Here is a 115,343-nt window from a genome sequence, read left to right as displayed (position 1 = left end):
GGCCTTCTACGGGCCCAAGATCAGCGTCCAGGCCCGCGACGCCATCGGTCGCACCTGGCAGATGTCCACCGTGCAGCTCGACTTCAACCTGCCCGAGCGCTTCGAGCTCGAGTACGCGGCCGCGGACGGTTCCCGTCAGCGCCCGGTCATGATCCACCGTGCCCTCTTCGGGTCGATCGAGCGGTTCTTCGGCGTGCTCGTCGAGCACTACGCGGGTGCCTTCCCCGTCTGGCTCTCGCCCGTGCAGGTCGTGGCCATCCCCGTCGCCGAGGAGTACGGCCCCTACCTCGACGAGGTCGTCGCGAAGCTGCGGGCCGCCGGGGTCCGGGCCCAGGTCGACCACAGCGACGACCGCATGCCGAAGAAGATCCGCACGCACACCAAGGCGAAGGTCCCGTTCCAGCTCATCGCCGGCGACGACGACCGGGCCGCGGGCGCCGTCAGCTTCCGGTACCGCGACGGCACCCAGGAGAACGGCGTGCCCGTCGACGAGGCCGTCGCCAAGATCGTGGCCGCGATCGAGACGAAGGCGCAGGTCTGACCGTGTCCGCCGGCGACGGCGCCGGGGTGGAGGGCGTCGCCGACTTCGCCGGCGTGCCCGATGCCTTCCAGCGCCTCTGGACGCCCCACCGGGCCGTCTACGTCGGACGGGGGCAGGCCGCGCACGACGACGACTGCCCGTTCTGCGCGGCCCCCGGGCGCTCCGACGACGAGGCGCTCATCGTCGCCCGGGGTGAGCACGCCTTCGTCCTGCTCAACCTCTTCCCCTACAACCCGGGGCACCTGCTGGTCTGCCCGTACCGCCACGTGTCCACGTACGACCTGGCCACCGCGGCCGAGGTCGCCGAGATGGCGTCGCTGACGCAGGTGTCCATGCGGGTGCTCCGCGAGGTGTCGCACGCGCAGGGCTTCAACCTCGGCATGAACCAGGGCCAGGTCGGCGGCGCCGGCATCGCCGAGCACCTGCACCAGCACGTCGTCCCTCGGTACGCGGGCGACTCCAACTTCTTCCCGATCGTCGCCCGCACGAAGGCCGTGACCCAGCTGCTGGGCGAGGTGCGGCAGGCCGTGGCCGAGGCGTGGCCGGGGACCGACGGGACGGCCACCGGCGGCGCCCCGACGGATCTACACTGAGAGGCATCATGACCGACAGCACCCACGCCCCCGAGTCCACCACCGGCCAGACCTCGACGATCGGCTCCGACCGCGTCAAGCGCGGCCTCGCCGAGATGCTCAAGGGCGGCGTCATCATGGACGTCGTCGACGTCGAGCAGGCCAAGATCGCGGAGGACGCCGGCGCCGTCGCCGTCATGGCGCTCGAGCGCGTCCCCGCCGACATCCGCTCGCAGGGCGGCGTGGCCCGCATGAGCGACCCCGACATGATCCAGGGCATCGTCGACGCGGTCTCGATCCCGGTCATGGCCAAGGCCCGCATCGGCCACTTCGTCGAGGCACAGGTGCTGCAGAGCCTCGGCGTGGACTACGTCGACGAGTCCGAGGTGCTCAGCCCCGCCGACTACGTCAACCACATCGACAAGTGGCAGTTCACGGTGCCCTTCGTCTGCGGTGCCACGAACCTCGGCGAGGCCCTGCGCCGCGTCACCGAGGGCGCGGCCATGATCCGCTCGAAGGGCGAGGCCGGCACGGGCGACGTCTCGGAGGCGACGAAGCACATCCGCACCATCAAGAAGGAGATCGCGCAGCTGCGCGGGCTCCAGGCCGACGAGCTCTACGTCGCCGCGAAGGAGCTGCAGGCGCCCTACGAGCTCGTCAAGGAGATCGCCGAGACCGGCACGCTCCCCGTCGTCCTCTTCACGGCCGGTGGCGTGGCCACGCCCGCCGACGCCGCCCTCATGATGCAGCTCGGCGCCGACGGCGTCTTCGTCGGGTCTGGCATCTTCAAGTCGGGCGACCCCGCGAAGCGCGCCGCCGCCATCGTCCGTGCCACGACCTTCCACGACGACCCCGCCGTGATCGCCGACGCGTCGCGCGGCCTGGGCGAGGCCATGGTGGGCATCAACGTCCCCGACCTCCCCGCACCGCACCGCCTCGCCGAGCGTGGCTGGTAGCAGCTCCGGGTCGAGCACGCCCCGGGTGGGCGTGCTCGCCCTGCAGGGGGACGTCCGCGAGCACCTGCGCGTCCTCTCGTCCCTCGGCGCCGAGGCCGTGCCCGTCCGGCGGCCGGAGGAGCTGGCCGGGGTCGACGGCCTGGTCATCCCGGGCGGCGAGTCGACCGTGATGGACAAGCTCTCGCGCACGTTCGGCCTGGCCGGGCCCCTGCGAGAGGCCATCGACGACGGCCTGCCCGTGTACGGCACGTGCGCCGGGCTCATCATGCTGGCCGACCGCATCGTCGACGGCACCCCGGGCCAGCGCACCATCGGGGGCCTCGACGTCGCCGTGCGCCGCAACGCCTTCGGCAACCAGAACGACTCCTTCGAGACCGACCTCGACGTGCCCGTCCTCGACGGGCCGCCGGTGCACGCGGTGTTCATCCGGGCCCCCGTGGTCGCCGAGGTCGGGGCGGCCGCGACCGCCGTCGGCACGCTCGACGACGGCCGCGTCGTGGCCGTCGAGCAGGGCGCCCTCCTGGGCACCTCCTTCCACCCCGAGGTGACGGCCGACTACCGCTTCCACCAGCGGTTCCTCGACAAGGCCCGGGCGCGCGCCGCCCGCTGACCCGGCCGCCACGCCCCCGTCGGCTAGCATGGTCGGCATCGTCATCAGCAAGTGAGGAGCACCGTGTCCGGGCATTCCAAGTGGGCCACGACCAAGCACAAGAAGGCCGTCATCGACCAGCGACGTGCCAAGTCGTTCGCGAAGCTCATCAAGAACATCGAGGTCGCGGCCAAGCAGGGCGGTGCCGACATGTCGGGCAACCCGACGCTCGTCGACGCGGTGCAGAAGGCGAAGAAGACCTCCGTCCCCAACGACAACATCGACCGTGCCATCAAGCGCGGTGCCGGGCTGTCGGGCGAGTCGGTCGACTACCAGACCATCATGTACGAGGGCTACGGCCCCAACGGCGTCGCGCTCCTCGTCGAGTGCCTCACCGACAACAAGAACCGCGCCGCCGCCAACGTCCGCACGATCATGTCGCGCAACGGCGGCACGATGGCCGACCCGGGCAGCGTCTCGTACAACTTCAGCCGCAAGGGCGTCATCGCGGTCATGAAGACCGACGACCTCACCGAGGACGCCGTCATGGAAGCCGTGCTCGACGCCGGTGCCGAAGAGGTCACCGACCGGGGCGAGGGCTTCGAGATCGTGACCGAGGCCTCCGAGCTCGTGCCCGCTCGCTCGGCGCTGCAGGAGGCCGGCATCGACTACGACTCGGCCGACGTCGAGTTCGTGCCCGGCCTCAAGATCGAGGTCGACCTCGAGACGGCGCGCAAGGTGTTCCGCCTCATCGACGCGCTCGACGACGACGACGACGTCCAGAACGTCTACGCGAACTACGAGGTCCCCGCCGACGTCCAGGCCGCGCTCGACGACGACGACGAGTAGTCGGCCGCCGGTGGCGCTCCGGGTGCTGGGGGTCGACCCGGGGCTGACCCGCTGCGGCGTGGGAGTCGTCGAGGTCGACGCCCGGCGTCGCGCGACGCTCGTCGCCGTGGACGTCGTGCGCACGCCCGCGTCGATGCCCCTCGAGGAGCGCCTCCTGACGGTCGCCCGGGGCATCGAGGCGCTCGTCGACGAGCACGCCCCGGACGCCATGGCGGTCGAGCGCGTCTTCGCCCAGGCCAACGTCCGCACCGTCATGGGCACGGCACAGGTCAGCGGGCTGGCGCTCCGTGCCGCAGCCGAGCGGGGCATCCCGGTCGCCCTGCACACGCCCTCCGAGGTCAAGGCGGCGGTGACGGGGTACGGCAGCGCCGACAAGGCGCAGGTCGGGGCGATGGTCGCTCGCCTGCTCGGGCTGGCCGAGGCACCACGGCCGGCCGACGCCGCCGACGCCCTGGCCCTCGCGATCTGCCACGCCTGGCGTCGCGGCTCCCCAGCCGCCGCGGGCTCGACCGGCGCCGCCCTCACGCCCGCGCAGCGTGCGTGGCGGGACGCCGAGACGTCCGCTCGGACTCCTAGGCTGGGGGCATGATCTCGAGCGTCCGCGGCACCGTGCTGTCCGCCTCCGGCACGACGGCCGTCGTCGAGGTCGGGGGAGTGGGCCTCCGGGTGGGCGTCACCCCGCAGCTCGCCCTCACCCTGGTGCCCGGCAGCACGGTCCTGCTGCACACGGCCCTGATCGTCCGCGAGGACGACCTCTCGCTCTTCGGCTTCGCCGAGGTCGACGAGCTCGAGGTGTTCGACCTGCTCCGCGGCGTCACGGGCGTCGGTCCGAAGTCCGCGCAGGGCGTCCTCTCGACCCTCACGCCCGCCATGGTCGCGCAGGCCGTGGCCGACGAGGACGACGCCGCCTTCCGCCGGGTCAGCGGCATCGGTCCGAAGACGGCCAAGCTCATCGTGCTGCAGCTCGCCGGGAAGCTCGACCCCGCACCGACCGCGCCCTCCGTGACGACGGCGTCCTCCGCCTCGGCCGACGTCGTCGTCGCCCTGGTCGGCCTCGGCTGGTCCGAGCGCGACGCGACGACCGCCGTCGACGAGGTCGTCTCGGGCCTCGAGGTGGCGCCGACGTCGGTGCCCGCGCTGCTCCGCGCCGCGCTCACCCGCCTCGGCCCCCAGCAACCGTCGTCCGCCGGTGCCCGTCGCGCCGCCGGTGCCCGATGAGCGCTGACGACATCACGCGTCCGGAGCCCGAGAGCGAGGCGGAGCTCGCCTTCGAGGGGGCCCTCCGGCCCGCCTCGCTGGACGAGTTCGTGGGGCAGAAGAAGGTCCGTGGTCAGCTCGAGCTGCTGCTGCGTGCCGCGACGCTCCAGGGCCGCACGCCGGACCACATCCTCCTGGCGGGTCCCCCCGGGCTCGGCAAGACCACGCTCGCCATGATCGTGGCCCACGAGGGGCAGCGACCGCTGCGCATGTCGTCCGGGCCGGCGATCCAGCACGCGGGGGACCTCGCGGCCGTGCTCTCGTCGCTCCTGCCCGGCGAGGTGCTCTTCATCGACGAGATCCACCGCATGGCCCGCTCGGCGGAGGAGATGCTCTACCTCGCCATGGAGGACTACCGGATCGACATCATGGTCGGCAAGGGGGCCGGGGCGACGAGCGTGCCGCTCGAGCTGTCCCCCTTCACCCTGGTCGGCGCGACGACCCGCAGCGGACTGCTGCCCAACCCGCTCCGTGACCGCTTCGGCTTCACGGCGCACCTCGAGTTCTACGACGAGGTCGAGCTCGCCGAGGTGCTCCGTCGCGCCGCGGCGCTCCTGGACGTCCCCATCGGGGGCGACGCCCTCGCTGAGATCGCCGGACGCTGCCGGGGCACGCCGCGCATCGCCAACCGCCTCCTGCGCCGCGTGCGCGACTACGCCCTCGTGCACGGGCGGGACGCCGACCTCGCGACCGTCCGGGAGGCCCTCGACCTCTACGACGTCGACGCCCTCGGGCTCGACCGGCTCGACCGCGCGGTGGTCGAGACGGTCCTCACGCGGTTCGGCGGCGGGCCCGTCGGCCTCAGCACGCTCGCCGTCTCCGTGGGGGAGGAGGCCGACACCATCGAGTCGGTCGTGGAGCCCTTCCTCGTCCGGGTGGGCCTGTTCACCCGGACGCCCCGGGGACGCGTGGCGACCCCGCGGGCCTGGCAGCACTTCGGCCTCACCCCGCCGGGCGGCCCAGCAGCGCTCTTCGACGATGGCCTATGATCGCTCGAGACTTCGCAGCGCACGCCGTCCCGGCGTCCTGGCGCTGAGCACCGATCCCCGGCGTCCCGCGAGGGCGCACCCCGAGCGAAAGGTCCTGCCATGGATCCGGCAACCCTCATCATGATCGGCCTCCTGGTCGTCCTGGTCTTCTTCATGTTCCGCAACAAGAAGAAGCGCGACCAGCAGCAGGCCGACCTCCAGTCCAAGCTCGTGCCCGGCGTCGAGGTCATGCTCTCCTTCGGCCTCTACGGCACCGTGGTGTCGATCGACGACGAGACGAACGTCGCCGAGGTCGAGGTCGCACCCGGCACCGTCGTCAAGGTGCACCGTCAGACGCTCGGCCGGGTCGTCGAGCCCGTCGTGGTCGAGGAGCCCCTCGACGAGGACGGCCTCGACGCGACGGCGGGGGCCTCGCCCGCGTCCGTCGACCGCGACGCGACGTACCCCGCCTCGACCGAGGCCGACAAGAAGAACGACTGACCCGCGTGGTCGTGCCGGGTCGTCAGGAGGCCCGGTGCGGTCCACGACGCGTGCCTGTCCGGCACGCGCCTCACCGAGAAAGCTGAGTACCTCCGTGGCACGATCGACGCCGGTCAAGAAAGCCCTTCGTTCGCTCACCTGGTTGTTGATCGTCCTCGCGGGGCTCGCGCTCCTCAACGGCGGTGCCACGGCCCTGAACGACAGCGGTCGCGAGGGGTGGTGGTCGGGCGCCAGCTGGGTGCCCGAGCTCGCGCTCGACCTCCAGGGCGGGACGCAGATCACGCTCGCCGCCCAGCTGGAGGACGGCGACTCCGTGTCCTCGCAGCAGCTCCAGCAGGCCGTCTCGATCATCCGACAGCGCGTCGACGCCGGGGGCGTCTCCGAGGCCGAGATCACGACGCAGGGGGCGCAGAACGTCGTCGTGTCGATCCCCGGGCGGCCCGACAACGAGACGCTCGAGCGCATCGAGGCCGCCGCGCAGCTGACCTTCCGTCCCGTGCTCTTCACCGAGGCCGTGAGCAGTGCCGCCGTCGGCGGCGAGGGTGACGGTGCGACCGCCTCGCCGGCTCCCACGGCCGCGACGCCCGACCCCGAGCTGAACAGCACGCCCACGGCCAGCCCGACGAGCGCCTCGGACCCCGCCTGGATCACCGAGCAGCTCGCCGACGTCTACGCGAACTACGACTGCGCCGCGGACAACGACCTCACCGGCGCCCGGGCGGACCAGCCGCTCGTGACCTGCTCGACCGACGGCACGTCGAAGTTCATCCTCGGCCCCGTCGAGGTCGAGGGCAGCACGATCAGCGACGCCACCTCCGGCCTCGCGACCAACGCCCAGGGCCAGTCCACGGGCCAGTGGGCCGTCAACATCCAGTTCGACGGCACCGGCTCGCGGCAGTTCTCGGACGTCACGTCGCGCCTCGTGACGCAGCAGCCGCCCCAGAACCAGTTCGCCATCACGCTCGACGACCGCGTCATCACCGCGCCCAGCACGAACTCCGCCATCACGGACGGCCGTGCGCAGATCACCGGCACGTTCACGCAGGAGAGCGCGAAGGTCCTCGCCGACCAGCTGAAGTTCGGCGCGCTGCCGATCGCCTTCACCGTGCAGAGCAACGAGAACATCTCGGCGACCCTCGGTTCCACGCAGCTGGCGTCCGGCCTCATCGCCGGACTGATCGGCCTGATCCTCGTCGTCGTGTACTCGCTGGCCCAGTACCGGGCACTGGCGTTCGTGACGGTGCTGTCGTTGATCATCGCCGCGACGCTGACCTACCTCGTCATCGCGATCCTGTCCTGGCGGGAGGGGTACCGCCTGTCGCTGGCGGGGGTCGCCGGGCTCATCGTGGCCATCGGGATCACGGCCGACTCGTTCATCGTCTACTTCGAGCGCATCCGGGACGAGCTGCGCGACGGCAAGATCCTCGAGTCCGCCGTCGAGTCGGGCTGGAAGCGCGCCTTCCGCACGATCCTCGCCTCCGACACGGTCAACTTCCTCGCCGCGATCACGCTCTTCGTCGTCGCCGTCGGCAACGTCCGTGGCTTCGCCCTCACGCTGGGCATCACGACCCTGATCGACCTCGTCGTCGTCGCGCTCTTCACGCACCCGATGCTCCAGCTGATCGCCCGGACCCGCTTCTTCGGCGACGGGCACCGCCTGAGCGGACTGGACCCGCGGGCCCTGGGGGCCGTCTACCGGGGCCGTGCGCACTTCCGTGCACCGGAACCGACCCGCAAGGGCGCCGGTGGCCGCGAGGCCGTCAAGCGGCAGACCATCGCCGAGCGTCGAGCGGCCGAGCAGCAGGGCGGCACCGTCGCCCAGACCACGGGCGACACCGCCCGCACCGAGGGGAAGGACTCCTGATGGCCAGCTTCGGCACCTTCGGCAACGACCTGTACACGGGGGCCCGTTCGGTCGACATCGTCGGTCGACGGCGCACCTGGTACCTCATCGCCCTCGTGGCGGTCGTGCTGAGCCTCACCGTGCCCTTCCTGCGGGGCGGGTTCCACTTCGGCATCGAGTTCACGGGCGGTTCCGAGTTCCAGGTGGCCCAGCCCGCCGAGCTCGACCAGCAGCTGGCCACGGACACCGTCGAGGGCATCGTCCCGGCCTCGTCGCCGCGCGTGTCGATCGTCGGCGGCGACACCGTCCGCATCCAGACGTCACAGCTCGAGCCGGCCCAGAACAACGACGTGGCGGACGCGCTGGCGACCGCCTACGACGTGCCCGACGACCGCGTGACCGCGTCCTACATCGGCGCCTCCTGGGGTCAGGACATCACCGGGCAGGCCCTGAAGGGCCTCGGGATCTTCCTCGTGCTCGCCTTCGTCGGGATGATGCTCTACTTCCGCACCTGGAAGATGTCGGTGGCGGCCATGGTGGCGCTGCTGCACGACCTCGTGCTCACGGCGGGCATCTACGGGATCATCGGCTTCGAGGTGACGCCCGCGGCCGTGATCGGCTTCCTCACGATCCTGGGCTACTCGCTCTACGACACGGTCGTGGTCTTCGACAAGATCCGGGAGAACACCGCCGAGGACGGCGACGCGAGCAGGCGCACCTTCGCGGACTCGGTCAACCTCGCCGTCAACCAGACCCTGGTCCGTTCGATCAACACGTCCGTCGTGGCGCTCCTGCCCGTCGCGGGCATCCTGTTCATCGGGGCGTTCATCCTCGGCGCGGGCACGCTGCGCGACATCGCCCTCGCGTTGTTCATCGGCATCCTGGTGGGCACCTATTCGACGATCTTCATCGCGTCGCCCCTCTACGCGACGCTGCGGATGCGCGAGCCCGAGGTGCGCGAGCAGGACGCCCGGAAGCTCGAGCGGCGTGCCGCCGGCGACGGCCGCGCACCGGTCCGGACGGACGCCTCGTGACCGCGCCCGAGGGCCGCGACGCGGTCACGGCCGCCGAGGCGATCGAGCTCGTCCGCGGCGGGGTCCCCCTGGTGGACGTGCGGGAGCAGGACGAGTGGGACGCGGGGCACGCGCCCCAGGCGCAGCTGCTGCCCCTCTCGGAGCTCGGGTCCCGCGTCGATGAGGTGCCGACGTCCGGCGAGGTGCTGGTCGTGTGCCACGCGGGCGTGCGCAGCGCCCGCGCGACGGCCGCCCTCCGCCGCGCCGGGCTCCGCGCCGTGAACGTGGAGGGCGGGATGCTCGCGTGGCGTGACGCCCAGGGCGAACTGACGAGCGAGGACGGGCGCACGCCCTCGGTCGGCTGACGCCGTCGACTAGCGTGGTCCTGTCCCGAGACGAGAGCGAGCTGCGGCGATGACCGAGACCACGACCACGCCCCCGGGTGCCGGGCAGGGCGACCTCACGGTCGCGCAGGCCCCGCAGACCGCGTCGCTCCGCACCCTCCTGCCCCGCCTGTTCTCGCGCAGCCAGCCGGCCGGGGCGGTCGACCGCCTCGTGAAGACGGTCCGTGCCCACCATCCCAAGGCCGACCTCCTGCTCATCGAGCGCGCCTACTCGGTGGCCGAGCGGGCGCACTCGGGGCAGCTCCGCAAGAGCGGCGAGCCCTACATCACGCACCCCGTCGCGGTCGCGCAGATCCTCGCCGACCTCGGGATCGGCTCCAAGACGATCGCCGCGGCGCTCCTGCACGACACCGTCGAGGACACCGACTACACGCTCGACGTGCTCCGCCGCGACTTCGGCGACGAGATCGCGATGCTGGTCGACGGCGTCACGAAGCTCGACAAGCTGAAGTACGGCGACAGCGCCCAGGCCGAGACCGTCCGCAAGATGGTCGTCGCCATGTCGAAGGACATCCGGGTGCTCGTCATCAAGCTCGCGGACCGCCTGCACAACGCACGCACCTGGGGGTTCGTCGAGTCGGCCTCGGCGACCCGCAAGGCCACCGAGACGCTCGAGATCTACGCGCCCCTCGCGCACCGGTTGGGCATCCAGACGATCAAGTGGGAGCTCGAGGACCTCAGCTTCGCCGTCCTGCACCCCAAGCTGTACGTCGAGATCGACAGCCTCGTGAAGCAGCGCACGCCGCAGCGGGAGCAGTTCGTCCAGAACGTGATCAACGCCGTCAAGGGCGACCTCAAGTCGGCCAAGATCCGTGGCGAGGTCGTCGGGCGCCCGAAGCAGTACTACTCGATCTACCAGAAGATGATCGTGCGGGGTCGCGAGTTCGACGAGATCTACGACCTCGTCGGCATCCGCGTGCTCGTCAACTCGCTGCGCGACTGCTACGCCGTGCTCGGTTCGATCCACGCCCGCTGGAACCCCGTGCCGGGTCGGTTCAAGGACTACATCGCCACCCCGAAGTTCAACCTGTACCAGTCGTTGCACACGACGGTCATCGGCCCCAAGGGCCGTGCGGTCGAGATCCAGATCCGCACGCACGAGATGCACCAGCGCGCCGAGTTCGGCGTCGCCGCCCACTGGAAGTACAAGCAGCGCATGAACGGCGGTCGCGACGACTCCGTGACCGGCCCGCAGACCGAGACCGACATGGCCTGGCTGGCGCACATCTCCGACTGGCAGGCCGAGACGAGCGACCCCGGGGAGTTCCTCGACAGCCTCCGGTTCGAGATCGGCGCGAAGGAGGTCTACGTCTTCACGCCCCAGGGCAAGGTGATCGGCCTCCCGTCCGGGGCGACGCCCGTCGACTTCGCCTACGCCGTGCACACCGAGGTCGGGCACCGGACCATGGGCGCGAAGGTCAACGGCCGGCTCGTCCCGCTCGAGAGCTCGCTGTCGAGCGGCGACGTCGTCGAGGTCTTCACGTCGAAGAACCCCGACAGCGGGCCCAGCCAGGACTGGCTGACCTTCGTCAAGAGCCCCCGCGCGCGGAACAAGATCCGGCAGTGGTTCACGAAGGAGCGCCGCGACGAGGCGATCGAACAGGGCAAGGACGCCATCGCGCGGGCGATGCGCAAGCAGAACCTGCCGCTGCAGAAGCTCATGAGCCAGGACTCGATCTCCGAGGTCGCGTCCGCGATGAGGTACGACGACGTGTCCAGCCTCTACGCGGCCGTCGGCGAGGGGCACATCTCGACGCAGTCCGTGCTCGAGAAGATCCTCGCCGCGGTACAGCAGCAGAACGAGGTCGACGAGGGCGAGTTCGAGTTCCCGAGCCAGGGTCGGGCGCGCCCTCTGCGCAACAGCGACTCCGGCGTGCTGGTGCGCGGTGCGCCCGACATCCTCGTGAAGCTCGCCAAGTGCTGCACCCCCGTGCCGGGGGACCAGATCGTGGGGTTCGTCACGCGGGGCCAGGGCGTCAGCGTCCACCAGGCCACGTGCCACAACGTGCAGGGGCTCATGGCCGAGCCGGAGCGCATGATCGAGGTGGAGTGGGCGCCCTCGTCGAAGAGCGTGTTCCTCGTCCAGATCCAGATCGAGGCCCTCGACCGGAGCGGCCTGCTCTCGGACGTCACGAGGGTGCTCTCCGAGCACCACGTGAACATCCTGTCCGCGACCGTGTCGACGTCGCACGAGCGCCTCGCCGTGAGCCGTTTCGTGTTCGAGATGGGGGACACCACCCACCTCGACCGCGTGCTCAACGCCGTGCGTCGCATCGACGCGGTCTACGACGTGTACCGCGTCAGCGCGGGGTGAGCCGGGCCCCGACCTCGTCGAGCCGGGTGAGCGCGCGTCGCTTGTGAGGGAGGCGTCGCCGGGCCACGAGGCTCGCGCGCAGGGCCGTCGGGTCCAGCGCGTGGTCGGTCACCAGGCGCGTGACGAGCTCGACGTCGGGGGCGCCCCACGCGTCGCCCCGGAGCAGGTCGAGCGTCGTGCGGCGCACGCTGGTCACTGCGTCCGCCCCGTGCCGCACGAGATCGCCCTCCTCGAGGACGACCTCGCTGATGCGCACCCCGCTCAGCTGCAGCCCGGGACGCCGACCGATGTCGACGCACGCCTCGACGAGGTCGGGGCAGCTGCCGCGGGCGCCCCAGACCCAGGCGGCCGTCCTGCGGGCGGCCGCGACGCCCGCGGGCAGGAGGACGCGGAGCGACCGGAGGCGCAACCCCGGCCCGTCGAGCTCGGCCACGGACGACCAGCTCGGTCCGCTGCGGAAGACGACGCCCTCGCGCTCGAGGACGCGGAGCTCGACCTCCGGCAGGTCGACGGGGGCGGCGAGTCCGAGCGGAGAGGGCATGCCCCAGTGTCGCCGGAACGCCACAGGCGCGGGCGCCGGAGCGCTCGCGCCTGTGGACAGCGGGTCGGTCGGGCTCAGCCGATGGCGTCGAGCCAGACCCGACGAGCGTCCAGGGCCTCCTGCGCCTCGCGGACGCGACGGGCGTCGCCGCTCGCCTCGGCCTCCCGCAGCTCGGCCTCGAGCTTGTCGATGGCGTCCTGGAGCTGGCCGGCCAGCCCCTGGGCACGGGCCTTGCGCTCGGGGTCGTTCTTCTGCCAGTGGTCCTCGTCGAGCTGGCGGACGTGGGACTCGACCTTGCGCAGGCGGTCCTCCACGGCGCGGAGCTGCTCGCGGGGCACGCGGCCGATCTCGTCCCAGCGCAGCTGGATCGCGGTGAGCCGGTCGCGCGCGGTGGCCCGGTCGGTCACGGCGAGGATGCCCTCGGCCTCGTCGAGCAGGGCGAGCTTCTGGTCGAGGTTGCCCTGGAACTCCTCCTGGTCGCGGGCGGAGACCTCGTTCTTGGCCGCGTACAGCACGTCGCCCGCACGCTTGAAGCGCGCCCAGAGGGCGTCGTCGTACTTCTTGCCGGCCCGACCCGCGCGCTTCCAGTCGTCGAGGAGCGCTCGGTAGGACGGGATCCCCTCGGACCCCTGCGACGCAAGGGCCTCGGCGCGTTCGGCGAGGGCCTGCTTGCGCTGGCGCGCCTCGCGGTGCGTCGCGTCCAGCTCGGCGTAGAAGGCCTTGCGGTGCTGGTCGATCGTCGAGCGCGCGGTGCGGAAGCGCTTCCAGAGGTCGTTGCCCTCGCCCTTGGGCAGGCGCGGACCCTCCTGCTGGTGCCGCTGCCAGCGCGCGAAGAGCTCGTCGAGGCTCGCCGTGACCTGCTTCCACTGCGCCCTGGCCGGGTCCTGCGCCGCGAGGGCCTCGGCCTCTTCGACGATGGTCGTGCGCTCGGCGACGGCGGCCGCGAGCGCGGCTTTCGCCTCGGCGGTCTGCTGCTGCGTGAGCTCGCCCACCGTGCTGTCGAGGGCGGCGACGCGGTCGCGCAGCGACTGGAGGTCGCCCACGGCGCTGGGCTCCACGAGCTGCTCGCGCAGGTGGCGCACGGTCTTGGCGACGTCGGTGGCGGCCGCGCCGCCCTTGACGCGCTGCTCGAGGAGGGTCACCTGCCCCTGCAGCTCGGAGTACTTGCGCTGGTAGTAGGCGAGGGCCTCGTCGGCGGTCGCGTCGGGGTACTGGCCGACGGCGCGTTCGCCGTCACCCTCACGGACGTAGACCGTGCCCTCGTCGTCGACGCGTCCCCAGGGTGCCTGATCGTCAGTAGCCAATGTTCCACCTTGCCGGATCTGCTCGTCGCGGGGACGGGAAGGCGCCCCACGATGGGTCCCCAGCCTATTGCACCGGGGGCTCCGGCGGCCTACTCGACCGTGATGCCCGTGATCGTCGTCGGGACGACCGGTGCCCCGTCGTTCGGCGACGCGTCCGAGAAGGGCGTGAGACCGGCGTCGGTCACCTCGGCCTCGAGCTGGTCGAGGCCGCTGGTGACGGTCCCGACGACCGTGTAGCCACCGGTCGACGCGTCGAGGTAGGTGTCGCCGTACGTGAGGAAGAACTGCGTGGACTGGGAGTCGGGCGAGGCCGCACGGGCCATCGCGATGGTGCCGGTCGGGTAGAGGCCGTCGGCGGGGACGTCCTCGAGCGGGCCGAACGTGTAGCCGGCGTCGCCCGTCCCGTCGCCGTTGGCCGAACCGCACTGCAGGAACCGCGCCGAGGGCGCGTCGCTCATCCGGTGGCACGTCGTGCCCTCGTAGAAGCCCTTGTCGATGAGGTCCACGAGCACGGCCGTCGCCTGCGGGGCCGCGGTGCCGTCGAGGGTGATGCCGAGCTCGACGTCGTCGTTGAGCTCGAGGGTGCCGGTCCAGGTGCGGTCCTCGGCGAGGGCGGGATCGGGCACGGTGCCGCTGCCCGCCGCCGACGGGCCGGCGGACGGACTGCTCGAGGGCCCGGGGTCGCCCGACCCGCCGTCGAGGACCACCTGCCCCGCGGTCGCGAGGCCGAGCGCCACGACCGCGACCGCGGCCCCCACGAAGCCGTCCCGGCGTCGACGACGCGCCTGAGCCGCGTGCACCTGCTGCCGCGCCGTGTAGCGCCGGAGCCGGTCCCGTGCCTCCCGCTGGTCCTCGTCCGCCGCCACCGGTCCTCCGCTCCGTCGTCCTGGTCTGACGAGGATCGTAGCGGAGGGCGCCCCGCCGCTCGGCGGGCGTGTGGGTGCCGACGGCTAGCATCGGGCACCATGACTCCGCTGCCGCAGGGATCGACGCCGCTCGCGGTGCGCATGCGCCCGACCACGCTCGCCGAGGTCGCCGGTCAGCAGCACCTCCTGCGACCCGGGTCGCCGCTCGTGACCCTCGCCTCCGACGTCTCGGGCGAGCAGGGTGCCGTCTCGGTGATCCTGTGGGGGCCGCCGGGCACGGGCAAGACGACGCTCGCCCAGGCGATCGCCTCGACCTCGGGCCGACGGTTCGTCGAGCTCTCCGCCGTCACGGCAGGCGTCAAGGACGTCCGGCAGGTCATGGAGAAGGCGCTGTCCGACCGCGACCTCTACGGCACCACGACGGTGCTCTTCCTCGACGAGATCCACCGCTTCACGAAAGCGCAGCAGGACGCCCTGCTGCCCGGGGTCGAGAACGGCTGGGTCGTGCTCATCGCCGCGACGACCGAGAACCCGTCCTTCTCGGTCATCACGCCCCTCCTGTCCCGCTCCCTCCTGCTCACGCTCGAACAGCTCGGCGACGACGACCTCGCCGAGCTCGTGCGCCGGGCCGTGGTCGACCCCCGCGGGCTGGCCGACCGCGTGGTCCTCGACGACGAGGCGCTGGCGACCATCGTGCGCCTCGCCTCCGGCGACGCCCGGCGCGCCCTCACGGCGCTCGAGGCGTCGGCCGCCTCCGCCGTGGCCCTGCACGACGAGCTCGCCGCCGGCGAGGCCCTGCTGGCCGGACCAGAGGCCGACGCCGACGCCGACCTCGATCCCGGTGCCGACTTCGACCCCGACGCCGACCGGGCGGAGGGCGGCGCCTCGGACGACGGCGACGACCGGCCCGTGATCACGGCCGAGACGGTGGCCCAGTCGGTCGACCGCGCACTGCTGCGCTACGACCGGGCCGGCGACGAGCACTACGACGTCATCAGCGCCTTCATCAAGTCGGTCCGGGGCTCCGACGTCGACGCGGCGCTGCACTACCTCGCCCGGATGATCGAGGCGGGGGAGGACCCCCGCTTCATCTGCCGCCGGATCATCGTCTCGGCGTCGGAGGACATCGGCATGGCCGATCCGAACGCCCTCACCGTGGCGGTCTCCTGCGCGACGGCCGTGCAGATGATCGGCATGCCCGAGGGGCGCATCCCGATGGCCGAGGCCGTCGTCTACCTGGCGACCGCGCCGAAGTCCAACCGGTCGTACCATGCCCTGGACGCGGCCCTGGCGGACGTGCGCGCCGGTCGTGCCGGCCGCGTCCCGAAGCACCTCCGCGACGCGCACTACCCCGGGGCCAAGCGGCTCGGGCACGGCAAGGGCTACAAGTACGCGCACGACGCCGAGTTCGGCGTCGTCGAGCAGCAGTACCTGCCCGACGAGCTCGTCGGCAGCACCTACTACGACCCCACGGCGAACGGGCACGAGCGCGACCTCTCGGCCCGGCTCGAGAAGCTCCGCCGCATCACGCGGGGCCGGTGACGGGGCGCCCGAGGCGCGTGCACGTCGGTCGCGTCGCCGCGCCGGTGCTCGCGTCGGGGGCCGGCCTCCTGTATGCTCGCTGGGTTGCCTGATCTCGGGCGTCGACGCGCGGCTGCTGACGACGACCCGAACAAGGTGCGACGACCTGTAGCCGGTCGCCACCGCGGCACTCACCCCTCTTGTTACGCCTCCCGGCGCTCGCGCGCTGGGGAGGCCCACCACGAACCACCGACAAGAACAGGACACCCGTGTCGACCAAGTCACGTACCCGCAGCAAGACCCGCCTCTCGCGCGCCCTCGGCATCGCCCTGACCCCGAAGGCCGCGCGCTACCTCGAGAAGCGCCCCTACGCCCCGGGTGAGCACGGCCGCACCAAGCGCAAGGCCGACAGCGACTACGCCGTCCGCCTCCGCGAGAAGCAGCGCCTGCGCGCCCAGTACGGCATCCGCGAGGCGCAGCTGCGCATCGTCTTCAACGAGGCCCGCAAGGCCCAGGGCCTGACCGGTGAGAACCTCGTCGAGCTCCTCGAGACGCGCCTCGACGCCCTCGTGCTCCGTGCCGGCTTCGCCCGCACCACGGCCCAGGCCCGCCAGATGGTCGTGCACCGCCACATCCTCGTCGACGGCAAGCTCGTCGACCGCCCCTCGTTCCGCGTCAAGCCCGGCCAGATGATCCACGTCAAGGCCAAGAGCGAGACGATGGAGCCCTTCCAGGTCGCCGCGGCCGGCGGTCACGTCGACGTGCTGCCCAAGGTCCCGGGCTACCTCGAGGTCGAGATCGACAAGCTGCAGGCGCGCCTCGTGCGCCGCCCGAAGCGCGTCGAGGTCCCCGTGACCTGCGAGGTCCAGCTGGTCGTCGAGTACTACGCCGCCCGCTAGCACCAGCGCAGCACCCTCCGGAGGAGCGAGCCACCCCGTGGCTCGCTCCTTCGTCGTCCCTGCCCCCTCGCGGCGCGGACTAAGCTCGGAAGTCGTCCGTCCGCCCCGTGCGGCCCCCGCGAAGGAGTCCCCGTGAAGAGCCTGTTCCTGCTGTCCGTCGGGGTCGTCCTCGGCTTCGCCCTGGCGCACCAGGCCAACCGCACCCCCGTCGGGGCCCGCGTCTTCGGCGGGCTCGACGGACGCGCCAAGTCGTTCCGCGCCGCGGTCGTCGACGGCTACAAGGCCCGCGAGGCCGAGCTGCGCTCCGGCGCCCACGCCGCCTGAGCTCCGGCCCCACCACCACCGCACCACTCCCGGGAGAACCATGCAGACCGCCGAGATCCGCCGCCGTTGGCTCACCTACTTCGGGGACCGCGGCCACACCGTCGTGCCGTCGGCCTCCCTGGTCAGCGACGACCCGTCGCTGCTGTTCACGGTCGCGGGCATGGTCCCCTTCATCCCGTACCTCACGGGCCTCGTGCCGACGCCCTACCCGCGGGCCACGAGCGTGCAGAAGTGCATCCGCACGAACGACATCGAAGAGGTCGGCAAGACCCCGCGCCACGGGACCTTCTTCCAGATGAACGGCAACTTCTCCTTCGGCGACTACTTCAAGGAGCAGGCGATCGCCTACGCCTGGGAGTTCCTCACCGGTCCTGAGGCCGACGGCATGCTGGGGTTCTCGCCCGACGACCTCTGGGTGACGGTCTACGAGGAGGACGACGAGGCGATCGCGTTCTGGAAGCAGGTCGCGGGCCTGCCCGACGAGCGGATCCAGCGCCTCGGCAAGGACACCAACTACTGGCACACCGGGCAGCCCGGTCCCGCGGGCCCCTGCTCCGAGATCTTCTTCGACCGTGGCCCGGCCTACGGTGCCGACGGCGGACCGGCGACGGACGACGACCGGTACGTCGAGATCTGGAACCTCGTGTTCATGCAGTACCAGATCGAGAACGTCCGCTCGAAGGTCGACTTCGACATCGTGCGCGAGCTCCCCGCGAAGAACATCGACACCGGCATGGGGCTCGAGCGCGTCGCGTTCCTCAAGCAGGGCGTCGACAACATGTACGAGATCGACCAGGTCCGTCCCGTCCTCGACGAGGCGGCGCGCCTGTCCGGCCGCCGCTACGGGGACGTGCGCGACGACGACGTCCGCATGCGCGTCATCGCCGACCACGTGCGCAGCTCGCTCATGCTGCTCTCCGACGGCGTCCGCCCGTCGAACGAGGGTCGCGGGTACATCCTGCGCCGCCTCCTGCGTCGCACCGTGCGGTCGATGCGCCTCCTGGGGGTCGAGGGCGCGACGTTCCCCGACCTCTTCGCCGCGTCGCGCGACGCGATGAAGGCGGCGTACCCCGAGGTCGAGCGCGACTGGGACCGCATCTCCCGCCTGGCCCTCGCCGAGGAGGAGACGTTCCTGCGCACCCTCGCGGCGGGCACCTCGATCCTCGACCTCGCCGTCGAGGACACCCGCGCCCAGCAGGGCGGTCAGCTGCAGGGCGACACCGCCTTCCTCCTGCACGACACCTTCGGGTTCCCCATCGACCTCACGCTCGAGATCGCCGAGGAGTCCGGCCTGTCCGTGGACCGCGACGCCTTCGACCGCCTCATGAGCGAGCAGCGGTCGCGGGCCAAGGCCGACGCCAAGTCGAAGAAGACCGCCCTCGCCGACCTCAGCGTGTACAGCGCGTTCCGGGCGCAGGGCGAGACCGTCTTCACGGGCTACGAGGCGCTCGACACCGAGACGCGCGTGCTCGGCCTCATCGTCGACGGCGCCTCCGTCGACCGCGCGGTCGTGGGCGACATCGCCGAGGTCGTCCTCGCCGAGACCTCGCTCTACGCCGAGTCGGGCGGGCAGGAGGCCGACCAGGGCAGCATCGTCGGCGCCGGCTTCGACCTCGAGGTGCTCGACGTGCAGAAGCCCGTCAAGGGCCTGGTCAGCCACCGGGTGCAGGTGCGCTCCGGCGAGGTCGGCGTGGGCGACGCCGCCACGACCGTCGTCGACCCGGTCTACCGCCGCGGTGCGACGCAGGCCCACAGCGCGACGCACCTGGTCCACGCCGCCCTCCGCGAGGTCCTCGGGTCGGAGGCGCACCAGGCCGGCTCCTACAACAAGGCCGGCTACCTCCGTCTCGACTTCAACTGGAGCCAGCCCCTGAGCGCCGCGACCCGGAGCGAGATCGAGGAGATCGCGAACCGGGCCGTCCGTGACGACCTCGAGGTCGTCACGCGCGTCCTGCCGATCGACGAGGCCCGGTCCCTGGGCGCCATGGCGCTCTTCGGCGAGAAGTACGGCGACTCGGTGCGCATGGTCGACATCGGCGGGCCGTGGTCCCGCGAGCTCTGTGCCGGCACGCACGTCGCGTCGAGCGCCCAGATCGGCCTCATCAACCTGGTGGGGGAGTCGTCCGTCGGGTCGGCCGCGCGCCGCGTGGAGTCGCTGGTCGGACTGGACGCCTTCCGCGAGTTCGCGACGGAGCGCGCGATCGTGTCGCAGCTGACCACGTCGTTGAAGACGCCGCGCGAGGGATTGTCCGAGCGCATCGGCGAGCTCGTCTCGAGCCTCCGGACCGCCGAGAAGCGCATCGCCGAGTTCGAGTCGGCGCAGCTCGCCACGCGGGTGCCCGCGCTGGCCGAGCAGGCCACGACGATCGGCGAGCTGACCGTCGTCGCCGAGCCCGTCGGACAGCTCCGCTCGACGGACGACCTCAGGAGCCTCGTGACGAGCGTGCGGGAGCGCCTCGGTCGCGATCGGGCGACCGTGGTGGCCCTGGCGGCCGACGTGGCGGGCAAGCCGGCCGTGATCGTGGCCACGACGGAGGAGGCGCGACGCGCGGGCGTCAAGGCGGGCCTGCTCGTGCGCGGAGCGGCCTCGGCCCTGGGCGGTGGCGGCGGCGGCAAGGACGACCTCGCCCAGGGCGGCGGTCAGGACGTCTCGGCGATCCCGTCAGCGCTCGCGGGCATCGTCGCGGCCCTCCGCGCCGCGTGAGGTCGGGCGCCCGGCTGGGCATCGACGTCGGCCGTGCCCGCATCGGCGTCGCCCGGAGCGACGGGGCGGGCTCGATGGCCCTCCCGGTCGAGACGGTGCCGCGCAGTCGCGGGGGGCGCGACGACGACCTCGCGACCATCACGGCGCACGCCGACGAGCTCGAGGTGGTCGAGGTCGTCGTCGGCCTGCCCCTGTCGCTCTCCGGTGGCGACACCCCGTCCACGGACGACGCGCGCGGATTCGCGGCGGCCCTCGCCGCGCGGCTCGCCGTGCCGGTGCGGCTGGTCGACGAGCGGCTGTCGACGGTCAGCGCCCAGGGCGCGCTCCGAGCTTCGGGCCGGCCCGCCAAGCGACAGCGGTCCGTGGTGGACCAGGTGGCCGCTGTTATCATCCTGCAACATGCGCTCGACCTGGAACGGTCGAGCGGACGACCGCCTGGCAACCTCGTGACGCGCGACGACGCGTGAGCGCGAACGACGAAGGACGACGACGCGTGGCGAACGAACCCGACTGGGACGACATCTTCTCGACCCGGCCCGCCCCCACCGCGGCGGAGGACGCCGACCCGGCGCCCGAGCCGCTCGAGCAGGAGCCCGCACGACCCCGGCGCGAGCGGCGCCGTGGCGCCTCCCGTCGGGAGGGCCGGCGCGGCCCACGTCGGGGCACGATCGTCCTGGCCGCCGTGCTCGTGCTCGTCCTCGGGGCGGGAGCGGCCGGCGTGGCGGCGCTCTGGGGCGACGTGGCCCCGCGTGTCCAGGCCCTGTTCGGCGGCGAGGAGGAGGCGCCCGACTACGAGGGCGAGGGCAACGGCACGACCGTCGACTTCGCGGTCGTCGAGGGCGACCTCGGCTCGGACATCGCGCAGAACCTCACCGAGGCGGGCGTGACGCGCAGCTACGGCGCGGCGTACGAGATCCTGCTCGCCGACTCGACGATGACCTTCCAGCCCGGCACCTACGCGCTCCAGCAGGAGATGAGCGCGAGCTCGGCCCTCGCGGTCCTCAGCGACCCGGCGAACCGCGTCGTCGACCGGCTCGTCATCCCCGAGGGCACGGCCGCCGTCGACATCCAGCAACTGCTCGTCGCGGCGACGGAGCTCCCCGAGGCCGACGTCGAGGCGGCCTTCGCCGACCCCGCGTCCTACGGCCTGCCGGCGGAGGCCACGAGCCTCGAGGGCTGGCTGTTCCCGGCCACCTACGAGCTCGACGGCGGGCGCACGGCGCGCGACTACGTGCAGCTCATGGTCGACACCATGAAGGAGCGCCTCACCGCGCTCGGCGTCCAGCCCGCCGACCAGCAGCGCGTCGTGACCTTCGCGTCGCTGATCCAGCGCGAGGCGGGCCTCGCGGAGGACTACCCCAAGGTGGCCCGCGTGTTCCAGAACCGCCTCGACCAGGGGATGCTCCTGCAGTCGGACGCGACCGTGGCCTACGGCACGGGCAACACGCACCTCGTGACGACGACCGACGAGGAGCGCGGCGACGCGGGGAACGCCTACAACACCTACGTGCACGAGGGGCTCCCCGTCGGGCCGATCTCGAACCCCGGCGACCTGGCCCTCGACGCTGCGGTGAACCCCGCCGACGGCGCGTGGCTGTTCTTCGTCACGGTCGACCTCGACTCGGGCGAGACCACGTTCTCGGACACCTTCGCGCAGCACCAGGTGGCCGTGGCCCAGTGGCAGGCCTGGATGCGGGAGCACCCCGAGTACGGATGACCCGCCTGGCAGGAGCGCCCGCCCGCACTGTGGGAGGATCGTGCCCATGCTTCGTTGGTTGACGGCCGGAGAATCGCACGGCCCCGAACTCCTCGCCGTGCTCGAAGGACTGCCCGCGGGCGTCCCCGTCTCGCTGGACGCGGTGCGCGCCGACCTGGCCAGGCGCAAGCTCGGCTACGGCCGGGGCTCGCGCATGAAGTTCGAGGCCGACGAGCTGCACGTCTCGGGCGGCGTGCGCCACGGCCTCACCATCGGGGGCCCCGTGGCCCTGCGCATCGGCAACACGGAGTGGCCCAAGTGGGCCGAGGTCATGTCGCCCGAGCCCGTCGAGGCGACCGAGGCGTCGCGGGGTCGCAGCGCGCCCCTCACGCGGCCGCGTCCCGGCCACGCCGACCTCGTCGGCATGCAGAAGTACGACTTCGACGAGGCGCGCCCCGTCCTCGAGCGCGCGAGCGCCCGTGAGACCGCGGCCCGCGTGGCCCTGGGCGCCGTCGCCCGGTCGTTCCTCGCCGAGCTCGGCATCGAGCTCGTGAGCCACACGCTCTCGATCGGGCCCGTGCGCGTCCCCGAGGGCGCTCGCCTCCCGGTGCCGGCCGACGTCGAGGCGCTCGACGCCGACCCGCTGCGCTGCGCCGACCCCGCGACCTCCGAGGCGATGGTCGCCGAGGTCGACGCGGCGAAGAAGGACGGCGACACCCTGGGCGGCATCGTCGAGGTGCTCGCCTACGGCCTCCCGCCGGGCCTGGGCTCGCACGTGCACTGGGACCGCCGCCTCGACTCGCGCCTCGCCGCGGCGCTCATGGGCATCCAGGCCATCAAGGGCGTCGAGGTCGGCGACGGCTTCGAGACCACGCGTCGGCGCGGGTCGGCCGCGCACGACGAGCTGCACCGCCACGACGGCGTCATCACGCGCGACAGCGACCGCGCAGGAGGCACGGAGGGCGGCATGAGCACCGGCACCGTGCTCCGCGTCCGCGCCGGCATGAAGCCCATCGCGACGGTGCCCCGCGCCCTCGCGACGGTCGACGTGACGAACGGCGAGGAGGCCCGCGCGCACCACCAGCGTTCGGACGTCTGCGCCGTGCCCGCCTCGGGCGTGGTGGCCGAGGCGATGGTCGCGCTCGTCCTGGCGGACGCCGTGCTCGAGAAGTTCGGGGGCGACTCGGTCGGCGAGACCGCCCGGAACCTCCGCGGCTACCTCGACGCGATCCCGGAGCAGCTGCGCACCGGGTCGTCCTCCGTCCCGTCGTGACGTCGGGTCCCGTCGCCCTGGTCGGTCCGATGGGGGCGGGCAAGACCAGCATCGGCAAGAAGGCGGCACGCCGCCTCGCCGTCCCGTTCGCGGACACCGACAAGCTCGTGGCGGCCCGGCACGGCTCGGTCGCCGACCTGTTCGCGCGCCACGGCGAGGAGCACTTCCGCGAGCTCGAGCGGTCCGTCGTGGCGGAGGCCCTCCAGGGCGAGGGCCTCGTGTCGCTCGGCGGGGGAGCGGTGCTGCACCCGGCCACGCAGGAGCTCCTGCGGGCCGTGCCCGTGGTGCTGCTCACCGTGACCGCGGAGGCGGTGGCCCCGCGGCTCGCGGGCAGCTCCCGCCCCTTGCTCGCCGCGGAGGGGATGGTCGCCTGGCGTCGCATCGCCGAGGCGCGGGCCCCGCTCTACCGCGAGCTCGCCGACCTCGTCCTCGACACCTCGCACCGACCGGTGTCGGGCGTCGTCGACGACCTCGTGACCTGGATCGACCGACGGAGGACCGCATCGTGACCCACCAGCCCAGCACCGACCCCACGGGCGCCGACCCGAGCAGCACGGACCGTCCCGGCCCCGTCCCGACCGACGCGGACGCTCCCGCCACCCGGATCACCGTGGCCGGCGCGGCGCCCTACGACGTGCTCGTGGGGCGCGACCTGCTCGGGGAGCTCCCGGGCCTCCTGCACCCGCAGACGAAGAAGGTGCTCGTCGTGCACGCGCCGACCCTCGGACGGAAGGCCGACGAGCTGCGACGCTCCCTGGTCGAGGCTGGGTACGAGGCCCTCATCGCCGAGGTCCCCGACGCGGAGGACGCCAAGCGCGTCGAGGTCGCTGCCTTCTGCTGGCAGATCCTCGGGCAGGCCGACTTCACCCGCACGGACGCCGTCGTCGGCTTCGGCGGCGGTGCCATCACCGACCTCGCGGGCTTCGTCGCGGCCACCTGGCTGCGCGGCGTGCGCGTCGTGCAGGTCCCGACGACGGTCCTCGCGATGGTCGACGCCAGCGTCGGGGGCAAGACCGGCGTCAACACCGCCGAGGGCAAGAACCTCGTGGGCGCGTTCCACCCGCCCGCGGGCGTCCTGGTCGACCTCGACCTGCTGGCGACGCTCGGCACGAACGAGATCCGGGCCGGCTTCGCCGAGATCGTCAAGACCGGCTTCCTGGCCGAGCCCGAGATCCTCGACCTCGTCGAGGCCGACGTCGACCGCGTGATCGACCCGACCACGCCCGAGTTCCGCCGCGTCGTCGAGCTCTCGATCGCGTTCAAGGCACGGGTCGTCGGGCAGGACCTCACCGAGCAGGGCCTGCGCGAGGTCCTCAACTACGGGCACACCCTCGGCCACGCGGTGGAGCACGCCGAGCGCTACCAGTGGCGCCACGGCGCCGCGGTCGCCGTGGGCATGGTGTTCGCCGCGGAGCTGGCCCGGCTCGCGGGGCGCCTCTCGGACGACGTCGTGGACCGGCACCGCCGCGTCCTCGGCCTGCTCGGGCTGCCGGTGACGTACCCGCTCGGCCGCTGGGACACCCTCCTCGCCACCATGCAGCGCGACAAGAAGGCGCGGGCCGGCATGCTGCGCTTCATCGTCCTCGACGGGCTCGGCCGCCCGTCCGTGCTCGAGGGGCCCGAGGCGAGCCTCCTGTTCGCGGCGTGGCAGGAGGTCGGCTCCTGACACCGGGCGCCCTCCGCTAGACTCGCCCCCGGCTGCACCCGGCCGCACCCCTCGACCCCGAACGGATCACTCGCGCATGGCGACCACCAACGACATCAAGAACGGCGCCGTCCTCAACCTGGACGGCCAGCTCTGGAACGTCATCGACTTCCAGCACGTCAAGCCGGGCAAGGGTGGCGCGTTCGTGCGCACGAAGATGAAGAACGTCCTGTCGGGCAAGGTCGTCGACAAGACCTTCAACGCGGGCACCAAGATCGACTTCGCCAACGTCGACCGTCGCGAGTACACCTACCTCTACGCCGAGGCCGACGGCTACGTGTTCATGGACACCACCGACTACGACCAGATCAACGTGCCGGCGACGATCGTCGGCGACGCGAAGAACTTCATGCTCGAGAACCAGAACGTCCAGATGGCGCTGCACGACGGCGACCCGCTGTACATCGAGCTCCCCGCGTCCGTGATCCTCGAGGTCACCTACACCGAGCCGGGCCTGCAGGGCGACCGGTCGACCGGCGGCACGAAGCCCGCGACCGTCGAGACGGGCCACGAGGTCCAGGTGCCCCTCTTCCTGGAGCAGGGCACGAAGATCAAGGTCGACACGCGCGACGGCAGCTACCTCGGCCGCGTCGCCGAGTAGTCGGGGCGGCACGAGCAGGTGAGCGCACGCACCAAGGCGCGCAAGCGCGCCCTCGACGTCCTGTACGTCGCCGACATCCGGCAGATCCCGGTCGCCGAGGCGCTCGCCCACGAGGCGGACCGGGCCAGGGATCAGCCCGAGCGCTCGTCGAGCTGGCCCTACGCCCGGGAGATCGTCACGGGCGTGATGGACCACGCCGACGAGATCGACGAGCTGCTCGAGACGTACGCCCAGGGCTGGACCCTGAACCGCATGCCCGCGATCGACCGGGCCCTGCTGCGCATCGGCGCGTGGGAGATCCTGCACGCCGACGACGTGCCCGACGCCGTGGCGATCTCCGAGGCCGTCGAGCTCGCCCAGTCGCTGAGCACGGACGACTCCGCGCCCTTCGTCAACGGCCTGCTGGCCCGCATCGCGTCGACCCAGGCCGGCTGAACGGCCGGCAGGCCCGCCGGGCCACCCGGGACCGGTAAGCTGACCGCACCACGACATCCTTTAAGTTCCGTCCAGAGAGGCGGGGAAGGAGGTCCGATTGAGCACCCGCACCGTGCTGAGTCAGGCTGACATCGCGCGTGCCCTCACGCGCATCGCCCACGAGGTCCTCGAGGCGAACAAGGGCCCCCAGGGCCTCGTCGTCCTCGGGATCCCCACCCGCGGGGTCGTCCTCGCCGGACGACTGGCCGCGACGCTCTCGTCGATCGCGGGCGTCGACGTCCCGACGGGCGCCCTCGACGTGACGATGTACCGCGACGACATCCGCCGGCACCCCACGCGCACGCCGCAGCCCACGACGCTGCCGTCGGGCGGCATCGACGGCGCGACGGTCGTCCTCGTCGACGACGTGCTCTACTCGGGCCGGACCATCCGCGCGGCGCTCGACGCCCTGGGCGACCACGGTCGCCCCCGCGCCGTACGGCTCGCCGTGCTCGTCGACCGGGGCCACCGCGAGCTGCCGATCCGGGCCGACTTCGTCGGGAAGAACCTGCCGACCTCCGCCACGGAGCGCATCTTCGTGCGCCTGCACGGGGTCGACGACGACGAGCTCGTCGCGATCGAGGGCGGAGCCGACTCGTGAGGCACCTGCTCAGCACCGCCGACCTCTCGCGGGCCGAGGCGATCCGCGTGCTCGACGTCGCGGAGGACATGGCCGACACGGCGACGCGGGAGGTCCGCAAGCTGCCCACCCTCCGCGGCCGCACCGTCGTCAACCTGTTCTACGAGGACAGCACCCGCACGCGCATCTCGTTCGAGGCGGCCGCGAAGCGGCTCAGCGCCGACGTCATCAACTTCGCCGCGAAGGGCTCCAGCGTCTCCAAGGGCGAGTCCCTCAAGGACACCGCGCAGACGCTCGAGGCGATGGGCGCCGACGGCATCGTGCTGCGGCACCCGGCCTCGGGCGCACCCCGCGTCCTCGCCGACAGCGGCTGGGTCGACGCGGGCGTCGTCAACGCCGGCGACGGCACGCACGAGCACCCGACCCAGGCCCTGCTCGACGCCTTCACGATGCGACGGCGGGTGCACGGCTCCGGCAGCCGCGGTCGCGACCTCGACGGGCTGCGGGTCCTCGTCGTCGGCGACGTGCTGCACAGCAGGGTCGCCCGGTCGAACGCGTGGCTGCTGCGCACGCTCGGCGCGAGCGTCACCGTGGTGGCCCCGCCGACCCTCCTGCCGGTCGACGTGTCCCGGCTCGGCGTCGCCGTGCGGTACGACCTCGACGAGGCGATCGCCGACGTCCGGCCCGACGTGGTCATGATGCTCCGCATCCAGCAGGAGCGGATGCACGAGGCGGCCTTCCCGAACCCGCGCGAGTACGCCCGGGTCTGGGGCCTCGGCGCCGAGCGCTTCCGCTCCCTGCCCGAGCGCACGCTCGTCATGCACCCCGGTCCCATGAACCGCGGACTCGAGATCGGCGACCTGGCGGCCGACTCCTCCCGCTCCACCGTGCGCGAGCAGGTCGCGAACGGCGTCAGCGTCCGCATGGCCGTGCTCTACCTCGTGCTCGCCGGCGACCGGGAGGACCGCTCATGACCCGCACCACCTACCTGATCCGCGGTGCCGAGACCGTCGACGGCACGCGCACCGACCTGGTGCTGCGCGACGGCCGGGTCGCCGAGGCGGGCACCGGCCTGAGCGCCGCGGGCGCGACGGTCGTCGACGCCGACGGCCTCGTCGTGCTGCCGGGCCTCGTGGACCTGCACACGCACCTCCGCGAGCCCGGGGGCGAGGGCAGCGAGACCGTCCTCACCGGCTCGCGCGCCGCCGCCGCCGGCGGCTTCACGGCCGTGCACGCCATGGCCAACTCGTCGCCCGTCGCCGACACGGCCGGCGTCGTCGAGCAGGTGCAGGCGCTGGGGGAGCGCGCGGGCTACGTCGAGGTGCGCCCGGTCGGCGCGGTGTCCCAGGGGCTCCAGGGCACGCACCTGTCCGAGATCGGCGCCATGGCCCGGTCCCGCGCCGCCGTGCGCGTCTTCTCGGACGACGGCTCGTGCGTCGCCGACCCCCTGCTCATGCGCCGCGCCCTCGAGTACGTCAAGGGCTTCGGCGGGGTCCTCGCCCAGCACGCCCAGGAGCCACGGCTCACCGTCGGCGCGCAGATGCACGAGGGCGCCCTGTCGACCGAGCTCGGCCTCGCGGGCTGGCCCGCCGTCGCCGAAGAGGCCATCATCGCCCGCGACGTCCTGCTGGCCGACCACGTCGGGGCGCGCCTGCACGTCTGCCACGTCTCGACCGCCGGCAGCGTCGAGGTGCTGCGCTGGGCCCGCTCGCGCGGGGTCGACGTGACGGCCGAGGTGACGCCCCACCACCTCCTGCTCACGGAGGACCTCGTGGCGTCGTACGACTCCCGGTACAAGGTCAACCCGCCGTTGCGGCGCCAGGAGGACGTCGACGCCCTCCGCGCCGCCCTCGCCGACGGCACGATCGACGTCGTCGCCACCGACCACGCCCCGCACACCAGCGAGGCGAAGTGCTGCGAGTGGGACGCCGCCGCGAACGGCATGGTCGGGCTGGAGTCGGCGCTGCCCGTGGTGCAGGCCACCATGGTCGACACCGGCCTGCTGGGCTGGGCCGACGTGGCCCGCGTCCTCTCGACGACGCCCGCCCGCATCGGCCGGGTCGCCGGCCAGGGGCAGCCGGTCGCCGAGGGCGGCCCCGCCGAGCTCACCCTCTACGATCGGACGGTGACCCGCACCTTCTCCACCGACGACCTCGCGGGTCGCAGCACGAACTCGCCCTACCTCGGCCGGGTCCTCCCCGGTCGGGTCGTGGCGACGTTCCACGCCGGCCACGCGACCGTGCTCGACGGCGCCGTCGTCGACGCCGACGAGGTCGCCGCCGCCGCGCGGAGGGCCTCGCAGTGACCCAGTGGCTCATCGCCGCCCTGGGAGCGGCGGGCGTCGCGGCCCTGCTCGCGCTCATGGTCCTCGCCTGGCGCGGCCGTGGGCGCCGCCAGGCCGACGTGCCGGCTCCCGAGCCTGCCCCGGCCGATCTGGGCCCCGCGCGCCTGGAGGTCGACGGCGCCTACGTCGCCACCACGCGCGGCGACGACCCGCTCGACCGCGTCGTCGTGCACGGCCTGGGCTTCCGCGGTCGCGCGGTCGTCTCCGTGCACGACGCCGGGGTGCGCCTCGAGATCGCGGGCGTCCCCGCGTTCGTCGTCCCCGCTCCCTGCCTGCGCGACGTCCGTCGTGCCACGTGGACCATCGACCGCGTCGTCGAGCGCGACGGGCTGGTCCTCCTCGCCTGGACGCTGGGCGGCACGCCGGTCGACACCTACCTGCGGCTGCCCGACGACCCGAGGCCGTTCCTCGAGGCCGTGCGCCCGCTCCTCCCCGAGGGTGGGCGACGACCCGGGCGGTCGACCGCCGCCGCCCCCACGACCCCCACCGACACCGACACCGCCGCACCAGGAGGCCACTCGTGACCCAGAAGGCCCTGCTCGTCCTCGAGGACGGGACCCGCTACGAAGGCCGCGCCTACGGCGCCGTCGGCCGCACGCTCGGCGAGGTCGTCTTCGCCACCGGCATGACCGGCTACCAGGAGACCCTCACCGACCCGTCCTACGCCGGGCAGATCGTCGTCATGACCGCCCCGCACATCGGCAACACGGGCGTGAACGACGACGACACCGAGAGCCGCCGCGTGTGGGTCGCCGGCTACGTCGTGCGCGACGCGAGCCGCGTCGTCTCGAACCACCGCGCCCAGGGCAGCCTCGACGACCAGCTGGTCGCCGACGGCGTCGTGGGCATCCAGGGGATCGACACGCGCGCCGTGACCCGTCGCCTGCGCGACGCGGGCACGATGCGCGGCGGCGTCTTCAGCGGTCAGGACGCGCTGCTCCCCGAGGACGAGCAGCTCGCGCTCGTGCGCGACGCGGCCGGCATGCGCGGCCAGAACCTCTCCTCGCAGGTCTCGACCCTGGAGCCCTACGTGCTCGAGGCGCAGGGGGAGCGGCTGGGCACCCTCGCGGTGCTCGACCTCGGCGTCAAGACGTCGACCCTGCGCTACCTCGCCCAGCGCGGCTTCGAGGTGCACGTGCTGCCCCAGTCGACGACGCCCGACGAGCTGCGTGCCCTCGCGCCCGACGCGCTCTTCTACTCGAACGGGCCGGGCGACCCCGCGGCGAGCGACCAGCAGGTCGAGCTGTTGCAGGAGGCCCTGCGCGACGGCACGCCGTTCTTCGGCATCTGCTTCGGCAACCAGCTGCTCGGTCGCGCCCTCGGGTTCGACACGTACAAGCTGCCGTTCGGGCACCGGGGCATCAACCAGCCCGTGCTCGACAAGACGACCGGCAAGGTCGAGATCACGAGCCAGAACCACGGCTTCGCGGTCGACGCGCCCATCGACGGCGTCCTCGAGTCGCCCGCGGGCTTCGGTCGCGTCGAGGTGAGCCACTACAGCCTCAACGACTCCGTCGTGGAGGGCCTCCGCGCGCTCGACGTGCCGGCCTTCTCGGTCCAGTACCACCCCGAGGCGGCCGCCGGCCCCCACGACAGCAACCATCTCTTCGACCGGTTCCGCGAGGCCGTCCTCGCCACGAAGCACGCCGCGACCGCGAGCACCACGGAGGACTCCGAGTAATGCCCAAGCGCCCCGACATCACCAGCGTCCTCGTCATCGGCTCCGGGCCGATCGTCATCGGCCAGGCGGCCGAGTTCGACTACTCCGGCACGCAGGCCTGCCGCGTGCTCCGCGAGGAGGGGGTCCGGGTGATCCTGGTCAACCCGAACCCGGCTACGATCATGACCGACCCCGACTTCGCCGACGCCACCTACGTCGAGCCCATCACGTCGGAGGTCCTCGAGGCGATCATCGTCAAGGAGCGCCCCGACGCGATCCTGCCGACCCTCGGTGGCCAGACCGCGCTCAACGCGGCCATCGCGCTCGACGAGGAGGGCATCCTCGCGAAGCACGGCGTCGAGCTCATCGGCGCCAAGGTCGAGGCGATCCAGAAGGGCGAGGACCGCCAGCTCTTCAAGGCCCTCGTCGTCGAGTCCGGCGCGGACGTGGCCAAGTCGTTCATCGCCACCACCGTCGACGAGGCGATCGGCTTCGCGGAGGAGCTCGGCTACCCGCTCGTCATCCGCCCGTCCTTCACGATGGGCGGCCTCGGCTCGGGCTTCGCCTACGACCGGGCCGAGCTGGTCCGCATGGTCACCGACGGCCTGCACCAGAGCCCGACCACCGAGGTGCTCCTCGAGGAGTCGATCCTCGGCTGGAAGGAGTACGAGCTCGAGATGATGCGCGACACGGCCGACAACACGGTCGTCGTCTGCTCGATCGAGAACGTCGACCCGGTGGGCGTGCACACGGGCGACTCCATCACGGTCGCGCCCGCCCTGACCCTGACGGACCGCGAGTACCAGAACCTCCGGGACATCTCGATCGACATCATCCGGCGCGTGGGCGTCGACACGGGCGGCTGCAACATCCAGTTCGCCGTCGATCCCGCCACGGGCCGCGTCATCGTGATCGAGATGAACCCCCGCGTGTCGCGGTCGAGCGCCCTCGCCTCCAAGGCGACGGGCTTCCCGATCGCCAAGATCGCCGCGAAGCTGGCCCTCGGCTACCGCCTCGACGAGATCCCCAACGACATCACGAAGGTGACGCCGGCCTCGTTCGAGCCGACGCTCGACTACGTCGTGGTCAAGGTGCCCCGCTTCGCGTTCGAGAAGTTCCCCATGGCCGACACGACCCTGACCACGACGATGAAGAGCGTGGGCGAGGCCATGGCCATCGGGCGCAACTACGCCCAGGCCCTGCAGAAGGCGTTGCGCTCCCTCGAGAAGCGCGGCTCGAGCTTCCACTGGGAGGGCGAGCCCGGCGACCAGGAGGCGCTGCTCGCGCTGGCCGCGACGCCGACCGACGGGCGCATCGTCACGGTGCAGCAGGCGCTGCGGGCGGGCGCGACGGCCGAGCAGGTCCACGAGGCCACCGGCATCGACCCCTGGTTCGTCGACCAGGTCGTGCTCGTCAACGAGGTGGCCGCCGAGGTGGCCGCCGCGCCCGAGCTCGACGCCGCGACGCTCCGTCACGCCAAGGACCACGGCTTCGGCGACGCCCAGATCGCGCAGCTGCGCGGACTGACCGAGGGCGAGGTGCGGGCCACGCGCCACGCGCTCGGCGTCCGCCCGGTCTTCAAGACGGTCGACACCTGCGCGGGCGAGTTCCCGGCCCTCACGCCGTACCACTACTCGAGCTACGACCTCGAGACCGAGGTGGCTCCCAGCGACCGGCGCAAGGTGATCATCCTCGGCTCCGGCCCCAACCGCATCGGGCAGGGCGTCGAGTTCGACTACTCGTGCGTGCACGCCAGCTTCGCGCTGAGCGACGCCGGCTACGAGACGATCATGGTGAACTGCAACCCCGAGACCGTGTCGACCGACTACGACACGAGCGACCGGCTCTACTTCGAGCCGCTCACCCTCGAGGACGTCCTCGAGGTCGTGCACGCCGAGTCCGCCTCCGGTGAGCTCGTCGGCGTCGTCGTGCAGCTCGGCGGCCAGACGGCGCTGGGTCTCGCGAAGGGCCTCGAGGCCGCGGGCGTGCCGATCCTCGGCACGAGCCCCGACGCCATCGACTCGGCCGAGGAGCGCGGGCTGTTCTCGGCGATCCTCGACGGGGCGGGCCTCCTGGCGCCCCGCAACGGCACGGCGACCGACCACGCGGGCGCGGTGGAGGTCGCGGAGGAGATCGGCTACCCCGTGCTCGTGCGCCCCTCGTACGTGCTCGGCGGTCGCGGCATGGAGATCGTCTACGACAGCCCGTCCCTGGCGGACTACTTCGTCCGCGTGCAGGACCAGGCCATCATCGGCCCGGACGCCCCCCTGCTCGTCGACCGGTTCCTCGACGACGCGGTGGAGATCGACGTCGACGCCCTCTACGACGGCACCGAGCTCTACGTCGGCGGCATCATGGAGCACATCGAGGAGGCCGGGATCCACTCCGGCGACTCGAGCTGCACCCTGCCTCCGGTGACGCTGGGCAAGGGCGAGATCGACCGCGTCCGCGAGGCCACGCTCGCCATCGCGCGCGGCGTCGGCGTGAAGGGCCTGCTGAACGTCCAGTTCGCCATCGCGGCGGGCGTGCTCTACGTCATCGAGGCGAACCCCCGTGCGAGCCGCACGGTGCCGTTCGTGTCGAAGGCGCTGGGGATCCCGCTCGCGAAGGCCGCCTCGCTCGTCATGGTCGGCAGCAGCGTCCGTGAGCTCGTCACGAGCGGGCTCCTGCCCGAGCAGGACGGCTCGGACGTGCCCCTCGACTCGCCGATCTCCGTCAAGGAGGCCGTGCTGCCGTTCAAGCGGTTCCGCACGAAGGACGGCCAGATCGTCGACAGCGTGCTCAGCCCCGAGATGCGCTCGACGGGCGAGGTCATGGGCATCGACCGCGACTTCCCCCGCGCGTTCGCCAAGAGCCAGACGGCGGCCTACGGCGGGCTGCCCACGTCGGGCACGGTCTTCGTGAGCGTGGCGGACCGCGACAAGCGCGCCATCGTGCTGCCGGTGCTCCGGCTCCAGCAGCTGGGGTTCCGTGTGCTCGCGACGGAGGGCACGGCGACCGTGCTGGTCCGCAACGGCATCGCGGCCGACCCGGTCGCGAAGTACAGCGCGGGCGGCGAGAGCGTCGTCGACCTGATCGCGCGCGACGAGGTCGACATCGTCATCAACACGCCGAGCGGCAGCACCGCCCGCGCCGACGGGTACGAGATCCGGGCCGCGACCGTGGCCGCCGACAAGGCGCTGTTCACGACCATCGCGCAGCTGGGTGCCGCGGTGGCGTCGATCGAGGCGGTCCACTCCGAGCTCGAGGTGACGAGCCTGCAGGACTACGCCGCGGCCCGGGCCGCGCGCCGGTGACGGCGGCGGCCACGGCGGTGCGACCGTTCGGCGAGCGGCTCGCCGAGGCGCTCGGCGCCTCCGGCCCGCTCTGCGTGGGCATCGACCCGCACCCGTTCCTGCTCGACGAGTGGGGCCTCGGTCACGACGCCGCAGGGCTGCGCGACTTCGGGCTCCGCGTCGTCGAGGCGGTCGCAGGAGGCGCGGCGGTCGTGAAGCCGCAGGTCGCGTTCTTCGAGCGGGCCGGCTCGGCGGGCCTCGCGGCGCTCGAGGACGTCCTCTCGGCGGCGCGCGCGGCGGGCCTCCTGACGGTCGGGGACGCCAAGCGCGGCGACATCGGCACGACGATGGACGGCTACGCCGAGGCGTGGCTGGCCCCGGGCTCTCCGCTCCGGGTCGACGCGCTCACGGTCTCGCCCTACCTCGGCTGGGGCTCGCTGGGCGCGACGGCTGCCCGTGCCCGCGAGGTCGGCGCGGGCCTGTTCGTGCTGGCCGCGACCTCGAACCCGGAGGCCCGTGCCCTCCAGACGGCCGTCCTCGCGGTCGGCCCCCGCGCGGGCCGGACCGTCGCGGGCGGTATCGTCGACGACGTGCTCGACGACAACGCGACGGCGGGGGAGACCCGACTCGGATCGATCGGCCTGGTGCTCGGCGCCACGGTCGATCTCGACGACGTGGGGATCGACGCCTCCCGTCTGACGGCGACCCCCGTGCTGGCCCCGGGCTTCGGGGCCCAGGGCGCGACCTTCGCGGACCTGCCCCGCCGCTTCGGCGCCGCCGCCGGCTCGGTCCTGGCCACCGTCTCGCGCTCGGTGCTGTCGGCGGGCCCGTCGGGTCTCGCCGCGGCCGTCCGGCGCGACGCGGAGGAGGTGCGCGCGTGCCTCGCATGACCCCGCCGCCGGTCGACCGCGTGGCCGCGGCTCGCGCGGCCGTCCTCGCCCGGCGCGCTCGCGCCGACGTCAAGCGGGCGGTGGCGGAACGTCGCCGGACCGCGCTCGACGTGGCCGAGACCGCCTGGGCTGGCGAGGCCACGGCTCCCGAGGCGACCCTGCGCGTGCGCGAGCTGCTCACGAGCATCCCCGGCATCGGCCCGACGCGCGTGGCCCGCATCATGGCCGAGCTCGGCATCGCGGAGTCGAAGCGCGTCGGCGGGCTCGGCGTGCGCCAGCGGCGCACCCTGGGCGACTGGCTCGCGGTCCGCGAGTCGCGCGGCCGCGGGCGCGCGAAGCTCGTCGTCCTGGCCGGTCCGACGGCCGTCGGCAAGGGCACGGTCTCGACGCACATCCGCGAGAACCACCCCGACGTCCTGCTCAGCGTCTCGGCCACGACCCGTCAGCCGCGGCCGGGGGAGGTCGACGGCGTGCACTACTACTTCGTCGACGACGACGAGTTCGACCGCATGGTCCGCGACCGCGAGATGCTCGAGTACGCGACCGTCCACAACTCGCACCGGTACGGCACGCCGCGGCCCCCGGTCGACGCCGCCCTCGACGAGGGCCGCAGCGTCCTGCTCGAGATCGACCTCCAGGGCGCGCGCCAGGTGCGCGCGGCCATGCCTGAGGCGGTCCTGGTGTTCCTGCTGCCGCCGACGTGGGACGAGCTCGTGCGCCGCCTCATCGGCCGGGGCACGGAGGAGGCCGCCGAGCAGCAGCGCCGGCTCGAGACCGCGAAGGTCGAGCTGGCCGCCCAGGACGAGTTCGACGTCAAGGTCGTCAACCGCGACGTCGCGGAGGCGGCCCAGGAGGTCGTAGACTTGCTCTCCGCGCCCGTCTCGGCGCGCCCGCGCGCCTGACGCGCCACCAGACCTCATCCTCCACACGCAAGGAGCAACCATGGCCGACAAGAACAAGGGCATCATCGATCCGCCCATCGACGAGCTGCTCTCGAAGGTCGAGTCCAAGTACGCGCTCGTCATCTTCGCCTCGAAGCGCGCCCGGCAGATCAACGACTACTACGCCGACCTGCACGAGGGCAGCCTGTTCGACAACGTCGGCCCCCTCGTCGACAGCACGATCGACGACAAGCCCCTCTCGGTCGCGATGCACGAGATCAACGAGGACAAGCTCTCCGTCACCCCGCTGGCGACGCCGGCGGAGTGACCGCCGGCACCGCCGACCGACGTCGGCGGTGCGTGGCATCATCGGTGAGGCCCCCGCGGAGCGATCCGCCGGGGCCTCATCGCGCTCCCGGCGGCCCCGCCGCCCGCACCACTCACGCAGAGGACCCCAGTGACCCCGACCGACGAGACCACCCGCACCCCCGCCGCCGCGAGCACGGGCCTCCGGCTCTTCACCTCCGAGAGCGTGACCGAGGGCCACCCCGACAAGATCTGCGACCAGATCTCGGACGCCATCCTCGACGCCCTGCTGGCGGTCGACCCCGAGAGCCGCGTCGCGGTCGAGACCATGGTGACGACGGGGCTGGTGCACGTGGCGGGCGAGGTGACGACCACGGGCTACGTCGACATCCCCACCATCGTGCGCGACCTCATCGTCGGCATCGGCTACACGTCGTCCGCCGTGAGCTTCGACGGTCGCACGTGCGGCGTCGAGGTCTCGATCGGTTCGCAGTCGCCCGACATCGCCCAGGGCGTCGACACGGCCCTGGAGGCGCGCAGCGGAGCGAGCGACGACGAGCTCGACCGCCTCGGGGCCGGCGACCAGGGCCTCATGTTCGGCTACGCGACGAACGAGACGCCGCAGTACATGCCGATGCCCGTGTGGCTCGCCCACCGCCTCGCCGAGCGCCTCGCCGCCGTGCGGCACGAGGGAGTCCTGCCCTACCTGCGGCCTGACGGCAAGACCCAGGTCACGATCGGTTACGACGGCGTCGTCCCGCGTTCGGTCGACACGGTCGTCCTGTCCACCCAGCACGGCCCCGACGTCACGAGCGAGCAGCTCGAGGCCGACGTCGTCGAGCACGTCGTGCGCCCGGTCCTCGACGAGGCGGGCCTCGACGCCAGCGCGACCCGGTTCATCATCAACCCCTCGGGCCGCTTCGAGATCGGCGGCCCCCAGGGCGACGCAGGGCTGACCGGCCGCAAGATCATCGTCGACACGTACGGCGGCGCCAGCCGCCACGGCGGCGGGGCCTTCTCGGGCAAGGACCCGTCGAAGGTCGACCGCTCGGCGGCCTACGCCATGCGCTGGGTCGCGAAGAACGCCGTCGCCGCGGGCCTCGCCGACCGGCTCGAGCTGCAGGTCGCCTACGCGATCGGGCGCGCGGCTCCCGTGGGCCTCTACGTCGAGACCTTCGGCACCGGCCACGTCTCCGACGACGTGCTCATCGGGGCGATCCGGGAGGTCTTCGACCTGCGGCCGGCCGCCATCATCCGTGACCTCGACCTCAAGCGCCCGATCTACGCGGCCACCTCGACGTACGGCCACTTCGGCCGGGAGCTCCCGGACTTCACCTGGGAGGCCCTCGACCGCGTCGACGCGCTGCGGGCCGCCGCCGGGCTCTGACCAGCGTGGTGTCCGGTCGGTCCCCGGCAGCCGTCGCACGGGTGCTCGTCGACTCGCCGCTGCCCCAGCTCGACCGGTTGTTCGACTACGCGGTCCCGGCGGCCCTCGTCGACGAGGTCGTGCCGGGGGTCCGCGTGTCGGTGCCCCTGCGATCGGCGGGGCGCATCGCCGACGCGTGGGTGGTCGAGGTCGTCGCCGAGTCCGAGCACGGCGGTGAGCTGAGCGAGCTCGAGGCGCTCGTCTCTCCCGTCCCCGTCCTGGCCCCCGAGGTCTGGCGGCTCGCGCGAGCGGTGGCCGACCGGGCCGGGGGCTCCGCCAGCGACGTGCTGCGCCTCGCCGTGCCGCCGCGCCAGGTGCGCGTGGAGAAGGCGTGGCTGGCCGCGCGAGAGGCGGCGTCGTCGTCCGGTGACGGCGGCGCCGCTGCCGCCGAGCCCCAGGACCGCCTCTCGCCGGTCGAGGCGCTGCCCGTCCAGCACTACCGCTCGACCGACCTGCCGGGCCTCGTGCGCGGGCGGGGCCGCGCGGCCGTCGAGGCCGTCCCCCTGCTCGTCCCGACGGAGGGCGGCGACTGGATCGCGGCCTGGGCGGCGACGGCCGTCGAGCTCGCCACGGTCGCGCTGGCCGACGGCGACGACGCGATCCTCGCCGTGCCCGACCACCGCGACCTCGAGCACGTGCTCACGGCGCTGGCCGAGGTGCTGCCGCCCGAGCGGATCGTGCGGCTCGACTCCGGCCAGTCGAACCCCGACCGCTACCGGGCCCTGCTGCGGGCACGCTCCGACGACGCGGTCGTCGTCGTGGGGAACCGCTCGGTGCTGCTCGCGCCGTCGTCGCGCACCGGCCTCGTCGTCGTCGTCGACGACGGCGACGAGTCCTTCGCCGAGCCGCTGGCCCCCTACGTCCACGCCCGCGACACGGCGCTCCTGCGCTCGACCCAGCAGTCCGCGGCCCTGGTGTTCCTCTCGCACGCCCGCAGCACCGACGTCCAGCGGCTCGTCGAGATCGGCTTCCTCGCGGACGTCCGGCCCGACCCCAGGTACCAGCCGCACGTCGTGCCGACCGCGCAGCAGGCCGCCCAGGACGGCTTCGCGGCCCAGGCGCGCATCCCCTCGACCGCCTGGCAGGAGGCACGGGCGGCGCTCGAGCACGGTCCCGTCCTCGTGCAGGTCGCGCGCCCCGGCCACGCCCCGCGGCTGGGGTGCGCCGACTGCGGCGACATCGCCCGCTGCCCGGTCTGCGGCGGCCCGCTGCACCAGCGCTCGGCCGGCGCCGTGCCTGCCTGCGCCTGGTGCGGCGCCCTCGCCGTCGGCTGGACCTGCCCCACCTGCGAGGGCACGCGCCTGCGCTCCGTGGGGAGCGGTGCGACCCGGACCGCCGACGAGCTCGGGCGGGCGTTCCCGGGCGTGAAGGTCGTCGTCTCGGACGGCTCCCGGCGCCTCACCCGGGTCGACGACGAGCCCGCGGTGATCGTGGCGGTGCGCGGTGCCGAACCGGTCGCCCCCGGCGGCTACCGGGCCGTGCTCCTGCTCGACGGCGAGCGCATGCTGGCGCGCGAGAGCCTTCGCGTCGCCGAGGACTGCGTGCGCGGTTGGGCCAACGCCGCGGCGCTGGCGGCGCGCCGGGCGCCGGTCGTCCTCGTGGGCGTGGGCGGGGCTCCTGCCGCCGCGCTGGCGACCTGGCAGCTGCCGCGCTTCGCCTCGGGCGAGCTCGCCGACAGGCGGGACCTGCGCTTCCCGCCGGCCGTGCGCGTGGCGACCGTCACGGGCACGACCGGGGGCGTCGCGCGGGCCCTCGAGGCCCTGCCCGACGACGTCCGCCGCGAGACGCTCGGCCCGGTCGAGGTGCCGGGCGGGGACCGGGCCGTCGTGCGCTTCGACTACGCCCGGGGCGCCGAGGTGGCGCAGGCCCTCCGCGCGGAGGTCGTGCGGGCCGCCGTCGACCGGCGCAAGGCGCTCGGTCAGGGCCGTGGGCGCGCCCTCCCTACACTCAGAGTGCGGTTCGACGACGTCGAGCCCTTCGCCGACTGATCCCGAAAGGCCCCGCTCGTGCGCCTCGTCCTCGCCGGCAGCCCGGCCGCCGCCGTGCCCACCCTCACCGCCCTGGCCGCCCGGCCCGAGCACGAGATCGTCGCCGTCCTCACCCGGGACGACACCCCCCAGGGTCGCCGGCGCGTGCTGACCCCCACGCCCGTCGCGGTCGAGGCGGAGCGGCTCGGCCTGCCCGTCGTCAAGGCGCGACGCCTCGACGCCGAGGTGACGGAGCGCCTCCTGGCCCTGGAGCCCGACCTGGGCGTGGTCGTGGCCTACGGCGCGCTCCTGCGCGAGCCCCTGCTCAGCGGGCCCCGGCTCGGCTGGGTCAACCTGCACTTCTCGGTGCTGCCGCGCTGGCGCGGCGCGGCTCCCGTGCAGCGCGCGCTGGTGGCGGGCGACGCGGTCACCGGGGCCACGGTGTTCCAGCTGGTGCCCGAGCTCGACGCGGGGGCCGTGCTGGGCGTCCTCGAGCACCCGCTCACGGGGACCGAGACGGCGGGGGAGCTCCTCGACGCCCTGGCGCTCCGCGGTGCCGACCTCGTGGCCGACGTCGTGGGCGGCCTCGCCGACGGCACGGCCCGGGCGCGCGAGCAGGAGGGCGAGGTCACGACCGCCCCCAAGCTCACGCTCGACGACGGCCGCCTCGACCTCGCGGCGCCGGCCCGCACGGTGCTCGACCGCTGGCGGGGCGTGACGCCCGAGCCGGGCGCGCACGTCCAGCACCGGGGCGACCGCCTCAAGGTCCTCGAGCTGCGTGCCACGACCGGCGACGTCCCCCCGGCCGGAGCCGGTGAGCTGCACCTCGACGCCCGCCGCGTGCTCGTCGGCACGGGCACCGACCCCCTCGAGCTCGTGCGCGTCCAGCCGGCCGGCAAGAAGCCGATGGCGGCGGCCGACTGGTGGCGGGGCCTGTCCGGGCACGACGACAGGAGGCTCGCATGAGCCGCGTGCAGCCGGCCCGGTCCGTGGCGTTCGACGTCGTGCGGGCCGTGGAGCACGACGACGCCTACGCGAACCTCCTCCTGCCGCAACGGATCCTGCGTGCCGGCCTCGACGCGAAGGACGCCGCCCTCGCCACCGAGCTGACGTACGGCACCCTGCGGATGCGCGGCTACTACGACCGCGTGCTCGCCCTCGCCGCCCGGCGGCCGGTGACCGCGATCGATCCCGAGCTGCTCGACGTGCTCCGCCTCGGTGCGCACCAGCTGCTGTCGACCCGCGTGGCGGCCCACGCGGCCGTCGACGAGACGGTGTCGCTGGCCCGGGAGGTCTCGGGCCGGGCCGGCACGGGCTTCGTCAACGGCGTCCTGCGGACGATCTCGCGCTCGACGCCCGAGACCTGGCGCGAGCGCGTGCTCGAGGGCGCCACCAGCGACGACGACCGCATCGCCGCCGAGTGGTCGCACCCCACCTGGGTCGTGCGGGCCCTCCGCCGGTCGCTCGCGGCCGAGGGACGGGCCGACGAGCTGGTCGACCTCCTCGCCGCCGACAACGTCGCTCCCCGCGTGGGGCTCGTGGCCCTGCCCGGGCTCTCCACGCCCGACGAGCTCGAGGGCGAGCCCGGCCGGGTCTCCCCGCTGGCGGTCACGAGCGCGGGCGGCGACCCGTCCCGCGGCGAGGCGGTCCGTTCCGGTCGTGCGCGCGTGCAGGACGAGGGCTCGCAGCTGGCGGCGCTCGCGCTCAGCCGCTTCCGTCCCGCGGTGCCGGGGGAGCGGTGGCTCGACCTCTGCGCCGGACCGGGCGGCAAGGCCGCGCTCCTCGCCGCCGAGGCCGCGGTCGCGGGGGCGTCCCTCGTCGCCAACGAGGTCGTGCCGGCGCGGGTCGGGCTCGTCCGACAGGCGTTGGCCACCGTGCCCGGCGACGTCGAGGTGCGCCAGGGCGACGGGCGCCTCGTCGGCACCGAGGAGCCCGGCCGGTACGACCGCGTGCTGCTCGACGCCCCGTGCACCGGTCTCGGAGCCCTCCGACGACGCCCGGAGGCCCGCTGGCGCAAGCAGCCCGGCGACGTGGGGGAGCTCAGCGCGCTCCAGGGCGAGCTGCTCGACTCGGCCGTCGCGGCCCTGGCTCCCGGTGGCGTGCTCGCCTACGTGACCTGCTCGCCCCACCTCGCCGAGACCCGCGCGGTCGTCGAGGCGGGCCTGCGGCGGCACGAGGGCGTCGTCGACCTCGCCGACGCCGCGCGGACGGTCGGCGACGCCGCCCGCCCCGGGGTCGACCTCGACCTCGCGTCGGGACCGTACGCCCAGCTGTGGCCGCACCGCCACGGCACGGACGCCATGTTCGTGGCGCTGCTCGTCAAGCGCGGCGGGGCCGGCGGCACGGGCACCGGAGCGGCCTCGTGACGAGGCCGCTCCGCGGCCTCCCTGCCCGGCCCCGGTAAGCTCTCGGCGTGTCCGTGCGCATCAGCCCCAGCATCCTGTCCGCCGATTTCGCGAACCTCGAGCGCGACCTGGCGCGCATCGCCGACGCCGACCTCGTCCACGTCGACGTCATGGACGGGCACTTCGTGCCCAACCTCACCCTCGGCCTCCCCGTCGTCCAGCGGCTCCAGGAGGTCAGCCCGGTGCCGCTCGACGTGCACCTCATGATCGAGGACGCCGACCGCTGGGCACCGCGGTACGCCGAGACCGGTGCCTCGTCGGTGACCTTCTCGCTCGAGGCCGCCGCCGACCCGGTGGCCACCGCGCGGGCGATCCGCAGCGCCGGCGCACGCGCCTCCGTCGCCGTGAAGCCCGGCACCGACGTCGAACCCCTCCTCCGCACCCTCGACGAGTTCGACATGATCCTCGTCATGACCGTCGAGCCGGGCTTCGGCGGGCAGTCCTTCCGGCCCGAGACGATGCCCAAGCTGCGCCGTGCACGCGAGGCGGTCGACGCCTCCGGCCTCGACGTGTGGCTCGAGGTCGACGGCGGCATCACGGTCGACACGATCGGCACGGCCGTCTCGGCCGGGGCCGACACGATCGTCGCCGGCTCGGCCGTCTACGGTGGCGAGCCCGCGGAACGCATCGCGGCGCTGCGTGCCGCCGCGGCCCGGTAACCTGGGCGACGTGAAATCGTTCGACGAGCTCTTCACCGAGCTGACCGAGAAGGCCCGCACCCGACCCGAGGGGTCGGGCACCGTCGCCGAGCTCGACGCCGGGGTCCACCAGATCGGCAAGAAGATCGTCGAGGAGGCGGCCGAGGTCTGGATGGCCGCCGAGTACGAGGGCGACGTCGCCACGGCAGAAGAGATCAGCCAGCTGCTCTACCACCTGCAGGTGCTCATGGTGGCCAAGGGGCTCACGCCCGCCGACGTCTACCGACATCTCTGAGTCCGTCCCCGAACCCCTCACCACCCCCCGCGCCGCTCTCGGGCGGCGCCGACCGGACGGAACGCACCATGCTCCGCGTAGCAGTACCCAACAAGGGCTCCCTCAGCGAGACCGCCTCCGAGATGCTGGCCGAGGCCGGCTACGTGGGGCGACGTGACACCAAGACCCTGCACGTGCTCGACGAGCGCAACGGCGTCGAGTTCTTCTACCTCCGGCCACGCGACATCGCGACCTACGTCGGCTCGGGCGCCCTCGACGTCGGCATCACCGGCCGCGACCTGCTGCTCGACAGCCTGTCGCCCGCCCACGAGCTGGCGCCGCTCGACTTCGGCCGGTCGACGTTCCGCTTCGCGGGGCCGCGGGGCGCCTTCCACGACCTCGCCGACCTGCAGGGCAAGCGGGTGGCCACGAGCTACCCGGGTCTCGTGGGCGCGTTCCTCGACCGCGAGGGCGTCTCGGCCGAGCTCGTCCGCCTCGACGGCGCGGTGGAGAGCGCCGTCCAGCTCGGCGTCGCGGACGGCATCGCCGACGTCGTCGAGACCGGGGGCACGCTGCGCGCGGCCGGCCTCGAGATCTTCGGCCCGGTCATCCTCGAGTCGACGGCCGTGCTCGTCACGGCCGACGACGAGACGCCCGGGCTGTCGGTGCTGCACCGCCGCCTGCAGGGCGTGCTCGTGGCCCGGCAGTTCGTGCTCATGGACTACGACGTGCCCGTGGCCAAGCTCGAGGCGGCGACGGCCATCGCGCGCGGCATGGAGTCGCCGACCGTCTCGCCGCTGCACGACCCCGAGTGGGCCGCCGTGCGCGTCATGGTGCCCCGCCGCGACACCAACCAGGTCATGGACGCCCTCTACGACCTCGGCGCGCGGGCGATCCTCGTCAGCCCCATCCACGCCGCGAGGCTCTGAGGTGGCCGCGTCGTCGGCGTCGCTCGCCGTCCGCGTCATCCCGTGCCTCGACGTCGCCGCCGGCCGTGTCGTCAAGGGCGTGAACTTCCTCGACCTGCGCGACGCGGGCGACCCGGTCGAGCTCGCCCGCAGCTACTACGAGCAGGGTGCCGACGAGATCACCTTCCTCGACGTCACCGCCACGGTCGACGAGCGGTCGACGACCTACGACGTCGTCCGGGCGACCGCGGAGCAGGTCTTCATCCCGCTCACGGTCGGCGGCGGCGTGCGGTCGACGGACGACGTCGCCCGGCTCCAGGCCGCCGGTGCCGACAAGATCGGCGTGAACAGCGCGGCCATCGCCCGCCCCGACCTCGTCGGCGAGATCGCCGACCGGTTCGGGGCCCAGTGCGTGGTGCTGTCGCTCGACGTCAAGCGCTCGAGCGCCACGCCGAGCGGCTTCGTCGTCACGACGCACGGTGGACGCACCGAGACGACGCTCGACGCGGTCGCCTGGGCCCGTGAGGCCGTCGAGCGCGGCGCGGGGGAGCTGCTCGTCAACTCGATCGACGCCGACGGCACGAAGCAGGGCTTCGACCTCGAGCTGGTCTCGACCATGCGCGAGGTCAGCCGAGTGCCGGTCGTCGCCTCAGGAGGCGCGGGTCGCCTCGAGCACTTCGCCCCGGCGATCGAGGCGGGCGCCGACGCGGTGCTCGCGGCGAGCGTCTTCCACGCGCGCGAGTTCACGGTGGGCCAGGTGAAGGACGCCCTCGCGGCCTCCGGCGCCACGGTGCGCACGGGAGCGGTCCGATGAGAGGCGGCGAGGTGCTGACGCGCGAGACGGCCGCGGCGGTCGTCGGCCGCGCCCGGTTCGACGGGGACGGCCTCCTGCCCGCCATCGTCCAGCAGGAGGGCACCAAGGACGTCCTCATGATGGGCTGGATGGACGCCGAGGCCCTGACGCGCACCCTCACCGAGGGCAGGGTCACGTTCTGGTCCCGGTCCCGTCGGGAGTACTGGCGCAAGGGCGACACCTCCGGCCACGCGCAGTACGTCCGGGCCGCCGCGCTCGACTGCGACGCCGACGTGCTGCTCGTCACCGTGCAGCAGGTGGGGGCCGCCTGCCACACGGGCGAGCACTCGTGCTTCGACGTCGAGCCGTTGGCCCCGGTCACGGCCTCGGCACCCGGGTCCGCGTCCGGAGAGGAGCCCTCCCGTGGCTGACCGGTCCTCCACGACGCGCGAGCAGTTCGACGCCCTGCTCGAGGGGCACCGCGTGGTGCCCGTCGTGCGCGACCTCTTCGCCGACGGCGAGACGCCGGTGGGCGTCCACCGCAAGCTCGCCGGGGGTCGACCGGGCACGTTCCTGCTCGAGAGCGCCGAGCAGGGCGGCATCTGGTCCCGGTGGTCCTTCGTCGGCGCGGCGTCCTTCGGGGTCCTCACGACCTCGGGCGACGAGGTCGTCTGGCACGACCACGGCCTCAGCCGCGAGCGGGCACTGGGCGACGCGACCGGCACGCCCCTCGAGGTGCTGGCAGCGCTGCACGCGCGCTGGGCGACGCCGCGGATCCCCGGCCTGCCGCCCCTCACGGGCGGCCTCGTCGGGTTCGTCGGCTGGGAGGCCGTCCGCGAGCTCGAGCACCTGCCCTCCGGGCCGCCCGCCGAGTTCGAGGTGCCGTCGCAAGCCTTCAGCTTCGTGAGCGAGCTCGTCGCGCTCGACCACCGCACGGGCGCGGTCCTGCTCGTCGCCACGGCGCTGGTGGACGGCCAGGACGACCCGGACGCCCTCTGGGCCGACGCCCAGTCCCGCCTGGACCGCCTGCAGGCCGGCCTGGCCGCCCCCAGCGAGGCCCACCTCTCCGACGTCGCCCTCGACGTCGTGCCGGAGCCCCGGCGCCGGACGACCGACGCCGAGTACGCCCGGGCGATCGAGCGGTCGAAGGAGCACATCCGCGACGGCGACGTCTTCCAGGTCGTCATCTCGCAGCGCTTCGACCACGAGCTCACCGCCGAGCCCCTGGACGTCTACCGGGTCCTCCGCACCGTGAACCCGAGCCCGTACATGTACCTGGTCTCCTTCGAGGACGACTCGGGCGAGCCCTACACGATCGTCGGCTCGTCGCCCGAGGCGCTCGTCAAGGTGGAGGGGCGCCGGGTCTACACGCACCCCATCGCGGGCTCGAAGCCGCGCGGGGCCACGCCCGAGGAGGACGCGCTCCTCGCCGACCAGCTGGCCACCGACCCCAAGGAGCGCGCCGAGCACCTCATGCTCGTCGACCTGGCCCGCAACGACCTGCTCAAGGTGTGCACGCCGGGCTCGGTGGGCGTCACCGAGTTCATGCAGGTCGAGCGCTTCAGCCACATCATGCACCTGGTCTCGAGCGTCGAGGGCGACCTCGCCCCGGGGCGCGACGCGGTCGACGCGTTCCGTGCGACCTTCCCGGCGGGCACGTTGTCGGGCGCCCCCAAGCCCCGGGCGCTCGAGATCATCGACGCCCTGGAGCCCGCCCAGCGCGGCGTCTACGGGGGAGTGGTGGGCTACTTCGACTTCGCCGGCTCGGCCGACCTCGCGATCGCCATCCGCACGGTGCTGCTGCAGGGCGGCACCGCCCGCGTGCAGGCGGGCGCCGGGCTGGTGTCCGACAGCGACCCCGAGGCCGAGGGGCAGGAGGCACGCAACAAGGCGGCGGCCCCCCTCCGCGCCGTCGCGGTCGCCAACGCCCTCACGAGGCTCGGTCGATGACCCCCCGGCGCCTCAAGCTCGTCCTCGTCCTGTCGGGCCTCGTGCTCGCGGCGCTCACGCTGCTCGCGTGGACGCAGCCGTGGTTCGTGCTGGCGGTGCGGGCGCCCCAGGGCGGGTCCGTCGACGTCACGAGCGACGGCGACGTCGCGGGCGGCGCCCTGGCGGCGCTGGCCCTGGCCAGCCTCGCCCTCGTCGGGGCGCTGACCATCGCGGGCGTCGTCTTCCGCGTCGTGCTCGGCGTCCTCCAGGCCCTCCTCGGCGCGTGCGTGGCCCTCTCGGCCGTGCTCGCCGTCGGCGACCCCGTGGGCGTCTCGGGCAGCGCGGTCACCGCGGCGACGGGCGTCGACGGCAGCAGGAGCCTCGACGACCTCGTCACGTCGGTGGCCGGCACCCCCTGGCCCTGGGCGGGCCTCGCGGCCGGGCTGCTCACGGTGCTCCACGGTGCCGCGGTCGCCCTCACCGCACGACGCTGGCCCGCCGCCACGCGCAAGTACCAGGCCGTGCGCCTGGAGCAGGCCGACCCCTCGCAGGACCCGGCCGCCGCGTGGGACTCCCTCTCGGGCGGCGACGACCCGACGGCCGGTCAGGCCGACGGCCACGACCGCAGCCGGTAGGCTGGTCGGGTACCGGACACACCAAGGAGCACTGTGAGCACTGAGACGACCGACGACCTCGGACACGGCAATTCCCCCGCCGCCTGGACGGCCGTGATCATCATGCTGGTCGCCTTCACGATCGGCACGCTGGCGTTCTTCTTCGCCATCGCGTGGGTCGTCTGGGCCGCCGTGGGGCTCCTCGTCGTCGGCCTCGTCGTCGGGCTCGTCATGAAGAAGCTCGGCTACGGCGTGGGCGGTCACCGCTACGTGCCGAAGGCGCACGACTAAGTGCTCGACGACCTCTTCGCCGGGGCGCTGGCCGATGCCTCCGCCCGCCGCGACGCCCTTCCCCTCGCCCAGGTCGAGGCCGCCGCGCTGGCCCGGCCTGCCGCGCTCGACGCCCGGGCCGCCCTGAGCCCCGCCGAGCGCGTCAAGCTCATCGCCGAGGTGAAGCGGGCGTCGCCGTCGCGCGGCGACCTCGCGACGATCCCCGACCCGGCCGCCCTCGCCGCCTCGTACGAGACGGGCGGGGCCTCGGCCATCAGCGTCCTCACCGAGGGGCGCCGCTTCAAGGGCTCGCTCGACGACCTCGAGGCCGTCCGCGAGGTCGTCTCCGTCCCCGTGCTCCGCAAGGACTTCATCGGCGATCCCTACCAGGTCCTCGAGGCCAGGGCCGCGGGCGCCGACCTCGTGCTGCTGATCGTCGCCGGGCTCGAGCAGCGCCGTCTCGTCGAGCTGCACGAGCTCGTCCAGCAGCTCGGCATGACCGCGCTCGTCGAGGCCCACTCGGCCGACGAGGTCTCCCGGGGCCTCGACGCCGGGGCGCAGCTGCTCGGCGTCAACGCGCGCGACCTGACGACGTTCGAGCTCGACCAGGACCTCTTCGGTCGTCTCGCCGACGCGATCCCGCAGGGCGTCACGCGCGTCGCCGAGTCCGCCGTCACCAGCCCGGCCGACGTCGCCCACTACCGACGGGCCGGTGCCGACGTCGTCCTCGTCGGCGAGGCCCTCGTCACCCACGGCGACCCCGTCGCCGCCGTCTCGACCTTCCTGGAGGCCTGACCATGGCCCTGCGCGACATGACCGGGCCGTACTTCGGCTCCTTCGGCGGACGCTTCGTCCCCGAGTCCCTGGTGGCGGCCCTCGACGAGCTCGACGAGGCGTACCGCGCCGCAGCCGTCGACCCCGAGTTCGCGGCCGAGCTGACGGCCCTGCACGCGACCTACACGGGGCGCCCGTCGATCATCACCGAGGTCCCGCGCTTCGCGCAGCACGCGGGCGGGGCCCGGATCGTCCTCAAGCGCGAAGACCTGAACCACACCGGGTCGCACAAGATCAACAACGTGCTCGGGCAGGCCCTGCTCGCCCGTCGCCTGGGCAAGACGCGCCTCATCGCCGAGACGGGCGCCGGTCAGCACGGCGTCGCGACGGCCACCGCCGCCGCGCTGTTCGGCATGGAGTGCGTCGTCTACATGGGTCAGGTCGACACCGAGCGCCAGGCGCTCAACGTCGCCCGCATGCGCCTGCTCGGTGCCGAGGTCGTCTCCGTCGCGACCGGTTCGCGCACCCTGAAGGACGCCATCAACGACGCCATGCGCGACTGGGTGGCGAGCGTCGACACGACGCACTACGTGCTCGGCACGGTGGCCGGCCCCCACCCGTTCCCGGCCATGGTGCGCGACTTCCACAAGATCATCGGCGAGGAGGCTCGCCAGCAGGTCCTCGACCTCACGGGTGCCCTCCCCGACGCCGTCGCGGCCTGCGTGGGCGGCGGCTCGAACGCCATGGGCATCTTCCACGCGTTCCTCGACGACGCCGACGTCCGCCTGTTCGGCTTCGAGGCCGGCGGTGACGGCGTCGAGACGGGCCGCCACGCGGCGTCCATCACCCTCGGCAAGGTCGGCAACCTCCAGGGCGCCAAGTCGTACCTCATGCAGGACGACGACGGCCAGACCATCGACAGCCACTCCATCTCGGCCGGCCTCGACTACCCGAGCGTCGGGCCCGAGCACGCCTGGCTGTCCGAGACGGGGCGCGCGGAGTACCTCCCGGTCACCGACGCCGAGGCGATGGAGGCCTTCCGCCTCCTCACGCGCACCGAGGGCATCCTGCCGGCCATCGAGTCGGCGCACGCCCTGGCCGGCGCCCTCCGGCTCGGCCAGGAGCACCCGGACTGGACGATCCTCGTCTCGCTGAGCGGGCGCGGCGACAAGGACGTCGCGACCGCGAGCCGCTACTTCGGCGTGCTCGACGAGGAGGCACAGCAGCTGTGAGCACCGAGAGCACCGTCGGCGCGGCGATCCGCGCGAGCAAGCAGGAGGGCGCGGGGGCCGTCATCGGCTACCTCCCGGTCGGCTTCCCGACGCTGGGCACGAGCGTCGAGGCGGCGGTCGCCATGGCGCGCTCGGGCATCGACGTGATCGAGCTCGGCCTGCCGTACAGCGACCCGGTCATGGACGGCCCCGTCATCCAGGCCGCCACCCAGCGCTCGCTCGCCGAGGGCTTCCGCGTGCGCGACGTCTTCACGGCCGTCCGCGAGATCACGTCGGCGGTCGAGTCGCCCGTGGTGGTCATGACCTACTGGAACCCCGTCGAGCAGTACGGCGTCCAGCGCTTCGCGGACGACCTCGCGGCGGCCGGGGGAGCAGGCCTCATCACGCCCGACCTCATCCCCGACGAGGCCTCGGCCTGGCTGGCCGCCTCCGAGGCGGCCGATCTCGACCGCGTCTTCCTCGCGGCCCCCTCGTCCAGCGAGGCACGCCTCCGACAGGCCGTGGCCGCGAGCCGCGGGTTCGTCTACACCGTCTCGACGATGGGCATCACGGGAGCGCGCAGCGACGTCGACGCGGCCGCGGCGACGCTCGTCGCCCGCCTCCGCGCGGTCGACGTCGAGCACGCCTGCGTCGGCCTCGGCATCTCCACCGCCCAGCAGGTGCGCGAGGTCCTCGGCTACGCCGACGGCGCCATCGTCGGCTCGGCCTTCGTGCGAGCCCTGGCCGAGGGCGGCGTGCCGCAGCTCGCCGACGTCGCGGCGGACCTCGCCTCGGGCGCTAGAGTCGTCTAGCGCCGTCGCCGGGCCTCCGGCAGCGCGTCACACCGTCCTCCCTGAAAGGCGTCACCGCCCGTGCACGTTCCCCTGAGCATCCCGAGCCCGTCCGTCGAGTGGCAGTACTTCGACCTCACCTCGTGGATCAACTCGACGTTCGGCGCGGCCCTGCCCGGCGAGCTGCGGATCCATGCCTACGCGCTGTGCATCCTCGTCGGCATCGTCGCGGCGGTGCTCATCACGAACCACCGCCTGACCCGGCGGGGCGCCGAGCGCTGGGTCGTCATCGACGTGGCGATCTTCGCCGTGCCGGCCGGCATCATCGGTGGTCGCTTCTTCCACGTCGTCACGCACCCCGCCGACTACTTCGCGGGGCAGGAGTGGTGGCGCGCGTTCGCCGTCTGGGAGGGCGGCCTCGCGATCTACGGCGCCCTGCTCTTCGGTGCCGTGGGCGTCTGGCTCGGCTGCCGCTACGCGGGACTGCGCTTCTCGGCCTTCGCCGACGCCCTCGCCCCCGGCCTGCTCGTCGCGCAGGCCTCGGGTCGACTCGGCAACTGGTTCAACCACGAGCTCTTCGGCTGGCCCACCGACCTGCCCTGGGGCCTCGAGATCGAGTCGTCGAACCCTGCGTACCCCACGGGACTGCCCGCCGGCACGCTGTTCCACCCCACCTTCCTGTACGAGATCCTCTGGATGCTCGCCGGCGTCGCGGTCCTCCTCCTGATCGAGCGCCGCGTGCCGCTGCAGTGGGGCAAGGCACTCGGCTTCTACCTGATCTGGTACGGCATCGGACGATCGGTCTTCGAGACCATCCGCACCGACCCCAGCCTGCTCTTCGCCGGCGTCCGCACCAACGTCTGGATGTCGCTGCTGGCCATCGTCCTCGGCATCGTGGTGATCGGCCTCGCCCAGCGCCGCCACACGGGCCGCCAGCCCTCCCCGTACGTGCCCGGTCGCTCCCCGGCCGAGCTGCGCGCTGGGGTAGACTCCGACGACGTCTACACGGAGGACGACGATCTCGAGCCGGTCGACGCCGGCACCTCCGACCCCGACGTGCACGACCGGACCGCCGCGTCGCGCTCCTAGCACCTCCCGCCCGGCCGACCCGACACCACGGGCGGAACGGGCACCCCTCCGCGACACGAGCTGCACCTCGCGACCGCCACAAGCGGTCGCGGCACCTCGACCGCGCCCCGGACAACGATCCTGCGTCCTGGGGCTCCCGGGCCTCCTGCCGTCACGGCACGGGCCCGGTCACTCGACCCGGGCCGCCGACGTCCCGCTCCCGTACCGGTACACCTTCGTGAGGACGGATCCCATGGCTCTCACGCCAGTCCACCAGCAGTTCAGCACGGTCCCCGAGGCCGCAGGGCTCTACGACCCCGCGCACGAGAAGGACGCCTGCGGCCTCGCCATGGTCACGACCCTGCGCGGCACGCCCGGGCACGACATCGTCGACGCCGCCCTCGGCGCCCTGCGCAACCTCGAGCACCGCGGGGCCGTGGGCTCCGACGCGGGCACGGGCGACGGCGCCGGGATCCTCTGCCAGGTCCCCGACGCGTTCTTCCGCGCGGTCGTCGACTTCGAGCTGCCCGACGCCGGCCGCTACGCGGTGGGCACGGCCTACCTGCCGACGGACGCGCAGGAGCGCGCCGAGCTGAAGACCGGCATCGAGCGCATCGCCGGCCTGGAGGGCCTCGACGTGCTCGGTTGGCGCGAGGTGCCGGTCCGGCCGGAGGAGCTCGGCCAGCTCGCCCGCGACGCCATGCCGGCCTTCGAGCAGCTCTTCGTCGCCAGCCGACGCCACGACGAGGACGGCGAGGCGCTGTCCGGCGTGGCGCTGGACCGCCAGGCGTTCCGCCTGCGCAAGCGCGCCGAGCGCAAGCTCTCCGCCTACTTCACCTCGCTCAGCAGCCGGACCATGGTCTACAAGGGCATGGTCACGACCCTCCAGCTCGAGCCCTTCTACCCCGACCTCAGCGACGAGCGCTTCGCGTCGAAGCTGGCCATCGTGCACTCGCGCTACTCGACGAACACGTTCCCGTCGTGGCCGTTGGCCCAGCCGTTCCGCATGATCGCGCACAACGGCGAGATCAACACGGTCCGGGGCAACCGCAACTGGATGCGGGCGCGGCAGTCCCAGCTCGAGTCCGAGCTGCTCGGCGACGTCAAGCCGCTGCTGCCGATCGTGAGCCCCGGGGCGAGCGACTCGGCCTCGTTCGACGAGGTCGTCGAGCTGCTCAGCCTCACGGGCCGTTCGCTCCCGCACGCGATCCTCATGATGGTCCCCGAGGCGTGGGAGAACCAGGCCGAGATCGACCCCGCCGTGCGCGACTTCTACGAGTACCACTCGATGCTCATGGAGGCGTGGGACGGCCCGGCCGCCGTCACCTTCACCGACGGCACGCTCGTGGGCGCCACCCTCGACCGCAACGGGCTCCGCCCCGGTCGCTACCTGGTCACGGACGACGGCCTCGTCGTCCTCGCCAGCGAGATCGGCGTGCTCGACATCGACCCGGCCAAGGTCGTGCGCAAGGGCCGGCTGCGCCCGGGCGCCATGTTCCTGGTCGACACGGAGGCGGGGCGCATCGTCGAGGACGACGAGATCAAGCGCGACCTCGCGGCCGGCGCCCCGTACGGCGACTGGCTCGCCGAGGGTCGCATCCACCTGTCCGACCTGCCCGACCGCGAGCACATCGTGCACACGCCGGCCTCCGTCGTGCGACGCCAGCGCACCTTCGGCTACACCGAAGAAGAGGTCCGCATCCTGCTCACGCCCATGGCGAAGACGGGCGCGGAGCCCCTCGGCGCCATGGGCAGCGACACGCCGATCGCCGTCCTGTCGCAGCGCCCGCGCCTCCTGTTCGACTACTTCACGCAGCAGTTCGCCCAGGTGACGAACCCGCCGCTGGACTCGATCCGCGAACAGGTGGTGACGTCGCTCGCGCTCGGCCTCGGCCCGGAGCGCAACCTGCTCGACGCGACTCCCGAGCACGCCCGCCAGGTGATCCTGGACTTCCCCGTCATCGACAACGACGAGCTCGCCAAGATCCAGCACATCGACCCCGACCCGGGTTCGCGCGTCACGAGCACCATCCGCGGGCTCTACCGCGCCGACAAGGGACCCCGTGCCCTCGAGAAGCGCATCGCGGCCATGTGCAACGAGGTCGACGACGCCATCGAGGCCGGGGCGCAGTTCATCGTGCTGTCCGACCGCGACAGCAACCCCGAGTTCGCGCCCGTGCCGTCGCTGCTCATGCTGGCCGCGGTCCACCACCACCTCATCCGCACCGAGCAGCGCATGCGCGTGGGGCTCATCGTCGAGGCGGGCGACGTGCGCGAGGTCCACCACGTGGCGACCCTGATCGGTTACGGCGCCTCGGCCGTGAACCCCTACCTCGCGATGGAGACCTGCGAGGACCTCGTGCGCTCGGGCATGCTCACCGGGCTCACCCCCGAGGACGCCGTGCACAACCTCATCAAGGCGCTCGGCAAGGGCGTGCTCAAGATCATGTCCAAGATGGGCATCTCGACGGTCTCGAGCTACGCCGCCGCGCAGGCCTTCGAGGCGGTCGGCCTCAGCCAGGAGTTCGTCGACACGTACTTCACGGGGACCTCGACGATGCTCGGCGGCGTCGGCATCGACGTGGTCGCGACCGAGAACAAGCAACGGCACGAGAGCGCGTACCCCGCCGACGGCTCCCTCGTCGCGCACGAGCGCCTGGCGACCGGTGGCGAGTACCAGTGGCGCCGGGAGGGCCCGCCCCACCTGTTCAACCCCGAGACGGTGTTCCGCCTGCAGCACGCGACGCGCTCGCGCCGCTACGACGTGTTCCGCGAGTACTCGAAGCTCGTCGACGACCAGGCCGAGCAGCTGATGACCCTGCGCGGGCTGTTCCGCCTCCGCACGGGCGAGCTGCCGCCGGTGCCGCTCGACGAGGTCGAGCCGATCTCGGCGATCGTCAAGCGCTTCTCGACGGGGGCGATGAGCTACGGCTCCATCTCGAAGGAGGCGCACGAGACGCTCGCCATCGCCATGAACCGGCTCGGTGGCAAGTCGAACACCGGCGAGGGGGGCGAGGACGTCGAGCGCCTGCTCGACCCCGAGCGTCGCAGCGCGGTCAAGCAGATCGCCTCCGGTCGGTTCGGCGTGACGAGCATGTACCTCACGCACGCCACCGACATCCAGCTCAAGATGGCACAGGGCGCCAAGCCCGGCGAGGGCGGCCAGCTGCCGCCGACGAAGGTCTACCCGTGGGTCGCGCGCACGCGCCACGCCACGGCGGGCGTCGGCCTCATCTCTCCGCCGCCGCACCACGACATCTACTCCATCGAAGACCTGAAGCAGCTCATCTTCGACGCCAAGCGCGCGAACCCCTCGGCGCGCATCCACGTCAAGCTCGTGAGCCAGTCCGGCATCGGAGCGGTCGCGGCCGGCGTCACGAAGGCCCTGGCCGACGTCGTGCTCGTCTCCGGCCACGACGGGGGCACGGGTGCCAGCCCCGTCAACTCGCTCAAGCACGCCGGCACGCCGTGGGAGATCGGCCTCGCCGAGACGCAGCAGACGCTCATGCTCAACGGCATGCGCGACCGCGTCGTCGTGCAGGTCGACGGTCAGATGAAGACCGGGCGCGACGTGCTCGTCGCCGCCCTGCTCGGCGGCGAGGAGTACGGCTTCGCGACGGCCCCGCTCATCGTCGAGGGCTGCGTCATGATGCGCGTCTGCCACCTCGACACCTGCCCGGTGGGCGTCGCCACGCAGAACCCCGAGCTCCGGGCCCGGTTCAGCGGCAAGCCCGAGTTCGTCGTCAACTTCTTCGAGTTCCTCGCCCAGGAGGTCCGCGAGCTGCTGGCCTCGCTGGGCCTGCGGAGCCTCGACGAGGCGATCGGACGCAGCGACCTGCTCGACGTCGACCGAGCCGTCGACCACTGGAAGGCGGACGGCCTCGACCTGCGCCCGGTGCTCGAGGGGCCCGCGTTCCCCGCGGACGCGCCGCGACGCCACCTGCGCGACCAGGACCACGAGCTCGAGGACCACTTCGACAACCAGCTCATCGCCCGGGCGTCCGACGTGCTCGAGCACGGTGGTCGCGTCGAGATCGCGCTCCCGGTGCGCAACACCGAGCGCGCCGTCGGCACCATGCTCGGCCACGAGGTGACGGTCCGCCACGGCGAGCACGGGCTGCCCGAGGGCTCGATCGACGTCACGCTCACCGGGTCCGCGGGTCAGTCGCTCGGCGCGTTCCTGCCCGGCGGCGTCACCCTGCGCCTCGTCGGCGACAGCAACGACTACGTGGGCAAGGGCCTCTCCGGCGGCACGGTGGTCGTGCGCCCCGACCCCGCCAGCCCCTTCGCCGCCGAGGACAACGTCATCGCCGGCAACGTCATCGGCTACGGCGCGACCCAGGGCGCGCTCTTCATCAGGGGCATCGTGGGGGAGCGGTTCCTCGTGCGCAACTCGGGCGCGAGCGCCGTCGTCGAGGGCGTGGGCGACCACGCGCTCGAGTACATGACCGGCGGTCTCGCCGTGATCCTCGGTGGGACCGGGCGCAACCTCGGTGCCGGCATGAGCGGCGGCACGGCCTACGTGCACGACCTGCAGCGCGAGCGGGTCAACGCCGACGCCCTGGCATCGGGGGAGCTGCAGCTGCACCCCCTCGGCAGCGCCGACGTCGAGATCCTGGCCGACCTCCTCAGGAGGCACGCGGCCGAGACCGGATCACCGGTCGCCGAGCGCCTGCTCGCCGACCTCGGCACCACGTCCGCGGCCTTCACGAAGGTGCTGCCGCGCGACTACGCAGCCGTCCTCGCCACCCGGCAGGCGGCGGTCGACGCGGGGATCGACCCCGACGGCGACGAGACCTGGAAGCAGATCCTGGAGGTGACCGGTGGCTGACCCCAAGGGGTTCCTGAAGACCCAGGAGCGCGAGCTCCCGAAGCGACGTCCCGTGTCGGTGCGGCTCATGGACTGGAAGGAGGTCTACGAGCAGCAGGAGAGCGGCGCGCTCCGCCGCCAGGCGGGCCGGTGCATGGACTGCGGAGTGCCCTTCTGCCACCAGGGCTGCCCGCTCGGCAACCTCATCCCCGAGTGGAACGACCTCGTCTGGCGCGGGGAGGGCCGGCAGGCCAGCGAACGCCTGCACGCCACCAACAACTTCCCCGAGTGGACGGGCCGGCTCTGCCCCGCGCCCTGCGAGTCCTCCTGCGTGCTGGGCATCAACCAGCCGCCGGTGACCATCAAGCAGGTCGAGGTCTCGATCATCGACGAGGCGTTCGCGAACGGCTGGGTCACCCCGCACCCGCCGGAGCGGCTCACGGGCAAGACCGTGGCCGTCGTCGGGTCGGGCCCAGGCGGGCTCGCGGCCGCGCAGCAGCTGACGCGTGCCGGCCACACGGTCGCCGTGTACGAGCGCGAGGACCGCATCGGCGGCCTCATGCGGTACGGGATCCCCGACTTCAAGATGGAGAAGAAGCAGATCGAGCTGCGCCTGGCGCAGATGCGCGCCGAGGGCACCCGCTTCCGCGCGGGCGTCGAGATCGGCGTCGACATCTCGTGGGACGACCTGCGCGCGCGGTACGACGCGGTCGTGGTCGCCACGGGCGCGACCGTCCCGCGCGACCTGCCGATCCCGGGCCGCGACCTGTCCGGCGTGCACTTCGCCATGGAGTACCTCGTCCAGCAGAACAAGGCGGGGGCCGGCGACGCGGTCGTGGACCAGATCACGGCCGAGGGCAAGCACGTCGTCGTCCTTGGCGGCGGCGACACCGGGGCCGACTGCATCGGCACCGCCCACCGGCAGGGTGCGCTCAGCGTGACGAACCTCGCGATCGGGGCCCAGCCGCCGAGCGAGCGCCCGGCGGACCAGCCCTGGCCGATGATGCCGACCCTGTTCGAGGTGTCGAGCGCCCACGAGGAGGGCGGGGAGCGTCAGTACCTCGCCTCGACCGTCGAGCTGCTCTCCAACGAGGTCGGCGAGGTCCGCGGGCTGCGCGTGGCCGAGACCGAGTACGTCGACGGCCGGCGCGTGCCGAAGTCGGGGACCGAGCGGGACATCCCGGCCGACCTGGTCCTCCTGGCCCTCGGCTTCACCGGCCCGGAGCGCGAGCACCTCGAGCAGCAGCTCTCGCTGCCGTTCGGCGACCAGGGCACGGTCGAGCGCGGCGGCGACTACCAGACGTCGCAGCCGGGCGTCTTCGTCACGGGGGACGCCGGTCGCGGTCAGTCCCTCATCGTCTGGGCGATCGCCGAGGGGCGGGCCACGGCCGCGGCGGTCGACGCGTACCTCGAGGGCGAGACCGTCCTGCCCTCGCCGGTCCGCCCGACCGATCGGGCGATGACGGTCTGACGACGGACGTCGGGTGGATAGGGTGGGGTGACGGGCCTCGGTCGTCCCCCTCCCACCACCCCCACACGAAGGAACCCATGAGACGCGCAAAGATCGTCGCCACCCTCGGGCCGGCGACGTCGAGCTACGACGACATCAAGGCGATCATCGACGCCGGCGTCGACGTCGCCCGCATGAACCTCAGCCACGGCAGCTACGACGTCCACGAGGGCGTCTACGCCAACGTCCGTCGGGCGGCGGACGACGCGGGCAAGCCCGTGGCCGTCCTCGTCGACCTGCAGGGGCCGAAGATCCGGCTCGGCAGGTTCGCGGACGGTCCGCACGACCTCGCGGTCGGCGACGTGTTCAAGATCACCACGGACGACGTCGCCGGCGACGCGGAGATCTGCGGGACCACCTTCAAGGGCCTGCCCGACGACGTGCGCCCGGGCGATCCGCTGCTCATCGACGACGGCCGGGTCAAGCTGCGCGTGCTCGAGACCGACGGCACCACCGTGACGACCGAGGTCGTCGTGGCCGGCACCGTCTCGAACAACAAGGGCATCAACCTGCCCGGCGTCGCGGTGAACGTCCCCGCCCTGTCGGAGAAGGACGAGGCGGACCTCCGCTGGGGCCTCGCCCTGGGTGCCGACCTCATCGCCCTGTCGTTCGTCCGTGACGCCTCCGACGTCGTCCGCGTGCACGAGATCATGGCGGAGGAGGGCCGCAAGGTCCCCGTCATCGCCAAGATCGAGAAGCCGCAGGCGGTCGACGCCCTCGAGGAGATCATCGAGGCCTTCGACGGCATCATGGTGGCCCGCGGCGACCTCGGCGTGGAGCTGCCCCTCGAGGCGGTGCCCATCGTGCAGAAGCACGCCGTCGAGCTGTCGCGCCGCATGGCCAAGCCCGTGATCGTCGCGACGCAGATGCTCGAGTCGATGATCTCGAACCCGATCCCGACGCGCGCCGAGACGTCCGACGTCGCGAACGCGGTCCTCGACGGCGCCGACGCCGTCATGCTGAGCGGCGAGACGAGCGTGGGCGCCTACCCCGTCACGACCGTGCAGACCATGGCGCGCATCGTCGCCTCCACCGAGGAGCACGGCCTGGAGCGCATCGCGCCCCTCGGCACGAAGCCCCGCACGCAGGGTGGTGCCATCACGCTCGCCGCGGCCGACGTCGCCGACTTCGTGCAGGCCAAGTTCCTCTGCGTCTTCACCGAGTCGGGGGACAGCGTGCGACGCATGTCGCGCCTCCGGCACTCCATCCCGATCCTGGCGTTCTCGCCCAACGAGGCGACCCGCCGCCGCATGGCCCTCAGCTGGGGCGTGCGGTCGTTCCTCGTCGAGAACGTCACGCACACCGACGCCATGTTCGCCCAGGTCGACGACATCCTGCTCGGTCAGGGCGTCGCACAGCAGGGCGACAAGGTGATCGTCATCGCCGGGTCCCCTCCCGGCATCGCGGGCTCGACCAACGACCTGCGCGTGCACCGCGTGGGCGACGCGCATGCGCAGGCCGCCCCGGCCTACGCGACCGGCGCCTGACGCCTGACGCTGCGCGTCCACCGTCCGGGAGGCCGGCACCCCTCAGGGGGTGCCGGCCTCCCGTCGTCGGTGGGGGCTCGGCCGCAGGGCGTAACCTCACGGCGTGCCCGTCGATGATCGCCACCCCTGCTGCGTCCGGGCCGACGGTCGCCTCTGGGTGGTCGTGGGCGACTCCACCGCGGGACCCCGCGCACCGCGTCGTCGGGGGCGGGCCGGTGCAGGAGGCGCGATGGCGGGAGGACTCGCCCTCCTCGTCGTCGCCTGGTCGGTCTGGGGCGTGCGCGACGCCCTCGCCCTGGCCACGGTGGCCGTGCTCGGCGCGGTCGTCGGTGCCGTGACCGCGGTCGGCACGGCGCGCATGGGATCGGCCCCGGAGGACGACGCCGTCGTCCCGGCCGGCGCCGTCGAGCTCCTGCCGTCCATCGCCCGCCTCGCCCCCGACGACGCGACCGGCTCGGAGCTGGTCGCCTGGGCGACGCGCGGCCTCCGGCTCAGGAGGGCGCGGCGCGTGCTGCTCGACGGCGGCACGGACCAGGAGGCGGCAGCGACGCCCGCCTCGGCCGTGGCGGCCCGGATCGCGGAGGCCGAGCTGGAGCACCGTCGGGCGCTGGCCGACTGGGCACCGGTGGGGGACCTCCTGGGCCTCCCGCACCCCTGACCGCAGCGGGACCGACGCCGTCGTGGACCGCCCCCGGTGGGGGGAGCGCGGTCCGCGGCACGGGGGAGTGGGGCCGGGGACCGGCCCTGGACGAGCTCGGCTCCCCGGAGCGAGGAACGAGCCCGGGGACACGGAGAGGCCCCGGCCCGCAGAGCGGGCCGAGGCCTCGGTGTCGTCGCTGGTGCGACGTGGCGCCTCAGGGGCGCCCCACGTCAGATGACGCGGATGTTCTCGGCCTGCAGGCCCTTCTGGCCCTGCGCGGTCTCGAACTCGACCTTCTGGTTCTCCTCGAGGTTGCGGTAGCCGCTACCCGTGATGGCGGAGAAGTGAGCGAACACGTCGGTGGTGCCGTCGTCGGGCGTGATGAAACCGAAGCCCTTTTCGGAGTTGAACCACTTCACGGTGCCTGTTGCCATTGTGCTGTTTCCTTCTTGGAGAGATGTCGACCCCGGGTCCCGGGATCGCTCGTCGCGGTGTTCTCGTCCGCTCCCTCTGAAGACGACGTCACACGCTCGTGGTACGAGACCGCACGGGTGACCGGAGTCGCCCTGGCGGCGGGGCGGACCCCCGTGCCCGTCGCGAGATGCAAATGCGCGTCACACAACAACCAGTTCCACCAGCGTAGTGCAGGCGGGGTCCCGAGCGCAGCACCTGCGGTGAAAAAAGACGACGGATCCGCGAGCCGGGTGGCCGGTCGGCGGGACCGGCCCCTGCACGGTGCGGTGCCGGATGTGGGACTCGAACCCACACGCCCTCTCGGACAGAGCATTTTGAGTGCCCCGCGTCTGCCGTTCCGCCAATCCGGCGCGCACCGACGGACCGACGATACCGTAGGCTCTACGGCGTGAGTGACACGGAAGCAACCGCAGCAGCACCCCGTCGCGTCGTCGTGGCCGAAGATGAGTCCCTCATCCGCCTCGACATCGTCGAGATCCTCCGCGACAACGGCTTCGAGGTCGTCGGCGAGGCCGGCGACGGCGAGACCGCGGTCGCCCTGGCCACCGAGCTGCGCCCCGACCTCGTCATCATGGACGTCAAGATGCCCCAGCTGGACGGCATCTCCGCCGCCGAGCGCTTGTCGAAGGGGCACATCGCACCGGTGGTGCTGCTCACGGCCTTCAGCCAGAAGGAGCTCGTCGAGCGGGCCAGCGAGGCCGGCGCCCTCGCGTACGTGGTGAAGCCGTTCACCCCCAACGATCTCCTGCCCGCGATCGAGATCGCGCTCTCGCGGTACTCCCAGATCATCACGCTCGAGGCCGAGGTGGCCGACCTCGTCGAGCGGTTCGAGACGCGCAAGCTCGTCGACCGGGCCAAGGGCCTGCTGAACGAGAAGATGGGACTCACCGAGCCCGAGGCGTTCCGCTGGATCCAGAAGGCCTCGATGGACCGTCGTCTGACGATGCACGACGTCGCGCAGGCCATCATCGAGCAGCTCAGCGCCAAGAAGTGACGAGCGCGGCCCTCACGGCCGCCGCACCGACGACGCCCCCGGCACCTCGTGCCGGGGGCGTCGTCGTGCCGCGGGGCGGCAGCGCGGTCAGCGCTCGTCGGTGAGGTAGTTCGTGATGCGGACCGTCGACAGCCTCCGGCCCTCGTCGTCCGTGGTCACGATCTCGTGGGTCGCGAGCGTGCGGCCCAGGTGCAGGGCCGTGCACGTGCCGGTGACCCAGCCCGTGGTCGCGGAACGGCTGTGGCTGGCGTTCAGCTCGATGCCCATGGCCAGCCGCCCCGGACCGGCGTGGACGGAGGCCGCGACCGAGCCCAGGGTCTCGGCCAGGACCACGTGGGCACCACCGTGGAGGATCCCCACCGGCTGCGTGTTGCCCTCGACCGGCATGCGGGCCACGGCACGCTCGGCGCTCATCTCGAGGATCTCGATGCCCATCTTCTCGGCGAGGGCGCCCACGCCACGGCGGCCGAAGAGCTCGGCGGCGGCGTCGCTGAGACGGGGACCCGCGGGCGGTACGGAGCCCGGCAGGCCGCCGCTCGCGTCGGCCGGTCCGTGGGGCGCCCGGTCGTGGGCGGCCAGGTCGTGGGCGGCGGGGCTCAGGGCGGCGGGGTCCTGGGCGGCGGGGGAGTCGGGCACGGAGCCTCCTGGGACGTTCCGGAGCACCGTCGGAGGCGCCCGCTAGGCTGACGGGGTGTCGGACGCAGCAAAGCCTACCCTCCTGGTCGTCGACGGCCATTCCCTCGCCTTCCGGGCCTTCTACGCCCTGCCGGTCGACAGCTTCGTGAACCGTGAGGGGCAGCACACGAACGCGATCCACGGCTTCATCGCGATGCTGCTCAACCTGCTCAAGGCCGAGAAGCCGACGCACCTCGCGGTCGCGTTCGACATCTCGCGGTTCTCGTTCCGCACGCGCGAGTACCCCGAGTACAAGGGCACGCGCTCCGAGACCCCGCCCGAGTTCACGGGCCAGGTCCCCCTGTTGCAGGAGGCCCTGCACGCGATGGGCATCACCACGATCCAGAAAGAGGACTTCGAGGCCGACGACGTCCTCGCGACCCTCGCCACCCGGGGCAAGACGGCCGGTTACCGCGTCCTCGTCGTGTCCGGCGACCGCGACGCCATCCAGATGGTCGACGACGACGTCACCCTCCTCTACCCGTCGGCCCGCGGCGTGACCGAGCTCACCCGCTACGACCGCGACAAGGTCTTCGAGCGCTACGGCATCGAGCCCGCGCAGTACCCCGAGATCGCCGCCCTCGTCGGCGAGACCAGCGACAACCTCATCGGCATCGACAAGGTGGGCGAGAAGACCGCCGTCAAGTGGATCACCGCGTACGGCAGCCTCGACGAGGTGCTCGCCCACGCCGACGAGATCAAGGGCGTCGTCGGCCAGAACCTCCGCGACCAGCGCGACCGCGCCGTGCGCAACCGTCGACTGAACCGGCTCGTCACCGACGTCGACCTGCCGGTCGGCCCCGACGACCTGGGCCGTCGCCCGATGGACCTCGAGGCCGTCCGCGAGATCTTCGACAAGCTGCAGTTCCGCACCCTCCTCGACCGCGTCACCAAGCTCGCCGAGTCCGAGGGAGCCGTGGCCGCGACGTCCGAGGAGCCCGCTGCGCCGGCCACGGGGCAGCCGGTCGTCCGCACCCTCGTCGACGAGGAGCTCGCGCACTGGCTCCGCACGCACGCCTCCGACCCGGAGCGACCGGTCGGCCTCGTGGTCGAGCACGGCGCGGAGGGCGTCCTCGGCCTGGGCCTGTCCACGGCCGACGAGTCCGTGCACGTGCCCTGGGCGGCCGGACGCGGGGACTACGTCGCGCTCGAGGCCTGGCTGGAGGACGACGCGGCGCCCAAGGTGCTGCACGACGCGAAGCGCGACTACAAGGCCCTGGCCGCGGTGGGCCTCCGCCTCCGCGGCATCGCGGGCGACACCCGGGTCGCGGCGTGGCTGCTGCGCCCGGGCCGGACCTCCTTCTCCCTCACCGACCTCGTCTACGAGCAGCTCGGCGAACAGCTGCCCGCCGCGGCGCCCGACCAGCTCGTCCCCGAGGACGAGCCCGTGGGCACGGCGACGGAGGCCTGGTACGTCCTGCGCCTGGCCGAGTCGTTGCAGGAGGCCCTCGACGAGGGGTCCCGTCGGGTCCTCCTCGAGCTCGAACTGCCCCTCGTGCCGATCCTCGGCGACATGGAGCGCACCGGCGTCGCCGCCGACCGCCCCGCCCTGAGGGCCCTCTCGACCCGCCTCGGCGAGACCGCGGCCGACCTCGCGCAGCTGGCGTTCGCCGAGATCGACCGCGAGGTCAACCTCGGCTCGCCCAAGCAGCTGCAGGAGGTCCTCTTCGAGCAGCTGCAGATGCCGAAGACGCGCGCGACGAAGACGGGCTACTCCACCGACGCGGCGTCGCTGGCCGACCTGCAGGAGAAGCACCCGCACCCCTTCCTCGGACTGCTCCTGCAGCACCGCGACGCGACGAAGCTGCGTCAGATCGTCGAGACGCTCGACAAGGCCGTCGACGACCAGGGGCGCATCCACACGACCTACGACCAGACCGGCACGACCACGGGGCGCATCTCGTCGGTGGACCCGAACCTGCAGAACATCCCGATCAAGGCGGCCGTCGGTCGCGAGATCCGCGGCGCGTTCGTGCACGGTCCGGAGTACGAGACGTTGCTCACGGCCGACTACTCGCAGATCGAGATGCGCATCATGGCGCACCTCTCGGGGGACGCCGGGCTCATCACGGCGTTCCAGGAGGGCGAGGACCTGCACCGTTTCGTCGGCGCCCGCATCTTCGGCGTCGCACCGGCCGACGTGACCCCCGCCATGCGCACCAAGGTCAAGGCCATGTCCTACGGCCTGGCGTACGGGCTGAGCGCCTTCGGCCTCAGCAAGCAGCTGCGGATCGAGAGCAGCGAGGCGAAGCAGCTCATGACCGACTACTTCGCCCGGTTCGGAGCCGTGCGCGAGTACCTGCGCAACGTCGTCGAACAGGCCCGAGAAGACGGGTACACGGAGACGATCTTCGGTCGCCGCCGCCCCTTCGCCGACCTGAAGTCGCCGAACCGGGTGCTCCGCGAGAACGCCGAGCGCGCTGCCCTCAACGCTCCGATCCAGGGCTCCGCGGCGGACATCATGAAGCGCGCCATGCTCGCGGTCCGCTCCGACCTCGACGAGCGCGAGCTCGCCTCCCGGGTCCTGCTGCAGGTCCACGACGAGCTCATCGTCGAGGTCGCCCCCGGCGAGGTCGACACGGTGAGCGCCATCGTGCGTGAGCGCATGAGCGGGGCGGCCGAGCTCGCGGTGCCCCTCGAGGTCCAGGTCGGCCTCGGCGAGAGCTGGGACGCCGCCGCCCACTGACCGGTCCGCCGACCACGGCGGACGGGCACGGGCCGCTGCGGGCGCGTCCCGCCGCCGGACGGGTCCGTTCGGCCCCGGGAGGGCCCGAGGACGTCCGTTCCACCCCCGGATCGGGCACGTTCGGGCACGACACGCCCGACCTGACTTGACGAACCCACTGAGACGGACTTACATGGGCGCGTATCGACACGCGTGAACGCACGTCGAACGACACCCGAACCATGCACGACGGACGCCCACGGGCGGTCGAGCAGTCCCACGATGAGGTCCCGCCATGTACGCACCGGAGCGTCACCAGCAGATCCTCGACACCGCCCTCAGCCGGGGCAGGGTCGAGGTCGCCGGCCTCGCCAAGGACCTCTCCGTGACGCCCGAGACCGTGCGCCGCGACCTGACCGCCCTCGAGCGGCGCGGCGTCCTCCGTCGCGTGCACGGGGGTGCGATCGCCGTCGAGCGGCTCGGCGTCGAGCCCGCCGTGGTCGACCGCGAGGGGACGGCGGCCGCCGAGAAGGACCGCATCGCGCGCGCGGCCCTCGAGGAGCTGCCCGACGGCGGCTCGATCATCGTCGACGGGGGCACGAGCGCCATCCGCCTCGCCGAGCTCCTGCCCCTGGACCGCGTCCTCACGGTCGTCACGCACAGCCTGGCCGTCGCGACGATCCTCATCGGCAGGCCGTCCGTCACCCTGCACCTGCTCGGGGGCATCGTGCGCCCCCGCACGTACTCCGCCGTGGGGGACTGGACCAGCTCGCAGATCTCCGAGGTGTTCGCCGACGTGGCGTTCCTCGGCACCAACGGCGTCTCGGTGGACCGGGGGCTCAGCACCCCGGACCTCGCCGAGGCCCGCGTCAAGAAGGCGATCATGGCCGCGGCGCGCCGCACGGTCGTGCTCGCCGACCACACCAAGTTCGGACGCGAGGACTTCGCCCTCGTCGCGCCGCTCTCGGAGGTCGACACGATCGTGACGGACACCGGCGTCGACGCCGAGCTGGCCGCCGACGTCGAACAGGCCGGGCCCCGCGTCGTGGTCGCCTGACCACGCGCCCCACCAGCAGCACCACCAGCAGCACCCCTCGTAGTCACAGCCACAGTCGAAGGAGACACCCCCACATGTCCGAGTACACCCCGACGGTCACCGGCACCGGTGCCCGCGCCGCAGTGCAGCGCTTCGGAGCGTTCCTGTCCGGCATGATCATGCCCAACATCGGCGCGTTCATCGCCTGGGGCCTCATCACGGCCCTCTTCATCGAGACCGGCTGGACGCCGGTGCCCCAGCTCGGCGGCTTCGGCGAGAACGCCGCGGGCGAGCCCTACGGCGGCATCGTGGGCCCGATCATCACGTACCTCCTGCCGATCCTCATCGCCTACACGGGTGGCCGCATGGTGCACGGGCAGCGCGGAGCCGTCATCGGCGCGGTCGCGGTCCTCGGCGTCATCGCCGCCACCGACGTGCCGCAGTTCCTCGGCGCGATGATCGTCGGCCCGCTCGCCGCGTGGGTCCTCAAGCAGTTCGACAAGCTCGTCGACGGCCGCATCAAGGCCGGCTTCGAGATGCTCATCAACAACTTCTCGCTCGGCATCATCGGCGCCGCGCTCGCCATCGCCGCCTTCTTCGGCCTCGCCCCCATCACGACCTGGCTGACGGACCGCTTCGGCGAGGCCGTGGAGGGCTTGGTCAACCTCGGCCTGCTGCCGCTCGCCTCGATCATCATCGAGCCCGCCAAGGTGCTCTTCCTGAACAACGCCATCAACCAGGGCTTCCTCACCCCGCTCGGCGCGATCCAGTCCGCGGACGCCGGCAAGTCGGTCCTGTTCATGCTCGAGTCGAACCCCGGCCCCGGCCTCGGGATCCTGCTCGCCTTCCTGTTCTTCGGCCCGCGCGCGGTGCGTCCCTCGACGCCCGCCGCGATCGTCGTCCAGTTCTTCGGCGGCATCCACGAGATCTACTTCCCGTACGTGCTCATGAAGCCGATCCTCCTGGTCGCCGCCGTCGCCGGTGGCGCCACGGGCATCGCCTGGTTCTCGATCTTCGGCCTCGGCCTCGTGGGGCCCGCCTCGCCGGGCAGCATCATCGCCTACTTCGGAGTCTCCGCGCGCGGTGACTTCCCGCTGATCCTCGTGGGTATCCTGCTCTCGGCGGCGGTCTCGTTCGTCGTCTCGTCGCTGCTCATGGGCTTCGGTCGCAAGGAGAAGCGCGAGGCGAACGACGAAGAGCGCGCCGCGCAGGAGCAGGCCCTGGCCGACGCCCAGGCCGCGACCGCCTCGAACAAGGCGGCCAGCAAGGGCTCGACGGCTCCCTCCGCCTGATCGGCCACCCGCACCACCAACCGAAGGAGACACACCATGGCAACCCTCGACGGTTCCTCCATCAAGAAGCTGATCGTGGCGTGCGACGCCGGGATGGGCAGCAGCGTCATGCTCGCGTCCACGCTGAAGAAGCAGCTCAAGAAGAACGGCGTGACCGTCGAGCACTCGCCCGTCGCGTCGATCCCCGCCGACGCCGACGTCGTCGTCACCCAGAACAACCTCGCCGAGCGTGCCCGGGGCATCGTCCCCGACGTGCCCGTCGTGCCCTTCCAGCTGTTCATGGGCGACCCCAACGTCGCCAAGGTGGTCAAGGCCATCCAGGACGGCTCGACGGTCGAGGTCTGAGCGTGAGCGACGAGCAGTCCCCGGCCCTCACCTCCCTGCTGGCGGGGTCGAGCATCCGGCTCGACTCCGTCGCGGGGGACCGTGACGAGGCCATCCGCGCCACGGGGCAGGCGCTCCTCGACGCCGGTGCCGTCGACGAGGCCTACGTCGACGCCATGTTCGAGCGCGAGCGCTCGGTGTCCACCTACGTCGGCGAGGGCGTCGCCATCCCCCACGGCACCCTCGCGGGCAAGGACTCGGTGAAGGAGGACGCCCTCGTGGTGCTCCGCTTCCCGACGCCCGTCGACTGGGACGGCAACGAGGTCTCGGTGACGGTCGGCATCGCCGCCAAGGGCAACGGCCACATCGCGATCCTCAGCCAGCTGGCGAGCATCCTGCTCGACCCCGAGGCCGCCGCCGCGCTGCGCGGGGCGACCACGGCCGACGAGGTCTACGCCCTGCTCGCGTCGTCGGACGACGACGACGAGGACTGAGCGCCCGCACCCCCGACCGACCCGGTCCACCCCCAGAGGAGAACGAACCATGCCAGAACGTACCGTCACCGTCGGCTCGAGCGTCGGCCTGCACGCCCGCCCCGCCTCCCTGTTCAGCCAGGCCGCGGGCAAGACCGGCGCCAAGGTCACGCTGACCAGCGCCAAGGGCCAGAGCGTCAACGCCGCGAGCATCCTGGGGGTCCTCTCCCTCGGGATCGGGCACGGCGAGGAGGTCGTCATCGCGACGGACGGCGACAACGCCGACGCCGCGCTCGACGAGCTCTCGGCGCTGCTCTCGTCGGACCTCGACAAGGAGTAGCGACACCCGTCGCGGCACCCCTGGGGCGCCGGTCGCCGTGGTCCCGAGGACCACGCGGCCGGCGCCTCCGTCGTCCCCGGCCCCCGGCCTCCTGCGCTCGCTCGCGGGGGAGCGCTACGCTCGCGCCGTGACCGAAGCGACCCCGCCGCGCGAGAGCGGCCCCCGGACCCCCACCCCCGTCGACGCCGTCGCCGAGCGCTGGGTCGACGTCGCCTGCGACCTCGACCCCACCGTCGCGACCTGGATCGGGCGGCCGGGGCGCACGGGGGAGCACGCGGACCACTCGCCGGAGGGGCACGAGCGCGTGGCCACGGCCACGCGGGCCGCCCTGGACGCGCTGGACGGGGTCGCCGTGGTGGACGACGTCGACCGCGTCACCGCCGTCGACCTGCGGGCCACGCTGCAGCTGGACCTCGAGCACCACGCCCGGCGGCTGCACCTCCGCGACCTCAACGTCATCGCGTCGCCGGCCCAGGCGATCCGCGAGGTCTTCGACCTCATGCCGACGAGCAGCGAGGCCGACTGGGCGGACGTAGCGAGCCGTGCCGCGGGGGTGCCGACCGCCCTCTCCGGCTACGTCGAGACCCTCCGACTGGGCAAGGGCGAGGGCGTCGTCCCCGCCGCGCGCCAGGTCGCCGAGGTCGCCGTGCAGGCCGAGCGCACGGCCCGCGGGGACGGCTTCTTCCCGCAGCTCGCCGAGGGTGCTCGGCTCGGTGACGGGACGGCCCTGCCCGACGCCCTCGCCGCTGACCTCCGCGCGTCCGCCGCGCGGGCGGCCGAGGCCTACGGGGCCTTCGCCGCGTTCCTCCGGGACGAGCTGCTCCCGGCCGCGGGCGAGGACGACGCCGTGGGGCGGGACGCCTACGAGCTGCACTCGCGCCGGTTCCTCGGGGCGACCGTCGACCTCGACGAGACCTACGCCTGGGCGCTGGACGCGCTCGCCCGGATCGTCGACGAGCAGGAGCGCGTGGCCGCCTCGATCGAGCCGGGGGCGGGCATCGCCCGGGCCGTCGCGCTCCTCGACGCCGACCCCGCGCGGCAGCTGCACGGCACCGACGCCCTCCGCGACTGGATGCAGCAGCTCAGCGACCGCGCCGTCGCCTCGCTGGCCGGCACGCACTTCGAGGTCCCCGAGCCGCTCCGGCGCCTCGAGTGCCGCATCGCTCCCACGCACGACGGCGGGGTCTACTACACGAGCCCGAGCGACGACTTCTCGCGGCCGGGCCGGATGTGGTGGTCGGTCCCCGAGGGGGACGACGCCTTCACGACGTGGCGCGAGACGTCGACCGTGTTCCACGAGGGCGTGCCCGGGCACCACCTGCAGCTCGGCACGGCCGTCGCGCAGCGGGCCACGCTCAACACGTGGCGGCGACAGCTCGCCGGCACGTCGGGGCACGCGGAGGGGTGGGCCCTGTACGCCGAGCGGCTCATGGACGAGCTCGGCTGGCTCGACGATCCCGGCGACCGCCTCGGCATGCTCTTCGAGCAGCGCCTCCGCGCCGCCCGCGTCGTCGTCGACATCGGCGTGCACCTGGGCCTGCGCCACCCCGCAGGAGGCCGGTGGGACGCCGAGCGGGCCCTCGCGTTCGTCGGCGAGCACAGCTCCATGACGGGTGCGGTCCTCCGCTTCGAGGTCGACCGCTACCTGGGCTGGCCGGGCCAGGCGCCGTCCTACGCGATCGGACAGCGCCTGTGGCAGGACCTGCGCGCCGAGGTGGCACGCCGGGAGGGCAGCGCGTTCGACCTCCGCGCCTTCCACGACAGGGCCCTCCGCCTCGGCGGGGTGGGGCTGGACACGCTGCGCCGGGCCGTGCTGGCCTGAGCCGGCGCGCCCGCGCCACGCGGTCCTCCTGCCTCGTTGCCGCGACCCTGCCCCCGAGGTATGATCGACCGGCGCGATCTGCGCCTTCCCAACCGTTCGCCGAGGTCCCGGCACGTCCCGACACGTCGGGGAGGACCCCGGCCCGATGCATGCCCGTACTGGAGCACGAACTACATGACAACCGTAACGACCAAGGCACCCAAGCAGGTCGCCATCAACGACATCGGATCCGCTGATGACTTCCTGGCCGCGGTCGAGAAGACCCTGAAGTTCTTCAACGACGGCGACCTCATCGAGGGCACCGTCGTCAAGATCGACCGCGACGAGGTCCTCCTCGACGTCGGCTACAAGACCGAGGGCGTCATCCCCTCGCGCGAGCTGTCGATCAAGCACGACGTCGACCCCACCGAGGTCGTCGAGGTCGGTGACACCGTCGAGGCCCTCGTCCTCCAGAAGGAGGACAAGGAAGGCCGTCTGATCCTGTCCAAGAAGCGCGCACAGTACGAGCGCGCCTGGGGCGACGTGGAGAAGATCAAGGACGCCGACGGCGTCGTCACCGGCACCGTCATCGAGGTCGTCAAGGGCGGCCTCATCGTCGACATCGGCCTGCGCGGCTTCCTCCCCGCGTCGCTCATCGAGCTCCGCCGCGTCCGCGACCTCACGCCGTACCTCGGCCAGGAGATCGAGGCCAAGATCCTCGAGCTCGACAAGAACCGCAACAACGTGGTCCTGTCGCGCCGCGCGCTGCTCGAGCAGACGCAGTCCGAGAGCCGCACGACGTTCCTCAACAACCTCCACAAGGGGCAGGTCCGCAAGGGCGTCGTCTCCTCGATCGTCAACTTCGGCGCGTTCGTCGACCTCGGCGGCGTGGACGGCCTCGTGCACGTCTCGGAGCTCAGCTGGAAGCACATCGAGCACGCCAGCGAGGTCGTCGAGGTCGGCCAGGAGGTCACCGTCGAGATCCTCGAGGTCGACCTGGACCGTGAGCGCGTGTCGCTCTCGCTCAAGGCGACGCAGGAGGACCCGTGGCAGGTCTTCGCCCGCACCCACGCGATCGGTCAGGTCGCCCCGGGCAAGGTCACGAAGCTCGTGCCGTTCGGTGCGTTCGTCCGCGTGGCCGACGGCATCGAGGGCCTCGTGCACATCTCCGAGCTGTCGGCGAAGCACGTCGAGCTGGCCGAGCAGGTCGTCTCGGTGGGCGACGAGGTGTTCGTCAAGGTCATCGACATCGACCTCGACCGTCGCCGCATCTCGCTGAGCCTCAAGCAGGCCAACGAGGGCGTGGACCCCGAGGGCACCGAGTTCGACCCGGCGCTCTACGGCATGCTCACCGAGTACGACGAGCAGGGCAACTACAAGTACCCCGAGGGCTTCGACCCCGAGACCAACGAGTGGCGCGAGGGCTTCGAGTCCCAGCGCGAGAAGTGGGAGCAGGACTACGCTGCCGCCCAGGCTCGCTGGGAGGCCCACAAGAAGCAGGTCGCCGCGTCGCTCGCCGACGAGAGCACCAGCTTCGAGGCCCCGACGGGTTCGACGTTCACGAGCGAGGCGGCCGGCGCCGGCACGCTCGCGGACGACGAGTCGCTCGCCGCACTGCGCGAGAAGCTCTCCAGCAACAACTGAGCCACGGCTCACGCACCGAGAGGCGGTTCCCCCTGGGGGGAGCCGCCTCTCGGCGTTCCCACCGGTGGCGGCACGTGTAGCGTCGTGCGCGTGTTCGTCTGTGGCCTGACCGGGGGCATCGCCGCCGGCAAGAGCGTCGTGTCCCGCCGTCTCGCCGAGCTCGGGGCCGCCGTCGTCGACGCCGACCTGCTCGCCCGCGAGGCCGTCGCCCCCGGCACGCCCGGGCTCGCCCGGGTCGTCGAGCGGTTCGGCCCCGGGGTGCTCCGCGAGGACGGCACCTTGGATCGCCCGGCCCTCGGGGCGATCGTCTTCTCCGACGGAGCGGCCCGGCGCGACCTCGAGGCGATCACCCACCCGGCCGTGCAGGAGCTCAGTCGTCGACGGATGGCCGAGGCCGTCGCGGAGGACCCCGCCCGCGTCGTCGTCTACGACGTGCCCCTGCTGGTCGAGTCGCGGGGGAGCGGCGAGTTCGACGTCGTCGTCGTCGTGCACGCCCCGGCCGGGGAACGCCTGCGACGGCTCGTCGAGCTGCGCGGCACGGACGAGGCCGACGCGCGTCGCCGCATCGCCGCGCAGGCCGACGACGAGGCCCGCCTGGCGGTCGCCGACCACGTCGTCGACGCGTCCGGCAGCCTCGCGGCGACGCTGGAGGCGGTGGACGCCCTCTGGCCCGAGCTGCGTTCGCTGGCAGCGGCGAAGCAGGAGGCCGGACCGGCCACCGGTGTCGGTGGCCGCTCGTAGACTCGAGACCATGGAACCCACCCGTAGCGTCCGGCCCTTCGAGGTCGTCAGCGAGTACGAGCCGAGCGGCGACCAGCCCGCCGCGATCGCCGAGCTGGCAGGGCGCATCACCGCGGGCGAGACCGACGTCGTGCTGCTCGGTGCGACCGGCACCGGCAAGTCGGCGACGACCGCCTGGCTGGTCGAGGCCGTCCAGCGGCCCACCCTGGTGCTCGCCCACAACAAGACGCTCGCCGCCCAGCTCGCGAACGAGTTCCGCGAGATGTTCCCGCACAACGCGGTCGAGTACTTCGTCTCGTACTACGACTACTACCAGCCCGAGGCCTACGTCCCGCAGACCGACACCTTCATCGAGAAGGACAGCTCGATCAACGCCGAGGTCGAGCGGTTGCGGCACTCGACCACGAACTCGCTGCTCAGTCGACGAGACGTCATCGTCGTCTCGACCGTGTCGTGCATCTACGGCCTGGGCACGCCCGAGGGCTACCTCGAGGCCATGATCGCCTTGCAGGTGGGAGAGCGGATCGACCGCGAGACCCTCATCCGTCGGTTCGTCTCGATGCAGTACCAGCGCAACGACATCGACTTCTCGCGCGGCAACTTCCGGGTGCGCGGCGACACCATCGAGATCATCCCGATGTACGAAGAGCTGGCCATCCGCATCGAGATGTTCGGCGACGAGATCGAGGCGCTCTACGCCCTGCACCCGCTGACCGGCGACGTCGTCAAGACCCTCGACGCCGTCTCGGTCTTCCCCGGGTCCCACTACGTGGCCGGCACCGACGTCATGCACCGCGCCATCGGCACCATCAAGGACGAGCTCGCGGGTCGGCTGGCCGAGCTCGACCAGCAGGGCAAGCTCCTCGAGTCGCAGCGGTTGCGCATGCGCACCACGTTCGACCTCGAGATGATGGAGCAGATCGGCTTCTGCAACGGCATCGAGAACTACTCGGCGCACATCGACGGTCGATCGCCGGGGGAGGCCCCGCACTGCCTGCTCGACTACTTCCCCGACGACCTCCTCGTCGTCATCGACGAGTCGCACGTGACCGTGCCCCAGATCGGCGCGATGTTCGAGGGCGACGCCTCGCGCAAGCGCACGCTCGTCGACCACGGGTTCCGTCTGCCGAGCGCCCTCGACAACCGCCCCCTCAAGTTCGAGGAGTTCCTCGACCGGGTCGGCCAGAAGGTCTACCTCTCGGCGACGCCCGGGCGGTACGAGCTCGGCATCACCGACAGCGTGGTCGAGCAGATCATTCGCCCCACCGGCCTCGTCGACCCCGAGATCGTCATCAAGCCGTCCGAGGGCCAGATCGACGACCTGCTCGACGAGATCCGCACCCGCTCGGAGCGCGACGAGCGCGTCCTCGTCACGACCCTGACGAAGAAGATGGCCGAAGAGCTGACCGACTTCCTCACGGAGGCCGGCGTGCGCGTGCGGTACCTGCACAGCGACGTCGACACGCTCCGACGGGTCGAGCTCCTCACCGAGCTCCGCCAGGGCGTCTACGACGTCCTCATCGGCATCAACCTCCTGCGCGAGGGCCTCGACCTGCCCGAGGTGTCGCTCGTCGCGATCCTCGACGCCGACAAGGAGGGCTTCCTCCGGTCGTCGACCTCGCTCATCCAGACCATCGGCCGCGCGGCGCGCAACGTCTCGGGCCAGGTGCACATGTACGCCGACACGATCACCGACTCGATGCGCCAGGCGCTCGACGAGACGGAGCGACGGCGCGACAAGCAGATCGCCTACAACCGTGAACGGGGCATCGACCCGCAGCCGCTGCGCAAGAAGATCGCCGACATCACCGAGGTCCTCGCCCGCGAGGGTGCCGACACGGCCGCGCTGCTCGAGGGCCGCCAGGGTGCGAAGCGGTCGCCCACCCCCGGGCTCGCCCGCCAGGGTCGTGCCGCGGGCGCGGCCCAGGGGCTCGAGTCGATCATCGCCGACCTCAACGACCAGATGCTGCAGGCCGCGGCCGAGCTCAAGTTCGAGCTGGCTGGCCGACTGCGCGACGAGGTGGCCGACCTCAAGAAGGAGCTCCGCCAGATGGAGGCCGCCGGTCATGTCCGCTGAGTCCCGACGCGTCGTCGTCACGGGTGCGACGGCCGGGCTGGGGTTCTTCGCGGCCGAGTCGCTGGCTGCGCGCGGTCACCGCGTCGTCCTCGCCGCCCGATCCGCCGAACGTGCCGTCCGGGCTGCCGACGCGATCCGTGCCCGCGTCCCCGGCGCCGAGCTCGAGACCGTCGACCTCGACCTGGCCGACCTGGCGTCGGTCCGGTCGGGAGCGTCGGCCATCGGTGCGGGTGGTCCCGTCGACGTGCTGCTCGCCAACGCCGGGGTCGTCGGCTCCCGACGGCGCCAGGAGACCGCCGACGGGCACGAGCTGCAGTTCGGGACCAACCACCTGGGGCACTTCGCCCTCGTGGCGCACCTGCTGCCGGCCCTGCGCGAGGCGGAGGCCGGTCGCGTCGTCCACCTGGGCAGCATCTCGCACCGGTTCGTGCGGCTCGACCTCGACGACCCCATGATGCAGTACCACTACACGGGCGCGGTGGCCTACGCGCGGTCCAAGCTCGCCGTCATGACGTTCGGCTTCGAGCTCGATCGTCGTCTCCGCGCGGCAGGGTCGTCCGTGTCGAGCGTCGTCGCCCACCCCGGGCTCTCCCTCGAAGGGCTCAGCGACCCTCGACCGCCCGTCGTGGAATTGCGCCGCCCTCCCGCGGTCGTCACCTCGATGCTGCACACCATCGCGCAGGGCAAGGAGGTCGGAGCCGAGCCCCTCGTGCAGGCGGCCGTCGGCGCGGGCGTCCCGGGTGGGGAATACCTCGGCCCCGCAGGATGGTTCCAGCTCACCGGCCCTCCCGCCGCCGTGCGGGCGAAGCCCCACGCCCGCGACCGTGCGACCGCCGAGGCGCTCTGGTCCCTGTCGGCGCGCCTGACCTCGACCGACCCCACCCCCTCCTGACCACCCTCCCCACGAGCGGACCGGCCCTCGGCCGGTGCGCGCCCGTAGAATGGCTCCAGTGACGATCTCTCCCGTGAACGATGCCTCGAAGCTCAGCGTCCGAGGTGCTCGCGTCCACAACCTCCACGACGTCGACCTCGAGATCCCCCGCGACTCCCTCGTCGTCTTCACCGGTCTCTCGGGCTCCGGCAAGTCCTCGCTCGCGTTCGACACGATCTTCGCGGAGGGGCAGCGCCGCTACGTCGAGTCGCTCTCGGCCTACGCCCGGCAGTTCCTCGGCCAGGTGGACCGACCCGACGTGGACTTCATCGAGGGGCTCAGCCCCGCGGTGTCCATCGACCAGAAGTCGACGAACCGCAACCCCCGGTCGACGGTCGGCACGATCACCGAGATCTACGACTACATGCGCCTGCTCTGGGCCCGCATCGGCGTGCCCCACTGCCCCGTGTGCGGCGAGCCGATCAGCCGACAGACGGTCCAGCAGATCGCCGACCAGCTCATGACCCTCGAGGAGGGCACGCGCTACCAGGTGCTCAGCCCGGTCGTCTCGCAGAAGAAGGGCGAGTTCGTCGACCTCTTCGCGGAGCTCGCCTCGTCGGGCTACTCGCGCGCCGTCGTCGACGGCGAGCAGGTCCAGCTGAGCTCCCCGCCCAAGCTCAAGAAGCAGGTCAAGCACGACATCTCGGTCGTCGTCGACCGTCTCGTCGCCTCGCCCTCGGGCCTCACGCGCCTCACCGACTCCCTCGAGACCGCGCTGCGGCTCACCGACGGGCTCGTGACGATCGACTTCGTGGACCGCGAGGGGGCCGACGGGCAGCGCACGTTCTCCGAGAAGCTCTCCTGCCCCAACGCGCACCCCCTGCAGCTCACCGAGATCGAGCCGCGCACCTTCTCCTTCAACGCGCCGTTCGGCGCCTGCCCCGAGTGCTCCGGCATCGGCACGCGCATGTCGGTCGACTCCGACCTGCTGCTCGGCGACCCCGAGCTGAGCCTGGCCGACGGCGTGATCCTGCCCTGGACGCAGAGCGGCAAGGGCCTCTACAACTACTTCCAGAAGCTGCTCGAGGGCCTCGCCGGCGACATGGGCTTCTCGCTCAAGACCCCGTGGAGCGACCTCTCGCCCGACGTCCACCGCGCCGTCCTCGAGGGCAACGACTTCGAGGTCCAGGTGAAGTGGCGCAACCGCTTCGGCCGCGAGATGAAGTACACGACCGGCTTCGAGGGCGTCATGCCCTACATCGAGCGCAAGTACGCCGAGGCCGAGAGCGACACTCAGCGCCAGCGCTACTCCGAGTACCTGCGCGAGATCCCCTGTGCGGTGTGCAAGGGCAAGCGGCTCAAGCCCGAGGTCCTCGCCGTGCTCGTGGACGGGCACAACATCGCCGACGTCGCCGAGCTCAGCCTCAGCGAGGCCTTCGACTTCATGAACGGCGTGCAGCTCACCGCTCGCGAGGCGAAGATCGCCGCCCAGGTGCTGCGCGAGATCCGCGTCCGGCTCGAGTTCCTGCTCGAGGTCGGCCTCACCTACCTCACCCTGGCCCGGTCCGCGGGCTCGCTCTCGGGCGGCGAGGCGCAGCGCATCCGGCTCGCCACGCAGATCGGCTCGGGCCTGACGGGCGTGCTGTACGTCCTCGACGAACCGAGCATCGGCCTGCACCAGCGCGACAACCGTCGGCTCATCGACACGCTCGTGAAGCTCCGCGACCTCGGCAACACGCTCATCGTCGTCGAGCACGACGAGGACACGATCAAGACCGCCGACTGGGTCGTCGACATCGGACCGGGCGCCGGCGTCAACGGGGGGCTCGTCGTCCACTCGGGCAGCTACGCCGACCTCGTCGAGAACCGTGGATCGGTGACGGGGGACTACCTCTCGGGCCGCCGCAGCATCGAGACCCCGACCGAACGGCGCCCGATCGATCCCGCGCGCGTCCTCCGCGTCGTGGGCGCACGCGCCAACAACCTGCGCGACGTCACCGTCGAGTTCCCGCTCGGGGCGCTCGTGGCCGTCACCGGCGTGAGCGGTTCGGGCAAGTCGTCGCTGGTCAACGACATCCTGTACAAGGTGCTCGCGAACCAGCTCAACGGCGCCCGCCAGATCCCCGGCAAGCACACGCGCGTGACGGGCCTCGACGCGCTCGACAAGGTCGTGCACGTCGACCAGGCGCCCATCGGGCGTACGCCGCGGTCCAACCCGGCGACGTACACGGGCGTCTTCGACCGCATCCGCAACCTCTTCGCCGAGACGGTCGAGGCGAAGGCCCGGGGTTACCTGCCGGGTCGGTTCAGCTTCAACGTCAAGGGCGGCCGCTGCGAGAACTGCGCGGGCGACGGCACCATCAAGATCGAGATGAACTTCCTGCCCGACGTCTACGTCGCCTGCGAGGTGTGCGGCGGAGCTCGGTACAACCGCGACACCCTCGCGGTGCACTACAAGGGCAAGAACATCTCCGAGGTCCTCGACATGCCGATCAGCGAGGCGGCGGAGTTCTTCGCGCCGATCTCCGCGATCTCCCGCTACATGACGACCCTGGTCGAGGTGGGTCTCGGCTACGTCCGCCTCGGGCAGAGCGCGACCACGCTGAGCGGTGGCGAGGCGCAGCGCGTCAAGCTCGCGACGGAGCTGCAGCGCCGGTCGAACGGGCGCAGCGTGTACGTGCTCGACGAGCCCACCACGGGCCTGCACTTCGAGGACGTCCGCAAGCTGCTGCTCGTGCTGAACGGCCTCGTCGACAAGGGCAACACCGTCATCGTGATCGAGCACAACCTCGACGTCATCAAGTCGGCGGACTGGCTCATCGACATGGGCCCGGAGGGCGGCGCAGGAGGCGGCACGCTGCTCGCGACGGGGACGCCCGAGCACCTCGCGACGGTGCCCGAGAGCCACACGGGCGTCTTCCTCCGCGAGATCCTCGAGCAGGGCCACGCCGCCCCGGTGTCGTCCGTCAAGGGCGCCGCGCCCGCGGCGGCGCGCGGCGGGCGCCGGGGGAGCGCCGCCGCGCGATGAGCAACACGGTCTCCTGGCGCCCCCCTGCCGGCGAGATCCCGACCGATCCCGGGGTCTACCGCTGGCTCGACGAGCGCGGCCGCGTCCTGTACGTGGGCAAGGCGAAGAACCTCCGCGCACGACTGAGCAACTACTTCGCCCCGCTGCCCACGCTCCACGAACGCACGCGTCGCATGGTGCTCACGGCACGGTCCGTCGAGTGGACCGTCGTCGGCAGCGACATCGAGGCGCTGCAGCTCGAGTACACCTGGATCAAGGAGTACGACCCGCCCTTCAACGTCAAGTTCCGCGACGACAAGACGTACCCGTTCCTCGCGGTCACCCTCGGTGACGAGGCTCCGCGCGTCATGGTGACGCGCAACCCGAAGATCCGCGGTGCCAAGTACTTCGGCCCGTACCCGAAGATCTGGGCCGTGCACGACACCATCGACCTCATGATCAAGGTCTTCCCGATCCGGACCTGCAGCGACAGCAGCTACAAGAAGGCGATGCAGACCGGCAAGCCGTGCTTCCCCGGCCAGATCGGCCGGTGCGGCGGCCCGTGCTCGGGCAGGGTCACGATCGACGAGCACCGGGAGATCGTCGACCAGTTCGTCAAGTTCATGGGCAGCTACGACAAGAAGGTCGTCGCGGAGCGCCAGAAGCTCATGCGCACCGCGGCCGTCGAGCAGCGCTACGAGGACGCTGCGCGCTACCGCGACCAGGTGCAGGCGCTCGAGGCCGTCCTCGACAAGTCGGCCGTCGTGCTGCGGGACTCGGCCGACCTCGACCTGTTCGCCATCGCGGAGGACGAGCTCGCCGCCGCGGTGCAGCTCTTCACCGTCCGCGGCGGCCGCGTCCGGGGGTCCCGCGGCTGGGTCGTCGACAAGGAGATCGACATCGACACGGGCGACCTCGTCGAGCAGGTCGTGCAGGGCGTCTACACGGCCGGGGCCGAGGTGCCGCGCGAGATCGTCGTCACCGCCGTGCCCGACGACGTCGAGGCCCTCGAGTCCCTGCTCGGAGGACTTCGCGGTCGGGGTCGCGTGCAGATCCGCACCGCCCAGCGCGGTGAGAAGGCGAACCTCCTGCAGACCGCGACGCTCAACGCGCAGCAGTCGCTCGTGCTCTACAAGACCCGGCGCAGCGCCGACTTCGCCACGCGGTCGACGGCCCTCGCCGACATCCAGGAGGCGCTGGGCATGACCGAGGCGCCCCTGCGCATGGAGTGCTACGACGTGTCGCACCTCCAGGGCACGAACATCGTCGCCTCGATGGTGGTCTTCGAGGACGGCCTGCCGCGCAAGGACCAGTACCGGCGCTTCTCCATCCCGTCCTCGACGGACGACACCGAGTCGATCTACCAGACCCTGAGCAGGAGGCTCGCGCGGCTGGACGACGAGCTCGCTCCCGTCGAGGAGGTCGGGGAGCAGCGCAAGCGCTTCGCGTACCGGCCCCACCTGCTCATCGTGGACGGCGGGCAGCCCCAGGTCGCCGCGGCGGCCCGGGCGCTGGCGGACGCGGGGGTGACCGACATCGCCCTCTGCGGCATCGCGAAGCGCCTGGAGGAGATCTGGCTGCCCGACGACGACTTCCCGGTCATCCTGCCGCGCAACTCCGACGCCCTCTTCCTCGTCCAGCGCATCCGCGACGAGGCGCACCGGTTCGCGATCACCTTCCAGCGGCAGCGCCGCAAGCGCGACGTGGCGACGCAGCTGGCCGAGATCCCCGGCCTGGGGCCCTCGCGCGTCGCCGGCCTGCTCAAGCACTTCGGGTCCGTCAAGAGGCTGCGGCAGGCCGACGCGGACGAGATCGCCAGCATCCGCGGCATCGGGCCCCGGCTCGCCTCCGCCATCGTGGCCCGTCTCGGGGCACCGGCCGACGAGGGCGAGGCCGCCGAGGTGACGGGGGCCGGACCCGACGTCCTGGAGGACCCCGGCGTGCAGCAGGAGGCGTCCACCTCCCGTGCCTAGAATCGAGCGACGATCCCTCCGACCGAAGGCGAGCACCAGATGACCGACGCGTCCGACCAGCAGGAGGTCCTCGTCGTCACCGGCATGTCCGGTGCGGGCCGGTCCACGGTGGGCAACGCCCTCGAGGACCTGGGCTGGTACGTCGTCGACAACCTGCCCGCCCAGATGCTGCGGCCGCTCATCGACCTCGCGGAGCGGGCCGGCGACAGCCTGCCGAAGATCGCGGCCGTCGTCGACGTGCGGGGCGGGCGGCTCTTCTCGGAGGCGCAGCAGGCGATCGGCTCGCTGCGCGACGGCATGGGCTCGAAGACCCGGGTGCTGTTCCTGGACGCCACCGACGCCGCCCTCGTGCGGCGATTCGAGCAGGTCCGACGCCCGCACCCGCTCCAGGGGGACGGCACGCTCCTCGACGGGATCGTCGCCGAGCGTGCCCGCATGGAGGAGCTCCGCGAGACCAGCGACGTCATCATCGACACGTCCGAGCTCAACATCCACCAGCTGGCCACCACGATCACCGAGAAGTTCGCGGAGCACGACCGCGCGGGCGTGCAGGTCACCGTCCTGAGCTTCGGGTTCAAGTACGGCCTGCCGACCGACGCCGACACCGTCGGCGACGCGCGCTTCCTCCCGAACCCGTTCTGGGTGCCCGAGCTGAGGGCGCACACGGGGCTCGACGAGCCCGTGCAGGAGTACGTCATGCGCCAGGACGGCGCCCGTCGCTTCGTCGACGCGTTCGGCGCCGCGCTCGAGCCGGTGCTCGCCGGGTACCAGCGCGAGAACAAGAGACACGCTACGATCGCCATCGGCTGCACGGGGGGCAAGCACCGCTCCGTCACGCTCGTCCGCGAGCTGGCAGCCCATCTGCGCGGCCTGCCCGGCGTCGCCGTGAACGTCAAGCACCGCGACCTCGGTCGCGAGTGACGACCGTCCGCGACGTCCGGCGCCCTGATCCCGCGCCTCCGGCCGTGCCCGCCGCCCCGACGGCGAGCCGCGCCCCCGCCCACCCCGAACGAAGGAATGCACGAGTGGCCCAGACCGCCGACGTCAAAGAAGAGCTCGCCCAGGTCGAGGTGAGCAGGACGACGGTCCGGGCGGCGGAGGTCGCGACGATCCTGCGCTTCGCCGGCGGCCTGCACGTCATCTCCGGCCGCATCGCCGTGGAGGCCGAGCTCGACACCCCGGTCATCGCGCGTCGCGTCCGCAAGGACCTGGCCGAGCTCTACGGGGCCCGCAGCGACGTCGCCCAGATCGCTCCGTCCGGCCAGCGGCGGGAGCCGTCCTACCTGGTCCGCGTGCACGAGGCGGGGGAGACCCTCGCCCGTCAGACCGGGCTCCTCGACGCACGTCGACGCCCCGTGCGCGGACTGCCGAACCGCCTCACCACGGGCTCCCGGGAGGACCTCGCCGCCATCTGGCGCGGGGCCTTCCTCGCGCAGGGCTCCCTCACGGAACCCGGGCGCTCCGCCTCGCTCGAGGTCGTCTGCCCGGGCAACGAGACCGCGATGGCCCTCGTGGGCGCGGCCGCGCGCCTGGGCGTCCCCGCGAAGGCCCGGGAGGTCCGCGGGGTCCACCGGGTCCTGCTCCGCGACGGGGACGCCATCGGCGCCATGCTCGGCGTCATGGGCGCTGCCCGGTCGCTCCAGGCCTGGGACGAGCTCCGCCAGCGCCGCGAGGTGCGTGCCACCGCGAACCGCCTCGTCAACTTCGACGACGCCAACCTGCGGCGCTCGGCACAGGCGGCGGTCGCCGCGTGCGCCCGGGTCGAACGCGCCATGGAGCTGCTCGCGGACGACATGCCGGAGCACCTCCGCTACGCCGGCGACCTCCGACTCGCGCACCGCGACGCCAGCCTCGACGAGCTGGGCCACCACGCCGATCCGCCCATGACGAAGGACGCCGTCGCCGGTCGCATCCGGCGCCTCCTGGCGATGGCCGACAAGAAGGCCGCCGACCTGGGGGTCCCCGGCACGGAGGCCAGCCTCCCGTCGGACCTCGACCTGGCCTGACCTCTCCGCACGCCGTGCCCGGGCACGGTGCGCGGCACCGGTCGACTGGTACTGTCGAGGCGTGCGCCGTCCGGGTCCGGCACGGCCCCGGGCACGCCAGCGGGCCTGGTCGCCCACACCCTCCACGCGTCCCCCGGGCGCCTGATCAACAGGAGTTCCATTGACCGTCAAGATCGGCATCAACGGCTTCGGTCGCATCGGCCGTAACTACTTCCGCGCCGCGCTCGCCAAGGGGAGCGACCTCGAGATCGTCGCCGTCAACGACCTCACGGACAACGCTGCACTCGCGCACCTGCTCAAGTACGACTCGATCACGGGCCGTCTCGACGCCACCGTCGAGCTCGACGGAGACTCGATCGTCGTCGACGGCAAGCCGATCAAGGTCCTCGCCGAGCGCGATCCCGCCAACCTCCCGTGGGGCGAGCTGGGCGTCGACATCGTCATCGAGTCCACCGGCTTCTTCACCAAGGCCGACGACGCGCGCAAGCACATCACGGCCGGTGCCAAGAAGGTCCTCATCTCCGCCCCCGCGACCGGCGACGACGTCACCGTCGTGCTCGGCGTCAACGAGGGCGACTACGACCCCGCCTCGCACCACATCATCTCCAACGCCTCCTGCACCACCAACAGCCTCGCGCCGCTGATGAAGGTCTTCCTCGACGCGTTCGGCGTCGAGCGCGGCCTCATGACGACGGTGCACGCCTACACGGCCGACCAGAACCTGCAGGACGGCCCGCACAAGGACCCCCGCCGTGCCCGCGCCGCGGCCATCAACATCGTGCCGACGTCGACCGGTGCCGCCAAGGCCATCGGCGCCGTCCTCCCGGAGCTGTCGGGCAAGCTCGACGGCTACGCCCTCCGCGTGCCCGTGCCGACCGGCTCGATCACCGACGTCACCCTCGAGACGAGCACGCCGGTCACCGTCGAGCAGATCAACGCCGCCTACAAGGCCGCCGCCGAGGGCGACCTGAAGGGCATCCTCCTCTACAGCGAGGACCCGCTGGTCTCGAGCGACATCACCACCGACCCGCACTCGTCGATCTACGACGCCGGCCTCACCAAGGTGATCGGCAACCTCGTCAAGATCACGTCGTGGTACGACAACGAGTGGGGCTACTCCAACCGCCTCGTCGACCTGACCGAGTACGTCGCCGACCGGCTCTGACCCGATGGCCCTGCGCACCCTCGACTCCCTCGGCGACCTCGCCGGCAAGCGGGTCCTCGTCCGCTGCGACCTCAACGTCCCCATGGACGACGGTCGCATCACCGACGACGGTCGCGTCCGCGCCTCCGTCGCGACGATCGACGCCCTGATCTCCCAGGGCGCCCGCGTCGTCGTGCTCTCCCACCTCGGGCGGCCGGACGGCCGCCCGGCGCCCGAGCACAGCCTCCGACCGGTCGCCCAGCGGCTCAGCGAGCTCCTGGGCAAGAGCGTCGGGTTCGCCCCGGAGACCGTGGGCGACGAGACGGCCCGAGCCGTGGCGGACCTCCAGGACGGCCAGGTGCTCGTCCTCGAGAACCTCCGCTTCCAGGCCGCCGAGACGTCGAAGGACGAGGGGGAGCGCAGGGCCTTCGCCGAACGGCTCGCCGACCTCGGGGACGCCTTCGTCTCCGACGGGTTCGGCGTCGTGCACCGCCGTCAGGCCAGCGTGTACGAGCTGGCACAGCTCCTCCCCAGCGCTGCGGGCACGCTCATCGCCCACGAGCTGCAGGTCCTCGAGCGGCTCACCGAGACGCCCGAGCGCCCCTACACGGTCGTGCTGGGCGGGTCGAAGGTCTCCGACAAGCTCGGCGTCATCGAGCACCTGTTGCCCCGCGTCGACCACCTCCTGATCGGCGGCGGCATGCTCTTCACCTTCCTCGCCGCGCAGGGGCACGCCGTGGGCGGCAGCCTGCTCGAGCAGGACCAGGTCGAGCGGGTGCGGGGCTACCTCGACGAGGCGGAGCGCCGCGGCGTGGACCTCGTGCTCCCCGTCGACGTCGTCGTCGCCTCCGCGTTCTCGGCCGACGCCGAGCACACGGTCGTCGCCGCGGACGGCATCGAGACGAGCGACCTCGGTGCCGGCGCCCTCGGCCTCGACATCGGACCGGAGACCGCGGCGCGTTTCGCCGAGATCGTCCAGACGTCCTCCACGGTCTTCTGGAACGGCCCCATGGGCGTCTTCGAGTTCGACGCCTTCGCGGCGGGCACCAAGACGGTCGCCGAGGCGCTCACGCACGTGCGCGGCCTCGGAGTGGTCGGGGGCGGCGACTCCGCCGCCGCCGTGCGCGCGCTCGGCTTCGACGACGACCAGTTCGGTCACATCTCGACGGGTGGCGGAGCCAGCCTCGAGTTCCTCGAGGGCAAGCCCCTCCCCGGTCTGGAGGTCCTCGGATGGTGACCACGCGGCAGCCGCTCATCGCGGGCAACTGGAAGATGAACCTGGACCACCTCCAGGCGATCGCCTTCGTCCAGAAGCTCGCCTGGAGCCTCAAGGACGCCAAGCACGACCCGGCCTCGGTCGACACGGTCGTGTTCCCGCCCTTCACCGACCTGCGCAGCGTCCAGACGCTCCTCGACGCCGACAAGATCGAGCTCGGCCTCGGGGCGCAGGACCTCTCCGCCCACGACTCGGGCGCCCACACGGGGGAGATCTCCGGGGCCTTCCTGGCGAAGCTCGACGTGGCCTACGTCCTCGTGGGCCACTCGGAGCGCCGCAGCCTGAACGGTGAGGACGACGCCACCGTGGCCGCGAAGGTCGCGGCCGCGCACCGGCACGGTCTCGTGCCCGTCCTCTGCGTGGGCGAGACCTCCGACGACCTCGAGCGCCACGGTGCGAGCGCCGTCCCCGTGGCACAGCTCCGCGCTGCCCTCGCCGAGGTCCCCGCCACGGCGGAGATCGTCGTCGCGTACGAGCCCGTCTGGGCCATCGGCTCCGGTCAGGCCGCGACCGCCGACCAGGCCCAGCAGGTCTGCAAGGCCCTGCGGGACGAGCTCGTCGAGATCATCGGCGCGGATCGCGCCGCCACGACGCGGGTGCTCTACGGCGGGTCGGTGAAGTCCGGCAACATCGCGTCCTTCCTCCGCGAGCCCGACGTGGACGGGGCGCTCGTCGGCGGTGCGAGCCTCGACGTCGCCGAGTTCGCCAGCATCATCAGGTACCAGCACCACATCGGGACCTGAGGGGCGACGCCGACCCGGCGACCCCGCACGCTACACTGGTCAGCGGTCTTCTCCGCATCGAAAGGTCCTCCGTGGAAATTCTCCAGGTCTTCCTGCAGGTGTTGCTCGGCATCACGAGCCTCCTGCTGACTCTGCTCATCCTGCTCCATCGCGGTCGCGGTGGTGGCCTGTCCGACATGTTCGGCGGTGGCGTGACGAGCAACCTCGGTGCCTCCGGCGTCGCGGAGCGCAACCTCAACCGCATCACCGTGTTCCTGGCCCTCGTCTGGATCACCAGCATCGTCGTGCTCGGCCTCATCACGAAGTTCTCGGGGGTCAGCTGATGGCCGCGGGCAGCAGCGCGATCAGGGGTTCGCGGGTCGGTGCCGGCCCCATGGGGGAGCAGGACCGCGGCTTCCACGCGGAGCGCATCACCATCTCCTACTGGGACGCCCTCGGCAACGAGGTCGTGCGCCACTTCGCGGCGAACGTCCCCGAAGAGGAGATCCCCGAGGTCGTCGACTCGCCGTCGTCAGGCCTCCCCGCTGGTCGTGACAAGGCCAACCCGCCGCAGGTGGCGAAGCTCGAGCCCTACAAGACGCACCTCGCGTACGTGAAGGAGCGCCGCACCGAAGAAGAGGCCGCACAGCTCCTCGAAGAGGCGCTGCAGCAGCTCCGGGTCCGTCGCGGCAAAGCCTGACCCCACCGGTCACGCGCCCTGTCGCACGTACGACGAAGCCCCGCAGTCGAGGACTGCGGGGCTTCGTCGTACGTGCGGGTCGTCAGTACGTCGACGCGATGAGGCTCTCGGGGACGTCCGAGGCGGCGGCCTGGTCGATGAAGAAGACCGTGCGCTTCCGTCCCTTGACGCCCGCGACGGGCACCTGGTCCGCGCCGGCACCCGCGAGGGCCAGCCCCAGGGACGCCGCCTTCTCCGCCCCGGCGAGGATGATCCAGACCCGCTGCGACGCGTTGATGACGGGGAGGCTCAGCGTGAGCCTGACGGGCGGGGGCTTGGGGGAGTCCTGGACGACCATGACGTCCGGCCCGGACGCCCCGACGTGCTCCCGGTCCGGGAACAGCGAGGCGACGTGCCCGTCGGGGCCCACGCCCAGCAGGGTGATGTCGAAGCGCGGTGTCGCGTCGTCGCCCTGCGCGTGCTCGTGCAGGAGCTCGGCGTAGGCCTCAGCGGCCGCCAGCGGGTCGGGGTAGTCGCCGACGGCGCCCATGCGGTGCACGTTCTCGGGCAGCACCCCGATGTGGTCCAGCAGGTCGAGACCGGCCTGACGATCGTTGCGATCGTCGTCGCCGGCCTCGACCCACCGCTCGTCGGCCCACCAGAACGAGACCTTCGACCAGTCCACGCTGTCGCGTGCCGCCGAGTCGCGGATGGCGGCGAGCACGAGCGTGCTCACGCTCCCTCCGCTCACCACCACGGAAGCCGCTGCCTGCTCCTCGAGCACGTCGATGATCTTCGTGATGAACCGCGCGGCGACCGAGGCCCCCAGCGATCCCTTGTCTGGGTGGACCAGCACCCGGCGTTCGTTCGTCACAGTTCTCGCTCTGCCTCAGTTGCTCTCGACGGGTTCACCGAGTCGGCTGACCCCGTGCTTCACGACGTCTCCGAAGAGGTCGTCCGGATCGAGTCTACGGAGTTCTTCCGCGAGGCAGTCGCGCAGGGATCGGCGTGGCAGCGAGAGGTCGTGCGTGGGCTGCCCGGGCTGGGTCAACGTGGCGACGTCCGTCATGCTGCGCTCGAGCTCGATGGCGCCGGAGGCACGCACGAGCCTCACGCCGTTGATCCCGCTCGAACCCGTGGCCCGTGTCGTCAGCTCGTTGCTGACGGGGACCTGCAGCTGCAGGCTCAGCCATGCCGCGAGGAGCAGCGTCGAGGGCGAGTCGGGGGCGCCGCTCACCTGGACGGCCGTGACCGGCTCGTACGGCGGCTGGTCGAGGGCGGCGGCCAACTGCGTCCGCCACAGCGTGAGCCGCGTCCAGGCGAGGTCGGTGTCGCCCGGCGCGTAGGACCGCGCGAGCTCCACGATGGAGCCGCGCGGATCCGCCTGGGTGGCCGCGTCCGTGATCCGACGCTGGGCGATGCGGCCCAACGGCGACTCCGAGACGCGGGCGGGAGCCTTGCCGGGCCACCAGGCGACGACGGGAGCGTCCGGCAGGAGCAGCCCCGTCACGAGGCCCTCCTCGTCGCTCGCCGTGTCCCCGTAGGCCCGGAGGAGGATGACCTCGCTCGCGCCGGCGTCGCCGCCGACCCGGATCTGCGCGTCGAGGCGGGCGTCCTCGACGGTGGCTCCCTGAGCGGTCGACACCACGATCACGCGCATGGGGTGCTCGCGGGAGGCGTCGTTGGCGGCCTCGATGGCCTCCTCCTCCTCGCCGAGCCGGGTGGAGATGACGAGCGTGAGCACCCGGCCTAGCGCGACGGCGCCGCCCTCCTCACGGATCTTCACGAGCGACTTCTGCACCCGGCTGATGGTGCTGTCGGGCAGATCGACGATCACGGTCGCCTCCAGGTCCGGCCGTCACGGGCCATGAGTTCGTCGGCCGAGGGCGGTCCCCACGTGCCGGGACGGTACTGCTCGGGCTGGCCCTGCGTCGCCCAGAACTCCTCGATGGGATCGAGGATCTTCCAGGACAGCTCGACCTCCTCGTGGCGGGGGAACAACGGCGGGTCGCCCAGGAGCACGTCCAGGATGAGCCGCTCGTACGCCTCGGGGCTGGCCTCGGTGAAGGCGTGCCCGTAGCCGAAGTCCATCGTCACGTCGCGCACCTGCGTGCCGACGCCCGGCACCTTGGACCCGAACCGCAGGGTGACGCCCTCGTCGGGCTGCACCCGGATGACGAGCGCGTTCTGCCCGAGCTGGTCGGCGGTGCCGAAGATGTTCTCGCCGACCTGCTTGAACACGACCGCGATCTCGGTCACGCGCCGGCCGAGGCGCTTCCCCGCACGGAGGTAGAACGGCACTCCCGCCCAGCGGCGGGTCGCGATCTCGAGCTTGATGGCCGCGAACGTCTCCGTCGTGCTCTGCGGGTCCATGCCGTCCTCGTCGAGGAAGCCCTGGACCTTCTCGCCGCCCTGCCACCCGCCCGAGTACTGGCCGCGGGCGGTGCCGGTGGCCAGGTCCGCGGGAAGGCGCACGGCCGAGAGGATCTTCTCCTTCTCGGCACGGAGGTCCTTGGCCGCGAAGGTGACGGGCTCCTCCATGGCGGTGAGGGCGAGCAGCTGCAGCAGGTGGTTCTGGATCACGTCGCGGGCCGCACCGATGCCGTCGTAGTAGCCGGCACGGCCGCCCACGCCGATGTCCTCGGCCATGGTGATCTGCACGTGGTCCACGTAGTTCGCGTTCCACAGGGGCTCGTACATCTGGTTCGCGAAGCGCAGCGTCAGGAGGTTCTGGACGGTCTCCTTGCCCAGGTAGTGGTCGATCCGGAACACGCTGTCCGGCTCGAACACGCTCTCGACGATGGCGTTGAGCTCGCGAGCCGTCTTGAGGTCGCTGCCGAACGGCTTCTCGATGACCACGCGACGCCACGCGCCGTCCTTGTCCTCGGCGAGGCCGGAGGCACGCAGCTGCTGCGTGACCACCGGGAACGCCTTGGGCGGGATCGACAGGTAGAAGGCGTGGTTGCCCATCGTGCCGCGTTCGCGGTCGAGCTCCTCGATGGTGTCGCGGAGCTGCACGAACGCGTCGTCGTCGTCGAAGACGCCCTGAACGAACCGGATGCCCTCCTTCAGCTGGCGCCACACGTCCTCGTCGAAGGGCGTGCGGGCGTGCTGCTTGACGGCCTCGTAGACGACCTGCTCGAAGTCCTGGTCCTCCCACTCGCGCCGGGCGAACCCGACGAGGGCGAAGCCGGGCGGCAGGAGGCCGCGGTTGGCCAGGTCGTACACGGCCGGCATCAGCTTCTTGCGCGACAGGTCGCCGGTGACGCCGAAGATGATGAGACCACTGGGACCGGCGATCCGGTTCAGCCGCCGGTCGGACGCGGATCGGAGCGGGTTGTGCTCCGCCGTGATCTCGACCGGCCGCTGACCGGCGTCGCCCTGCGGGCCGGGGACGGTCCCGGTCAACGGAGCGCAGCCCGCAGCGCGGGGAGCGCGGCGGAGATGTCCGACACCGTGAGGGTCAGGACGGGACGACCGTGCTCCGAGAGCACCTTCGCGTCGCCACCCGCCTGTGCCTGCACGAGCTCGCCGAAGGAGAACGGGCTGTCCGGGATGGCCAGGTCCTTCGCCGGCACCTGCGTGATCTGCAGGAACACGCCGTTGGCCGGTCCGCCCTTGTGGTACTGGCCCGTCGAGTGCAGGAACCGCGGTCCCCACCCGAAGGTGACGGGGCGCTGCACGCGCGCCGCGAGGACGTCCCGGAGCTCCTCGAGCTGGGGGTTCGCCACGCGGTCGACGTACGCCTGGATCGACACGTAGCCGTCAGCACCGAGCTGGGACACCAGGGCCGTGACGGCCGAGGACAGGGAGTCGCCCACCTCGAGCCCGAGGGCTCGGACCTCGACGCCCTCGGCCGAGAAGGCCGGCGCCACGGGCTCGGGACGGTCGTCGAGCAGTCCGCGGGTCGCGATCTTGGCCGACTCGACGTCCGGCTGGTCGAACGGGTTGATGTCGAGCAGTCGCCCGGCGATCGCGACCGCGTACTCCCAGACCATGATCTGGCCTCCGAGCGAGCCGGAGATCTCGACCTCGCCAGGAGCGACGTCGCGGGTCTCGTCGGCACTGCCCACGAGGCGGACGACCTGGACGTCGGCCAGGCCCGCGGACAGCTCGGGGGCACCCGTGCCGAGCACGACCGGCAGGAGCCCACGCCCCTGCTTGCCCGTGGACTCGGCGATCAGCTGCTCGGCCCAGTCGGCGAAGCCGACGATGTGCGTGCCGTCGGCGACGATGGCGATCTTGTCCCGGAGGGGAGACGTGCCGGCGAGGACCGCCCCGAGCACGAGGCCAGGGTTGTCCGAACGGTCCTGAGCGAGCTCGACCGTGACCGCGTCGGCCTCGGCCAGGAGCTCGGCGATGTCGGCACCGGCCAGGCCGGAGGGCACGAGCCCGAAGGCCGACAGTGCCGAGTAGCGCCCACCGATGTTGGGGTCGGCGTTGAAGACGCGGTACCCGGCGGCGCGAGCCTGCTCGTCGAGGGGCGAACCGGGATCGGTCACGACCACGATGCGCTCGACGGGGTCGATGCCGGCCTCGCGGAACGCCTGCTCGAACGTCTTCCGCTGGCTGGCGGTCTCGACCGTCGAGCCGGACTTGGAGGAGACGACGAGGACGGTCCGGTCGAGGCGGTCCTCCAGCGCCGTCAGGACCTGCCCGGGCTCCGTCGCGTCCAGCACGGTCAGCTCGACGCCGTAGGTGCGCGTGATGACCTCGGGCGCGAGCGACGAACCGCCCATGCCCGCGAGGACGACGTGGTCGACGCCCTTGGCGGCGAGCTCTTCGCGGAGCACGGCGATCTCGTCGACCAGGGGAGCGGACACCACGACGGCCTCCGTCCACCCGAGGCGCTTGGCGGCCTCGGACTCGGCGTCCGGACCCCAGAGCGTCGGGTTGAGGGCGGTGATGCCCGAGGCGACCATGTCGGTGACCAGCTGCGGCACGACCCGGTCGACCGCCTCGGCGGCGTCGCCGGTGGCGTGGATGGTGATGGTCACTGGGCGTCACCCGTCTTCGCGGCCTCGAGGGCGGCGCTCACGGTGTCGAGGAGCTCGTTCCAGGAGACGATGAACTTGTCGACGCCCTCCTTCTCGAGCAGCTCGGTGACCTCGTCGTACGACACGCCCTGGGCGGCGACGGCGTCCATGACCTCGTTCGCCGCGGCGTACGAGCCGGTGATCGTGTCGCCGCGCACCTCACCGTGGTCGAACGTCGCCTCGAGGGTCTTCTCGGGCATCGTGTTGACGACGTCCGCCGCGACGAGCTCGACGACGTAGGTCGTGTCGAGGACGGCGGGGTCCTTGACGCCGGTCGAGGCCCAGAGGGGACGCTGCTTGTTGGCACCGGCGGACAGGAGGCCCTGGGCACGCTCGGTGGCGAAGGCCTCTTCGTAGACCTGGTAGGCCAGCTGGGCGTTCGCGACGCCCGCCTTGCCCTTCAGGGCCTTGGCCTCGTCGGTGCCGACCGCCTCGAGGCGCTTGTCGATCTCGCTGTCGACGCGCGACACGAAGAACGAGGCGACCGAGTGGATGCCCGAGATGTCGATGCCCGCGGCCTTGGCCTGCTCGAGCCCGGTCAGGTAGGCGTTGATGACGGCGCGGTAGCGCTCGAGGCTGAAGATCAGCGTGACGTTGACGCTGATGCCCTGGGCGATGACGGCCGTGATGGCCTCGAGGCCCTCCATCGTCGCGGGGATCTTGATGAGCGCGTTGGGACGCCCCACCTTGGCGGCGAGCTTGACCGCCTGGTCGACGGTGCCCTTCGCGTCGTGGGCGAGACCGGGCTCGACCTCGATCGAGACGCGACCGTCGAAGCCGTCCGTCGTGTCGAAGATCTCGCGGAAGATGTCGCTGGCACGCGTGACGTCGTCGGTCGTGATCTCGAAGACGGCGTCGGTGACGCTCACGCCGGTCTTCGCGAGGAGCGAGACCTGGTCGTCGTACGCCTCGCCCTTGGCCAGGGCCGAGGCGAAGATCGTCGGGTTCGTCGTGACGCCCACGACGTTGCGCTCGGCGATGAGCTTCTGCAGCCCGCCCGAGTTGATGCGCTCACGCGAGAGGTCGTCGAGCCAGATGCTGACGCCGGCGGCGGACAGCTGTGCGGTGTTGGTATCGGTCATGTCGTTCTTCTCTTTTCTGCCGGCGCTCAGAGAGCGGCCAGCGAGTCCTTGGCGGCGGCGACGGCGGCTTCGGTCGTGATGCCGAACTCGCGGTACAGCGTCTTGTAGTCGGCCGACGCACCGAAGTGCTCGATCGAGATGCTGCGACCGGCGTCGCCCACGATGCCGCGCCACGGCAGCGAGACCCCGGCCTCGATGGAGACGCGGGCCTTGACGGCCGCGGGGAGCACGGCCTCCTGGTACTCGGCGCTCTGCTCGTCGAACCACTCGAGGCTCGGTGCGGAGACGACGCGGGCGTTGATGCCCTCGCCGCGGAGGACCTCGCGGGCCTCCACGGCGATCTGCACCTCGGAGCCGGTCGCGATGAGGATCACGTCGGGCGTGCCGCCGGGAGCCTCGGCCAGGACGTACGCGCCCTTGGCGACGTGGGCGGCGGAGGCGAAGGTGTCGCCCTCGGCCTCACCGGCGCCGCGCTCGAAGACCGGCAGGTTCTGACGGCTCAGCGCGAGGCCTGCAGGGCCGCTGTGGCGCTCCAGGATGGTCTTCCAGGCCCAGGCGGTCTCGTTGGCGTCGGCGGGGCGGACCACGTCGAAGTCGGGGATCGCGCGCAGCGCGGCGAGCTGCTCGACCGGCTGGTGCGTCGGGCCGTCCTCGCCGAGGGCGACGGAGTCGTGGGTCCAGACGTACGTGACCGGGGACTTCATGAGGGCGGCGAGACGCACGGCTGGGCGCATGTAGTCGCTGAAGATCAGGAACGTGCCACCGAACACGCGCGTGTTGCCGTGCAAGGCGATGCCGTTCATGATCGAGCCCATGGCGTGCTCGCGGATGCCGAAGTGGAGGACGCGACCGTAGGGGTTCGCGGTCCACTCGTGGGTCGACCACTGCTCGGGGACGAACGAGCCGCCGCCGTTGATGGTCGTCAGGTTCGACTCGGCGAGGTCCGCCGAACCGCCCCAGAACTCGGGGACGACGCCGGCGATGGCGTTGATGACCTTGCCCGACGCGGCACGGGTCGAGACCTCCTTGTCGGCGGGGAACACCGGCAGGGCCTCGTCGAGCCCCTCGGGCAGCTCACCGGCGAGGACGCGGTCCAGCAGGGCCTTCTTGTCCGGGTTCGCCGTGGCCCACTCCTCGAAGGAGGCGGTCCACTCGGCGTGCTGCGCCTGGCCGCGCTCGACCGCACCGCGGGTGTGCTCGAGGACGGCGGGGTCGACGTCGAAGGTCTTCTCGGGGTCGAAGCCCAGGACCTCCTTGAGGCCGCTGAGCTCCTCGGCGCCGAGGGCCGAGCCGTGGATCTTGCCCGAGTTCTGCTTCTTCGGCGAGGGCCAGCCGATGATCGTCTTGAGGATGATGAGCGAGGGCTTCGACGTCTCGGCCTTGGCAGCCTCGATCGCACGGAACAGCTCGGCGACGTCCTCGACGTACTCGCCCGTCTTCTTCCAGTCGACGACCTGGACCTGCCAGTCGTAGGCCTCGTAGCGGGCCTGGACGTCCTCGGTGAAGGCGATGTTGGTGTCGTCCTCGATCGAGATCTGGTTCGAGTCGTAGAGGACCACGAGGTTGCCGAGCTGCTGGTGGCCGGCGAGCGAGGAGGCCTCGCTGGTGACACCCTCCTGCAGGTCGCCGTCGCCGGCGATGACGTAGACGAAGTGGTCGAAGGGCGAGGTGCCCACCGGGGCGTCCGGGTCGAACAGGCCGCGCTCGAAGCGGGCCGCGTAGGCGAAGCCGACCGCGGAGGCGAGGCCCTGGCCCAGGGGACCGGTCGTGATCTCCACGCCGTCCGTGTGGCCGTACTCGGGGTGCCCGGGGGTCTTCGAGCCCCAGGTGCGGAGCGCCTTGAGGTCGTCGAGCTCGAGGCCGTAGCCGCCGAGGTAGAACTGGATGTACTGGGTCAGCGAGCTGTGGCCCACGGAGAGGATGAAGCGGTCGCGACCGATCCACTCCGCGTCGCTCGGGTCCCGACGCATCACCTTCTGGAAGAGGAGGTACGCGGCGGGCGCGAGGCTCATGGCCGTGCCGGGGTGGCCGTTGCCGACCTTCTCCACCGAATCGGCCGCGAGGACGCGGACCGTGTCTACTGCCTTGTTGTCAATGGAGTCCCATTGCAGATCTGCCACTTGGAGTTGACCCTTCTGTTGCGGTTCGCGCGGGGGTCCGTTGGCTCCCGCGCTGACGTGCGCCTGCCGAGACGTCGTCGGCCGTCGCACGCACGCGCGGAGGTGGGGAAGGACGACGGCGTCGTGGTTCCCTGGGACCTGAGGGCGTGCAACTGGCAAGCATCTGTCAGTATAGGGACGTCGGCACGCCCCGTGCCCAGCCGTACCCCGAGCCCCCGCCGTCAGCGCCGCCGGTCTTCGATTAGACTCTTCGGGCATCCCGCCCATCTCGCAGAGGACCTCATGACCGCAGCCGTCGAGACCCGTCCGGACACCCGCCCCCGGGGGTTCCGCCGCAAGGCACGGGCCTACGTCGCGCTCACGAAGCCCCGGGTCATGGAGCTGCTGCTCGTGACGACGGCGCCGACCATGTTCCTCGCCCAGGGCGGCGTGCCGAACCTGTGGCTCGTGGTCGCGACGCTCGTGGGCGGCGCCCTCAGCGCGGGCTCGGCCTCGGCCTTCAACTGCTACATCGATCGCGACATCGACCGCATCATGAAGCGCACGCAGGGGCGCCCCCTCGTGACGGGCGAGGTGAGCGACCGCGAGGCGCTCGTCTTCTCGTACGTGGTCGGCGTGGCCTCGATCGCCTGGTTGGCCCTGACGGTCAACCTCCTCGCGGCCGCCCTCTCCCTCGTCGCGATCCTCTTCTACGTGATCGTCTACACGCTCTGGCTCAAGCGCCGGACGCCGCAGAACATCGTGTGGGGCGGCATCGCCGGGTGCATGCCGGTGCTCATCGGCTGGGCCGCCGTCACGAACGAGATCACCTGGGCCCCGATCGTGCTCTTCACGGTGATCTTCCTCTGGACGCCGCCGCACTACTGGCCGCTCTCGATGCGCTACCGCGACGACTACGCGGCGGCCGACGTGCCCATGCTGGCTGTCGTCCGCGGGAGGTCCCTGGTCGGCCTGCAGGTCGTCCTGTACGCCTGGGCGACCGTCGCCTGCTCGCTCCTCCTCGTGCCCGTCGCGGGCATGGGCGTCCTGTACACCGTCGTGGCCCTCGCCGCGGGCGCGTGGTTCATCGTCGAGTCCCACCAGCTCTACGGCCGCGCGATCCAGCACGTGGCCGAGGTGCGCCCGATGCGCGTCTTCCACAGCTCCATCACGTACCTGACGCTGCTGTTCCTCGCCGTCGGCATCGACCCCCTCCTGCCGTTCTGAGCCCCGCCACCTCGTCCTGGTCGCTGCGTCCGGCGCTCCCGGCCGACGTGCCCGTCCTGGCGGAGCTCCGCCTCGCCGCCCTTCGGCCGGACCTCGAGCGCCTGGGCCGGTGGGACCCTCCGACGCACCGTGCCCGCTTCGTCCAGGAGTTCCGGGTCGAGGAGTCCGTGACCGTGCTCGGCGACGACGAGCGACCGATCGGCTCGTTCGCCCTCCACCGCGACGGCCAGGCCGACGACGCCGGGACCTGGCTGCGGCACTTCCACCTCGCCCCGCACGCCACGGGCAGGGGGATCGGCAGCCGCGTCCTGGAGCAGATCGGCGAGGCGACCGACGGGCGCGCGCTGTCGCTCGTCGTGCTGCAGGGCAGTCGGGCCGCGCGCTTCTTCCACCGGCACGGCTTCGTCGAGCTCGTGCGCGGCGACGTCGACGCCGTCCTGCACCGGCCTGCCCGGGAGGCCTGACCAGCGCCGTCCGGAGGCCGCCCTCGCGTGCCGGGGCGTCGTGTCGACCGCTCGCCGGCACGCGCGGGCCCGGCACCCGCCGCCGGCGGAGCGTCCGGTGTCAGCGGGACGCGGCAGCGGCCTCCGGCAGGGCCTCGGCCACCTCGTCGGGCGTCTGGTCGTTGCGCAGGGAGAGCACCGTCGCGGTCACGGCGGCCACGAGCAGGCCGGCGAGGACCATGTGGATGCCGACCAGGACGGGCGGCAGGCCGGTCCGCGCCTGGGTCAGCCCCACGGCGATCTGGACCAGTTCCACGACGAGCAGCGCCGTCACGGCGCGCCGGGGGAGCCCGGTGCGGTGCGCCGCCACGACCAGCACGACCGTGAGGGCGAAGAGGACGTACGCCGGGTAGGCGTGGAAGTGCTCGAGCAGGGCCGCGTCGAGGCCGTTGCGCGGCGTGTCGGCGTCGCCCGCGTGGGGCCCGGCGCCGGTCGTGAGGATCCCCATCACCACGGTCACCGCGACGACGGCAGCCGTGGCCCGCGCCGTGGTGGCGTACCACGCGGGGGTCGCCGCCGAGCGACCGCGAGGTCCGCGGAGCACGCGGTGCACGAGCACGGTGGTGAGGGCGACCAGGGCGATGGAGACCGCGAAGTGGGCGCCCACGACGTAGGGGTTGAGGCCGACCAGCACCGTGATGCCGCCGAGCACCGCCTGGAACGGGATGCTGAGGCCCTGCACGAGCGTGAGCCAGAAGAGGTCCCGACGCTCGCGGCGCAGACGCAGGACCGAGAGGAAGGCCGCGATGACGACGGCGGCCAGGACGAAGGTCAGGAGGCGGTTGCCGAACTCGATCACGCCGTGGACGCCCATCTCGGGCGTGTTCGTGAACGAGCCCTCGACGCACTGGGGCCACGTCGGGCAGCCGAGGCCGGACCCGGTGAGGCGCACCGCGCCTCCCGTCCCGATGAGGAGGAGCTGGCAGACGAGCGACGCCCAGGCCACGATGCGCACCCGGCGGTCGACCGTCGAGGGGAGCCAGGACCAGGCGCGCGCGAGTGCGCCGGAGGGAGTCGCCTGTGCGTTGCTCACGAAGTGCTGCCTTTCGTTGGTTTCCGGGCTCGGCCCTGTAGAATCGACGGGTTCAGGAACACTCCCACCAGGGCGACGACGACGCCGCCCGGGGCACTCGTCGGCACCCCCGCCGGCGGTCCCGATCGCCCGATCAGTCTAAGCAGCGGCTCCTCCACGTTCGTCCACGAGCGCGGGACCGCCGCCGGGACCGGGAGCGTTCGTCTCGCCCGCGAGGGAATGCCCGTCCACGACGTCCTGTTGGACCAGGCAGAGAAAGAGGTAGACATGTCAGACGTGCTGATCGACCGCCCCGAGCTGGAAGGCCTCGGCCAATACGAGTTCGGCTGGGCCGACTCCGACGTCGCCGGTGCCTCCGCCCGCCGCGGCATCTCGACCGAGGTCGTGAGCGACATCTCCGCCCTGAAGGACGAGCCCGAGTGGATGCTCGCGAACCGCCTGAAGGGGCTGGCCCTCTTCGGCCGCAAGCCCATGCCGACCTGGGGCGCCGACCTCTCCGGCATCGACTTCGACAACATCAAGTACTTCGTGCGCTCGACCGAGAAGCAGGCCACCAGCTGGGAGGACCTGCCCGACGACATCAAGAACACCTACGAGAAGCTCGGCATCCCCGAGGCCGAGCGCAGCCGCCTCGTCGCCGGCGTCGCCGCGCAGTACGAGTCCGAGGTCGTCTACCACCAGATCCGCGAGGACCTGGAGGAGCAGGGCGTCATCTTCATGGACACCGACACGGCGCTCCGCGAGCACCCCGAGCTCTTCCAGGAGTACTTCGGCACCGTGATCCCCGCCGGCGACAACAAGTTCGCGGCCCTGAACACGGCCGTCTGGTCGGGCGGCTCGTTCGTGTACGTGCCGAAGGGCGTCCACGTCGAGATCCCGCTGCAGGCCTACTTCCGCATCAACACCGAGAACATGGGTCAGTTCGAGCGGACGCTGATCATCGCCGACGAGGACAGCTACGTCCACTACATCGAGGGCTGCACGGCCCCGATCTACAAGAGCGACTCGCTCCACTCGGCCGTCGTCGAGATCATCGTCAAGAAGGGCGCCCGCGTGCGCTACACGACGATCCAGAACTGGTCGAACAACGTCTACAACCTCGTGACCAAGCGGGCGATCGCCCACGAGGGCGCCACCATGGAGTGGATCGACGGCAACATCGGGTCCAAGGTGACCATGAAGTACCCGTCGATCTACCTGGCGGGGGAGCACGCCAAGGGCGAGACCCTCTCCGTCGCCTTCGCCGGTCCCGGTCAGCACCAGGACGCCGGCGCCAAGATGGTCCACATGGCGCCGCACACGACGTCCTCGATCGTCTCGAAGTCCATCGCACGCGGCGGCGGTCGGGCCGGTTACCGCGGTGAGATCCGCGTCGACGAGGGTGCGCACCACTCGGCCAACACCGTGCGCTGCGACGCGCTGCTCGTCGACACGATCTCGCGCTCGGACACCTACCCCGCGATCGACATCCGCGTCGACGACGTGCAGCTCGGCCACGAGGCCACCGTGTCCCGCGTCAGCGAGGAGCAGCTCTTCTACCTCATGTCGCGCGGCATGGCGGAGGACGAGGCCATGGCGATGATCGTCCGTGGCTTCATCGAGCCGATCGCCCGGGAGCTCCCGATGGAGTACGCCCTCGAGCTCAACAAGCTCATCGAGATGAGCATGGAAGGATCCGTCGGCTAGATGACCGCCGCAGCACCCACCACAGCAGACCCGACCAGCACCGAGTCGGTCGACGACCGCCCCCAGCACGGCGCCCGTGCCCACACGGACGGCGGCTGGGGAGCCGTCCCCGTCCAGACCCGTTCCGAGCGCTTCCGCTCGACGGACCCGGCGGCGTTCGCCGACGTCACGGGCCGGGAGGTCGACTGGAAGCTCAGCCCCGTCGCCCGGCTCCGTCCGCTCATCGACGGCCCGCTCGACGGCGCGCCCTACGCGTTCCTGGCCCGGGAGACCTCGGGCGCCTCGGCCGACTGGGCCGACGCGTCGGACCCGATCGTCGGGTCCGCCGGGACCCCGGAGGACAAGGCCTCGGCCAACGCCTGGGCCTCGACCGAGAAGGTGCTCGTCGTCCGACTGACCGGCGAGGAGCCCTCGACGATCACCATCGGGCGATCGGGCCTGGACGCCACGCCCCGAGCCGGGCACACCGTCGTCCACGCCGCCGCCGGGACGACCTCGCTCGTCGTCATGCGCAACACCGGTCGCGCCTCGCTCGTCGAGAACGTCGAGGTGGTCGTCGAGGACGGCGCTCGGCTCACCCTGGTCACCCTGCAGGAGTGGGACGACGACGCCGTCCACCTCGCGAGCCACTTCGCCCGCATCGGTCGCGACGCGCAGCTCAAGCACTTCGTCGTGAGCCTCGGCGGTTCCGTCGTGCGCGTGAACCCGTCGGCGCACCTCGCCGAGCAGGGCGCCGACGCCGAGCTGTACGGCGTGTACTTCGCCGACGCCGGTCAGCACCTGGAGCAGCAGGTCTACGTCCACCACGACGCGCCCGCCACGCGCAGCCGCGTCAACTACAAGGGGGCGCTGCAGGGGACCGGTGCTCGCACCGTGTGGATCGGCGACGTCCTCATCGGACGCAGCGCACCGGGCACGGACAGCTACGAGCAGAACCGCAACCTCGTGCTCAGCGAGGGCACGCGGGCCGACTCGATCCCCAACCTCGAGATCGAGACCGGCGACATCGCCGGGGCGGGCCACGCCAGTGCGACCGGTCGCTTCGACGACGAGCACCTCTTCTACCTCCAGTCGCGCGGGATCGACGAGGCCGAGGCACGTCGCCTCGTCGTGCTCGGGTTCCTCAGCGAGGTCGTGCAGAAGATCGGCGAGCCCGAGCTGCAGGACCGCCTCATCGCGGCCCTCGAGGTCGAGCTGACCGGGGAGGCCCGCTGATGCCCACCAAGGTCTGCGCCGTGGACGACGTCACCCCGTCCCAAGCGAAGCGCGTCGTCGTCGACGGCGTCGCGATCGCCGTGGTGAAGGACTCCGCCGGGACGATCCACGCCATCGGGGACACCTGCACCCACGGTGACATCTCCCTGGCCGAGGGCTTCGTCGAGGACGACACCCTCGAGTGCTGGGCCCACGGCTCGAAGTTCGAGCTCACCACGGGCAAGCCGCTCACGCTGCCCGCCTACGAACCCGTCCCCGTCTTCTCCGTCTCCGTCGTCGACGGCGACGTGTACGTCGACACGAACGCCCCGTCGCCGGTCGCCGGCGACGCACAGTGAGGAACACCAGCATGTCCACTCTCGAGATCCGCGACCTCAAGGTCAGCATCGACACCGACCAGGGCCCCAAGTCCATCCTCAAGGGCGTCGACCTCACCATCCGTGAGGGCGAGATCCACGCCGTCATGGGCCCCAACGGCTCGGGCAAGTCCACCCTCGCCTACACGATCGCCGGGCACCCCCGCTACAACGTCGACGGCGGCTCGATCCGCCTCGACGGCCAGGAGGTGCTCGAGATGAGCGTCGACGAGCGCGCTCGCGCCGGGCTCTTCCTCGCGATGCAGTACCCGGTCGAGATCCCCGGCGTCACCGTGTCGAACTTCCTGCGCACCGCCAAGACGGCCCTCGACGGCCAGGCCCCCGCCCTGCGCGGCTGGGTGAAGGACCTCCGCGAGTCGATGACCGCCCTCAAGATGGACCAGGCCTTCGCGGAGCGCAACGTCAACGAGGGCTTCTCCGGCGGCGAGAAGAAGCGCCACGAGATCATGCAGCTCGAGCTGCTCAAGCCGAAGTTCGCCGTCCTCGACGAGACCGACTCCGGGCTCGACGTCGACGCGCTCAAGATCGTGTCGGAGGGCGTGAACCGCGCCGCGACCAACACGGGCCTCGGCCTCCTGCTCATCACGCACTACACGCGCATCCTGCGCTACATCAAGCCCGACTTCGTGCACGTCTTCGTCGACGGCCAGGTCGCCGACCAGGGCGGCCCCGAGCTCGCCGACCGCCTCGAGGCCGAGGGCTACGACACCTACGTCGCCGCCGCAGCGGCCTCGAGCTCATCCGTCGAGGCCTGAGCATGGCCGTCGCCCTCGCCCCCGAGAAGTTCGACACCACGATCGAGGCCCTCAAGGAGGTCGTGGACCCCGAGCTCGGCGTCAACATCGTCGACCTGGGACTCATCTACGACCTCGCCATGGACGAGGACCACGAGAACGCGCTCATCATCAGCATGACGCTCACCTCGGCGGGCTGCCCCCTCACCGACGTGATCGAGAGCGAGACGGCCGCCGCCCTCGACGGCGTCGTCGACGCCTTCCGCATCAACTGGGTGTGGATGCCGCCGTGGGGCCCCGAGCGGATCACGGACGACGGCCGCGACATGATGCGTGCCATCGGCTTCTCCATCTGACCACCACCCCTCGGACCCCCGGTCACGCGACCGGGGGTCCTGCCCGTGCGGGCACGGCGCACCGCCTGCCCACCACCCCGACCGATTGGACCCCCTGCTGTGCTGAACGTGCGCGACCTCGAGATCCGCGTGGGAGCACGCCTGCTCATGGACGGCGTGACGTTCCGTGTGGACAAGGGCGACAAGATCGGCCTCGTCGGCCGCAACGGCGCCGGCAAGACCACGATGACCAAGACGCTCGCCGGTGAGACGCAGCCCACGGGTGGCTCCATCGAGCGGTCGGGCGAGATCGGCTACCTCCCGCAGGACCCGCGCAGCGGCAACCCGGAGGACCTGGCCCGCACGCGCATCCTGGACGCCCGGGGACTGGGCCAGCTGTTGCTCGGCATCCAGGCCGCGACACTCGAGATGGGCGACCCCGATCCCGCCGTCGCGGAGCGGGCCATGAAGCGCTACGGCGACCTCGACGACCGCTTCAACGCGCTCGGCGGGTACGCCGCCGAGGCCGAGGCCGCGTCGATCGCCAGCAACCTCAGCCTGCCCGACAGGATCCTGGACCAGCCCCTCTCGACGCTCTCCGGCGGTCAGCGCCGCCGCATCGAGCTCGCGCGGATCCTGTTCTCGGCCGCCGACACGATGATCCTCGACGAGCCGACCAACCACCTCGACGCCGACAGCGTCGTGTGGCTCCGCGAGTACCTCAAGACGTACCAGGGCGGCGTCATCGTCATCAGCCACGACATCGAGCTCGTCGAGGAGGTCGTCAACCGCGTCTTCTACCTCGACGCCAACCGCCAGGCCATCGACATCTACAACATGGGGTGGCGGAACTACCAGCGGCAGCGGGCCGCCGACGAGGAGCGCCGCAAGAAGGAGCGCTCGAACGCCGAGAAGCAGGCCTCCGCGCTGCAGAAGCAGGCGGCGCGCTTCGGGGCGAAGGCCTCCAAGGCCGCCGCCGCGCACCAGATGGTCGCGCGCGCCGAGCGCCTGCTGTCCGGCCTCGAGGAGGTCCGCGCGGTGGACCGCGTCGCGAAGCTGCGCTTCCCGACCCCGGCCGCCTGCGGGAGGACCCCGCTCATGGCCTCGAACCTCTCGAAGAGCTACGGCTCGCTCGAGATCTTCACGGCCGTGGACCTCGCCATCGACCGAGGGTCGAAGGTCGTGATCCTCGGTCTCAACGGTGCCGGCAAGACGACCCTCCTGCGCATCCTGGCGAGCGTGGACCAGCCCGACACCGGCCAGCTGGAGCCGGGCCACGGCCTGCGCGTCGGGTACTACGCGCAGGAGCACGAGACCATCGACGTCAAGCGCAGCGTGCTCGAGAACATGGTGTCCTCGTCGCCGAACATCACCGAGATGGAGGCCCGACGCGTGCTCGGCTCGTTCCTCTTCACCGGGGACGACTCGGCCAAGCCGGCCGGCGTGCTCTCGGGCGGCGAGAAGACGCGCCTGGCCCTCGCCATGATCGTCGTCTCGGGCGCCAACGTCCTGCTGCTCGACGAGCCCACGAACAACCTGGACCCGGCCAGCCGCCTGGAGATCCTCGACGCGCTGGCCAACTACGAGGGCGCGGTCGTGCTCGTGAGCCACGACGAGGGGGCCGTCGAAGCGCTGAACCCGGAACGCGTGCTCATCATGCCCGAGGGCACCGAGGACCACTGGACCAAGGACTACAGCGAGCTCATCAACCTGGCGTGACCAGGGTCGGGTCGCGGAGGCGGCCCGACCAGGACCGGGCCCGAAGCCCTCTGGGGATCCGGGTGCTCAGGAGGCGGAGACCGGCCCGTCAGCGCCCGGCCGCGTCGAGCAGGGCGTCCTCGGCCTCGTCGTCGCTGCCGCCCCGCGCAGCGCGGCGGCGTCGGCGCTCGGCCTCGCGCTCCTCGAGCTCGTCGGGCTCGGCGGTGCGGTTGCGGTGCTCCTGGCGCACGACGTAGAAGAGGAACGCGAACGCCCCGACCGCGAACAGGAGCCACTGCACGAAGTAGGAGAGGTTCAGCCCGGTGTCGATCTCGGGCTCGACCGAGGGTGCCGGGCGGGTCGCGGGAGCGGGGCTCTCGCCGGCCAGCAAGCCGTAGGACCCCGTCACGAGCGGCTCGTCGAGCCGCTCGGCGACGTCGTCGAGCTGGATCGTCGCGATCTGGTTGGTGCCGGCGATGTCGGTGCGGTCGCCGACGCGCGGCTCTCCCGGCTTGAGCCGTGCCGTGACGGTGACGTCGCCGGTGGGCGGAGCGGGCACCTCGTCGGGGGCGTCCTGCGCGTTGCCCGTGGGCACCCAGCCACGGTCGACGAGGAACACCTCGCCACCGGCGAGCTCGAAGGGCACGAGCACCTCGAAGCCCGGCTGGCCGTTGAACGGGCGGTTGCGGACCAGCAGCGTCTCGTCGACGAGGTAGCGACCCGTCAGGGTCACGGGCCGCCACTCGACCTCGGGGTCGAGGGTGCCGGCGTCCGGGACGAGGTCCGCGAGGGGGACGGGCTCGGCGTCGTAGTTGCGGTCGAGCTGCTCGGCGACCGCCGTCTTCTCCTCGTGCCTCGCCCACTGCCAGTGGGCGAGGAACCCGCAGACGATCGCGAAGACGACCGCGACCGCCAGGTAGCCCAGCCACCGGCCGGACAGGGCGAAGCGCCAGCCGGTCACCGTGCCTCCTGACCCGGGAGGGAGCCCTCGACGACGCGGTCGACGGTCTCGCCGACGGCCGTCACGGTGACCGGGAAGTCCCGGGCCCGGAGGAACTCGACGAGGTAGCCCTCGTGCTCGGCGCAGGCCGTCCACGTCTTGACCCGGGTCAGGTCGTGGAGCTTGGGGTTGCGCCAGTGGACGGCGGTCACGGCCGTCGCCCGGCACCCGGCGCGCGAGCACTCGTCGGCGGCCGGCCCGACGGCACCGAGCCTCACGCGGCCCCCGGGGTCCGTGCCGGCCCTCCGTCGTCGGCCGCGCCGACGGGGCCCTCGTCGTCACCGACGACCGTCGGACGGAAGCGCGGCTCGGGAGCAGGCGAGGCGACCGCGGGCCCCCGGTAGGCCTCGAGCTGCCCACCGGGCGACTCGACCGCACCGCCCTGCTCGTGGCCGACGTTGGCGAGGACCACCGCGTAGTAGGGGATGAGCACGGCGCCGAGGATCGGCAGGAGGGTCCACCAGCCGAGGGGCACGACGAAGCACAGCACGATGCAGACGACGCGGATGCCCATCGCGACGACGTACTTGACCATGCGGGAGTGCCGGTCGTCGGTCGGCGACGGCGGCAGCGACGTGATCGGGTTGATGGCCTTCATCGGCTCCAGCTCAGGGTGGGCGGTGGGACGCGGCCGCGGCGCGGCGCGCTCGCCACGATGGTACTGCGCGCCACCGACAGTAGGCTGGTCGACGGTCGCTCCCGGACTCGGGCGGCGACGCCGTCCGCACCACCACCGGGAGCCCTCGATGACCACCACCCGCACCGTCCTCGTCACCGGAGGCAACCGCGGCATCGGCCGCGCCGTCGCCGAGGAGTTCGTCGCCCGCGGCCACCGCGTCGCCGTGACCGCGCGCACCGGCGAGGGCCCCGAGGGCACCCTCACCGTCCGCGCCGACATCACCGACGCGGCGTCCGTCGACGCGGCCTTCACCGAGGTCGAGGCCCGGCTCGGGCCGGTCGAGGTGCTCGTGGCGAACGCGGGCATCACGAAGGACACCCTGCTGCTCCGCATGACCGAGGAGGACTTCACCTCGGTCGTCGACACCAACCTCTCGGGCGCGTTCCGCGTGGTGAAGCGCGCCTCCAAGGGCATGCTGAAGGCCCGCTTCGGGCGCGTCGTGCTCGTCTCGAGCGTCGTGGGCCTCTACGGCAGTGCGGGCCAGGTCAACTACGCCGCCTCGAAGAGCGGCCTCGTCGGGCTGGCCCGGTCGGTCACGCGCGAGCTGGGCGGTCGCGGCATCACCGCCAACGTCGTCGCGCCCGGGTTCATCGAGACCGACATGACCGCCGCGCTCCCCGAGGCGACGCAGGCCGAGTACAAGAAGGCGATCCCGGCGGGCCGGTACGGCTCGGCCGCCGAGGTCGCCGCGACCATCGCCTGGCTCGCCTCCGACGAGGCCGCGTACGTCTCGGGCGCGGTCGTGCCGGTCGACGGCGGCCTCGGCATGGGCCACTGACGACCCGCTGACGGGCCGGACCGGCCGGGGCCGCGGACGCCACGACCGCGAGCGATCCCTCGGGGTCGCGGCGGACCGCGGCGGCGGCTCAGCCCCGCAGCCCCAGCAGGGGGAGCACCTGCGAGAGGTCTCGCCGGTCGAGCACGACGTCGGCGGCCGCGCGGAGGACGGGCTTGGCGTCGAAGGCGACGCCCAGCTGCGCCGCCTCGAGCATCAGGAGGTCGTTGGCCCCGTCGCCGACCGCGACCGTGCGCTCGAGGGGCACGGAGGCCTCCTCGGCCCAGGCCCTCAGGCAGGCGGCCTTCGTCGCGGCGTCGACGACGTCGCCCTCGACGCGTCCGCTGAGGCGGCCGTCGGCGACGCCGAGGCGGTTCGCGCGCCAGAGGTCGAGCCCGAGGTCGGCGGCGAGCGGGTCGAGCACCTCGTGGAAGCCCCCCGAGACCACGGCGACGACCCCGCCGGCGGCGTGCACGCCAGCGACCAGCTCGCGGGCGCCGGGGGTCACGCGCACCCGGTCGACGACCTCGTCGACGGCCGAGAGGGGCAGGCCGGCGAGCGTCGCGACCCGCTCGTGCAGGCTGGCGGCGAAGTCGAGCTGCCCGGACATGGCCCGTGCCGTCACGGACGCCACGGCGTCGCGGCTGCCGGCCGCCTCGGCGAGGAGCTCGATCACCTCGTCCTCGATCAGGGTGGAGTCGACGTCGAGGACGAGGAGGAAGCGCGGCACGGCCCCACCCTAGCGGCGGGGCGTGCCGCGCCGGGCGGGGCCGAGGACTCAGCGGTCGACGCGGACGCCCTTGCCCACGACGGTGATGCCGGACGGTGTCACGGTGAAGCCCCGGGCACGGTCGGCCTCGGGGTCGACACCGACGGACGCGCCCTCGGCGATGACGACGTCCTTGTCGAGGATGGCGCGGTTCACCGTGGCGCCGGGGCCGATGGAGGCCCGCTCGAACACGACCGAGTCGACGACGCGGCTGCCCGACTCGAGCGTGCACCACGGGCCGAGCACGCTGCGCTCGACGTGGGCCCCCGAGAGCAGGGAGCCGAGCGACACGATGGAGTCGACGACCTCGCCGACGTCGCCCCGCCCGTCGCGCACGAACTTCGCGGGCGGCGAGTTCAGCTGCTGCGAGAAGATCGGCCAGTCGGTGTTGTAGAGGTTGAAGACGGGCAGCGCCGAGATGAGGTCGCGGTGCGCGTCGTAGAAGGAGTCGATCGTGCCGACGTCGCGCCAGTAGTACCGGTCGCGCTCCGTGGCCCCGGGGACCTCGTTGCGGTTCAGGTCGTAGACGGCGGCGTCGCCCCGGGAGACGAAGTCGGGGACGATGTCCCCGCCCATGTCGTGGTCGGAGTCGGGCTTCTCGCCGTCGCGGAGCACGGCGTCGATGAGGACGTCGGCGTCGAAGACGTAGTTGCCCATGGAGGCGAGGATCTCGTCGGGGGAGTCGGGGAGGCCGGTCGCGTCGGTCGGCTTCTCGAGGAACCGCCCGATGCGGGTGGGGTCGGACTCGTCGACCTCGATGACGCCGAACTGGTCGGCGAGCGAGATCGGCTGACGGATCGCGGCGACGGTCACGCCGGCGCCCGAGGCGATGTGGGCCTCGATCATCTGCGAGAAGTCCATGCGGTAGACGTGGTCCGCACCCACGACGACGACGATGTCCGGCTTCTCGTCACGGAGCAGGTTGAGGCTCTGCAGGATCGCGTCCGCGCTGCCCGCGAACCACCGCTTGCCGAGCCGCTGCTGGGCCGGCACGGACGCGACGTACGCACCCAGGAGGCCCTCGATGCTCCACGTCTGCGAGACGTGGCGGTCGAGGCTGTGCGACTTGTACTGCGTGAGCACGACGATCTGACGGAGCCCCGAGTTGATGAGGTTCGACAGGGCGAAGTCGATGAGCCGGTAGTTGCCGCCGAACGGGACGGCCGGCTTCGCGCGGTCCGCGGTGAGGGGCATCAGTCGCTTGCCCTCGCCACCGGCCAGCACGATGCCGAAGATCTTCTTCGATGCCATGTGCCCACAATGGCACGATCCGTCGCCGCGCGACTACGGTGTGGACGGTGCGAGTCGATGTCATCACCAAGGAATACCCGCCCAACGTCTACGGGGGAGCGGGCGTCCACGTCGTCGAGCTCGTCAAGGCCCTGCGCCGCCGGATCGAGGTCGAGGTCCGTGCGTTCGGCACCGTCGACGACGAGCCCGGCACGACGGGCTACCCCGAGCTCGCCGAGCTGGACGGCGCGAACGCGACCCTCCGCACGCTCGGCCAGGACCTCCGGATCGCCCAGGACGTCGCCGGCGCCGACCTGGTCCACAGCCACACCTGGTACGCCAACCACGGCGGTCAGCTGGCGCAGATGCTGCACGACGTGCCGCACGTCCTCACCGCGCACAGCCTGGAGCCCCTGCGGCCGTGGAAGGCCGAGCAGCTCGGCGGCGGGTACCGCGTCTCGAGCTGGATCGAGCGCCAGGCCTACGAGACCGCCGACGCGGTCATCGCCGTGAGCGAGGGCATGCGCCGGGACATCCTCCGCTCGTACCCCGGCATCGACGAGGGCAAGGTGAGCGTCGTCCGCAACGGGATCGACCTCGACGCCTGGCGGCCCAACCGCGACGACGACGTCGTGCGCGGCCTCGGCATCGACCCCGACCGCCCGAGCGTCGTCTTCGTCGGCCGCATCACGCGCCAGAAGGGGCTTCCCTACCTGCTCCGCGCGGCGCGCGCGCTGCCGGCCGACGTCCAGCTGGTGCTCTGCGCCGGCGCCCCGGACACCCCCGAGATCATGGCCGAGGTCACCGGCCTCGTCCGAGAGCTCCAGGAGGAGCGCACCGGCGTGGTCTGGATCGAGCGCGTCCTGCCCCGCCACGAGCTCACGGCCGTGCTCACGGCGGCGACGACGTTCGTCTGCCCGTCGGTGTACGAGCCCCTCGGCATCGTGAACCTCGAGGCCATGGCCTGCGGCGTGCCCGTCGTGGGCTCCGGCACGGGCGGCATCCCCGAGGTCGTCGCCGACGGCCTCACGGGTCGCGTCGTCCCGATCGAGCAGGTCCAGGACGGCACGGGCACCCCGGTCGACCCCGACCGCTTCGTCCGCGACCTCGCGGCGACGCTGACCGAGGTCGTCGCGGACCCCGGCCTGGCGGCGCTCATGGGCCGCGCCGGTCGCCTCCGTGCCGAGGAGGAGTTCTCCTGGGAGCGGATCGCCGGACAGACGCTCGCGGTCTACGAGGGCCTGCGCCGCTAGGCTGTGACCATGCCCACGGTGCTGCAGCTCAACGACGTCTCGATCACCCGCGCCGGCACCGCCGTCGTCGACAGCGTGTCCTGGACGGTCGAGTCCGACCAGCGCTGGGTCGTGCTCGGGCCCAACGGCGCGGGCAAGACCACCCTCCTCCAGGTCGCCGCGGCGCAGGCTCACCCCAGCGCCGGCGAGGCCGTGGTCCTGGGGGCCGACCTCGGGCGCACGGACCTCTTCGACCTCCGCCCCCGGATCGGCTTCGCCTCGACCTCGGTGGCCCGCAGGATCCCCTCCCGCGAGAAGGTCCTCGACGTCGTCCTGACGGCGGCGTACTCGGTCACCGGCCGCTGGAACGAGGACTACGAGCAGGTCGACGTCCGTCGGGCGCACCGCGTGCTCGAGGAGTGGCGGCTCGACCACCTCGCCGAGCGGTCGTTCGGCGAGCTCAGCGACGGCGAGCAGAAGCGCGTCCAGATCGCCCGTGCGGTCATGACCGACCCGGAGCTGCTGCTGCTCGACGAGCCCGCCGCGAGCCTCGACCTGGGCGCACGCGAGGAGCTCCTGCGGATGCTCTCGGGCTACGCGCGATCGGCCGACGCCCCCGCCATCGTCATGGTCACGCACCACGTCGAGGAGATCCCGCGCGGCTTCACGCACGCGCTGCTGCTCGACCACGGGCGCGTCGTCGCGGCGGGCCCGCTCGCCGAGGTGCTCACCGCCGAGGTGCTCGGTGGCACCTTCGGCCTCGACCTGGTCGTCGAGGAGCACGACGGGCGCTACGCCGCGCGTGCCGCCTCCTGATCCCGTCGACCACGTCTGCTAGACTCGACCGCTGGCTCGCCTGTGCGGGCCTGGACCTGCCCGCCAGGTCCCGACAGCTTCGACCGTCACCCATCCGCCATCCTGAGGACCAACATGAAGACCGCCACCCACCCCGAGTACGCACCGATCGTCTTCCGCGACCTGGCCTCGGGCGCCACCTTCCTCACGCGCTCCACGGCGACCAGCGACAAGACCATCGAGCTCGACGGTGAGACCTACCCCGTCATCGACGTCGAGATCTCGTCCGAGTCGCACCCGTTCTACACGGGCAAGCAGCGCATCCTCGACTCGGCCGGCCGCGTCGAGAAGTTCAACTCGCGCTACAAGAACTTCGGCAAGTGAGCCGCGTCCCCTCCGGGGGACGGCTCTCCTGACGCTCGAAGGGGCGGTCGACCTCGGTCGACCGCCCCTTCGGCGTCCCCGCCGCCGCGGCGACGGGCAGGCATCGCCGTGCGCCACGCCGTCGTTCCGCGGCCGGTGAGCCCTGGTCCGCCAGGGCTCGGCCGTGCAGGAGGTGCGCTCAGCTCGGCGAGGGACGGTGCGGCCACGCGCCCGACGTCGTGAAGGCCGGGTCCTTCGTACGGCGCACGTACTCCTGGAAGCTGGCCGCCTGGCTGCTGCACCACCCGATCTGCAGGTCGTGCAGCTCCGTCGCGGGGACATCGAGGCGGTCGGCGTGCTTGAGGGCCATGGCCTGTGCCACGCGTCCGGCCGCGATGGCGTCGGCACCGGCGTCGTGGGCGTCGTCGAGCACGACCCCGTAGACGGCAGCGGCGGCCTCGAGGGTGCGCTTGCCCTTGCGGTACGTGTCGACGGCCTTGTCGATGACGAGCGGGTCGACGACGCAACCGATGGCCCCGACGTCGCCGAGCGGCTCGACGCCGTGGCGACGCGCCTCACGGTCGAGCAGCGTCAGGTCGTAGGGCGCGTTGTAGACCACGAGCGGGACTCCCCGGGCGAAGACCGCGCGGAGCGCGGCCACGATCTCGGCCACCACCTCGGCCGCCGGGCGCCCCTCGGCCCGGGCACGCTCGGTGGTCACGCCGTGCACGGCGCTCGCCCGCTCGGGGATCTCCACGCCGGGGTCGGCCAGCCACTCGCCGTGCGCGATGCTGCGACCCTCGGCGTCGAGGAGGCCCACGTGGGCCGTGACGATGCGGGCGGTCTCGACGTCGATGCCGGTGGTCTCGAGGTCGAACACGCCGAGGGCCCGCCACCAGCCGGTGCGGACGCCCTGGTCCGTGTCGTCGAGGCCTGGTCCGGTGCTGCTGGTGTCGGTGCTGGCGTCGCTCACCCTGCGAGTCTAGGAGGCGCCGCCGACGTCGCCGGACGGCGCCGCCGGGGCGACCGGAGACGTCGCCGGCACGGGAGCGTCGCCCACGTGCAGCCAGTAGAAGGCCTGGGTGCCGAGGGTGAGCGTGACGGTACCGTCCTCGTCGAAGGACGGGAACTGCGCTCCGGCGAAGAGGTCGTGCAGGGTCCGGCCCGCCAGCTCGGGGGCCGTGATCGTCACCGAGACCGGGTTGTGGGCGAACGAGAAGACGCAGAGGACGTCCTCCGCCATGTCCGCGCCGAACGTCGCACCGGTGCCCTCGTAGGAGCGCGTGAACGCGAGCACCGAGTCGTGGTCGGACTCGTTGACCTGCATCGTGCCGAGGCCGAAGACCGGGTGCGCCTTGCGCACGTGGATGACGTTGCGCACCCAGTGCAGCAGCGAGCGCGACTGGGCCATCTGGCTCTCGACGTTCACGAGCGAGTAGTTGTAGACGAGCGACTGGACCACGGGGAGGAACAGCTTGCCGGGGTCGGCCGACGAGAAGCCGGCGTTGCGGTCGGGGGTCCACTGCATCGGCGTACGCGAGCTGTCGCGGTCGGGCAGCCAGATGTTGTCGCCCATCCCGATCTCGTCGCCGTAGTAGAGGAAGGGGCTGCCGGCGAGCGAGAACAACAGGGCGTGCGCCAGCTCGAGCTCGGCCCGCGAGTTGTCGAGCAGCGGGGCCAGGCGCCGCCGGATCCCGATGTTCGAGCGCATGCGGGGGTCGTAGCCGTACCAGCCGTACATGGCCTGCCGGTACTCCTCGCTCACCATCTCGAGCGTCAGTTCGTCGTGGTTGCGGAGGAACACGCCCCACGCGGCGCCGTCCGGCACCTCGAGGGTCTCCGACAGGATGCGCTCGAGCTCCTGTGCGTGCTGTGCCCGGAGCGAGTAGAAGATGCGCGGCATGACGGGGAAGTCGAAGGCCATGTGGCACTCGGGCTCCTCCTCCGTGCCGAAGAAGGCGGCCGTCTCGGCCGGCCACTGGTTCGCCTCGGCGATGAGGACGCGGCCCGGGAACTCCTCGTCCACCATCGCGCGGAGCCGCTTGATGAACTCGTGGGTCTCGGGCTCGCCCTCGCCGTTGCCCTCCTCCGACTCGAACAGGTACGGGATGGCGTCCAGGCGGAGGCCGTCGACGCCGAGCGACAACCAGTGGCGCACGACGTCGAAGACGGCCTCCTGCACGGCCGGGTTCTCGAAGTTGAGGTCGGGCTGGTGCGAGAAGAAGCGGTGGAAGAAGAACTGGCGCCGGACCGGGTCGAAGGTCCAGTTGGACTCTTCCGTGTCGACGAAGATGATGCGGATGTCCTGGTAGCCCTCGTCCGTGTCGCGCCAGACGTAGAAGTCGCCGTAGGGGCCGTCCGGGTCCTCGCGGGACTGCTGGAACCACTCGTGCTGGTCCGAGGTGTGGTTGAGCACCATGTCGATGACGATGCGCATGTTGCGCTCGTGCGCCTTGGTCACCAGGTCGCGGAACTCGTCGAGCGTGCCGAACTCGGGCAGGATCGCCTTGTAGTCCTGGATGTCGTAGCCGCCGTCGCGGAGCGGGGACTGGAAGAAGGGCGGCAGCCAGAGCGCGTCGACCCCGAGCCACTGCAGGTAGTCGAGGCGGGACAGCAGCCCCTGGAGGTCGCCCGCTCCGTCGCCGTTGCTGTCGACGTAGGAGCGCACCATCACCTCGTAGAAGACGGCACGACGGTGCCAGTTCGGGTCGAGGGTCAGGCCGGGCGTCTGGATGGGGGCGACGAAGCTCACCCGGCCCACTGTAGGACGCCCGGGGCCGGCGCGCTCCCTAGACTGGCCGGGTGATCGTCCGACCCCCGCGCGTCCCGTCGCCCTACCGCGCCCTGCTCGACGCGGTGCCCGTCACCGAGGACCGCGTGCGGGCGGCCGGGTCCGACGCGCGCGTCTGGACCTACGGTCGAGCGGACGCGCCGGTGACCGTCCTCGCGGTGCACGGCTTCCGCGGCGACCACCACGGCCTCGAGCCCGTGGTCGCCCACCTGGGCGACCGGTTCCGGGTCGTCATGCCCGACCTCCCGGGCTTCGGCGAGTCGACGCCCCTCGACGGCGAGCACAGCGTCGCGGCGTACGCCTCGTGGCTCCGCGAGCTCGCCGGCGCGCTCGACCTCGGTGCCGACACGGTCGTGCTGGGGCACTCGTTCGGGTCGATCGTCACGACGGCCGCGCTGGCGGACGGCCTGCCCGCGGGCGCGCTCGTCCTCGTCAACCCGATCGCGGCTCCTGCGCTCGAGGGCCCCCGCGGGGTCCTCACCCGCCTCGCCGTCGGCTACTACCGTGCCGGCGCGGCCCTGCCCGAGCGGCAGGGGCTCGCCCTGCTCCAGGCCGCCCCGGTCGTGCGCGTGACGAGCGTCGCGATGGTCAAGACCCGCGACCGGCCGTTGCGCCGCTGGATCCACGACCAGCACGACTCGTACTTCTCGCGCTTCGCCGACCGGCGGGTCGTGCTCGACGCGTTCCGCGCCTCGGTCTCGAGCGACGTGAGCACCTACGCCGCCCGCGTCGGCGTGCGCACCCTGCTCGTGGCCGCCGACCGCGACGACATCACGGCGCTGCCCGCGCAGCGCACGCTGCGGGGGCTCTTCCCCGACGCCGAGCTGGCCGTCGTCGAGGGCGTCGGGCACCTCGTGCACTACGAGAAGCCGGCCGAGGCCGCCGCGGCGATCGAGCGGTTCGTCCGGTGAGGATCGTCGTCGACGCCCGCTACGTGCGCGTCGGGCGGCACGACGGCATCAGCCGGTTCACCACCGGGGTCGTCACCGCCCTCGCCGCCCGGCACGCGGTCACCGTGCTCGTGAGCGACGAGCGCCAGCTCGACAAGCTGCCCGCCGTGCCGCACCGGCTGGTCAGCGGGCCCACGAGCCCGCTCGAGCCGTTCGTCGCGCTGCAGGTCAACGCCCTGCGGCCCGACGTGGTCTGGTCGCCCATGCAGACCATGGGCTCGTGGGGACGGCGCTACCCGCTCGTGCTCACCCTGCACGACCTCATCTACTACGAGAACCGCACGCCTCCGCGCGAGTTCGCGGCACCGCTGCGCCTGCTCTGGCGCCTCTACCACCTCGCCTGGTGGCCGCAGCGGCTGCTGCTCGACCGGGCCGACGCGGTCGTCACGGTGAGCGGCACGACCCGGGACCAGATCGCGCGGCACCGGCTCACCCGCCGCCCGGTGACCGTCGTGCCGAACGCCGCGGACGACGCGGGCACCGTGCCCGTGCGGGCGGAGCCCGAGCGGCGCGACCTCGTCTACATGGGCTCGTTCATGCCCTACAAGAACGTCGACGTGCTCGTGCGCGCCCTGCCGCTGCTCGACGGCTGGCGGCTGCACCTCATGAGCCGCGTCGACGACCGGGAGCGCCGCCGGCTCGAGGGGCTCGCCCCGCAGGGGTCCCTCGTCGTCCACGACGGCGCGAGCGACGAGGAGTACCGCGAGGTGCTGCTCGGGGCCGCAGCCGTCGTCACGGCCTCGCGGGCCGAGGGCTTCGGGATCCCGCTCGTGGAGGGCATGGCCCTCGGCACGCCCGCGGTGGTCAGCGACATCCCGATCTTCCGCGAGATCGGCGGTGACGCCGCGCTCTTCTTCGACCCGTCGTCGCCCGCCGCGTTCGCCGCGGCCGTGCGCCGGCTCGAGGGGGAGTGGGCCGCCCGTTCCCGGGCCGCCGTCACCCGCGCCGGCGCCTACGGCTGGAGGTCGTCGGCCGACGTGCTGCTCGACCTGCTCACGCGGGTCGCGCGCGACGGACGACGCGGCAGGAGGCGCGCCTCCTGACCCCGGGGCGGTCGCCGGTCAGGCGTCGCCCGCGCCCTCGAGGGCGTTCTGCGCGGCCAGCGGATCGCCCGCGTGCTCCTCGGACTCGTCCTCGAGCGGGTCGTCGAAGCGTCGGAGCCGCAGTCCGGCGTCGCGCACCTCGAAGGAGTGCACGGAGCCGTTCCTGATCGGGACGCCCACGGCGGCCCGGTGGTCCGGCGCGACCGCGCTCACGACGGTGCGGATCACGGCCCCGTGCGTGGCGACCACCACCGACCCGCCGACGTGGTCGGCCGCGATCGCCTCGAGGGCCGGCAGGACCCGGTCGAGCAGGGCGCCGCGGCTCTCCCGGCCCGGCACGCGCGCACCGTCGGGGAACCGGGCCTCGACCTCCGTCGGCGTGAGGCCCTCCGCGACGCCGTAGCGGCGCTCGGCCAGCGCGGGCACGAGCCGGGGCTCGGGCAGGCCCAGCAGCTCGGCGACGATGGCGCCGGTCTCGGCGGCGCGGACCAGGGGGCTGGCGACCACCGCGTCGACCGGCCTGCGGCGGAGCAGCTCGCCGGCCCGTCGCGCCTGGTCGCGACCCGTGCCGTTGAGCGGGATGTCGGTGGCGCCCTGGATGCGGCGGGCGCGGTTCCACTCGGTCTCGCCGTGCCGGACGAGCCAGAGGCGGGTCACGAGGCCGCCCCGGTCGGCACGAGGCGACCGACGAGGGCCGCGAGCGTCTCGGACGTCCCGGCGTCGACCTTGACCGCGGCCCGCGCGTCGCCCTTCGTCGCACCGCGGTTGACGACCGCGACGGGGTGGCCGCGGCGGACCGCCTGGTCGAGGAGGCGGATGCCCGAGTTCACGACGAGCGAGGACCCCACGACGAGCAGGGCCTCGGCCGCGAGCACGAGCGAGCGCGCCTCGGCGAAGCGCTCGACGGGGACGAACTCGCCGAAGAAGACGACGTCGGGCTTGAGGACCCCGCCGCAGACCGTGCACTCCGGCACGACGAAGGCGTCGACGTCGCGCACCTCGACGTCGCCGTCGGGTGCGAGGACGACCTGTTCGGGCTCGTCCAGCCACGGGTTCGCCGCCGCGAGGCGGGCGGCGACCGTGTCACGGGCGAAGGACTGCCCACAGGTGAGGCAGCGCACGCGGTCGACCGTGCCGTGCAGGTCGACGACCCGCTGCGAGCCCGCCCGGGCGTGCAGCGCGTCGACGTTCTGCGTGACGACGCCGTTGGTGACGCCGGCGCGCTCGAGCTCGGCGAGCGCCCGGTGACCGGCGTTGGGGGCGGCGGCCGTGAAGGCCTTCCAGCCGACGTGGCTGCCCGCCCAGTAGCGC

Annotated in this window: 109 protein-coding genes and 1 tRNA gene (2 of these 110 only partly in view); 88 read left to right on the top strand and 22 right to left on the bottom strand. The window is 72.3% G+C overall.

Annotation, left to right across the window (positions count from 1 at the left end; genetic code table 11):
• The 13 genes from thrS to ACYVHQ_RS03435 form a co-directional block, all read left to right on the top strand.
• A protein-coding gene (gene thrS / locus ACYVHQ_RS03495) for a threonine--tRNA ligase (protein ID WP_460511232.1) crosses the window boundary here: on the top strand, positions 1–541 show its final stretch. 1,484 nt of this gene lie to the left of the window's left edge; the window shows 541 of its 2,025 coding nt (coding positions 1,485–2,025); its start codon lies beyond the left edge, outside the window; it ends in the stop codon at positions 539–541.
• A 2-nt stretch (positions 542–543) separates the two neighbouring features.
• Positions 544–1,134 carry an HIT family protein gene (locus ACYVHQ_RS03490; protein ID WP_460510742.1) on the top strand — a complete coding sequence of 197 codons (591 nt, stop codon included), beginning with the start codon at positions 544–546 and terminating at the stop codon, positions 1,132–1,134.
• A gap of 8 nt (positions 1,135–1,142) precedes the next feature.
• The gene (gene pdxS, locus ACYVHQ_RS03485; RefSeq protein ID WP_460510741.1) at positions 1,143–2,069 is read left to right on the top strand and encodes a pyridoxal 5'-phosphate synthase lyase subunit PdxS; all 927 of its coding nucleotides are present in this window, start codon (positions 1,143–1,145) and stop codon (positions 2,067–2,069) included.
• Positions 2,059–2,679 carry a pyridoxal 5'-phosphate synthase glutaminase subunit PdxT gene (gene pdxT / locus ACYVHQ_RS03480; RefSeq protein WP_460510740.1) on the top strand — a complete coding sequence of 207 codons (621 nt, stop codon included), beginning with the start codon at positions 2,059–2,061 and terminating at the stop codon, positions 2,677–2,679. Before pdxS ends, pdxT begins: the two co-directional genes overlap by 11 nt.
• A gap of 63 nt (positions 2,680–2,742) precedes the next feature.
• Entirely contained in the window at positions 2,743–3,507 is a 765-nt protein-coding gene (locus ACYVHQ_RS03475) for a YebC/PmpR family DNA-binding transcriptional regulator (RefSeq protein ID WP_460510739.1), read from the top strand.
• 10 nt (positions 3,508–3,517) lie between these two features.
• Positions 3,518–4,096: a crossover junction endodeoxyribonuclease RuvC gene (ruvC, locus tag ACYVHQ_RS03470; protein ID WP_460510738.1), complete on the top strand. Its 579-nt coding sequence runs from the start codon at positions 3,518–3,520 to the stop codon at positions 4,094–4,096.
• Complete coding sequence (gene ruvA / locus ACYVHQ_RS03465; protein ID WP_460510737.1) at positions 4,093–4,725, top strand: Holliday junction branch migration protein RuvA; 633 nt, start codon at positions 4,093–4,095, stop codon at positions 4,723–4,725. The genes ruvC and ruvA overlap by 4 nt, the downstream gene beginning before the upstream one ends.
• Positions 4,722–5,753 (top strand): Holliday junction branch migration DNA helicase RuvB, encoded by a 1,032-nt coding sequence (gene ruvB / locus ACYVHQ_RS03460; protein WP_460510736.1) that lies wholly within the window; start codon positions 4,722–4,724, stop codon positions 5,751–5,753. Before ruvA ends, ruvB begins: the two co-directional genes overlap by 4 nt.
• A 99-nt stretch (positions 5,754–5,852) precedes the next feature.
• Entirely contained in the window at positions 5,853–6,233 is a 381-nt protein-coding gene (gene yajC, locus ACYVHQ_RS03455) for a preprotein translocase subunit YajC (protein ID WP_460510735.1), read from the top strand.
• Positions 6,234–6,327: 94 nt separating this feature from the next.
• A complete protein-coding gene (secD, locus tag ACYVHQ_RS03450; RefSeq protein ID WP_460510734.1) occupies positions 6,328–8,097 on the top strand; it encodes a protein translocase subunit SecD in 1,770 nt (589 codons plus the stop codon).
• Positions 8,097–9,110 (top strand): protein translocase subunit SecF, encoded by a 1,014-nt coding sequence (secF, locus tag ACYVHQ_RS03445; RefSeq protein WP_460510733.1) that lies wholly within the window; start codon positions 8,097–8,099, stop codon positions 9,108–9,110. The genes secD and secF overlap by 1 nt, the downstream gene beginning before the upstream one ends.
• Positions 9,107–9,454, top strand: a complete 348-nt coding sequence (locus ACYVHQ_RS03440) for a rhodanese-like domain-containing protein (protein ID WP_460510732.1) — start codon at positions 9,107–9,109, stop codon at positions 9,452–9,454. Before secF ends, ACYVHQ_RS03440 begins: the two co-directional genes overlap by 4 nt.
• Positions 9,455–9,503: 49 nt before the next feature.
• Entirely contained in the window at positions 9,504–11,807 is a 2,304-nt protein-coding gene (locus tag ACYVHQ_RS03435) for a RelA/SpoT family protein (protein ID WP_460510731.1), read from the top strand.
• On the opposite strand, the gene ACYVHQ_RS03430 is transcribed toward ACYVHQ_RS03435, so the two are convergent.
• The 3 genes from ACYVHQ_RS03430 to ACYVHQ_RS03420 form a co-directional block, all read right to left on the bottom strand.
• Positions 11,794–12,348: a hypothetical protein gene (locus ACYVHQ_RS03430; RefSeq protein WP_460510730.1), complete on the bottom strand. Its 555-nt coding sequence runs from the start codon at positions 12,346–12,348 to the stop codon at positions 11,794–11,796. The genes ACYVHQ_RS03435 and ACYVHQ_RS03430 overlap by 14 nt on opposite strands.
• 74 nt (positions 12,349–12,422) lie before the next feature.
• The gene (locus ACYVHQ_RS03425; protein ID WP_460510729.1) at positions 12,423–13,652 is read right to left on the bottom strand and encodes a DUF349 domain-containing protein; all 1,230 of its coding nucleotides are present in this window, start codon (positions 13,650–13,652) and stop codon (positions 12,423–12,425) included.
• Positions 13,653–13,741: 89 nt separating this feature from the next.
• A complete protein-coding gene (locus tag ACYVHQ_RS03420) occupies positions 13,742–14,518 on the bottom strand; it encodes a peptidylprolyl isomerase (RefSeq protein ID WP_460510728.1) in 777 nt (258 codons plus the stop codon).
• Positions 14,519–14,617: 99 nt separating this feature from the next.
• Here ACYVHQ_RS03420 and ACYVHQ_RS03415 point away from each other — a divergent pair, with 99 nt between their 5' ends.
• The 40 genes from ACYVHQ_RS03415 (at position 14,618) to ACYVHQ_RS03220 (ending at position 59,184) form a co-directional block, all read left to right on the top strand.
• A complete protein-coding gene (locus ACYVHQ_RS03415) occupies positions 14,618–16,060 on the top strand; it encodes a replication-associated recombination protein A (protein WP_460510727.1) in 1,443 nt (480 codons plus the stop codon).
• 248 nt (positions 16,061–16,308) lie between these two features.
• Positions 16,309–16,938, top strand: a complete 630-nt coding sequence (gene rpsD / locus ACYVHQ_RS03410) for a 30S ribosomal protein S4 (RefSeq protein ID WP_460510725.1) — start codon at positions 16,309–16,311, stop codon at positions 16,936–16,938.
• Positions 16,939–17,070: 132 nt separating this feature from the next.
• Positions 17,071–17,262, top strand: a complete 192-nt coding sequence (locus ACYVHQ_RS03405) for a hypothetical protein (RefSeq protein WP_460510724.1) — start codon at positions 17,071–17,073, stop codon at positions 17,260–17,262.
• A 40-nt stretch (positions 17,263–17,302) separates the two neighbouring features.
• A complete protein-coding gene (alaS, locus tag ACYVHQ_RS03400; RefSeq protein WP_460510723.1) occupies positions 17,303–19,966 on the top strand; it encodes an alanine--tRNA ligase in 2,664 nt (887 codons plus the stop codon).
• Positions 19,963–20,433, top strand: coding sequence for a Holliday junction resolvase RuvX (ruvX, locus tag ACYVHQ_RS03395; RefSeq protein ID WP_460510722.1), 471 nt, complete (start codon positions 19,963–19,965; stop codon positions 20,431–20,433). Before alaS ends, ruvX begins: the two co-directional genes overlap by 4 nt.
• A 26-nt stretch (positions 20,434–20,459) precedes the next feature.
• A complete protein-coding gene (mltG, locus tag ACYVHQ_RS03390; protein WP_460510721.1) occupies positions 20,460–21,683 on the top strand; it encodes an endolytic transglycosylase MltG in 1,224 nt (407 codons plus the stop codon).
• A 46-nt stretch (positions 21,684–21,729) separates the two neighbouring features.
• The gene (gene aroC / locus ACYVHQ_RS03385; protein ID WP_460510720.1) at positions 21,730–22,935 is read left to right on the top strand and encodes a chorismate synthase; all 1,206 of its coding nucleotides are present in this window, start codon (positions 21,730–21,732) and stop codon (positions 22,933–22,935) included.
• A complete protein-coding gene (locus ACYVHQ_RS03380; RefSeq protein ID WP_460510719.1) occupies positions 22,932–23,444 on the top strand; it encodes a shikimate kinase in 513 nt (170 codons plus the stop codon). The genes aroC and ACYVHQ_RS03380 overlap by 4 nt, the downstream gene beginning before the upstream one ends.
• Before the next feature lie 95 nt (positions 23,445–23,539).
• Positions 23,540–24,601, top strand: coding sequence for a 3-dehydroquinate synthase (gene aroB, locus ACYVHQ_RS03375; RefSeq protein WP_460511230.1), 1,062 nt, complete (start codon positions 23,540–23,542; stop codon positions 24,599–24,601).
• Between the two features lie 76 nt (positions 24,602–24,677).
• Positions 24,678–25,241, top strand: coding sequence for an elongation factor P (gene efp, locus ACYVHQ_RS03370; protein ID WP_460510718.1), 564 nt, complete (start codon positions 24,678–24,680; stop codon positions 25,239–25,241).
• Positions 25,242–25,259: 18 nt separating this feature from the next.
• Positions 25,260–25,676 (top strand): transcription antitermination factor NusB, encoded by a 417-nt coding sequence (gene nusB, locus ACYVHQ_RS03365; RefSeq protein ID WP_460510717.1) that lies wholly within the window; start codon positions 25,260–25,262, stop codon positions 25,674–25,676.
• A 97-nt stretch (positions 25,677–25,773) separates the two neighbouring features.
• A complete protein-coding gene (gene pyrR, locus ACYVHQ_RS03360) occupies positions 25,774–26,316 on the top strand; it encodes a bifunctional pyr operon transcriptional regulator/uracil phosphoribosyltransferase PyrR (RefSeq protein WP_460510716.1) in 543 nt (180 codons plus the stop codon).
• The gene (locus ACYVHQ_RS03355; protein ID WP_460510715.1) at positions 26,313–27,269 is read left to right on the top strand and encodes an aspartate carbamoyltransferase catalytic subunit; all 957 of its coding nucleotides are present in this window, start codon (positions 26,313–26,315) and stop codon (positions 27,267–27,269) included. Before pyrR ends, ACYVHQ_RS03355 begins: the two co-directional genes overlap by 4 nt.
• Positions 27,266–28,600, top strand: coding sequence for a dihydroorotase (locus tag ACYVHQ_RS03350; protein WP_460510714.1), 1,335 nt, complete (start codon positions 27,266–27,268; stop codon positions 28,598–28,600). The genes ACYVHQ_RS03355 and ACYVHQ_RS03350 overlap by 4 nt, the downstream gene beginning before the upstream one ends.
• Positions 28,597–29,163 carry a PH-like domain-containing protein gene (locus tag ACYVHQ_RS03345; protein ID WP_460510713.1) on the top strand — a complete coding sequence of 189 codons (567 nt, stop codon included), beginning with the start codon at positions 28,597–28,599 and terminating at the stop codon, positions 29,161–29,163. The genes ACYVHQ_RS03350 and ACYVHQ_RS03345 overlap by 4 nt, the downstream gene beginning before the upstream one ends.
• Complete coding sequence (carA, locus tag ACYVHQ_RS03340; RefSeq protein ID WP_460510712.1) at positions 29,160–30,320, top strand: glutamine-hydrolyzing carbamoyl-phosphate synthase small subunit; 1,161 nt, start codon at positions 29,160–29,162, stop codon at positions 30,318–30,320. The genes ACYVHQ_RS03345 and carA overlap by 4 nt, the downstream gene beginning before the upstream one ends.
• On the top strand, positions 30,320–33,595 hold the full coding sequence (carB, locus tag ACYVHQ_RS03335) for a carbamoyl-phosphate synthase large subunit (protein ID WP_460510711.1): 3,276 nt from the start codon (positions 30,320–30,322) through the stop codon (positions 33,593–33,595). The genes carA and carB overlap by 1 nt, the downstream gene beginning before the upstream one ends.
• 17 nt (positions 33,596–33,612) lie before the next feature.
• A complete protein-coding gene (pyrF, locus tag ACYVHQ_RS03330) occupies positions 33,613–34,464 on the top strand; it encodes an orotidine-5'-phosphate decarboxylase (RefSeq protein ID WP_460510710.1) in 852 nt (283 codons plus the stop codon).
• On the top strand, positions 34,461–35,366 hold the full coding sequence (gene gmk, locus ACYVHQ_RS03325; protein WP_460511228.1) for a guanylate kinase: 906 nt from the start codon (positions 34,461–34,463) through the stop codon (positions 35,364–35,366). The genes pyrF and gmk overlap by 4 nt, the downstream gene beginning before the upstream one ends.
• 40 nt (positions 35,367–35,406) lie before the next feature.
• Positions 35,407–35,673 carry a DNA-directed RNA polymerase subunit omega gene (gene rpoZ, locus ACYVHQ_RS03320; RefSeq protein WP_460510709.1) on the top strand — a complete coding sequence of 89 codons (267 nt, stop codon included), beginning with the start codon at positions 35,407–35,409 and terminating at the stop codon, positions 35,671–35,673.
• Between the two features lie 129 nt (positions 35,674–35,802).
• Positions 35,803–37,038 (top strand): methionine adenosyltransferase, encoded by a 1,236-nt coding sequence (gene metK, locus ACYVHQ_RS03315; protein ID WP_460510708.1) that lies wholly within the window; start codon positions 35,803–35,805, stop codon positions 37,036–37,038.
• A gap of 41 nt (positions 37,039–37,079) precedes the next feature.
• Positions 37,080–39,065: a primosomal protein N' family DNA-binding protein gene (locus ACYVHQ_RS03310; RefSeq protein ID WP_460510707.1), complete on the top strand. Its 1,986-nt coding sequence runs from the start codon at positions 37,080–37,082 to the stop codon at positions 39,063–39,065.
• 18 nt (positions 39,066–39,083) lie between these two features.
• A complete protein-coding gene (gene fmt, locus ACYVHQ_RS03305) occupies positions 39,084–40,010 on the top strand; it encodes a methionyl-tRNA formyltransferase (protein WP_460510706.1) in 927 nt (308 codons plus the stop codon).
• Complete coding sequence (locus ACYVHQ_RS03300; RefSeq protein WP_460510705.1) at positions 40,007–41,410, top strand: RsmB/NOP family class I SAM-dependent RNA methyltransferase; 1,404 nt, start codon at positions 40,007–40,009, stop codon at positions 41,408–41,410. Before fmt ends, ACYVHQ_RS03300 begins: the two co-directional genes overlap by 4 nt.
• Before the next feature lie 47 nt (positions 41,411–41,457).
• Entirely contained in the window at positions 41,458–42,108 is a 651-nt protein-coding gene (gene rpe / locus ACYVHQ_RS03295; RefSeq protein ID WP_460510704.1) for a ribulose-phosphate 3-epimerase, read from the top strand.
• Between the two features lie 10 nt (positions 42,109–42,118).
• Entirely contained in the window at positions 42,119–42,382 is a 264-nt protein-coding gene (locus ACYVHQ_RS03290) for a phosphoribosyl-ATP diphosphatase (protein WP_460510703.1), read from the top strand.
• A gap of 68 nt (positions 42,383–42,450) precedes the next feature.
• Positions 42,451–43,290 carry an ATP phosphoribosyltransferase gene (hisG, locus tag ACYVHQ_RS03285; protein ID WP_460510702.1) on the top strand — a complete coding sequence of 280 codons (840 nt, stop codon included), beginning with the start codon at positions 42,451–42,453 and terminating at the stop codon, positions 43,288–43,290.
• A 1-nt stretch (position 43,291) separates the two neighbouring features.
• Positions 43,292–44,083, top strand: coding sequence for an imidazole glycerol phosphate synthase subunit HisF (gene hisF / locus ACYVHQ_RS03280; protein ID WP_460510701.1), 792 nt, complete (start codon positions 43,292–43,294; stop codon positions 44,081–44,083).
• The gene (gene hisI, locus ACYVHQ_RS03275; protein ID WP_460510700.1) at positions 44,080–44,493 is read left to right on the top strand and encodes a phosphoribosyl-AMP cyclohydrolase; all 414 of its coding nucleotides are present in this window, start codon (positions 44,080–44,082) and stop codon (positions 44,491–44,493) included. The genes hisF and hisI overlap by 4 nt, the downstream gene beginning before the upstream one ends.
• Entirely contained in the window at positions 44,486–46,012 is a 1,527-nt protein-coding gene (locus tag ACYVHQ_RS03270; RefSeq protein WP_460510699.1) for an anthranilate synthase component I, read from the top strand. Before hisI ends, ACYVHQ_RS03270 begins: the two co-directional genes overlap by 8 nt.
• On the top strand, positions 46,009–46,626 hold the full coding sequence (locus tag ACYVHQ_RS03265) for a Trp biosynthesis-associated membrane protein (RefSeq protein ID WP_460510698.1): 618 nt from the start codon (positions 46,009–46,011) through the stop codon (positions 46,624–46,626). The genes ACYVHQ_RS03270 and ACYVHQ_RS03265 overlap by 4 nt, the downstream gene beginning before the upstream one ends.
• 33 nt (positions 46,627–46,659) lie before the next feature.
• Complete coding sequence (locus tag ACYVHQ_RS03260; protein WP_460510697.1) at positions 46,660–46,896, top strand: DUF6704 family protein; 237 nt, start codon at positions 46,660–46,662, stop codon at positions 46,894–46,896.
• The gene (gene trpC / locus ACYVHQ_RS03255; protein WP_460510696.1) at positions 46,897–47,670 is read left to right on the top strand and encodes an indole-3-glycerol phosphate synthase TrpC; all 774 of its coding nucleotides are present in this window, start codon (positions 46,897–46,899) and stop codon (positions 47,668–47,670) included.
• Positions 47,671–47,672: 2 nt separating this feature from the next.
• Positions 47,673–48,881 (top strand): tryptophan synthase subunit beta, encoded by a 1,209-nt coding sequence (trpB, locus tag ACYVHQ_RS03250; RefSeq protein WP_460510695.1) that lies wholly within the window; start codon positions 47,673–47,675, stop codon positions 48,879–48,881.
• A complete protein-coding gene (trpA, locus tag ACYVHQ_RS03245; RefSeq protein WP_460510694.1) occupies positions 48,878–49,672 on the top strand; it encodes a tryptophan synthase subunit alpha in 795 nt (264 codons plus the stop codon). Before trpB ends, trpA begins: the two co-directional genes overlap by 4 nt.
• 60 nt (positions 49,673–49,732) lie before the next feature.
• A complete protein-coding gene (lgt, locus tag ACYVHQ_RS03240) occupies positions 49,733–50,740 on the top strand; it encodes a prolipoprotein diacylglyceryl transferase (protein ID WP_460510693.1) in 1,008 nt (335 codons plus the stop codon).
• A gap of 232 nt (positions 50,741–50,972) precedes the next feature.
• Complete coding sequence (gene gltB / locus ACYVHQ_RS03235) at positions 50,973–55,550, top strand: glutamate synthase large subunit (RefSeq protein WP_460510692.1); 4,578 nt, start codon at positions 50,973–50,975, stop codon at positions 55,548–55,550.
• Complete coding sequence (locus ACYVHQ_RS03230) at positions 55,543–57,000, top strand: glutamate synthase subunit beta (protein WP_460510691.1); 1,458 nt, start codon at positions 55,543–55,545, stop codon at positions 56,998–57,000. Before gltB ends, ACYVHQ_RS03230 begins: the two co-directional genes overlap by 8 nt.
• Before the next feature lie 77 nt (positions 57,001–57,077).
• On the top strand, positions 57,078–58,526 hold the full coding sequence (gene pyk / locus ACYVHQ_RS03225) for a pyruvate kinase (RefSeq protein WP_460510690.1): 1,449 nt from the start codon (positions 57,078–57,080) through the stop codon (positions 58,524–58,526).
• A 103-nt stretch (positions 58,527–58,629) separates the two neighbouring features.
• A complete protein-coding gene (locus tag ACYVHQ_RS03220; RefSeq protein WP_460510689.1) occupies positions 58,630–59,184 on the top strand; it encodes a hypothetical protein in 555 nt (184 codons plus the stop codon).
• A gap of 212 nt (positions 59,185–59,396) precedes the next feature.
• Here ACYVHQ_RS03220 and ACYVHQ_RS03215 read toward each other — a convergent pair whose 3' ends face one another.
• Both ACYVHQ_RS03215 and ACYVHQ_RS03210 read right to left on the bottom strand, forming a co-directional pair.
• Positions 59,397–59,600 carry a cold-shock protein gene (locus ACYVHQ_RS03215; protein WP_460510688.1) on the bottom strand — a complete coding sequence of 68 codons (204 nt, stop codon included), beginning with the start codon at positions 59,598–59,600 and terminating at the stop codon, positions 59,397–59,399.
• A gap of 307 nt (positions 59,601–59,907) precedes the next feature.
• A tRNA-Leu gene (locus ACYVHQ_RS03210) sits at positions 59,908–59,990 on the bottom strand.
• Positions 59,991–60,028: 38 nt separating this feature from the next.
• Here ACYVHQ_RS03210 and ACYVHQ_RS03205 point away from each other — a divergent pair.
• A complete protein-coding gene (locus tag ACYVHQ_RS03205) occupies positions 60,029–60,634 on the top strand; it encodes an ANTAR domain-containing response regulator (RefSeq protein ID WP_460510687.1) in 606 nt (201 codons plus the stop codon).
• Positions 60,635–60,721: 87 nt separating this feature from the next.
• Here ACYVHQ_RS03205 and ACYVHQ_RS03200 read toward each other — a convergent pair whose 3' ends face one another.
• The gene (locus tag ACYVHQ_RS03200) at positions 60,722–61,069 is read right to left on the bottom strand and encodes a PaaI family thioesterase (RefSeq protein ID WP_460511227.1); all 348 of its coding nucleotides are present in this window, start codon (positions 61,067–61,069) and stop codon (positions 60,722–60,724) included.
• Positions 61,070–61,325: 256 nt separating this feature from the next.
• Here ACYVHQ_RS03200 and polA point away from each other — a divergent pair, with 256 nt between their 5' ends.
• From polA to ACYVHQ_RS03100, 20 genes are all read left to right on the top strand, one after another.
• Positions 61,326–63,995: a DNA polymerase I gene (gene polA / locus ACYVHQ_RS03195; protein ID WP_460510686.1), complete on the top strand. Its 2,670-nt coding sequence runs from the start codon at positions 61,326–61,328 to the stop codon at positions 63,993–63,995.
• A gap of 274 nt (positions 63,996–64,269) precedes the next feature.
• Entirely contained in the window at positions 64,270–65,031 is a 762-nt protein-coding gene (locus ACYVHQ_RS03190; protein ID WP_460510685.1) for a DeoR/GlpR family DNA-binding transcription regulator, read from the top strand.
• Positions 65,032–65,105: 74 nt separating this feature from the next.
• Positions 65,106–66,302 (top strand): PTS transporter subunit EIIC, encoded by a 1,197-nt coding sequence (locus tag ACYVHQ_RS03185; RefSeq protein ID WP_460510684.1) that lies wholly within the window; start codon positions 65,106–65,108, stop codon positions 66,300–66,302.
• 36 nt (positions 66,303–66,338) lie between these two features.
• A complete protein-coding gene (locus ACYVHQ_RS03180; protein WP_460510683.1) occupies positions 66,339–66,647 on the top strand; it encodes a PTS lactose transporter subunit IIB in 309 nt (102 codons plus the stop codon).
• Between the two features lie 2 nt (positions 66,648–66,649).
• On the top strand, positions 66,650–67,120 hold the full coding sequence (locus tag ACYVHQ_RS03175) for a PTS sugar transporter subunit IIA (protein ID WP_460510682.1): 471 nt from the start codon (positions 66,650–66,652) through the stop codon (positions 67,118–67,120).
• Positions 67,121–67,169: 49 nt separating this feature from the next.
• The gene (locus tag ACYVHQ_RS03170; protein WP_460510681.1) at positions 67,170–67,439 is read left to right on the top strand and encodes an HPr family phosphocarrier protein; all 270 of its coding nucleotides are present in this window, start codon (positions 67,170–67,172) and stop codon (positions 67,437–67,439) included.
• A gap of 127 nt (positions 67,440–67,566) precedes the next feature.
• Entirely contained in the window at positions 67,567–69,261 is a 1,695-nt protein-coding gene (locus ACYVHQ_RS03165; RefSeq protein WP_460510680.1) for a DUF885 domain-containing protein, read from the top strand.
• Between the two features lie 174 nt (positions 69,262–69,435).
• Positions 69,436–70,884, top strand: coding sequence for a 30S ribosomal protein S1 (gene rpsA, locus ACYVHQ_RS03160; protein WP_460510679.1), 1,449 nt, complete (start codon positions 69,436–69,438; stop codon positions 70,882–70,884).
• Positions 70,885–70,974: 90 nt separating this feature from the next.
• Positions 70,975–71,625, top strand: coding sequence for a dephospho-CoA kinase (gene coaE, locus ACYVHQ_RS03155; protein ID WP_460510678.1), 651 nt, complete (start codon positions 70,975–70,977; stop codon positions 71,623–71,625).
• 10 nt (positions 71,626–71,635) lie between these two features.
• Complete coding sequence (gene uvrB, locus ACYVHQ_RS03150) at positions 71,636–73,702, top strand: excinuclease ABC subunit UvrB (RefSeq protein WP_460510677.1); 2,067 nt, start codon at positions 71,636–71,638, stop codon at positions 73,700–73,702.
• Positions 73,692–74,594 carry an SDR family NAD(P)-dependent oxidoreductase gene (locus ACYVHQ_RS03145; protein WP_460510676.1) on the top strand — a complete coding sequence of 301 codons (903 nt, stop codon included), beginning with the start codon at positions 73,692–73,694 and terminating at the stop codon, positions 74,592–74,594. Before uvrB ends, ACYVHQ_RS03145 begins: the two co-directional genes overlap by 11 nt.
• Before the next feature lie 49 nt (positions 74,595–74,643).
• Entirely contained in the window at positions 74,644–77,601 is a 2,958-nt protein-coding gene (gene uvrA / locus ACYVHQ_RS03140; protein ID WP_460510675.1) for an excinuclease ABC subunit UvrA, read from the top strand.
• Positions 77,598–79,553 (top strand): excinuclease ABC subunit UvrC, encoded by a 1,956-nt coding sequence (gene uvrC, locus ACYVHQ_RS03135; protein WP_460510674.1) that lies wholly within the window; start codon positions 77,598–77,600, stop codon positions 79,551–79,553. Before uvrA ends, uvrC begins: the two co-directional genes overlap by 4 nt.
• Positions 79,554–79,592: 39 nt before the next feature.
• Entirely contained in the window at positions 79,593–80,474 is an 882-nt protein-coding gene (rapZ, locus tag ACYVHQ_RS03130) for an RNase adapter RapZ (protein WP_460510673.1), read from the top strand.
• Between the two features lie 104 nt (positions 80,475–80,578).
• Complete coding sequence (gene whiA, locus ACYVHQ_RS03125) at positions 80,579–81,559, top strand: DNA-binding protein WhiA (protein WP_460510672.1); 981 nt, start codon at positions 80,579–80,581, stop codon at positions 81,557–81,559.
• A 160-nt stretch (positions 81,560–81,719) separates the two neighbouring features.
• Positions 81,720–82,724, top strand: a complete 1,005-nt coding sequence (gap, locus tag ACYVHQ_RS03120) for a type I glyceraldehyde-3-phosphate dehydrogenase (protein ID WP_460510671.1) — start codon at positions 81,720–81,722, stop codon at positions 82,722–82,724.
• Positions 82,725–82,728: 4 nt separating this feature from the next.
• Positions 82,729–83,940, top strand: coding sequence for a phosphoglycerate kinase (locus ACYVHQ_RS03115; RefSeq protein WP_460510670.1), 1,212 nt, complete (start codon positions 82,729–82,731; stop codon positions 83,938–83,940).
• A complete protein-coding gene (gene tpiA, locus ACYVHQ_RS03110; RefSeq protein ID WP_460510669.1) occupies positions 83,934–84,722 on the top strand; it encodes a triose-phosphate isomerase in 789 nt (262 codons plus the stop codon). Before ACYVHQ_RS03115 ends, tpiA begins: the two co-directional genes overlap by 7 nt.
• A 71-nt stretch (positions 84,723–84,793) precedes the next feature.
• Positions 84,794–85,045, top strand: a complete 252-nt coding sequence (gene secG / locus ACYVHQ_RS03105; RefSeq protein WP_460510668.1) for a preprotein translocase subunit SecG — start codon at positions 84,794–84,796, stop codon at positions 85,043–85,045.
• On the top strand, positions 85,045–85,401 hold the full coding sequence (locus ACYVHQ_RS03100; protein ID WP_460510667.1) for an RNA polymerase-binding protein RbpA: 357 nt from the start codon (positions 85,045–85,047) through the stop codon (positions 85,399–85,401). Before secG ends, ACYVHQ_RS03100 begins: the two co-directional genes overlap by 1 nt.
• Positions 85,402–85,483: 82 nt before the next feature.
• On the opposite strand, the gene pgl is transcribed toward ACYVHQ_RS03100, so the two are convergent.
• The 6 genes from pgl to tkt are packed head-to-tail and all read right to left on the bottom strand — an operon-like array spanning position 85,484 to position 93,618.
• Entirely contained in the window at positions 85,484–86,254 is a 771-nt protein-coding gene (gene pgl / locus ACYVHQ_RS03095; protein WP_460510666.1) for a 6-phosphogluconolactonase, read from the bottom strand.
• A 15-nt stretch (positions 86,255–86,269) separates the two neighbouring features.
• Positions 86,270–87,217: a glucose-6-phosphate dehydrogenase assembly protein OpcA gene (locus ACYVHQ_RS03090; protein WP_460510665.1), complete on the bottom strand. Its 948-nt coding sequence runs from the start codon at positions 87,215–87,217 to the stop codon at positions 86,270–86,272.
• Entirely contained in the window at positions 87,214–88,788 is a 1,575-nt protein-coding gene (gene zwf / locus ACYVHQ_RS03085) for a glucose-6-phosphate dehydrogenase (protein WP_460510664.1), read from the bottom strand. Before zwf ends, ACYVHQ_RS03090 begins: the two co-directional genes overlap by 4 nt.
• Positions 88,785–90,377, bottom strand: coding sequence for a glucose-6-phosphate isomerase (locus ACYVHQ_RS03080; RefSeq protein ID WP_460510663.1), 1,593 nt, complete (start codon positions 90,375–90,377; stop codon positions 88,785–88,787). Before ACYVHQ_RS03080 ends, zwf begins: the two co-directional genes overlap by 4 nt.
• Complete coding sequence (tal, locus tag ACYVHQ_RS03075; RefSeq protein WP_460510662.1) at positions 90,374–91,498, bottom strand: transaldolase; 1,125 nt, start codon at positions 91,496–91,498, stop codon at positions 90,374–90,376. The genes ACYVHQ_RS03080 and tal overlap by 4 nt, the downstream gene beginning before the upstream one ends.
• Before the next feature lie 26 nt (positions 91,499–91,524).
• Positions 91,525–93,618, bottom strand: a complete 2,094-nt coding sequence (gene tkt, locus ACYVHQ_RS03070; protein ID WP_460510661.1) for a transketolase — start codon at positions 93,616–93,618, stop codon at positions 91,525–91,527.
• A gap of 282 nt (positions 93,619–93,900) precedes the next feature.
• On the opposite strand from tkt, the gene ACYVHQ_RS03065 reads away from it, so the two are divergent.
• Both ACYVHQ_RS03065 and ACYVHQ_RS03060 read left to right on the top strand, forming a co-directional pair.
• Positions 93,901–94,824 (top strand): heme o synthase, encoded by a 924-nt coding sequence (locus ACYVHQ_RS03065; protein ID WP_460510660.1) that lies wholly within the window; start codon positions 93,901–93,903, stop codon positions 94,822–94,824.
• A 47-nt stretch (positions 94,825–94,871) separates the two neighbouring features.
• Positions 94,872–95,288: a GNAT family N-acetyltransferase gene (locus ACYVHQ_RS03060; RefSeq protein WP_460510659.1), complete on the top strand. Its 417-nt coding sequence runs from the start codon at positions 94,872–94,874 to the stop codon at positions 95,286–95,288.
• Positions 95,289–95,388: 100 nt separating this feature from the next.
• Here ACYVHQ_RS03060 and ACYVHQ_RS03055 read toward each other — a convergent pair whose 3' ends face one another.
• Positions 95,389–96,360, bottom strand: coding sequence for a COX15/CtaA family protein (locus tag ACYVHQ_RS03055; RefSeq protein WP_460510658.1), 972 nt, complete (start codon positions 96,358–96,360; stop codon positions 95,389–95,391).
• 267 nt (positions 96,361–96,627) lie between these two features.
• On the opposite strand from ACYVHQ_RS03055, the gene sufB reads away from it, so the two are divergent.
• The 6 genes from sufB (at position 96,628) to ACYVHQ_RS03025 (ending at position 102,426) form a co-directional block, all read left to right on the top strand.
• Positions 96,628–98,046 (top strand): Fe-S cluster assembly protein SufB, encoded by a 1,419-nt coding sequence (gene sufB, locus ACYVHQ_RS03050; RefSeq protein ID WP_460510657.1) that lies wholly within the window; start codon positions 96,628–96,630, stop codon positions 98,044–98,046.
• Complete coding sequence (sufD, locus tag ACYVHQ_RS03045; protein ID WP_460510656.1) at positions 98,047–99,261, top strand: Fe-S cluster assembly protein SufD; 1,215 nt, start codon at positions 98,047–98,049, stop codon at positions 99,259–99,261. It begins immediately after the preceding gene.
• A complete protein-coding gene (locus ACYVHQ_RS03040) occupies positions 99,261–99,599 on the top strand; it encodes a non-heme iron oxygenase ferredoxin subunit (protein ID WP_460510655.1) in 339 nt (112 codons plus the stop codon). Before sufD ends, ACYVHQ_RS03040 begins: the two co-directional genes overlap by 1 nt.
• A gap of 11 nt (positions 99,600–99,610) precedes the next feature.
• The gene (gene sufC, locus ACYVHQ_RS03035; protein ID WP_460510654.1) at positions 99,611–100,393 is read left to right on the top strand and encodes a Fe-S cluster assembly ATPase SufC; all 783 of its coding nucleotides are present in this window, start codon (positions 99,611–99,613) and stop codon (positions 100,391–100,393) included.
• Between the two features lie 2 nt (positions 100,394–100,395).
• Complete coding sequence (locus ACYVHQ_RS03030) at positions 100,396–100,728, top strand: metal-sulfur cluster assembly factor (protein ID WP_460510653.1); 333 nt, start codon at positions 100,396–100,398, stop codon at positions 100,726–100,728.
• Between the two features lie 99 nt (positions 100,729–100,827).
• Positions 100,828–102,426 carry an ABC-F family ATP-binding cassette domain-containing protein gene (locus ACYVHQ_RS03025; protein WP_460510652.1) on the top strand — a complete coding sequence of 533 codons (1,599 nt, stop codon included), beginning with the start codon at positions 100,828–100,830 and terminating at the stop codon, positions 102,424–102,426.
• 88 nt (positions 102,427–102,514) lie between these two features.
• On the opposite strand, the gene ACYVHQ_RS03020 is transcribed toward ACYVHQ_RS03025, so the two are convergent.
• From ACYVHQ_RS03020 to ACYVHQ_RS03010, 3 genes are all read right to left on the bottom strand, one after another.
• Positions 102,515–103,366 carry an SURF1 family cytochrome oxidase biogenesis protein gene (locus ACYVHQ_RS03020; RefSeq protein WP_460510651.1) on the bottom strand — a complete coding sequence of 284 codons (852 nt, stop codon included), beginning with the start codon at positions 103,364–103,366 and terminating at the stop codon, positions 102,515–102,517.
• Entirely contained in the window at positions 103,363–103,557 is a 195-nt protein-coding gene (locus tag ACYVHQ_RS03015; RefSeq protein ID WP_460510650.1) for a hypothetical protein, read from the bottom strand. Before ACYVHQ_RS03015 ends, ACYVHQ_RS03020 begins: the two co-directional genes overlap by 4 nt.
• 62 nt (positions 103,558–103,619) lie before the next feature.
• The gene (locus ACYVHQ_RS03010; RefSeq protein WP_460510649.1) at positions 103,620–104,003 is read right to left on the bottom strand and encodes a DUF3099 domain-containing protein; all 384 of its coding nucleotides are present in this window, start codon (positions 104,001–104,003) and stop codon (positions 103,620–103,622) included.
• A 148-nt stretch (positions 104,004–104,151) separates the two neighbouring features.
• On the opposite strand from ACYVHQ_RS03010, the gene fabG reads away from it, so the two are divergent.
• A complete protein-coding gene (gene fabG, locus ACYVHQ_RS03005) occupies positions 104,152–104,862 on the top strand; it encodes a 3-oxoacyl-ACP reductase FabG (protein ID WP_460510648.1) in 711 nt (236 codons plus the stop codon).
• A gap of 88 nt (positions 104,863–104,950) precedes the next feature.
• On the opposite strand, the gene serB is transcribed toward fabG, so the two are convergent.
• Positions 104,951–105,589, bottom strand: coding sequence for a phosphoserine phosphatase SerB (serB, locus tag ACYVHQ_RS03000; RefSeq protein WP_460510647.1), 639 nt, complete (start codon positions 105,587–105,589; stop codon positions 104,951–104,953).
• 48 nt (positions 105,590–105,637) lie between these two features.
• On the bottom strand, positions 105,638–106,879 hold the full coding sequence (gene glgC / locus ACYVHQ_RS02995) for a glucose-1-phosphate adenylyltransferase (protein ID WP_460510646.1): 1,242 nt from the start codon (positions 106,877–106,879) through the stop codon (positions 105,638–105,640).
• A gap of 47 nt (positions 106,880–106,926) precedes the next feature.
• Here glgC and glgA point away from each other — a divergent pair, with 47 nt between their 5' ends.
• From glgA to ACYVHQ_RS02980, 3 genes are all read left to right on the top strand, one after another.
• Positions 106,927–108,111, top strand: coding sequence for a glycogen synthase (gene glgA, locus ACYVHQ_RS02990; protein WP_460510645.1), 1,185 nt, complete (start codon positions 106,927–106,929; stop codon positions 108,109–108,111).
• Between the two features lie 9 nt (positions 108,112–108,120).
• Positions 108,121–108,906 (top strand): ABC transporter ATP-binding protein, encoded by a 786-nt coding sequence (locus ACYVHQ_RS02985; RefSeq protein WP_460510644.1) that lies wholly within the window; start codon positions 108,121–108,123, stop codon positions 108,904–108,906.
• A 114-nt stretch (positions 108,907–109,020) separates the two neighbouring features.
• Positions 109,021–109,269, top strand: a complete 249-nt coding sequence (locus ACYVHQ_RS02980) for a type B 50S ribosomal protein L31 (RefSeq protein WP_460510643.1) — start codon at positions 109,021–109,023, stop codon at positions 109,267–109,269.
• 178 nt (positions 109,270–109,447) lie between these two features.
• On the opposite strand, the gene ACYVHQ_RS02975 is transcribed toward ACYVHQ_RS02980, so the two are convergent.
• Positions 109,448–110,128, bottom strand: a complete 681-nt coding sequence (locus ACYVHQ_RS02975) for an exonuclease domain-containing protein (RefSeq protein WP_460511226.1) — start codon at positions 110,126–110,128, stop codon at positions 109,448–109,450.
• A 102-nt stretch (positions 110,129–110,230) separates the two neighbouring features.
• Positions 110,231–112,000: a maltose alpha-D-glucosyltransferase gene (gene treS, locus ACYVHQ_RS02970; RefSeq protein WP_460510642.1), complete on the bottom strand. Its 1,770-nt coding sequence runs from the start codon at positions 111,998–112,000 to the stop codon at positions 110,231–110,233.
• 50 nt (positions 112,001–112,050) lie between these two features.
• Between treS and ACYVHQ_RS02965 the strand changes: the two genes are divergently transcribed.
• Together ACYVHQ_RS02965 and ACYVHQ_RS02960 are read left to right on the top strand one after the other, a co-directional pair.
• Entirely contained in the window at positions 112,051–112,950 is a 900-nt protein-coding gene (locus ACYVHQ_RS02965) for an alpha/beta fold hydrolase (RefSeq protein WP_460510641.1), read from the top strand.
• A complete protein-coding gene (locus ACYVHQ_RS02960; RefSeq protein ID WP_460510640.1) occupies positions 112,947–114,032 on the top strand; it encodes a glycosyltransferase family 4 protein in 1,086 nt (361 codons plus the stop codon). Before ACYVHQ_RS02965 ends, ACYVHQ_RS02960 begins: the two co-directional genes overlap by 4 nt.
• An 18-nt stretch (positions 114,033–114,050) precedes the next feature.
• Here ACYVHQ_RS02960 and ACYVHQ_RS02955 read toward each other — a convergent pair whose 3' ends face one another.
• Positions 114,051–114,689 (bottom strand): histidine phosphatase family protein, encoded by a 639-nt coding sequence (locus ACYVHQ_RS02955; RefSeq protein WP_460510639.1) that lies wholly within the window; start codon positions 114,687–114,689, stop codon positions 114,051–114,053.
• Positions 114,686–115,343, bottom strand: the 3' portion of a protein-coding gene (locus tag ACYVHQ_RS02950) for an NAD-dependent protein deacetylase (protein WP_460511225.1). Its footprint extends 161 nt past the window's final position; the window shows 658 of its 819 coding nt (coding positions 162–819); its start codon lies beyond the right edge, outside the window — the gene reads right to left on this strand; its stop codon occupies positions 114,686–114,688. Before ACYVHQ_RS02950 ends, ACYVHQ_RS02955 begins: the two co-directional genes overlap by 4 nt.

The organism is Frigoribacterium salinisoli, assembly GCF_054781095.1.
Note: the sequence above shows the minus strand (reverse complement) of the source record. Positions and strands in the feature narration are given on the sequence as shown.

What these genes read in the sequence shown, in the direction of transcription:
- sufC (WP_460510654.1), top strand. Translation starts at nt 99,611, where the DNA reads ATGTCCACTCTCGAGATCCGCGACCTCAAGGTCAGCATCGACACCGAC.
- ACYVHQ_RS03100 (WP_460510667.1), top strand. Translation starts at nt 85,045, where the DNA reads ATGGCCGCGGGCAGCAGCGCGATCAGGGGTTCGCGGGTCGGTGCCGGC.
- fabG (WP_460510648.1), top strand. Translation starts at nt 104,152, where the DNA reads ATGACCACCACCCGCACCGTCCTCGTCACCGGAGGCAACCGCGGCATC.
- ruvB (WP_460510736.1), top strand. Translation starts at nt 4,722, where the DNA reads ATGAGCGCTGACGACATCACGCGTCCGGAGCCCGAGAGCGAGGCGGAG.
- alaS (WP_460510723.1), top strand. Translation starts at nt 17,303, where the DNA reads ATGCAGACCGCCGAGATCCGCCGCCGTTGGCTCACCTACTTCGGGGAC.
- trpB (WP_460510695.1), top strand. Translation starts at nt 47,673, where the DNA reads ATGGCCCTGCGCGACATGACCGGGCCGTACTTCGGCTCCTTCGGCGGA.
- uvrA (WP_460510675.1), top strand. Translation starts at nt 74,644, where the DNA reads ATGGCTCCAGTGACGATCTCTCCCGTGAACGATGCCTCGAAGCTCAGC.
- hisG (WP_460510702.1), top strand. Translation starts at nt 42,451, where the DNA reads ATGCTCCGCGTAGCAGTACCCAACAAGGGCTCCCTCAGCGAGACCGCC.
- secF (WP_460510733.1), top strand. Translation starts at nt 8,097, where the DNA reads ATGGCCAGCTTCGGCACCTTCGGCAACGACCTGTACACGGGGGCCCGT.
- ACYVHQ_RS03170 (WP_460510681.1), top strand. Translation starts at nt 67,170, where the DNA reads ATGCCAGAACGTACCGTCACCGTCGGCTCGAGCGTCGGCCTGCACGCC.
- ruvA (WP_460510737.1), top strand. Translation starts at nt 4,093, where the DNA reads ATGATCTCGAGCGTCCGCGGCACCGTGCTGTCCGCCTCCGGCACGACG.
- ACYVHQ_RS03415 (WP_460510727.1), top strand. Translation starts at nt 14,618, where the DNA reads ATGACTCCGCTGCCGCAGGGATCGACGCCGCTCGCGGTGCGCATGCGC.
- glgC (WP_460510646.1), bottom strand. Translation starts at nt 106,879, where the DNA reads ATGGCATCGAAGAAGATCTTCGGCATCGTGCTGGCCGGTGGCGAGGGC.
- gmk (WP_460511228.1), top strand. Translation starts at nt 34,461, where the DNA reads ATGACCCCGCCGCCGGTCGACCGCGTGGCCGCGGCTCGCGCGGCCGTC.
- sufD (WP_460510656.1), top strand. Translation starts at nt 98,047, where the DNA reads ATGACCGCCGCAGCACCCACCACAGCAGACCCGACCAGCACCGAGTCG.
- ACYVHQ_RS03065 (WP_460510660.1), top strand. Translation starts at nt 93,901, where the DNA reads ATGACCGCAGCCGTCGAGACCCGTCCGGACACCCGCCCCCGGGGGTTC.
- rapZ (WP_460510673.1), top strand. Translation starts at nt 79,593, where the DNA reads ATGACCGACGCGTCCGACCAGCAGGAGGTCCTCGTCGTCACCGGCATG.
- ACYVHQ_RS03145 (WP_460510676.1), top strand. Translation starts at nt 73,692, where the DNA reads ATGTCCGCTGAGTCCCGACGCGTCGTCGTCACGGGTGCGACGGCCGGG.
- ACYVHQ_RS03040 (WP_460510655.1), top strand. Translation starts at nt 99,261, where the DNA reads ATGCCCACCAAGGTCTGCGCCGTGGACGACGTCACCCCGTCCCAAGCG.
- pdxS (WP_460510741.1), top strand. Translation starts at nt 1,143, where the DNA reads ATGACCGACAGCACCCACGCCCCCGAGTCCACCACCGGCCAGACCTCG.
- ACYVHQ_RS03435 (WP_460510731.1), top strand. Translation starts at nt 9,504, where the DNA reads ATGACCGAGACCACGACCACGCCCCCGGGTGCCGGGCAGGGCGACCTC.
- ACYVHQ_RS03180 (WP_460510683.1), top strand. Translation starts at nt 66,339, where the DNA reads ATGGCAACCCTCGACGGTTCCTCCATCAAGAAGCTGATCGTGGCGTGC.
- pyk (WP_460510690.1), top strand. Translation starts at nt 57,078, where the DNA reads ATGAGACGCGCAAAGATCGTCGCCACCCTCGGGCCGGCGACGTCGAGC.
- ACYVHQ_RS03265 (WP_460510698.1), top strand. Translation starts at nt 46,009, where the DNA reads ATGACCCCCCGGCGCCTCAAGCTCGTCCTCGTCCTGTCGGGCCTCGTG.
- rpoZ (WP_460510709.1), top strand. Translation starts at nt 35,407, where the DNA reads ATGGCCGACAAGAACAAGGGCATCATCGATCCGCCCATCGACGAGCTG.
- uvrC (WP_460510674.1), top strand. Translation starts at nt 77,598, where the DNA reads ATGAGCAACACGGTCTCCTGGCGCCCCCCTGCCGGCGAGATCCCGACC.
- ACYVHQ_RS03215 (WP_460510688.1), bottom strand. Translation starts at nt 59,600, where the DNA reads ATGGCAACAGGCACCGTGAAGTGGTTCAACTCCGAAAAGGGCTTCGGT.
- ACYVHQ_RS03430 (WP_460510730.1), bottom strand. Translation starts at nt 12,348, where the DNA reads ATGCCCTCTCCGCTCGGACTCGCCGCCCCCGTCGACCTGCCGGAGGTC.
- ACYVHQ_RS03010 (WP_460510649.1), bottom strand. Translation starts at nt 104,003, where the DNA reads ATGAAGGCCATCAACCCGATCACGTCGCTGCCGCCGTCGCCGACCGAC.
- efp (WP_460510718.1), top strand. Translation starts at nt 24,678, where the DNA reads ATGGCGACCACCAACGACATCAAGAACGGCGCCGTCCTCAACCTGGAC.
- tal (WP_460510662.1), bottom strand. Translation starts at nt 91,498, where the DNA reads ATGACCGATACCAACACCGCACAGCTGTCCGCCGCCGGCGTCAGCATC.
- ACYVHQ_RS03350 (WP_460510714.1), top strand. Translation starts at nt 27,266, where the DNA reads ATGACCCGCACCACCTACCTGATCCGCGGTGCCGAGACCGTCGACGGC.
- ACYVHQ_RS02980 (WP_460510643.1), top strand. Translation starts at nt 109,021, where the DNA reads ATGAAGACCGCCACCCACCCCGAGTACGCACCGATCGTCTTCCGCGAC.
- ACYVHQ_RS03200 (WP_460511227.1), bottom strand. Translation starts at nt 61,069, where the DNA reads ATGGGCATCGAGATCCTCGAGATGAGCGCCGAGCGTGCCGTGGCCCGC.
- tpiA (WP_460510669.1), top strand. Translation starts at nt 83,934, where the DNA reads ATGGTGACCACGCGGCAGCCGCTCATCGCGGGCAACTGGAAGATGAAC.
- gltB (WP_460510692.1), top strand. Translation starts at nt 50,973, where the DNA reads ATGGCTCTCACGCCAGTCCACCAGCAGTTCAGCACGGTCCCCGAGGCC.
- aroC (WP_460510720.1), top strand. Translation starts at nt 21,730, where the DNA reads ATGCTTCGTTGGTTGACGGCCGGAGAATCGCACGGCCCCGAACTCCTC.
- ACYVHQ_RS02985 (WP_460510644.1), top strand. Translation starts at nt 108,121, where the DNA reads ATGCCCACGGTGCTGCAGCTCAACGACGTCTCGATCACCCGCGCCGGC.
- ACYVHQ_RS03185 (WP_460510684.1), top strand. Translation starts at nt 65,106, where the DNA reads ATGTCCGAGTACACCCCGACGGTCACCGGCACCGGTGCCCGCGCCGCA.
- uvrB (WP_460510677.1), top strand. Translation starts at nt 71,636, where the DNA reads ATGGAACCCACCCGTAGCGTCCGGCCCTTCGAGGTCGTCAGCGAGTAC.
- hisI (WP_460510700.1), top strand. Translation starts at nt 44,080, where the DNA reads ATGAGAGGCGGCGAGGTGCTGACGCGCGAGACGGCCGCGGCGGTCGTC.
- ACYVHQ_RS03115 (WP_460510670.1), top strand. Translation starts at nt 82,729, where the DNA reads ATGGCCCTGCGCACCCTCGACTCCCTCGGCGACCTCGCCGGCAAGCGG.
- ACYVHQ_RS03190 (WP_460510685.1), top strand. Translation starts at nt 64,270, where the DNA reads ATGTACGCACCGGAGCGTCACCAGCAGATCCTCGACACCGCCCTCAGC.
- carB (WP_460510711.1), top strand. Translation starts at nt 30,320, where the DNA reads ATGCCCAAGCGCCCCGACATCACCAGCGTCCTCGTCATCGGCTCCGGG.
- ACYVHQ_RS03030 (WP_460510653.1), top strand. Translation starts at nt 100,396, where the DNA reads ATGGCCGTCGCCCTCGCCCCCGAGAAGTTCGACACCACGATCGAGGCC.
- sufB (WP_460510657.1), top strand. Translation starts at nt 96,628, where the DNA reads ATGTCAGACGTGCTGATCGACCGCCCCGAGCTGGAAGGCCTCGGCCAA.
- ACYVHQ_RS03300 (WP_460510705.1), top strand. Translation starts at nt 40,007, where the DNA reads ATGAGCCGCGTGCAGCCGGCCCGGTCCGTGGCGTTCGACGTCGTGCGG.
- rpsA (WP_460510679.1), top strand. Translation starts at nt 69,436, where the DNA reads ATGACAACCGTAACGACCAAGGCACCCAAGCAGGTCGCCATCAACGAC.
- yajC (WP_460510735.1), top strand. Translation starts at nt 5,853, where the DNA reads ATGGATCCGGCAACCCTCATCATGATCGGCCTCCTGGTCGTCCTGGTC.